Here is a 115,343-nt window from a genome sequence, read left to right as displayed (position 1 = left end):
TTAAATGGGCCATTACCAATTGGATGTTGATTAAAATCAGTTTCATTTAGATTCTCATCACGCAAAATGTGCGCAGGCACAATGCCGATTTTCAACTTATCCAAAAGAGGCGGAAAAGGACGATGAAGAGTTATTTTTACTTCAAAATCTCCTACAGCTTCAACTGACTTAATTTCATTAAATTCACCTGAAATAGGTGTATTTGTAGACGGGTCTATAATTTTATTAAAGGTAAAAGCAACATCCTCAGCCGTTACCGGTTTTCCATCCTGCCATTTAGCGTCTTCACGGAGCTTAAACGTGTAGATTATATTGTCCTGAGAAATTTCCCAACTCTCCGCTAAATCTGGTTTTACGCCATTATTCTCATCTGGCTTGGTTAAGCCGCGGAAAAGAAGGGCATCAATTTCCTGGCTCTCATCTAGAACAGGATTCACTTTTTCAATTTCTGATTCCGTGCCATAAACGAGTTGCTTCTTTTTGGATGTTTGAGCTTGTTCTGAATTGCCTCCGCTGCAGCTCGTTAAAACAATAAGACTAAAAATAGAAACGATCGCTAAAATTAGTTTTTTATACATGAATCTCTTCCCTCTCATTTCTTTTCACCCTTCTTTTAGAAGGAATGAATATCGGCATATAAGATAATAGCTCTTGTGTGTATTCGTTATTAGATTGGCAAAGTTTGTCTGAAGGCAATTCTTCAATAATCCTTCCTTCATTCATGACAAAAATACGCTGACAAAGCGCCATCGCTGCGCGGATATCATGCGAAATAAAAAAAATAGCCATTTCGTCAAGTTCATTCAATGATTGGATTAATGAAATCATTCTTGCTTGTGAGCTCATATCCAGATTGGCAAATGGCTCGTCCAACACAATGAGCTCTGGTTCCACTAGAAGTGCCCTGGCAAGTGCAACACGCTGCCTCATCCCGCCAGAAAGCTCATGAGGATATAGTGACATAGCAAATGGAGGGAGCTCAACTTTCTGTAAAACAGCTTCTACTTCCTCTTTTTTATTTCCTTCGCCTTTTTTCCAGTAGTCAAATCCTTCACCAACAATTTTCTCTACTGTCCAGCGAGGATCAAAAGAAGCTATCGGATCCTGATGCACCCATTGAACACCTCTGCGCAGCTCTTTTTGGCCATACCACGAAACCGATCCCTTGCTGCATGTCTCAAGGCTCAGCATAAGTCGGGCAAGAGTGCTTTTTCCTCCTCCGCTTTCGCCGATTAATCCAACTATTTCTCCAGCATGAATTTTCAGCGTCACATCTCGGACAGCTTCGAATTTATCTGATCGAAACCACTTTTTCTTGTGAAATGTTTTAGAGACATTTTCTATTCGCATGATTGGATTTTTTTCTTTGATAGGATAAACCATGGGTGGATTCGAGAGTAGCCGATAATTTTCCAGCAGATCTTTGGCTTGATCCGACTTAGGATTTGCAAATAACTCTTCAGCTGATGCCTGTTCTATGACTTGTCCATAGCTCATCACAATCACATCATCGGCCATTTCAGCCACCACACCTAAGTCATGTGTAATAAATAGAACGGTTCCGCCTGATTCTTCCTGCCATTCACGTATAATTGAAAGGATGTCAAACTGAATCTTCATGTCAAGGGCAGTCGTTGGTTCATCAGCGATTAACAACGTTGGATTCAATGCAATAGCTATTGCCATTTGAACACGCTGTCTCATGCCTCCCGATAATTCGTGTGGATATGAACGGAAAACATGCACAGGGTCCTTCATCCTCACTAGCCGCAATAGTTTGATCGCTTCTTCTTTAGCCTCCCTTTTCTTCATGGAAGTGTGGGTCATGAAGATCTCCACAAAATGGGATCCAATCGTTCTAAGCGGATCGAAGGTTTGCCATGTATCCTGAAATACAAAACCTAGATTTTTGCCGCGATATTCCCGTTTCCGTTTACCACTCATCATTTGCACATTTTCCCCTGAAAATGTCACAGAACCTGAAGTAACCGTTACTTCCTGAGGCAGCAGGTCAATAACTGCCCTTGCAGTTAAGCTTTTACCAGAGCCGCTCTCTCCAATGAGTGCTGTGATCGTTCCTTTCCGGATGTGAAAAGAAGCATTTTCCACTAAATTTATGTCATGAAGAGAGATTGTAAGATTCTCTGCTTTAAGAAGATAATCAGTCATATTTTCCTCCATTTCTGAACTGTGGACCGGTTAAGCGATCTTGCAACTCATCTCCTGCAAATGTAATGAAAAGGACGGTAAAGGTTATACAAATTCCTGGAAATAAAGCTATCCACCAAGCACCTCCCAGTAAATAACTTTGTGCACCCATCAGCATATTTCCCCATGATGGTTCATGTGGAGGAATTCCAATTCCAAGGAAGCTTAGTGTTGCTTCGGCAAGGACAGCATGGCTGATTCCGCTGACGGCTAGGACAGCGATGGTCGGCCAGCATTGCGGCAGCATATGCCGGTGCAATAATTGCAAAGGTGTAGCGCCGATCACGGTTGAAGCTTGAATAAAGATCTCATTCTTCATCGTCATTATTTCTGTTCGGACAAGACGAGCAATAGTCATCCAGCTTGTCAGGCTAATCACTAGAATAATAGACATCATCCCATTAGGAAATAGGAGCTGCAAGATAATCATGAGAAGCAGTGAAGGAAAGCTTAGAGCAGCATCCACAATCCGCATCATGATCTGGTCCATGACACCACCAGCAAAACCGCTTATCGCTCCATAACTAACCCCTATAACAATTGAAACGGTCATAGCGGCAGCACCGACTAAGAGAGATACACGCCCTCCATACAAAAGACGTGTTAAAACATCCCGCCCAAGTTCATCTGTTCCAAATAAATGTTCTGGTCCAGGGGGCTGAAGAACGTGATCCATCTTGATAGACAGCGGGTCATAAGATGTAAGAAAAGGTGCCATCCAGACAGAAAAAATAAGAAGCAAAAAAGAGGAAGTTGCCATAATAAGCTTCCACTGACGTTTTATTTTCATTTTTTTCCCTCCTCAAGCAGCTGGGAACGCAGGCGAGGATCCATCCATGCACAAAGGAGATCAACCAACAAGTTTATCGCAATGACAAAAACCATACTTAATAAAATGACGGCTAATAATACAGGGTAATCATGTGCAAGGGCAGCCTTTAAAGATAGTCTGCCAAGGCCTGGCCACGAAAAAATAGTTTCTATGACAACAGAACCGGCAAGCGCTACAGCAAGTGACATTCCTGTATAGGATAGAAAAGGGATTGAAGCATTCGGCAGCAAATGATTCAACAAAATTCTACGGTCCTCAATACCCCGAGCTTTTAAAGCAAATATAAATCCATTATCTTTCGTTATGTTTATATGATTTCGAAGGAGCCTGATATAATAACCGGCATGTGATAAAGCGAGGACTAATGAAGGCATAAGTAAATATCGAAGTTGTTCGCCCCATCCTCCTTCCCCCATTCCGGAAGTCGGCAGTACGCCTAAATAGACGGAGAAAAAAAGCATTAGCATAAGTGCGAACCAAAAAGGCGGTATGGACATAAATAATAAGCTTACCCATGTAATCACTTGATCAAAAAAAGATCGCCGAAACAATCCGGATACGACACCAAACACGCCAGCAAGCAAAAAAATAATCAAATGGGATGACATCATGAGAATAAATGTAGGCTGTAGCGCTTTGATAACAAATAAGGTCACATCTTCCCCAGAAATGAAGGACTGCCCCCATTCACCGTGTAAAATCTGGGAAAGCCACTTTCCATATTGGACCGGGAGCGGATCATGAAGTCCAAGGTTTTCTGTAATGCGAAACCTGTCCGCCTCACTCATTTTCTGGAGCTGTTCCCCATAAAGTGCAGCTGCCGGATCCCCTGGCAGCATCCGAATAAATATAAAGCAAAGCATGCTGCCAATGAGTAAAACTACGATTGATTCAGCAAACCGCTTCAAAATAAATAGACCCATTTACATCCTGCTTTCTATGAATAAACCTATAATTGTGGAAACACATACTTAGGTTTTCCTCTTGTATCTTACCATATTTTCATTCATATATTAATAGTTAGATAGAAAGCTCCAACCTCTATGCTATCTAATTTCCTATAGGCACTTTTCCTTATGCTCCCAATATCTTCACGAATTTTAAAAATACCAATTTGAGTATAAAAGGTTAATTTAAACTAAAAATACATATAGATTCTGATAAGGAGAGTAGATATGATCAATGATGTTGAATTTGCCACAATCGAATCTAATGGACAATTAGGTTATTCTCTGAAAAAGGAAAAACAGCCCGCAACAAAAGAAGATATTCAAAGCCTCATTCAACTGATTCAAAACGGTCAGCTTATTCAGCAAAGCAAGCAACCAGCTTTTCAAGACAATATATTTATTGAAACTTTAAATAAAGACGATTCTGATTTACCTTCTCATTTGCAATGAACATACTGAAGGCAAGGAATTAGGGAGACTAAAGACTCTTTAATTCTTTTTTTATGTTATATGGTCACTGCCAAATCTTTTTCTTTTTTCAATTTCACAAACAACTAAAAATAGATTATACTGAGTTCACTATCATATTAAATGGAGGAACCTTCTATGTCTGAAAATAATCAATCAGAAGCACCTAAAAAGAAAATTAGCCTGCAAGAGGCAATGAAGCAGCAGCTTGAAAAGAAAAAAAATCAGGCCAATGCTTCCGGCAAAGGTGCAGCAAATGGTGATTTATCAACGAAAAAGCTGAAGAGCCAGCAATCAAAGAAACCAAGTAATACACGCAGAAAAATGGGCGTCTAATGAACGGACAAAACCGGAAAAATGTATTCCCTGGCATGACTGTTGATATTGTTCTTAAAGCCGATCAAAGAACAGGAAAGCTGACAAGAGGCATCGTAAAGGACCTGCTCACAAAATCGAGCACCCATCCTCATGGCATTAAAGTCAGGCTGACAGATGGACAGGTTGGACGAGTCCAGAAAGTATACGCTGAATAAGAGGTGGAAAAAGCATTCAAGGATGTCCCTGAATGCTTTTATTTATATCCTTCACTAACTTGAACCAATTCTATTACTTCATCATTAAGACCCTCGTAAAAGACAATATCCCAGCCATTTTTCAGCTTATAAGGTCCTTCTGAAATATTAAATCCCTTTACACTCAGATTTCTAATCCACTCCGCTAAATCCTCCACCTGCCACGACAGATGAATAGTACTGAAAGGGACAGGCGCTTCCTCTGACTCAATTAATTCGATTCTTACCTCTTCTTTTATAAGAAAGGCTATTTTTTCACCGGGCAAAGAAAGATATTGTTCGAGCTTAAATTCGAAAACACGTTCATAGAATTCAATGGCTTCTTCTATATTTCGAACTTGAATGCCTCCATGATGCCATTTCATCCTCTTGCTCCCATCGGCAAAATCAAGTTCATATCGCCAAACTCATGCCAAAGGTATCCGTCTGCTAGCGCTTCAGTGTAAGCTTTCATCAGAAGCGGCTCTTGAATAAATGCCGTAAGAAGGTCCAAGTGGCTCGCTTCAGGTTCATGAAAACCGGTTATGAGGCCGTCGACTGCTTTTAGAGGAAAGCCTTTTTTAATATATAAATTCGTGATCCCAGCCCGTGCTTCAACATTACCGGCCTTATCGACAGCTGCTTCTAGTGCCCGAACGACAGTAGTACCTACTGCTATGACACGCCCGTTATTTTTTTTCGTTGTGTTTACCAGATCAGCCGTTTCCTTTGGAACATTAAATGCTTCAAGATGTTTGCTTGGGTTTGGCCAGCGGTCCTTTCCGTAATAGCTTAAGCCCGTATGAAGCTGCAAATAAGCAATGTTTACACCTTTTTTCTTCAGATTATTTAGCAGCTTCCACGTAAAAGCTCTTCCAGCAGAGGGCATTTCTACAGAGCCCGGAACAGAGGCATAAACAGTTTGATACATTTCTAACGGCCAAGGGGTTTCAATATATTCATAGTACAGCGGCTCCCCGTATTGATAGATCGTATCGTAAAGCTCAATTCCACTTTTTGAAAATGCGAGAATAATTAATGGGGCTTCATTTCCCTGCCCAGTAATGGTTGCTGTTAGATTACCTGGTAAATCTATTTCTTCCCCTACCTTCAGTATCCCTTCTGTGACAAGTGCCTCCCATTCAAATTCAGATATTTTCCGGGATAAGCGAATTTCAATATTTTGCTTTCCCCTTTTCCCTTTTAACACGGCTGGTATGGTACGGCTATTATTCAGGACAAGCAAATCTCCCTCTTGCAAGTAAGAACCCAGGTCGTAAAAATAATTATGGAAGCTGTCTCCCGTTTTCGAATCGAGCGCCATTAAACGGACGTGATCCCTCGGTATTCCTCGGTATTCAGCCGGCGTATTTGCATTTAAATCTTCATGGACTTGGAATGGACGTGCAGCTAGCATCATAGGAGTGGCCCCCTTTTTTCTTCTAAAATCGATTGTGCCTCAAATCGCTTTCCGTTCACGTCTACTGATTCATTTAGTCCGAGATAAACAAATGCCTTTGCGACATCATGAGGGTTACTAAGCTCATAATCACAATCAGGAACGGCAATAGCGTGCATCTCTGTATCCATTTCTCCAGGGTCAACCATCCCAATACTTACACCTGTATCCTCCAGCTCATCAGCCCAAGTTTGTGTTAAGCCTTCCACCGCAAATTTAGAAATCCCATAAGCACCCCATTCAGCAAATCCGGTTTTTCCAGCTTCCGATGTGACATTCAGAATTCTTCCGGTATTTCTAATTAGCATGCCTGGCAATACACGCTTTGTCACAAGGAAAGGATTAACTACATTCATCCGTATCACTTCCGCAAAGTCATGATCCGGATAATCGGCCAGCAGCGTAGGACCTGGTCCAAATACGGATGCATTATTTACTAAAATATCTACCCTTCCGAATGTTTCTTCTACAATTGAGACGAACCGATTTACATCTCGTACATTCGTAACATCCGCCTCCACTGCAATGATCTCAGCCCCAAGCTCCCTCGCTTCGTGCTCAACCTTGCGCAGCATCCCTTCCCCTCTCGAACAAATCGCAAGCCGTACTCCTTTTTTGGCAAATGCCAATGTCAATGCCCTTCCAAGACCTTTCGATGCCCCTGTAATCATTACAACCATTTTATTGTTCATCTGATTCACTCGCTTTCTTTTGTTTTCTTACTTTTATTTTAGAAAAAGAAAGCGCTGGTCACATCGGAAGGTTGGAGGAAAGCATTTACGCAAATCGTTTGAAGAAAATCTACGACTTTTGGATGAGGAGCATTTTTCCAATCAGCATTGAGGCCATTGTTTTCCCTTGATGGGACATCCTATGACATGGAGGGATGATTTATGGTATTGAGGATTTTATTAATAATTCTATTTACTAGTTTTCATTTTACAGTGGATGCTTTTGCCGAAGTTTCACTTAAGGCTGCATTTATACGAGATCATCAATTATGGATAAAGGAAGGCGATAAAGAAATTCAACTGACAGCAGGCCGCTATGTATTCAATCCCCAATGGTCAATGGATGGGCGGTTCATTGCCTTTTTGGATGGTGATGAGAAACAAGAAAAAACATATTTGTATGTGTACGATTCCAAGGAAAAGGAAATCTACCAACCATATGAAACGATTGAAACAAGAAATTTCAAATGGTCGCCTGTAGCAAATCAGCTAGCCTATAATGCGGGCGGTGTCCTAAACGTGACGAAATCAAAAAATGGACGGCCACACGGATTTGAGAATGTTTCCCTTGGTGTGAGTGATTTTGCATGGTTCCCCAGCGGAAAAGAATTTATTGTTTCATCGCAATCTAATCTGCTTCCTACTGGGTGGGAACCTGTTCATCTTTTTAAAGTGTCAGCTGATGCCAATTTAAATAATAATAAAATTAAGCTATTTTATACCATTCAAACAGATGAAAAAGATTTATTTGCAATCGATGCTGAATATTTTAAATGGAGTACTGATGGGAAATGGATTAGTTTCCTAGCAACGCCGACTGCTTCTTGGTCCAATGACAGCAATACATTATGCGTCCTTTCATCAAGAGGAGACCACTTTCAAGTCGTAGGAAAGATGCTCTGGTATGAAAACTGGATCAAATGGGCTCCTACAAAAAATCAACTAGCCTTCATATCGGGTGAAGGGAGATTTTGGGTTGAAAACAAGAACGCAGCCATTGCAGACATTCCTGTCATGACCAAACGAATGGAATACACCCCTAAAGGTTTTGTCGACCTTGATATCGAATGGTTCACTCCAGATCAAGTTATTGTTGCCCGAGCAAAAGAAAACAAGGAATGGAAAGAAGGCCCCGTTCCAACAATGTTTACAGCTCTATACGTCATTAATCTTAAATCGGGAGAACAAAAGCAGATTACCTTTCCGAAGAAAGATGAATTAGATCATGCACCGCAAGTCGTTGGGTCAGCAATCACATGGTTTCGAATGACTAAAAAGGGTCACCAAGGAGATGTATGGATTAATGATGGAATGAATGGAATAGAACATCTGTGGTTAAAAAACGTGGATTCTGCTCCGGTGCTTTTTAATAAAAAAATAGATAACTCTTAACAAGGGGGCCGCACTTTTTGGTTGGGGGATTAAAATAAGCACCCAAGCTGATAAATAGACGGAAAAATTCCGCTTAATTAGAAAATATCATTGAAAATAGCCTTAATAGACGGAGAGATTCCGCCTATTTACTCAAAAAATTCAAAAATGGGGGATTTTTCTTTGCATAGTCGGAAATCCTCCCCTTATTTACCCCCAAACTAGCTCCTTTCTGTATATAACCGGAAAACCTCCGCTTATTTCACTTCCGGTAGCACAATACAGTCTATGCCAAGTCTCCGTGTACCTCTTGCTCATCCAGAGTGCACTGCTCTCTCCTAAAATTCCTTTTTTCCAGATGCATTCACATATGGCAGTTAAAAGCCTTTCCATTTAAAGCTGAAAATCATACTCTATTGTATCTCAGTGCTTGTCAGGGAAGGAGGGGGAATAATGAGCTATAGACGGCCACACTTTGGGATTTGTATGCCGGGGTACAGGTATTGTGGGCCAGGTTGTTCCGGGCCGGGGTCTCCCATTAATGAGGTAGATGCGTGCTGTAAATTACATGACGAATGTTATGATAGATATGGCCGAACAAAACGGTGCGACCAGCTATTTCAAAAATGTCTGCGTCCCAAAATCAAGTCTCACAGTAAAATGGGCAGAGATGCTGCATTAATTTATAGTATTATGAGTTTGCGTGATAAATTTCAATAACTTGTTACAAGCCTTTAGGTGATTGTATGGCTGCGTCCTCCTCACCTAGAGGCTTGCTTAAGAAGGAGTTTGCCTAGTGCCAAAGGATTTAACAACATAATTTATATTTTTCCATACATATATTATTATGTAAAATTCATCCTGTATAATAGAGGAGAATAAAATTCAAAAACGAAGGAGCTCTATATGCCCAAAACGAGGAATTGGAAAGGACTATTTACACCCTTTACCCCTGATATTTATTCCAGAAATGATATTTTGGCAGGGCTAGCGATCACCACCTCTGCAATGATCGGAATTTTTGTAGTTAGTTTAAGTTTGGGTTTAGTAGAGATAACTAATATCGGCTTTAATTTAAAGTCCTTAATTTATTATACAGGGCTCATTTCTATATCAGCTGGATATGAGGAATTAGTATTCAGGTGTATCATATTAACAATTCTTATAATGTTATTTAAAAAACCATTTTTTCCACTACTTATTACATCAATATACTTTGGCTTTGTGCATTATGACAATGACCATGCGACATTGTTATCCGCATTTAGTAACGGTCTTGGCGGGGTGATGTATGGATTAGCATTTATATATACACGAAAAATTTGGTTCCCATGGGCGCTCCATTTTGCATGGAACTATATACAAGCACCAATATTAGGATTTCCTGTTAGTGGATTTAAAGCAGATGGAATAATTAAATTAAAGCTATTGGACAACTCTTGGATTTCTGGCGGATTATATGGTCCAGAAGGAGGAGTTATAGGAATTGCCTTTCGTTTCACAGTTATCATTCTAATTGTTATTTGGATTAAGAAGTCTCGCGGTGTGGTAAAGGAAAGTCACAGTCACCTCCATATTATTCAAAATTAACAGAGGGACAGGTTTTTTTTGTCCCTTTTTCATTGGTTAAAGTTAAAGTCCCTTTGTCTCCCAAAGAAATTTAAAGTTATATTATTTTAGTAACCAGTTGTTAAATCTATAAATAAAATAATTGTAATAAATCATTTTAAATAATAAAAAGCCACCAAATTTGGCAGCTAATTGTCTCTTTGTGCTGTATTTTTTCATTTTCATCTACAAATCCTGCGATAACCGGACCATATCCCTGCAAAGTATACCGTTCTCAATTATTTCTTCTGGGTAATGCCTAGTGAAAAAGTCTAGATCAATACCGGTCATTCGAAAACCACATTTTTGATAAAGAGCTAATTGTCCAATACTTGAATTTCCAGTACCCACTTCCATTGTTTTGTATCCAGATAATTTAGCTGTCTGGATTGCATGTATAATGAGTTGTTTCCCGATGCCGTGGCCTTGGTGCGTTTCAATCACTGCAATATTCACCAGTTCCACCGTTTCAGGTCTTGTCTGAAGAAGTACATACACCCCAACAATTTGACCATCCATTTCAGCTACAAAGCATTCTCCTCTTTGTGTATATTCCTCAACTAATTTCAAAGAAGGATCAGCCAATAGCAATAATTCAATTGGTGGGTTTTCATTAATATTTAGTTTACGGATATGCATATTGCTCTCTCCCAGGACTATTTTTTCACGATTTTACCATGACTGAACAATAAAATTACAATAAATAACCCCGTTCCAGTAAAGGAACGGGGCAATCTTCTATTATTTCTCCATCAGTTTCCCATTTTCAAATACTACTTTCCCGCCAACAATCGTTGTTGTGACTTTTCCTTTAAAGGTCATGCCAACATATGGGGAATGCTGATGACGATAGAATAAATCTTCCTTCTTCAGTTCAAAGCTTTCGTCCAGATTCACAAGTGTCAAATCAGCATCGTAATCGGCGGCAATCGTTCCTTTATTGGAAAGTCCGAATACTTTTGCCGGGTTTGTCGAGGTTAACTCAACAATTTTTTCTAAAGGCAGTTTTCTTTTAAAATGCCCTTCGGTTAACAAAATATTTAACGTAGATTGTGCTCCTGAAATGCCGCCCCACCCTTCAAAAATATTGCCTGTGCTTTCTTTCATGGATGCTGGTGCTGGTGAATGGTCGGAACCGATGACATCAATTTCCCCATTTGCAACAGCAGCCCAAAGATTTTCTACTTCATCCTCATCTCTTAATGGCGGGGCACACTTCGCTAATACACCTTTTTCTTCTAAATCCTTTACTGTCAGCGATAAATAATGTGGACATGTTTCCACTGTGACCTCTAAGCCGCTTTCCTTTGCTTCATTAATAAGCTTCACAACTCTGCGGCTGCTTGCATGGACAATATGCAGCTTACATCCCGTTAGCTCTGCATAAGAAAGGACTCTTCTTACTGCTTCTACTTCAGAAATAATCGGACGGGATTCCACAAAGTCTCTTGCTGATACTTTCCCTTGACTTATTTTTTCACTCGCAAGCTGATCACACATGACCGTACTTTCCGCATGAACGGCTAATAGCGAACCAAGAGAGGCAATCTCCTTCATTCCCTTATAAATGGATTCGTCATCCACATTATTAAAATCATCAATTCCGCTCGGTGACATAAATGCCTTAAAGCCTATCACGCCATTTTCATGCAGGCCCTTTAAATCATCAATATTTTCCGGGACTAGCCCGCCCCAAAAACGCGGATTCACAATGGACTTTTCAGCGGCAAGGGAACTTTTTATCTCTAAGTTCTCTTTATTAACGGTCGGAGGGGTACTGTTCAATGGCATATCGAAAAAGGTTGTCACCCCGCCGGCAGCTAAGCTTCTGCTTCCTGTCTCCAATCCTTCCCATTCCGCTCTTCCTGGTTCATTAAAATGGACATGTGTGTCAATCAGGCCAGGCAGAATATGAAGTCCTTCTGCATTAATTTCTTTAGCTGCTGTTCCTTCGATTGATTTACCTGCTGAAATGATTTTTCCATCCTTAATGGCAATATCTCCTTGAACAACGGAATCCACTGTCACGATCTGCCCATTTTTAATAATTAAATCGTAATTCGTCATTTGTCCATTCCTCCAATTTGTTTTTCTCTCACAACCTTTCCATAGCTTTTGTCATTAGGAGAAAAATAAAACGAAATAATATTTGAGATTATGACAAGAGGACAGCGCATAACGCGGAAGAGTTTTTAGAGGAATGATAAATGGATGATGATTAAATTTTAAATTTTGTTATGAAATAAAATTCACTTCCAAATTTTTCCAGAAGTTCTTGGAAAGAGGAGTTTATTAATAGGGGAAAAAGATTTTCAAGTGCGTCATGGTAGTCTTGCCCTAATGCTTCACGCATCATAATAAACTTATGAAAGAGCAGTGCTTTTTCAAAATCAATCCCTAGTTTGTACAAGCCGCTGTACAATTCTTCTTTCGGAATTCGTTTAATTTTTTTATAGACTTTTTCATTTTTCTCAATAAATTTCCCCTCTAAATAATGACTAACATAATCTGTATACACCATTTGTCCAATTTCATTTGCTTCTTCTTTTGTATAATTAAATCCAATTACACGATCGACCTTATTTTCACGGATTACAAAAGTTTTATTCCCCTGTAAATGTGTAATAAAACTCTTTACACTCTTATCAAAAATTTTATTAAATTGAATGATTTGATGCAGTTTAACTGCAAAGTTTGTATGCTCTTCACCAACAACAAATAATCGATCCACAATAGGCAAAAGCTTTAAAACCCCTTCGGAAAGCTGACTAGAGGCGTCGTAAATAATAATATCGTATTCCTTCTTCATCCTTTTTACTTTTTGTTTTTGCTCTGTTAATGATAATTTGGAGAATTCGTGGATAAACTCATTGGAGTTCTCTTCTTTTTCTAAAGCCGCATAGGAAATAAACGCAGCAGATAAAGGCGTATTCATTTTGAGCCACTGATAAATCGATAAAGACAATTCGGTTACACCTGACTTTGCTTTTGGCGAATAGAAACCTACTAAATACATTTAACTCACCTGCCTTTTATTAAAATAATATTCGAAATGGAAATGAATGTTTGGGACAAACCCCACTAAATAACTTCCTTTCGAAATTTTTCATCCGCCATTCCCCCTGCACAAAACCAACATATTAAATGAATAAATCGGTAAAACTACATATGATATTTGGCAACTTGGAAAAATGAGGTGTGTAGATTGGAGCCTATTGTAGAAGTTAAAAATGTCTCAAAGATTTTTGGCAAATCTCCTAAAGCCGCCATTGACTTATTAAAGAAAGGAAAATCGAAAAAGGAAATTTTGAAAGCAACTGGGCAAACCGTTGGTGTGAATAAGGTCCATTTCGAAATCTTCCCCGGCGAAATTTTTGTCATCATGGGGTTATCCGGAAGTGGAAAATCAACCTTAATCCGTATGTTTAATAGGCTGATTGACCCTACAATCGGGGAAATTCTGATTGAAAATGAAGATATCGTCAAGATGAATGCCGCAAGACTCCGAGAAGTTAGACAAAAGAAAATTAGTATGGTCTTTCAAAAGTTTGCTTTATTTCCGCACAAAACCATTTTAGAAAACACAGAATTTGGTCTCGAAATTAAGAATGTTCCTCCTGCTGAACGCCGTGAAAAAGCGCTGAAAGCCCTTGAAGTCGTTGGTTTAAAAGGCTATGAAGACCAGCTCCCATCCCAATTAAGCGGCGGAATGCAGCAAAGGGTCGGGCTTGCACGGGCTCTTGCAAGTGATACAAAAATTTTATTAATGGATGAAGCGTTCAGTGCGTTAGACCCGCTCATTCGTAAAGACATGCAGGATGAATTACTCGAAATTCAGGAACTATACAAAAAAACAATTATTTTCATCACGCATGACTTAGATGAAGCACTCCGAATTGGGGATAGAATTGCTTTAATGAAAGACGGCAGCGTCATTCAATTAGGAACCCCTGAACAAATCATGATGAATCCAGCCAATGAATTTGTTGAGAAATTTGTGGAAGATGTTGATTTATCGAAAGTATTAACGGCATCCCATGTAATGAAACGGCCAGAAAAAATTAGTCCAGACCGCGGTCCAAGGGTGGCCCTGGAAATTATGCGAAAGCAAGGATATTCCAGCATATTTGTCGTTGATCGAAAAAACAAGCTATTGGGCGTGTTAATGGCTGAACAAGCTCGCCAGGCAATCGACCAAAATCAATCCATTTCCGAAGCAATGGCAACCGACCTCCCAACCGTTACAGAAGATGCATTGATTGCTGATTTTATGGATGATATAGCAACATCCAGTCTGCCATTAGCGGTTATAGACGAAGAGAAAAGATTGAAAGGAATCGTTATTCGTGGTGCCGTCATTGGAGCTCTAGCAGGAAATAAAGATTCTTTGAACGATTTGGAGAGTGATTGAGCATGCCAAAAATCCCATTAGGACAATGGATCGATACACTCGTTAATTGGATAACCATTACATTTGCTGGATTATTTTCATTTATAACAAGTGCGGTCGAGGGGCTTTTAAATATTTTAGTGGATGTATTAAGTGCAGGTCCTCCTATCGTTTTAATTATCATTTTGGCCCTTTTAGTTACCTATACGAGCAGATGGCCATTAGGGATTTTTACGCTGATCAGCTTACTGTTGATTGATAATCTTGGATATTGGGATTCAAGTATTCAAACACTGGCCATCGTCGTTTTGTCAGGCTTGCTCACAATTGTCATTGGGATCCCGCTAGGAATTTGGTGTGCACGGAGTAAAACAGCACAAAGCATTATTACACCCATTTTAGATTTCATGCAAACGATGCCGGCTTTTGTCTATTTAATTCCATCTATTTTATTTTTCGGAATTGGCGTTGTTCCGGGAATTATTGCTTCCTTTATTTTTGCGATTGCTCCGACGATCCGTATGACCAATCTTGGGATACAGGAAGTGCCGGAAGATTTAATTGAAGCTTCAGATGCTTTCGGTTCTACACCTAGCCAAAAATTGTTCAAGGTCCAATTGCCTTTAGCCACGCCAACGATTATGGCGGGAGTAAACCAGAGCATCATGCTCGCCCTATCCATGGTTGTGACGGCATCATTAGTTGGAGCGCCGGGACTTGGAGCGGACGTTTATCGAGCGGTTAGCCAAATAAATGTGGGACAAGGTTTTGAAGCCGGGCTATCCATCGTGATTATTGCCATTATTCTCGACCGGATCTCGCAAAACCTTCGCAAGCCGGCGTATGAAAATATTGTTGGTAAAAAGGTGATTTTATCCATTTTGGCAATCCTACTAGTAGGAACTGCACTCGTTTTATCGTTTACAAAGAGTACTGCTGTAGATGAAAATGCGAGTGGAATCGGAGCTCAAACTGATTATAAAATTATTGGGATTGAGCCTGGGGCTGGAATAATGACAACGTCCCACCAAATGTTAGAGGAGTACGGATTGGAAAAATGGCAGCTAGTCGAAGGCTCATCAGCCGCAATGGTTGCTGTATTAAAGAAAGCCATCGATAAGAAGGAACCTATTATTGTCACGGGATGGTCTCCACATTGGATGTTCTCATCATTTGATTTAAAGTATCTCGAAGATCCAAAAGGTGCCTTTGGCAAAGCTGAAAATATTCATACAATCGTTAGAAAAGGACTTGATCAAGATGCCCCTGGGGCTTACCAAATCCTCGATCAATTCTTATGGGAAACGAGTGATATGGAAAACGTAATGGTCGAGATCGAAAAAGGCTCAGATCCTGCTAATGCCGCTGAAAAATGGATTGCTGCCAATCCAGACAAAGTAGCCAAGTGGACAAACGGTGCCAGGGCAGGGAATGGAGAAAAGATCAAACTTGTTTACGTCGCGTGGGATACGGAAATAGCGAGCACAAATGTCATTGCGAAGGTGCTTGAGATGAATGGCTACGATGTGACGCTGAGTCAGGTTGAAGTCGGCCCGATGTTTGCCGGTATTGCAAACGCCAGTGCAGATGCGATGGTCGCCGCCTGGCTACCAACTACTCATCTCGACTATTACAATACGTATAAGAGCGATATCGTTGACCTTGGGCCGAACCTAGAAGGGACAAAGCTTGGATTAGTTGTCCCGGATTATGTTAAGATCAATTCAATTGAGGATTTAAAATAAGGAATTGTTTTGGTATTTTTTGTTGAAAGGAACACTTTCATTGACCGTTCGAGTACTATTTTGATTTTTTGAGTAAATGAAACAGGCCTTCATTGACCGGGCAGCTTCCATTTAAGTTTTTAGGTAAATGAAGCAGGTTTTATTGCCCAGGAACCTTTTGATTTATTAAGTCAATGTATTACACTTTCAAAAAAAAACGAAAAAGGGGCATCCAATAACGGAAAAACCGATATTGGATAGCCCCTTTCCTTTTTTCACGTCAGTCCCTTCAAATTATCAGTGGACCAGCTTCTTATATCATCATCCTCAATAATTCCGAGAGTTACATCAGTTATATCTGGATCATCCATAATCTTATCCTGAACCCTGAACTTTATATCATCAGCAATTGAGAGGGAGAGGCCTTTTCTTAATTCGATGAGTCCCTCGACATGATAGTATCTTCCCTCTTGTAAAATCCGAAGCTTTCTTATATCAGCAACTTCCTTATCACTAAAGATAGCATTCTGAACTCTTTCCACTATTTCCTGTGGGGCAGCTACTCCTATGAGACCGACCATATTATCATATCCCACCCTGAAAGCCACTCCAACCATAAGGATCCCGATAAGAATAGTGGCGATCCCATCTAACGCATGATAGTTTGTTAATGAAGTCACCACTACAGCAACCAGCGCTAATAATGCACCTAAACACGCAACGATATCCTCGTAAAAGACTAGGCGGGTAGGAGGGGCTGCTCTCCCAACATTTTTCAATGCTCCTGATACAATCCCAAATCCCTTTATATTTTCAACTCTCGCTTCTTTTAATATCTCTTTCATCGCTTTAACTAGAATCGCCCCATCGATTGCAAGGTTAATAATTAAAACAATGACGCTCAGCAAAATTCCACCTGTGTTGCCTACGGGGTGTTGAAGTAAATGCCATCCTTCTTTAATTGTTTCATAAGCCATGATAGTCACAACAATGACTGCGATCATACAGAAAATATTGATCACCCTGCCAAAACCAGCGGGAAACCTGCGTGTCGGTTTTTTTTCTGAAAGCACACTGCCGACAAAGACAAACCCTTGATTTACCGCATCGGCGAGGGAATGCATCGTAGAAGCAAACATAGCCCCATTTCCACTTAAGACATAGGCAACTCCTTTGGCCGCTGCTATTACTGTATTACCAATCGCTGCGACGGCAGAGGATTTATTTCCCTTCTTTATAAGCGTTAATAAATTATCCTGTTTTGCTTCATTTGCCACATGATCTCCTCCAAAAGCCTTTCATATTATTTACTATTGTTCTTAAAAAAGTGGACATTATTCCATTACCATTTTCATGCTTATGTTTTTATTATTTGTAAACTATTTCCTTTTTACTCCCAGAAACAGTCATTAACAAAAGCCTAAGCTTTCTCATACAATAGTCAAAAAAACGGAGTTGATCTTCATGGTGAGATGGATTGATGTCTCTACTTCAAAGCATCAATTAAAATTGTTTGATGGACGGAAATTAATAAAAACCTTTCCGATTGCAGTTGGAAAAATGCTGACTCCAACACCTGCCGGAACATACACGATTATCAATAAACAACCGAACCCAGGCGGACCATTTGGAGTGCTTTGGATGGGATTGTCAGCACCTCATTATGGGATACACGGTACAAATAACCCCGCTTCGATTGGAAAAAAAGTCTCGCACGGCTGTATCCGCATGTTTAATCATGATGTCCTCGAGCTATCATCCAGAGTTCCCATTGGGACCAGTGTTTATATTCATAAATGAGTTCGGTTTTGTTTTAAAATGGGAGGATAATCCTTAGTTGATGGTGGCTGCAAATGAAAATCTTAATTAAAAAATATCCGAGGCAGATTTTGAACGGTTATTTACTTTTGAAGCGGAGAACAGATCTTATTTTGAAACGATGGTCCCAAGCCGCGGCGATGACTACTATGCATATGATCACTTTAAATGGAAGAATGAAGCTTTGCTGGAAGAGCAAGATCGGGGAGCAAAGAAGATTCGATGGTGTTGGCTGATTAGACTTAAGCGTAAGAATTACTTTTTCTGATTCTTGGACTGTCTAGAATGTGTAAATTCACTTCTAGACAGCCCTTTAAAAGCGCCTGTTACTATGACTCTATTTGTCAAACAATGTATGATTCGTTTTAATGGTTTCTAGCTTTCTATTTTGATTCTTCCTCAGCCAGATTTCCATTATAACCAAATTCCCAATTAAACTGACCCAAATCGCCGCTGTATAGCCAATTGCAAAATTATCTAAGGAATAACCGATGGCTGCTGACCAAATTCGAAAGGTGACCGCAACAAAGGTCACTGCATAACTTCTATACATCCATCGTTCATGTTCTTGAATTCTCTTCATTCGAATGTTTTTATACGCCAAATAAGTGGTTACAAGCCAAGCGGTTGATAAGGAGAAAAAGCCTAATTTAGAAATAACTCCCCCGAATGCAAAAAACGATAAATAAATCCCCGTAATCCCACTGATTAAAATGGAAACTAAATAAACTTTCCCCATGTTTCGATGCAGCGACTTTCGTTTGTTCCTAAGCTTTTTGAAAAATTGAAATGGACCGATCAAAATGGCAAGTGAAGCAGTAATAATATGAGCAAATAAAACGATGTTCCATGGTTGATTATGAAAGTCATACATATTCATTCCCTGCTCAACCAAAGTCGTATTAGTCGAAGCAGGGTCCAATACAAAATATCTTACGATTGCAGAAATCGCCAACACAAAAGCGAATATAATAACTACAGCAATACCTAATTTTTTCATAAACGATTCCGCCTCCTTTCTTTTCTTCAATAAAATGAACTCCATGTCATTTTATTTTAAATGCCATATTGTTCTTTTTCAATAGTATATTCCCACTTTAAACCAAAATTTTTAATTGCTTACAAAAGGGTAATTTGAGGAGTAAATTCACGAGGCTTTCCCAAAGCTCTCCTCTAAAAAGTTCTTTATATTTATCCATAATTCCAATAACATCTGCTATACTGGTTACCTAAGCAGTCACTATAATAATAGAAAAGGAGAATAGTATGGATAGCTTACTAACCTACATATCAATTGCTGCAATGATGGTTATTATACCAGGAGCAGATACTATGCTCCTGGTGAAAAACACGCTTAGCTATGGTCCGAAAGCTGGACGTTATACGGTTCTTGGAATGGCGGCGGGGCTTTCTTTTTGGACGCTTATTGCGATTCTTGGGCTATCTGTAGTCATTGCAAAGTCTGTCATTCTTTTCAGTACAATCAAATATTTAGGAGCCGCATACTTAATTTATTTAGGAATCAAAAGCTTTTTCGCGAAAAGCACATTCTCTTTGAAAGAAATTCAAGCTCACGCAAATACACCTATAGAGTATTCAAACCGGCATAATAAAAATTCCTTCATGCAAGCATTACTTAGTAATATTCTTAATCCAAAGACTGTTTTAGTTTATATTACAATCATGCCGCAATTTATTAATTTGAATGGAAATGTAGATCAGCAATTGATTGTATTAGCCTTAATCTTAACCCTGCTCGCTGTATCGTGGTTTTTAGTTCTAGTTTATCTAATTGATTACGCCAAGAAATGGTTGAACAACTCCAAATTCCAGAAGGCATTTCAAAAATCAACCGGCTTAATTTTAGTAGGCTTTGGTATAAAAACAGGAATTTAAATAAATTAACTAACGCATAATTTGATTCTCTCCGTTCAGAAATTTGAACGGTTTTTTTATTCATTTTGTCACAAAATCTTTCCTTCAATCGTCTTGAGTGTAGAACGAATGAATGGAGGAATTTTAATGGAAAAAGTTGATGTAGCCATCATCGGCGGTGGATTGGCAGGGTTAACGGCAGCCAATTACTTAGCAAAGGAAGGTAAAAATGTCATTGTATTTGAAAAATCCAATCGTCTTGGCGGGCGATCAATGACTAATAACGAAAACGGTGCACTGTTTAACATCGGAGCTCATGCACTTTATTCGGGTGGAGAAGCTATGACTATTTTTAAAGAGCTTGGTGTTGAAATCAGTGGAAAAAATGCGATTGTTCAAACGCATGGTATTTGGAAAAACGAAGTGGTTCCTTTTGCAACAGGACTAGGTTCACTTCTCAAGTCTTCAATGATTTCTTGGTCAGAAAAAATCCAATTTACACAGTTGATCATTCAGATTTGGAAAATGAATATAGATAATATAATGACAGTTAGTTTAAGTGACTGGGCAGAAAAAGAAATAAAAAGTCCAATGATCAGGCACCATTTTTATGCATTATGCCGTACAGCAACTTATACGTTTGCCCCGCATCTTCAGCTAGCCCGCCCCGTTTTAAGGCAACTTCAAAGAACACTGAAAACAGGTGTGATTTATGTCGATGGCGGTTGGGAGACCATTGTTGCGGATTTAAGAAACAAGGCAGAAGGTCTAGGTGTAAAAGTAAGATGTCATTGTAAGGTGGAAAAAGTAGATTACAGACATCCATTAAACACCATTAAATTTGCAAGTGGCGAAACCATTGAAGCTGAGAATATTATTATAGCAGTACCACCTAATGAAGCCTGCCGTTTGCTTGAAAATTCCACCCTATCTTTATGGAAAAGGCAGGCGGTTCCGATTACTGCGACATGTTTGGATCTCTGTTTGTCCCATTTGCCTAATCCGGACCATCAGTTTGTATTAGGCTTGGATCAGCCTATTCTTTTCACTAATGAATCCAGGGCCGCTAAGGTATGTAAAGAAGGGAATGCCGTTGTTCATTTAGTAAAATATCATGATCCGACATGCCAGGATTATGATCCTCTAACAAATAAAGAACAACTGGAAAAATTAATGGATCTCCTCCACCCAGGATGGAGGGAAGCGGTTATCACACAACAATTTTTGCCGAAAATCACCGTAGTGCATGATTTCCCAAGAGTTGGCCGGCATGATCCCATTGGACCTGAAGTTCCATCAACGCAAGGACTTTACATTGCAGGAGATTGGGCAGGCCATGATGAATTATTGGCTGATGGGGCTGTTGCGAGCGGAAAGCGGGCAGCCGCGCATATTCTGGAAAAAAGTAAAGTCTTAGTATGAGAGAGTGATTGATTTTGGAAATGGCCCAGGTTTATCAAACCTATAAACCATTACTATTCTCCTTAGCCTATAGGATGCTTGGGAGTGCAATGGATGCAGAGGACATCGTGCACGAAGCTTTTATTTTATTGGGAGAAGCGGATAACGAGACCAAAATTAATAATATGAAGGCCTATTTATGCAATATCGTAACGAATCGGTGCATTGATAAACTGCGATCCGCGGCAAAACAGCGGGAAGTCTATATTGGACAGTGGCTGCCCGAACCAATTATAGAAGATGATATAAACAATCCTTCTATTTCTTTAGATAAAAAGGAGTCCATATCGATGGCTTATTTATTGCTGTTACAACAATTAACGGAAGTTGAAAGAGCCGTTTTTCTGTTGCGTGAAGTCTTTCAATATGAATATGAAGACATTGCTTCAATCGTAGGGAAAAGCAGCACGAATTGCCGGCAGATTTTTCATCGGGCAAAAAAGGGGATTTTGCACAGAGTGGATTCTAAAAGGTCTGATAAACACCACTCAAAAACATATATAGAAAAATTTTCTCAGGCAGTCCTTGACGGAGATATTGATCAGATTCATGCAATGTTAAAAAAGGATGCCGTTTTCTATTCGGATGGCGGCGGGAAAGTTACTGCTGCATTGCGGCCAATCTTCAGTGCGGATCATATTGCACGTTTCTTACTAGGCGTCATTACTAGACTTCCTGAGAATGCAACTTACCAATTTAAAAATGTGAATGGCAGTCCGGGTATTGTCATAATAATTAATGGAAGGATCGATTATGTAGTTTCAATTGAAGTGAACGATGGGAAAATAGCCAAGATATACATGGTCTCGAATCCTGATAAACTAATTCATTTAAACAAATAATGTTAAAATTGGCCATCTGTTGTAGATGGCCTGATCTGTCGTTGGGCTGGTTTTGCTGAGTGGAATAATTACTTACCCCCTTTTATTGTCTTTTTCATCACTTTTGCCAATTGTTGAGAACTTTGATTTTCTTCCTCTTGTAATTTTTCAACGATGTTATGATAATCCTCTTCATTTCGATTCTGACTTAATTTAAAGGCAGCTTGAACCTCTTGCACTTTTATTTTAAAACCAACAATCCCTTTTAACTCACTTTTTAATAGCTGAGGCGATAACTTATCCCATAAAACTGGGTTCTCACGATGTTTCTCATATTTCTCCAGCAAATTTGTTAGATCTTGTATTAACTCTTCCGCGCTTAAAATACTTGCTTGACCATATACATGTACTGCTTGGTAGTTCCATGTCGGAACATTTTCATGCCCATACCATGAAGAAGAAACATACCCATGTGGTCCTTGATAGATGACTAGAACATCGTCACATGTTTCAAATGTTCTCCATTGCGGATTCCCATAAGCCATATGTCCAGTTATACAATAATCCTCTCCCTGTTTATGAAGCTGTAGCGGCAGGTGGGAAGCAATGGGTTTCCCATTTTTTGTTGTGACTAATGTTGCAAATGAGTTTCCCTCAATGACTTCTATTATTTCATTGGTATCTGTAACTTGATAGTATTTTGGAATATACATAATAGCCTTCTCCTTTTTATCCCTATTTTTGATGGGGATGGATATTCGTTATTCAAAATAGTAACATAATTGTTGACATATAAAAATAAAACCCGGTTTAATAATCTTACTTGTGAAGAAATACAGTTAGGCGTAAAGCTTTTAATAAAGGCATGGTTATAAGAATATAGCCATGCCTAACATTAGATTCTTCTCCCTTGAGTTGGTATTAATAAAACATTTCTAATCATATTCTTAGAAAAAGAATACTGATAAGGAGTGATCGTTTGTTAATAAAAGCTAAGGTTAATTTACGGCCCATTGTCAGCAAGCTGAATTTACCAACTGTTTTGAAATCAGCAATACTTCCGGGTGACTCAAAAGAAACATTATTTATTGCAACCCAGGTAGGAGAGATTTTTTACATAAGAGACGGGGTTATTCGGACTTTTTTAGATATTCGCCCGCGAATCATAAAACTAGGTACTTCTGAAGCAGGTGTTTCTAGTGGTGGATATGATGAACGGGGATTGGTAGGGCTAGCGTTTCATCCCGAATTTAATCATAACGGCCTGTTCTATCTTTATTATTCAGTAGCTGGTACACAAGGTCCAGGGGCTCTTTCACAAGGCTTTAACCCTGACCCGTGTGATCCCAAAACTTTAAATCTTAAGTGGAATAATCGGGAAAAGCAATTTGATCATATTAATACAGTAGAAGAATGGGCTTTACAATCAAATAGCCAACCTCAAAAACGACGGACATTGTTAAACTTAAGAAGACCCTTTTTTAATCATAATGGTGTCAACAGCTTAAACTTTTCACCTGAAACAGGAAAACTCGTTTTTACTAACGGGGATGGTGGAGCAGGCTATGATCCATTCAATTTAAGCCAGGATGATATGGAAATCGCCGGCAAAATTATTGAAATTGATGTTAGTAAAAATACAATTATCCAGAATCCACCCGTAGTCACAAGGTTTAATGAACTTCCCGTATCTATTCAGGAAACATTTACAGTGATAGCCAAAGGGGTTCGGAATATAACCGGCATTTCATTTCAAAGGTTTTATAATCAATATATCAAATATGTGGGAATTGTCGGACAGGATTTAGTAGAGTCCATTTTTTCATTCAGTCAGGATAGACCAATACCGGTTACCCAGCTTGTTCAAGCTTTTTTAAGAAACGCCGAAGCTGACCAAGAAGGATTTATTAACTTTGGCTGGCGAGGGTGGGAAGGTGTTTTTCCAACTTCAGTAATGAGGGGCTGCTCTGCAAATCCGAAATTGGATGAGAAAACAATGGCTTATTATGATGAAGCAGTAAAGCTTTCAGTAAGGCGTCTTCCGCCTTTAACTTGTTATTTTCATAAAGATCAAAGGCCCGATAAATTTGGAGGAACCGCACTTACAGGAGTGCAAGCTTATATGGGGAATAGAATCCCTGCATTAACAGGAAGTGTTTTGTTTACCGATTTTGCCCGGAAGGAAGAATCTAGATCTCCGGCTAGAGGGGTTTTAGCTTATACTAGGATAAGAACTGATTGTAAACTAAATGATTATAGCGTGATTCAAACGGATTATAATTTTGGGTCCGAGTCAGCTTATTATGTTAGTTTGGGAACGAATCTGGATCAATCTAAACTATATTTAGGGGTTTATGGCTCTATGAAAGTGACTGATTTGAACCAAGGTACTGTTTTTGAAATTATTCCGTGATCCAAGACAATAATATTCGACTTAATACTATTGTTGCAAAGTAAAAAGCGAGGCCCGATTGGTAATAGGTTCGGTTGATAGGGAGAAAGCAATAAAAAAACACAGTGTTCAGGGACGCAATTCATTGATGTTAATCGGTATCTTAGTATTTAGACTTGGAATAGCTATTTTCATAAAGATAAAAAATAATTATTGCATTAATGGGTGCGATGCTTGAAGAAGGGCATCGCTTTCTTTATTCAACGTGGCAGGTTAGTGAAAGAAAGCTAAACAGGTATAATAGAGATAAATATAACTTTAAAAGGGAATTGAGGAGAATCAGATGTCACAAGATGGAATTGTATTAGTGGCAAGCGTATCAATTTTTAGTGATGATAAAGTCTTGATTATAAAAGAGAATAAACCTACTGCTGTTGATAAGTGGAACTTCCCGAGTGGATGTATCGAGTATGGTGAGAACATTCTCTATTCAGCTGTGAGGGAAGTTAAAGAGGAAACGGGGTTGGAAGTAAAACTGACTGGCACGACTGGTGTATATAATTTTATTAGTAGTACGAACAATCAAGTTATTTTATTTCATTTTATTGGTGAAATTACTGGAGGATCTTTAAATCTCGGAGAAGAAGAAATCACTGACTGCAAGTGGATAAACGTAAATGACTTTGTAGCATTTGAAAACGACGACCTACGAGAACCAAGTGTAATGAAGCAGATAATTGATAACTTATTAAAAGAGAACTTTTACCCAATTAGCGTGTTTAATGAGCAACTTAATAAATAGTTCCTATTGAACTAAAGGGGTGCTTCAGTTCAATAGGGATAGTAAAACATTTCGCCTAAAAAACGCTCAGAATTTTCTGAGCGTTTTACTTGTTTTTATATAGGTATTTCACTGTTGAAATATATGCTGATTAACCTGATGTTTACGTTGTTAATTGGACTTTTCTCCCCATCAACCGAACCCGTTACCCGATTGGCCCTGCTTTTTATTTTACTATTACTTTTCCAACCATTCCTTCTTGGAAATGGTACCGACATATCAGTTCGTATGTACCGGGCTGCTTCGGATTCACGGTAATGCTTTTTTCTTTTCCTGGCTGGATCTCAACGTCGATTCCCAGCTTTTCCACTGTGAAGGTGTGCTCTTTCTTCCCTTTGTTTTTCAATATCAACGTTGTGGTCGTTCCATTCGGAATAGTGATGTCTTTCGGATTAAAATAATCATCACCCAATTCAACTTCAATCGATGCCGCCGTTGGCTGAGTTTCATCATCGGATTTAGCCAGTACGCCAATTGAGCCTGCAGAGCTCATAACCAAAATCATCGTAAACAAAACTGCCAATCCTGTTAAATAATTTTTTACAAACATTCGCAAGACCTCCTTTCCTATACAGTATTTTTTCCAATTCGTAAAATATTATCACTATATATTTCAGTGTTATTCAAATCGTAACCCTTTTATCACTAGAATGACTTTATTAGACTTATTCCACTTTTTCTGTCTAAAATATATCTATCACACCTAAAGGAGCGAACAACATGCAAACAATCTCAGGAAAAGTAGCGTTAATTACAGGAGCAGGGCGAGGAATTGGACGTGCAACGGCAATTGCCTTTGCGGAAGAAGGTATTCACGTAGGCCTTGTTGGACGTACGCTTGAAAATCTACAAAAAGTAGCAAAGGAATTGAAACAGTACGATGTGAAGGTAGCAATTGCTGCGGCAAATGTAGCAGATTTAGACTCTATTGCTACAGCTGTCGAATCCATTCGCGGCGAACTGGGTGCAATCGATATATTAGTAAACAATGCCGGTATTTCTAAATTCGGCAACTTCATGGATTTAACGCCTGAAGAATGGACAAATATTATTGATGTTAACGTAAAAGGGGTGTACTACACAACACGTGCGGTCTTACCGGAAATGATCGAGCGCAACACAGGAGACATCATAAATATTTCATCAACAGCTGGCCAAAAAGGTGCACCCATTACAAGTGCATACTCGGCTTCAAAAGCGGCAGTAATCGGACTAAGTGAATCATTAATGCTTGAAGTGCGCAAGAAAAATATTCGCGTTACCACGTTAACACCAAGCACAGTTGCAACTGATATGGCTGTTGAACTAAACTTAACAGACGGCAATCCAGAAAAAGTGATGCAAGCAGAAGATTTAGCAGACTTAATGGTTGCACAGCTAAAGCTTCATCCGCGTGTTGTACTAAAACATGCTGGACTTTGGTCAACGAACCCTTAATTATTTCAAGACGCTATCCAATGTATGTTGGATGGCGTCTTTTTTTTGAAAAATAAAGCACTGATAGGGGGCACTACCAAACGAAATCCAGAAAATCTATTTAATTTTTGTATTTCATTGGCGCCTCCCACAATTTAAAGTGGATGAGTAAAGAAGTTGTTTATAGTTACGCTGATCTCGTTGACGTAGTCAAGCAGTGGAAGAAGAAAGTTGCTTCTTATAGTCTTAGATCTGAGTATCTGCAAAAGTTTACTATTTCAAATAGTAGAAATGAAGTTTTCAAGATAGATCGAGCATGATGATGAACTTTGAAACTGGACAATAGTTATGAGGTTTCATAGGCGGAGAATTTCCGGCTAATGTATGTAGTGGTGCTAAAAAGACAGATATAAGCGGAGGAATTCCGGTTAACCTCTCAAAATAAGCCAAAATCCAACGATTTGAGACATATAGGCGGAAAAACTACCTTTATTTTTAGGGAAATATGGGTATTTCCCTACTTAAGCGGAATTTTTCCGTTTATTTTCAACTAGGAATTGATAATTTCCGTCAAATGTCATAAAGTGAATATCCAGTCGCAAGTTGTTGTTTACTATGTAATTTATTGTGCCAAAACACTAAAAAGGATGAGAAATTCAATGTAATTTCGCACCCTTTTTGCATTCGTTCTAAACTATTACCTTTATTTCATCCAAATAATATTCTCCTGCTTTTCTGTGTTTACTACCAACTTAAGTACATCGGGCCTTGAATAATGCCCCACTGGATCGAAGTCAAATTGACTAGAGGCTATTTGTCTCATATCAAGATCGGCAATAATCATTTCTTCTCTTCCCCAAACAGGTTCCGCCACATATTCGCCAAGTGGCCCAACGATGGCACTTCCACCGTTGCTCATCACATCTGGAGCCGACGCAAGGTCATCATAACAAGCTAAATCTTCAGGGTACATATCCTTCGTTACATATTGATTAGAGGATAAAACAAAGCATCTGCCTTCCATGGCAATATGACGGATGGTCGACTGCCATGATTCCCGCGCATCTGCGGTAGGTGCAATATAAAGCTGAACACCTTGTGCATACATGGCCGCCCTTGCTAGCGGCATATAGTTTTCCCAGCAAATCAGTGCGCCAATTTTTCCATAAGGAGTATCAAAAACAGGTAAAGTGCTGCCATCTCCCTCTCCCCAAACAATCCGCTCAGCCGCTGTTGGTTTCAATTTACGGTGCTTCCCTAAAAGGGAACCATCCGGCCCAATAAAAATAACCGTACAGTAAAGTGTACCTCCGCTATATTCGCTATCCCGTTCAGTCACACCCATAACAAGGTACACCCCCGCTTCACGTGCGGCCTCACCAAGTTGATCCGTAGCTTCACCAGGAACAGGAATCGAGTTCTCCCAATATCGATACCAATCTTTCCTTCCATCTTCCGTACGGCCTCCTATGACAGTGCCAAAAGATAATCCTCTAGGATAGGCAGGAATAAAAGTCTCTGGAAAAACAACAATTTGGGCGCCTTTTTCTCCTGCTTGTTTTATTAAGCTGACTGCTTTATCTATGGTGGCATCACGGTCCATAATAATGGGTGCGGCTTGAATAACTGCAACCCTTACATCTTGATTCACATTCGACATATATAATGACCTCCATTTAGATACCGAAAAAATTAATCTTAACGGCAGATTGATAGAATCTATCTAACTATATTCCAAATCTTATTACGGCAGAACTAGTACTGATTATTGCAAATTGCGGGAATCTATTCTTCTATCATAATTAAATTAAGTATTTTTTTAATCATCCACTTCGAAACCTTTTTACCCATCCATTTATTCCGAAAGTTTAAAAAAATCACGACTGAAATCGTGATTCTCTGTTTTATCATATTGAGTTTAGTGCATCCGCAAACCTTTTTATTCCTTCATTTATATTCTCTTCATTCTCTCTAGCAAAAGTAAAGCGCGCATAACCTTTTTGGGATCCCATCATAGACCCAGGAACATAGATAACTCCTCGCTTTATGGAGTTTTCTAATAATTTCATTTCATCTACATCTTTGTTAAATTTGCACCAAATATGAATTCCGCCTTGAGGTATCGTAAACTCGACCTGATCTTTTAAAAAATCATGAAAGCTTGAGACAATTTGATCACGCCGCTTTTCTAATTCCTTCACTAATTTCTTCATATGTGAATGGAATTGTTCTGATTCTAAAACATCATTAGCGATCCATTGGGTAAAGCTAGCATGTCCGAAGTCAATTTGTTGTTTGGCATCAGACAGTCTCTCTATTACCGACCTGGGCCCGATAATCCAGCCAATTCTTAAACCTGAAGCAACGATCTTCGATAAGGAGCTAATGTACAGGACATTTCCGTGTTTATCTAGAGATTTTAATGTTGAAACCCTTTCTCCTTTAAAAGACGTTAAACTATACGGATCATCCTCCACAACAGGAATTCCATGCTCTGATGAGATTTCTAAAATAGCTTTCAACTGGCTCTCTCTGAGCAAAGTGCCTGTTGGATTTTGAAAAGCCGGATTTAAGAATATCATTCTTATCCGATGTTTTTTATGTAGTTCCAGTAACTCATTTGGATTTACACCATGCTCATTTACTGGTAAATTGAAGATTCTTAAACCTGCTGATTTAAATATTGGGAGATTAAAATGATAGGATGGATCTTCAATCACCACTGCATCACCGGGCTTTAATAAACATTGAATTACCAGGTGCAGAGCTTGTTGGGCTCCAGAAGTAATCAGAATAGATGAGGGGTTTGTTTCAATATGACGAAGCTCCCTCACATGCTTTGTAATGGTAGCCCTTAATATTGCACTCCCCTGTGGATGATCATAACCGAGCCTGCCGTTAAAAGATCGAGTTGAGGTAATCTCTCTTAATGCTTGCATTGGAAAGAGGTCCTCCGATAATTCACCACTGGCTAAATTGATTAATTTTTGCTCTTCCATCTCCTTGCGTATTCTTTGAGCGACAGGTAGATTAGGCAAAAATGAACCTGCCTCAATGTATCTGTTCCAGCTAGGTATACGTTTTTTAGTGATCCCCCATATATCCTTACTTATAGTCGTACCACTTCCACGATTACGTTGAATGAGCCCATTTGATTCAAGCTCATCATAGGCAGCTACAACAGTACTTCTATTAATATCTAGCTCTTTAGCTAAGTATCTCTCAGAGGGCAGGGGCTTATCAGGCGGAAAAGTTCCATCAGCAATGCCATTTTCAATATATTCCGCAATTTGTTTATAAATTGGTTTTTTTGCTTTTCGGTCAATATTCCAGTCCATATATTTGCATCCCTTTTTTAGTACTTGTTTTAAATATTGTAACCTAATTATACTGTTTAAAAAAACAAATAACCTATTGAGTCATTAAGACCAATAGGTTACTTGCATTTCTTTCCACTATACTGAAGAACTAATATACACACCAAGTGCAATAACAGACAAAAGAATGACGATTACATATATGATTGATAAGTTTTTAGTATTTTTTCTAGCTGATCCACTATAATTTTTGTCACTCTTAGTCATTGCCCTTATAGTACCAACCACAGCTAGTATTGAAGTAATTGCGACAAAAGCAATCAACATATTCATCATCCACCTCTTTACTGTATTTTTACAAAAAGAATATTAGGGGATATTCTTGTATAATATTCATTCAATTAATCACTATAATATAAACAACTAAACTTGTAACCATCCAGTTCAACAGAAATTCACCCGTCCACTTTACTAGGTTTCGAAAAAAAAGTCGGTCCCTTAACAAACAGGAAACCGACTTCATATAAATTTTTACCTATTTTATCAATTACGTTCGAGCACCGCTTTAGCAGTAAAATTCCGGTTTTCGATCTCTTACACTTGGCAGTTTTTCACGTACTCGTCGAATTCGGTCTAAATCAAGATCAGCGAAAAATAACGTTTCTTCCTCACCAGCGCTGGCGAGAACAATTCCCATCGGATCAACAATCAGACTGCGCCCGGAAAAAATATCGCCAACAAGGTCGGCGCCGCAAACGAACATCGTATTTTCAATCGCCCGTGCGCGAATCAGCGTCTGCCAATGCTCCTCTTTCATCGGACCAGCTACCCATCCGGCAGGAACAAACAGGACATCCGCTTCCTGAAGCGCAAATTGTCTTGCAATCTCTGGGAATCGTAATTCATAGCATACCATTAAACCGATATTCCCAAACTCTGTTTCTACTACTTTATATGGATTATCCCCTGCAATAATCGTATCCGACTCTTTATAACTAAAAGCATCATATAAATGTGTTTTTCGGTAAGAATGAATGATCCCGCCTGAACGATTAATAAACACGGTTGTGTTATAAGCGCGTTTTTGATCATCCGCTTTTGGTTCATACATACCGCAAACAACATAGATTTCGTTTTCACGGGCGGCTTGTGCAAGGCCGGAAACAAACGGACCATCTAGCGGTTCCGCTACCTCAACAGGCAACACGCCGGATTTCGGGGTGGCAAGCGCCATATAAAATTCCGGAATAATGACAAAGTCTGCGCCTTTACTTTTGGCTTTCGCAATGTATTGGATCGCCTTCTCTAAATTAGAGGCCTTATCAACACTGGTGGATATTTGGGCAATTGCGACTCTCATGATAATGAGTACCTCCTAAATGTCATTTTCATCTATTTTAATCTATTTTCTCCTATATTGTTGATCTTTTTAATAATTAGTAGTTTTTCTTATCATTGGACAAACCTTTTTTCGATACCTTCAATAACGGTGGAACTACAGCCGTTGTTACAATTGCAGCAAGGACAGCTTCGGCAAGTCCATTTGTAAAAAACACAGTTAGAACAGCTTTATAAATGGCACTCGTGCTGCCGGCATTAATAGCTTGAGCATAGGCGTCTCGAAATAAGAAGGAAATAGAACCCATGACTAAAAATGTATGAATAAAAGTTGTAAGTAAGCCCGTTAAAAATAAAGCAGGTTTTTGATTGGGCTTTTTCTTTGTTATCGCTTTATGAACAGCTTTGAAAATGTAGTAAGGAATAAACCCCAATATTATTCTTGGAACAATAGCAATAAATAACGCCCAAAAACTTCCTTGACCCGTGCCTAATACAGGAATTGCTGGTGAAAAAGCAAATGATAACAAGGTTGGACTGATCGTATTTATTGCAATACTCGTAAATCCAAACACAAGCCCTAAGAAAGCACCAATTCTTGGCCCTAAAATAATAGAAGCAATAATGATTGGAATATGAATAATCGTCGCTTTAATTACACCTAAATGGATATACCCAAAAGGCGTGAAGGCACTTAATAAAATAATAGATAAAAAAATTGCAGTTAAAGTAAAATCTTTTATTTTCAACGTCTAGCTCCTTTAGTTATATAATTTTTTCATTTCCCTAAAGACTAGCAAAACACTATTAATTTAACTAAATTCTATTTATGATTAGTAAAAAAGTAAAGATATTTATAATAAAAAAAGGGCTGTCCAGAAAGTCAGTCAAAACTTACTTTCTAGACAGCCCCCCGCTATTTACACTGGACGAACTGTAATTTCATTGACATTCACATAGTCAGGCTGGGTGACAGCATAGACAACAGCCTTTGCAATATCAGCTGCTTCAAGTTTTTTACGATCATTCGTGGCCCTATTAGGGCTCAAGTCTGTATCTACCATCCCTGGTGAAATATTCGTTATCCTTATACCTGTTCTAGCAAGTTCCTTTTCTAATCCTATGGAAATGGCCCGAACAGCGTACTTTGTAGCACTATAAACAGTACTTGTTTTTGTTACCTCAAGACCTGAAACCGAAGCAATATTGATAATATGGCCAGTTGACCGGCTCAGCATCGATGGCAATATAGCATGAATGCCGTAAAGCACGCCTTTTATATTAACATCAATCATCTGCTCCCAATCCTCCACCTGCCCGGATCGGATGGTTGCTGTTCTCATTTGCCCTGCATTATTGACGAGAATATCTACATTGCCTAATTCTGCTTGGGCCTTTTCCGCGAGCTGACTAACGTCACTTTTCACTGACAAATCTGCCTGGACAGCAATTACTTTCACATTACCATTCGTTATCTCTGTTATTTCACTTTTTACTTCGTTTAATTTTTCCAGCCTGCGGGCAGCCAAGACAACATTTGCTCCCTCCATAGCTAATTCCTTAGCAATAGCAGCCCCAATTCCAGTGCTGGCACCAGTAATAATCGCCGTTTTTCCTTGTAGCCTGTTCATAATAGCCTCTCCCCCAACTTTTTCCACTATTATAACATGGAAGCTAAAGGACTTACTCCTGTATGTTAAGGAATTGACTTTTTAGGTTGGTATTTGCTTTGCTTACATAATGCGATTTCCCGTAGATACCTCTTTAGTTAAAATTAGTTCTGCCATATGGAGCCATGATCATACAGTCATCTGAGACTGACTCTTTGAATTGCTAGCCGTTTGTTTGTACCATACCGAAATGGCTAGGGAAAGCAGGCATACTACGAGCAGTATCCTGTATACATTCTCATATGCTAAACCAAGTGGAATGTTCTTCTGCATGGTAAGAATGATTCCGCAAACGGCAACAGAGAACGACCCTCCAAAGAATTGAATCAGCTGCATTAATCCCATACCTGATCCGATCATTTGTTTCGGTAAAATTTGGGTCGTTTCATTATTTAGCGAAGATAGGGTCGCGGATAAGGAAGGCGAGAAAAACAGATACCCAATCAGAATAACCATAGGCGAGGCCACTAAAGCAAAAGAAAAAACAGCCAGTACAACCGCCAATATGCCATGACCAATTAGCAAAAATCTGATATTCCCATAACGGTCAATCCACCGACCAACAAAACGGCTCAAAAATACTGTTAAAATTGCCCCCGGCGCGATAGTCAGTCCTATGGCAATCGCTGACTTAGCGGCCAAATTAGCTAAGGCAAGCGGCATAAGAAACAGATTGCCCAGGTTCAACACCAAAACGCAAAATCCTACCATCGTTAGTTTTAGGTATTCTTTTTTAGTGAATAGTTTCGGGTTGATAAATGTTTCTTTTTTTACTCTTCTTAAATACCAAGCATGCACCGCAAAAGAGAGAAGGCTGCCGATGAACCAGAATAAGGAACGCTGCATAACCGCTATCAATAATGTACTTGCATTTACAATCGTTAATATTGTTCCTGAAACATCGAATTTTAAAGGCTTCAGTTCTTCCTTAGGAAGCAGCCGCATCAATACTGGAAACACCAGAAGGATCAGACAAGTAAAGGCAAACAACCCGTTAAATCCGAAATAATCACTGATGACGCCTCCCATGATCGGACCTAATCCAAAAGCCATTGCACTGCCTGTGGAAATCATCGTAATCGCTCTTCCCCGCCGATTATAAGGGATATAACGGCTTGCCATCACAATTCCCAGACCGGACATCGTTCCTGCACCTGCTGATTGTAGAATTCGTACGGTTAGAAGCGTATTAAAGTCGCGCGCGAATAGCCCAATGATTGATGATAAACCTAGAATCGTCAATCCGACCATAAGCAGCCTTCGCAATGGTATGCTATCTGATAAACGGCTGTATATCATCGTCGACAAAGCATATCCAATGGAGTAGCTTGAAATAATCCATGATCCCAGGTCAGCTGTAATGTCAAGAGTTTTTATAATGCTAGGAATGGATACGTTAAACATCGTAGTATTCATAATTACAATAAATATGCCAAACATCCAGATTGGCATGACAACTCTGTCATTCATTCATTATTCCCTTCCTATCCATCTAGGACTTGCTTCCAGTCTTTATTTAACAGTACTTCATTTTTGCATACTTTTGCTATCAAAAACGTGAAAATGTAAGATAAATTACTGAGAGACTACGTTTCGCGTCCCGAATAAAACTCATTTGTAGGCACTTATTGGTTAGGGGATTAGATAAAGCTCCCCGGGCTGATAAATAGACGGAAGAATTCCGCTTTATTAGTAAAAAGTTTTGAAAATAGCCCAAATAAACGTAGAATTTCCGCCTATTTACTCGAAAAATTCAAAAATGGAGGATTTTGCTTTGCATAGTCGGAAAACCTCCTCTTATTTCCCCCGAAACGAGCTCCATTCTGTATTTAACCGGAAAACCTCCGCTTATTACATTCGCTAGTTACTTGATTAAGGACAAAAGCCCATCAAAAAACAATTGCAAACTGATGGTCTTTTTCATATACATTTTTAGTTCTTGTCACAGGAAACAGAACCCGATAACCTTATGATAGGTTCTGTTATCAACTCCAATTTTATCCAACTCTTCTCCCTCAATCCCCCATTCAAAAAAGCAAACTAACTATAAGATATCTATCCAAATTTTAATGGCAGTTCCTGCGATTAAAAACGCTAAAATAACTTGTAAGATTTTTGTATTAATCTTTTTACCAGCCATTGCTCCTAAAGGTGAGGCAATTAAGCTTGCAACGATCATAATGAAAGCTGGAAAATAATCCACCTGTCCTGTCGTAACCTTGCCAACTGTTGAACCTATTGATGAAATAAAGGTTATTGCTAATGATGAAGCAATAGTCATCCGTGTCGGGATTTTTAATACAACTAACATAATGGGAACGAGTAAAAATGCTCCTGCTGCCCCCACAATCCCCGAGCCGATGCCAACGATTAATGCAAATAATGCTGCAAGCCATTTATTAAACTTTACTTGATCAAGTGGAATATCATCGATTCCTTTTTTCGGAATAAACATCATAATAGCAGCAATTAATGCTAAAATACCGTAAACTAAATTTATACCGTCCTCTGACATTAATTTAGATCCATATCCTCCGATAAAGCTGCCTATTAAAATAGCTCCCCCCATGTAGCCAATTAATATTTTATTTAAATAGCCGCCTTTGCTGTATACCCAAACGCCACCTATCGTCGCAAATAAGACTTGCACTGCACTTATCCCTGAAACCTCATGGGCACTAAATGCGGCTAAACCAAATAAAGGCGGTATATATAATAACATCGGGTATTTGATAATGGAGCCGCCAATTCCTAACATCCCTGAAATATATGACCCAAAAAATCCGATTAAGAAGATTGTAATAATAAATGCAAAATCCATTATGTTACCTCCCTTTTAGAAGGCTAATCAATAACAGGGACCCTATACTGGTCCCCTATTTCTTAACCTTTTTTAATCCAAAACTTGAATACATTATTTTCTTCTTCATGCTTTATTAATTCATGACCACCTGATTTTGCCCATGCAGTTAGATCACTTTTTGCCCCCTTATCTGTCGCATGAATCTCTAATATATCTCCTGATTGAAGTTCGTTGATTGCCTTTTTTGTTCTAACAACCGGCATGGGACATGCTAAACCTTTTGCATCTAATAGTTTCTTAGTTTCCATTTTAAAAATTCCTCCTAGTTTTCTAATAAAATCTGTTATTGCTGCTGCCCTATCTCACTGCGCAGCGGTTTGGCCCAATTTCCATTTCACGTTGGATTTCTTCATCAGGGTTGATTTTACCCATGTTTGTTTCACGAATTTCTTGATAAGCATTTGGCTGTGGCGGCAGATTCTCAGTAACGAGTCTTCTAAATTCATTTTCGTCTTCAATATTTAAGCCATGATTTTTAGCGAAAAGTGTGCCTAATTTTTCTGATACACTTCCATCTTCATTTAATTCATCAATAATCATAAAGTGAGCTGGGAGAACAACTAGTTCTTCTGAAAGCTCCCTGTAACGTAAATAGAGGCTTTCTCTTAAATCTGCTACCCAATCCTCAGCCAATCCAGCTAAATCGGGTCTTCCAATTGAATCGATGAATAAGATGTCTCCTGAAAGCAGGAACTTTCCATCAACGACAAATGATGTCGATCCAATGGTATGCCCTGGAGAGTATAGAGCGTGAATATCAATAGCTGTATTACCAATTGTTACGTTATTGCCGCCTTCCAAAGGCATATATTCGAATGTTACCTCTGTTGCATCCTTTGGGGGTAGCCAGTATGTTGCACCAGTTTTATCAGCGATGTTTCTTCCCCCAGAAATATGATCTGCATGTAAGTGAGTATCAAATACATGAGTGATTGTCGCTCCAATTTCTTTTGCAAAATCAAGATAAATATCCGTCATACGTGTCGGATCGATAATTGCAGCTTCACCGTTTGAAACAACCATGTACGATAAACAGCCTTTCCCAATACGGACAAATTGATAAATTTCTCCACCATCAGTTAAATCTCCAACTTTTACAGGCTCTAGGTGTTCACTCCATGCTTTCATACCACCTTGTAGATAAAAAACTGTTAAACCCTGTTCAGATAGCATCTCTGCCACCATGATAGAAGAGCCTTCCTTTGCACATACAACTAATATTTCCTTGTCATTAGGAAGCTTTTCTACAATCTCTTCCACTCCATCAAGTAATTCAAAGTATGGGATATTTAGATATTCAAAGTTCCCCCCTTCAATTTTCCAGTCTTGAAAGTCACTCTCGTTACGAACGTCTAGAATAAATAATTCTTCTTTATTAAAAACTTTTTTCGTCATTTCTTTTGAACCTATTGCCTTTACAGTCATCCCCATTACCCCCTGTGGTATCTCTTTGATTAAAAAAATAGGTTTCTATTAAATAGAAGTATCCGTTTTTCCTGTCCAACCACTCATGCCTGGAACTACATTAATCACATTAGCAAAACCCTTTTTAGCTAATTTTTGACAAGCAAGATCACTGCGGTTTCCTGTTCGGCATACCACATATATTTCTTCATCTTTGTTTAATTCGCTTAGACGCTCTTCCAATTCTCCTAACGGAATCGAAATAGCATTAGGAATATGGTTAAATGCATATTCAGCTGATTCTCTTACATCCAGAATCACGATGTTTTCATTAGCTTCTAGCTTCTTTTCAAGCCCTTCATTGCTAGTTGCATTGAGATGTTTTCTTTCAATTAAACGATCATTCGATGATTTTCTTACATAATGTTTTAGCACATCTCCTTCTTCAATTGTCCCAAGGTACTGATGACCAGTACTGTTAGCCCAAGCTTGAATATCGGCTTTCGACCCTTTATCTGTGGCTTGGACTTCCAAAACTTGGCCAGCTTGTAATTCATTCATTTTCTTTTTAGTTTTCACGACTGGCATTGGGCAAGCTAATCCTTTTGCATCTAATAAAAATTCTGTTATTAATGATTCCATATAATAAGCCTCCTGATTTACCCCTGTGGGTATTTTATTAATTAAAAAAATTTACTTCATTTTGTGCTCCTAAGATTTAGATAAATAAATTCACGTTGCCATCTTCTGCATCAGATAAGTAAGCAGCCACTCCTGCATAATCGATATTATCCAGCAGTTCTTCCTTTTGAAGTCCTAATAAATCCATTGTCATCGTACATGCGACAAGCTTTACATCTTGCTCTTTTGCCAATTCGATTAGCTCTGGAAGCGGCACTGCATTATGTTTTTTCATCACATCTTTAATCATTTTAGGACCGAAACCCGCAAAATGCATTTTGGAAAGCCCCATCTTATCTGCGCCTCTTGGCATCATTTTTCCAAACATTTTTTCCATAAAGCCTTTTTTCACTTCAATATTCTCATCTTTTCGTAAGGCATTTAATCCCCAGAATGTATGGAAAATGGTTACTTCATGATCATAGGCAGCTGCACCGTTTGCAATAATATAAGCGGCCATTGCTTTATCATAATCTCCACTAAATAATACAATTGTTGTCTTTTTGTTTTCTATCATTGATTTATCACTCCTTATTTTATTTTTACCCTTACCCCTATGGGTATATTACTAAGAAAAAAAAAGAATGTCAAACAAAATTTTTTTATCTGCTTTTTACTAGCAGGTTAACAGCTTCTTTAATTAATTCATCCGTTTTATCTCCATTTTGTTCTGCAGCTTGCACACATTCAACTAAGTTTGAACTCACGATTACACCGACTGTTCTATCTACCGCTGAACGAACAGCTGATAACTGAGTAACGACCTCTTTACAATCTTTGTTTTCTTCCATCATTTTCAAAATCCCTCGAAGCTGCCCTTCCATCCGTTTTACTCTATTTTTAATTTGATCATTGTATTCCATAGGAATTCTCCTTTCCATTATGATAAACACCATTATCACCCTCGTTATTCACAAAAGCACTGACAAGCCTCATATTATACCCTTATAGGTATATTGTCAACAGTAGCAACTGCCTCCCTCCAGTGTAATATTTGAATTCCCTATTTTACTATTTATTAATTACAATCGATAATTGATAGCTCGCATAATTGCTTAAGCCTGTTGATCCATTACGATTCCCACATCCCACTAATCTAGTTCCCTTAAATGTACATTTTTCAAATATAAAAACTGTAGAGTAAACTATGCAACTCGCGGTTTACTCTACAGCTATCAGTGCCATTATTTTTCTAATTTAATCCGTTGTAAGCGTAAGGCGTTCAACACAACTGATACAGAACTAAATGCCATCGCTGCACCAGCAACCCACGGCGCTAGTAACCCGATTGCTGCAATTGGAATCCCTAGTGTATTGTAGCCAAATGCCCAGAATAAGTTTTGTTTAATGTTGCGCATTGTTTTGCGGCTCATAATGATCGCATCGGCAATACTGTTTAAGTCTCCGCGGATTAGTGTTACATCTGCAGCTTCCATTGCGACATCTGTGCCTGTACCAATGGCCATCCCTATATTAGCTGTAGCTAGTGCTGGTGCATCATTAATCCCATCGCCGACCATTGCCACTTTTTTGCCCTGTTGTTGCAGCTTTTTCACTTCTTCAGCCTTCCCTTCAGGAAGGACTTCAGCTATAACTGCGTCAACACCTACCTCTTTCCCAATGGCCTGCGCTGTACGCTCGTTATCACCTGTCATCATGATGACTTTGATGCCCATTTCTTGTAAACGGCGAATCGCTTGTAGAGAAGTATCTTTAATTGTATCCGCTACGGCAACCACCCCAGCGTATTGACCATTAATTCCAGCTAGCATCGCTGTTTTTCCGTCTCTCTCCAATTTTTCCATTGTTGGAAGAACTGCTGTCATATCGATGCCGTATTGCTGCATGAGTTTACGTGTACCAATGATGACCGCTTGACCTGAAACGGTAGCCTGAACACCGAAACCCGGAATCGCTTCGAAGAATTGGACGGTGCCAAGTTCGATGCCCTTCTCTTGGATGCCTTGAACGATCGCTTCTGCTAATGGGTGTTCAGATTGTTTTTCTGCTGCACCAATTAGTGATAAAAATTTCTCTTCGTCCTGACCATTCGCTAATAAAACATCTGTTAATACAGGTTTACCATGTGTGACAGTACCAGTTTTATCAACGACAACTGTGTCAATGCCCCCAGTTTGCTCTAAATGCTCGCCGCCTTTGAATAGAATACCAAACTCTGCTGCACGACCGCTCCCTGCCATAATCGAAGTCGGCGTTGCTAAACCAAGTGCACACGGACAAGCAATAACAAGCACGGCGATTAACACTTCAAGTGCCGGTGTAAACTCACCTGGTTGAACGAATAGGATCCAAATTAAGAAGGTAAGGATGGCAATTCCCACTACAATCGGGACAAAAATCCCTGAAATTTTATCAGCCATGCGCTGAATCGGTGCCTTGGAACCCTGTGCATCTTCTACTACTTTAATAATTTGGGCTAACGCTGTGTCACGCCCAACCTTTGTTGCTGACATTTTGATAAATCCATTTTTGTTAATGGTCGATCCGTATAATACGTCGCCGCTCTTTTTATCCACTGGTAAACTTTCGCCTGTTAACATGGATTCATCAACAGCCGTTGTTCCTTCTAATACTTCTCCATCAACTGGAATTTTCTCACCTGGTTTCACTAAAATGGTGTCACCAATGACTACTTCCTCTAACGGTACTTCTTTTTCTACTCCGTCACGTACAACGATGGCAGTTTTGGCTTGAAGCCCCATTAATTTTTTTATCGCTTCAGATGAACGGCCTTTTGCTCTTGCTTCAAATACTTTTCCTAAAAGAATGAGCGTAATCAACACCGCACTTGTTTCAAAGTAAAGATGTGGTGCATGGTTTGTTCCAACAGTAATAATTGCTTGATATAGACTATAAAAATAGGCTGCAGAAGTACCCATGGCAACGAGTACATCCATATTCGCTCCGCCATTGCGAAGTGAATTATAAGCACCCAAATAAAATTGCTTCCCAATATAAAACTGCACAGGTGTTGCTAATATCATTTGGATCCATGGATTCATTAAGAAATCCGGTACATATAAAAACGATGTAAAGGAAAAGTGCCCGACCATCGTCCATAATAAAGGCAATGATAAAATCGCAGAAATAATGAATTTTCGCTGTTGGTCTTTTATGTGCTTTTCACGATGGTCTACCTGGGGTTCTTCCCCTTGCTTTTGGTGTGCGCCGTACCCAAGCTTCTCAACCTTCGCAATAATGTCAGCAATCGTTACTTCCGAAGGATTAAATTCAATGGTTGCTTTTTCAAGTGCTAAATTGACGGTTGCCGTTGCGACACCTTCCATTTTATTTAACCCTTTTTCAATCCGAGTAGAACAAGCTGCGCAAGTCATTCCTGTAATTTCAAATTCTGCTTTCTGTTTCACAACTCCGTAGCCAAGTGCCTCAATTTTCTTTTCAAAATCTGCTTCACTCAGTTTTGACGGATCATATTTAATCGTTGACTTTTCAAGTGCCAAGTTGACGGAAGCTTGCTCGACACCTTCCATTTTACTTATCCCTTTTTCAATACGTGTGGCACACGCTGCACAAGTCATTCCTGTAATTTGGATACTTGTTTCTTTTAATTTACTAGCTTCCAATGCGGCCGTACTCATGTTCTTTCCCACCTCACCCTATACCTATAAGGGGTATGTTTTCACAAAAATGATAGAGTGCTCTGGAAGCACTCTTATTCTACGTCATATCCTTGATCATCAATTGTTTCTTTAATTTTTTCTAATGAGACTTGTGATTCATTAAATGATACTTCCACTTGTGCTTCGGATAAATTTACTTTCACTTCGTTTATTCCTTCTAGTTGACCTACACTTCCCTCAATAGCCTTCACACAATGTCCGCATGACATTCCTTGTACATTTAATGTTACTGTTTGCATATTTCCTCTCTCCTTTAAGTGAAATAATATTTATTACAAAATAACGTATTTTTTCATTACATCTCAATAACATCATACTATACCCTCGTGAGGTATGTAAAGTGAAAAAAATAAGTTTTTTTCATTCTTAAATCCGGGTTTTTTTTAGCCACTCAAGGTATAAAGGAATATAGCGATTCCAAAGAATCCTTAAGTGACTTTTGGGTAAAAATAGGGTTGTATTCTCATTGAGAATAGAAGGGAATTTTTGGAGGGGTTATTATGAAACAGTTTACAGAAGAAGAAAAGATAAAGATTCTATCTGACATGATAGCGATTAAATCTGTTAATGAAAACGAAATCGAAGTGGCAAATTACTTGAAAGATTTATTTGCTGAGTACGGCATTGAATCTAAAATTGTTCCAGTTACAGACACTCGTGTTAACTTAGTGGCTGAAATTGGAAGCGGGCTTCCAGTCATCGGTGTTTCTGGTCATATGGATGTCGTATCTCCTGGTGATGAAAGCGATTGGACTTCAGATCCGTTCACGTTGACAGAAAGAGATGGAAAATTATACGGACGCGGAACAAATGACATGAAAGCAGGATTAGTGAACCTTGCTTTAGTGATGATTGAACTCAAGGAAAATAATGAACTTAAAAAAGGTACTGTCCGTTTTATGGCAACGACTGGTGAAGAAGTCGGCGGCGCAGGCTCTAAAAAATTATACGATGAAGGCTATATGGATGATGTAGATTATCTATGGGTAGCTGAACCTTCTCATGACACGATTATTTACTCTCACAAAGGATCACTTAACTTACAGGTAACGTCTATTGGTGAAGCAGCACACAGTTCTATGCCTGACCAAGGCTATAACGCCATTAACCCATTGATGGCCTATCTATTAGAATTAGACGAAAAATTGAATGGCGATGTTCGTAAAAATGAAATTTTAGATAAATTGGTTATGAGTACAACGATTTTTAATGCAGGGAACCAAGTAAACTCCGTTCCAGAAAAAGCAGTAGCTGAAATAAACGTGCGGACGATCCCGGAATTTGATAATGATGAAGTGATTGATTTATTCAATACAACAGCTGACAAATACAATAAAGAAGGCTCGAATATTAATGTTGAAGTGACAATGTCATTGCCAAGTGTTTTCACTTCAGGTCAGTCTGAAATGGTTGAACTTGCTAAAGAACTCGGTAAAAAACATTTAGGTTTAGACATTTCTGTTAAAGGTTCGCCAGGGGTGACGGACGCATCAAACTTATTACGTGGTAAAGATAAAAACTTTCCATTCATGATGTTTGGTCCAGGCGAAACAAAAATGGCACACAAAACAGATGAATATGTCTATAAAGATTACTACTTAGCTTTCTTCGATATCTATAAGGGGTTAATTTTGGGATTAGCGAAATAATCGAATACATATTATTCATTGCTGATTTTTGTACAGATAAGCGGAGAATTTCCGGCTAATGTTATATTGGCGGCTTAATAAGCAGATATAAGGGGAGATATTCCGACTAACCTCTCTAAATAAGACAAAATACAAGAATTTTGATAAGATAAGCGGAAAAACTACCTCTATTTCAAGGGAAATATGGGTATTTCCCAAAATAAAAGGAGTTTCTCCGTTTATTTTCCAACTACTGTACAGAACCATAATCTCGTCTGTAAAAACGGAAGCTGTCTCAACTTTCATTTGAGACAGCTTCTTTTTATGAATAGGATATGCGATTTTGCATTCACAATCGGAATTTACAAGAACGTTGATAGTACCTGTTATGCTTTTGGAGGTGTTCCTTCAGCATTTGATACAACTGCATCGATTTGAATTAGAGCATCTCCAGGTAAAGCTGATACGCCAACTGTTCTTCTTGCAGGAACACCGCCTGGGAAGAATGTTTTGTAAGCTTCGTCTACAGCATCCATATCTTCAATATTCTTAACGAAGATATTTACTTTAACCACATCGTCCATGACGTGCTCGATACTTTCTACAATTGCCTTCATATTTTTCAAGCACTGTTCAGCCTGCTCTTTTACACCACCAGCTACCAATTGGCCAGTTTTTGGATCCAAAGGCAATTGGGCTGAAAGGTGATTGTAATGAGAGAACGCTACAGTTTGTGTAGATAGGGAACTCTTTGGTGCATTGTCAGTATTGTTCGCCCATATAACGATTCCATGTCTGTCTTCAACAGCTTGTGGAGGTGTACCATCTCCGTGTGATACCACTGCTTCAATTTGTACCAAAGCATCCATAGGCAGTGCTGAAGCTGCAACTGTTGTCAGTGCAGGGACATAGCCTACAGCTCTTGCGATAGCCGAGTCTGGGAAAAATGTTGAATAAACCTCGTTTACCGCTTCAGTATCTGAAAGATCTTTAAGGAAGATTGTCATTTTAACAATATCGTCAAAAGGAACGTCGATACTTTCTAAAATTGCCTTGATATTTTTCAAGCTCTGTGCAGCCTGCTCTTTGACACCCCCAGAAACCAATCGGCCAGTTTTTGGATCGATCGGCAATTGAGCTGAAAGATAATTGTAATGAGAGAAAGCCACAGTTTGTGTAGATAGAGAACATGTTGGTGCATTCGCCGTATTATTTGTAAGCTTAATTAGGTCGCCTGCTTGTGGTGCGTTTGGAATTGTACCTTCACCGTGTGAAAGAAGTGCTTCAATTTGAACCATAGCATCCATCGGTAAAGCTGCAACTGCAACTGTTGTCCGTGCAGGAACATAGGTTGGGAAGAACGATTTATAAACTTCGTCTACAGCATCAACATCCTTGATATCCTTAACGAATACCGTGATTCTAACAATATCGCTCATAACATGATCGATGCTGTCTACAATTGCCTTGATATTTTTAAAGCACTGTTCAGCCTGCCCTTTTATGCCACCAGCTGCCAATTTACCGGTTTCAGGATCGATAGGTAATTGTGCTGAAAGATTATTGTAATGAGAAAAAGCAACAGTTTGTGAATATAGACCGTTACCGTTTGGAGCATTTTCCGTATTTCTTGCTAATACCGCGTTATAGCCGCTCATGTTGTATTCCCCTTTTAGATGAATTTTCTTAATAGAAGTATGTACCCAGACTACAATTTTGGGCAAGCGTCAATTATAGCAGTCTTTCTTCGCCTTGGCCACATGTTAGCTTTTTTTGAGTTAAGTTTTTTCTGGATAATCTTCTCCCCCCATGTTTAGGATTAACTCTACATTCATACTTATTTTTTATTAATTTGATAATTATTATTCAGCAATCTCTTGGATTTGTGAAAATCGAAATAAAGCATAATTTTCCTAAAAAGAAGCCTGCCTCTTTTTATTTCGAGGCAGGCTTTAGTTTATTTTAATGTATTTCTCCTGAAGCAATTGGATATAAGTTCCCATTAATAGCAAATGAAATTCTACCCGTTTCTTCAGATACTACAAGTACAAGTGCATCAGTTTTTTCCGACAGACCTAGGGCAGCCCGATGACGTGTTCCTAGTTTTTTATCGCCCGTGTATCTGTCTGAAAGCGGGAGGACATTAGCTGCGGAAACAATGTGATTTTGACTTACTAACACAGCCCCGTCATGTAGAGGGTTTCCTGGAAAAAAGATTGATTCTAATAAAGAATGACTCAATTCTGCTCCAATTAAAATACCAGGATGAATGAATGATTCAAGAGAATCCTCGCGTTTAATAACAATTAATCCACCATGTTTCCGTTCAGACATATTTTGTACACAGATTGATAATTCCGGATATTTATCCGTAAACGGGGACAAATAGCAGTTTAAATAAAAGGTGGCTGCGTTCATTTCAATGTGTATAAATTGATTTTTTATTTTTTCAAAATTTCCAAGAAGACAATAATTTTCATTATCCATTGTTTCTAAACTACTCTGTAAGGCAGTTACAATTTGACCAATATCCTTTTTTAAAGATAATTTCATCGGTGAATAGTCGCAATTATTTTGGTTCACGGAGACACAACTCCTTACTGTAATCATTATTTTTTAATGTTTACAATGTGTAAGGTAATTAATCAAGTTACTTAATTAACAAATAATATACGACAAGTCTTAATTCTGGATAAGATAGGTAAGATTCTCTTAAAGAGCTTAATATTTAGTATTCCAATGAGTTTGGGTCAATGGTATTTAGAGAAAAATTCCCGATTATTTTTATTTAAATGGAAAAAGTGGTAATTGGATTTATTATTCGTTATATGCTATTAAAATTTATTTAATCATTCTCATAACAAAGTATGTATAAAACTAATCTGCAATTAATTCCAGGAGAGCCATCGAAAAATATTCGATTGGCTCTTCTTTCTTTTCACCTCATCCTGCTAATCTACTCCATTGCTGTAATTAAATCTTTTATCCATGGACGGGTCTTTAACGGCTCAATTTGAACAAAGTCTCCTTCTTTTGCACGTATACTGCATAAAAACTCAACCTTTCCATCTACCATTGCCATGCATTCCTTACATGCATTGGCTGATCTGCAAGAGTATCGAACAGAAAGGGATGGATCCTCATTTTCGCGAATCCAAAAAATAGCGTCCAGCAGACTCATCCCTTCAAAATATGGAACCTCGTATTCAATCATTTCTTTGCCATTTTCGGCATCTCCCCGAACAATGTTTAACTTGACTTGTGTCAATTCCATTCACTCCTTTCTTACTTGTTGTGTGTATTTAGACTATTATTCAAAACTGACCAATGTCCGTCTTTATTCAATTGATAACTGAATCCATAAACATCTTTTGATTGCTCAGGATAATCAAGTCTTACATGGGCACCTCTAGATTCTTTTCTTTCAATTGCCCCTTTTGTAATGGCTTCTCCGAGAACTGCCATATGATAGTTTTCAAGCTTTTCTACATGTGAAAGACCGAACTTATCCTGTTTGGCTATGGCGATATTTTTGCTTTCTTCTTTCAGTTTCTCCATTTCCTCTAACGCCTTTTTTAATTCCTCTTCATTTCTTAGAGGTCCAACACCTTTCCACATAACCTTTTGAACCTTGCGCCTTGTTTCAAGTGTTGCAATTTCATCCTTTGATACTTCTCTAGGGTGCCAAAACTGCTGCAGCCTCCCCCATTCCGCAATTAGTTCTTTTTCCACAATCTCATCAAATCTTTGCTTTCTTACTCTTCCTGCTGTTTCCCCTGCTATACGTCCAGTAACTAAAGCTTCAGTAATGGCATTTCCAGATAATCGATTGGCTCCATGCATGCCGTAAATTAATTCTCCGCAAGCCAGTAATCCATCAATAGCTGTATTCATTTCTTTATCCACTTTTACTCCACCAAGCATAAAATGAGCCATTGGAGCAACTTCCACCATATCTTTAGTCAAATCTACGCCTTGGGAAAGAAGAATATCAATAACAGGCCCGAAGCCTTCTCTTAGTTTTTCTTCCGAAACCATCGTAAAATCCAAATATGCGCCACCATGAGGCGTACCTCGCCCATTCTCTACTTCTTTAAAAATGGCATAGCTTGTCATATCCCTCGTCGCAGTGTACTTTCCTGCCTTTTCACCTGCATAGCGGTCCATAAATTCTTCTCGATTTCCATTCAGCAGACGGCCCCCCAATTTATAACGGAAAGGATCCCACATAATTGGATCAATGCCAACAAGCGGAGGGAAAAGATGGGCAATTGGGAAAAACTGAACCATTTCCATATCACGAAGCTCAGCCCCTGCATCCGCAGCTAAAACAAACCCATCACCAGTCATATTCGCGGAAGCACTATTTCTTTCATATACCTCTGTTAATCCGCCTGTAGCCAAAATGACTTGTGAAGCTGAGATACTAACGGGGATCATTTCCTCCATTAGGAATCCAAGTGCTCCAACCGCTTTCCCTTCATGGCAGACAATTTTTGTAATCATTACATTCTTTAACCGCTGGATTTTTTCATCCTTCCAAATTGCCTTGCGAAGACCATTTGAGGTTGCTCCACCAGTATTTAAAATATCTACATAAACACATCTTCTCTTTGAATGTCCTGGAGACACAACTTGTGAGCGCTTTCCATCAGGTGTTCTTGCCCAGCGTACACCATAGCCTTCTACTTCCTTAATAACTTCAGGTCCTTTTTCTACAATTACCCGGACGATATCCGGATCTGCTAACCCGCGGCTGCCCTCCATCGTATCCTGGAAGTGGATCTCAGGATTATCCTCTTCCGCTTCACCTAGGGCTACGGCCACTGTCATTTGGGCAATAATGGTCGCTCCTCCCCTGCCTATTAAACTTTTATCTGCAATCATTACGTTTGCACCTTCATCAGCGGCGGCTCTTGCAGCCATCATCCCCGCCGCACCAGAACCGACAACTAATACATCTGTCGTAAAATTTTCCTGTCTCATTTAATATCCCCCCATGCTAAGTTATTTTGTTTTTCCTATTGTTCTCTCTTTTTTATACCTGTAGATTTATGAAAACAAATCATGACATTTTTGAATTTTCTGATTCAATTGTAAATCTGGGTATTCTTGTATGTCAACTAAGTATTAGAAACTTTGTATTTAATTTGGGTTTAAAAACAAGAATCGTGTTAACTCTCTTTATCCTATGAAAATACTATTGAATGAAGAAGGGATTGTGTTTTCCAAAAGTTTAAGATGAGTGGTTCAGTGGAAAAGTCGTTGTAAATATATGCTTTGTTGGTGGCACCTATGAAGCATAAAAAAAATAAAGCATAAAGTTTCCAAACGGAAATTTTATGCTTTACGTCACAAAGGCAAATAAAAAACCACCAAATATGTATTTGGTGGAGACGGAGGGAGTCGAACCCTCGTCCAGAAACATCGGCACTTAAGCTTCTACGAGTGTAGTCGATATATTCGCGATTCGCTGATCCTTCTGCCTATCGACAGGCGTCCGGTCAGCTAGTCTGGTTGTGCTCTTCCTTTTCCCTCAGACGGCGAGATCCGGCGTAGCCCACTTAGAGTGAGTCCGCTACCCTACCACATGGGCGATGGAGGGGCGAACCGCTAAGCGCTATTAAGCAGCTAAAGCGAAGTTGTTTTGTTGTTTGCCAGTTATAGGCTTTGACGTTTTAACGAGGCCGATCCCCTCGACTCGCGACCTAAGCTCGAACTATCCCTGTCGAATCCGTAGCGTCCCCATTATATAAAGGTCTGCACCGAATCTTATTCTGCATGCTGACAACTAACGGAATGCTCAAGTTTAGCTGAGCTAAGTTTATGTGTCACAATACCTCGTGACATTTATTATTATAACACACCTAGCCTTAAATTCAATTGTAAGGTTTTGTAAAACCAACCTACATTTTCTGTCTGTCGCGGAAGGCACGCTCTACTTCACGTTTCGCTTCTTTCTTTTTCAAATCTTCACGTTTATCGTATTTCTTCTTCCCTTTTGCCAGGCCGATTAACACCTTCGCAAAGCCGTTTTTCAAATATAGTTTTAATGGAACGATAGAATAACCGATTTCCTTCGTATCGCCTATCAATTTGCTGATTTCTTTTCCGTGAAGAAGCAGCTTTCTTGTTCGCAGTGGATCGTGGTTGTAGCGATTTCCTTGCTCATATGGGCTGATATGCATCCCGATGAGGAAAATTTCGCCTTTATCGATTCTGGCATATGAATCCTTTAAGTTTACTTTACCTGCACGAATTGATTTGATCTCTGTTCCTTGAAGGACAATCCCTGCTTCATATGTTTCTTCTATTGCAAAATCATGATAAGCCTTTTTGTTTTGGGCAATCATTTTTCCTGCGCCTTTTGGCATCTTAACTCCCCCTACCCTTATTTCTGCAAGAACAAAACCTTTTGGGGGCTACCTGCAGAAACAAATTTAACTTTATTGTAGCAAATTTCCAAGGCTCACTCAATTAAGAACCTAGGAGGATTGAAAAAGAGAGCCTCAGGTTTGCAAGGCCCTCTCATAATGAAACTACCTTTTTTTACTCTTCCTCTTCGCCTTTGGAGCATTATCGTAAAACTTCTTTTTCTTTCTTGGGCTTTTTCCTGAATCTTTGCCATTTTTATTTTTCTCCTGGCCCTGATCAGATTTCCCTTTTCGTGGCTTCCGCTCACTGCTGCCAGTACGAATAATCTTCGGCAATTCTTTGGAATCCCTTCTGCGAGGCGTCCCCTTCATGCCGACAATTTCAAAATCAATCGAACGTTCTTCCTTATTTACCTTGACCACTCTGACCGTGATTTCGTCCCCGATTCGGAAGACATTCCCCGTACGTTCACCAATCATCGCTAGATGGCGCTCATCATAACGGTAGTAATCGTCCGTCATATAGCTTACGTGGATTAAGCCCTCAATCGTATTCGGCAGCTCAACGAACATCCCAAAATTCGTAACGGAGCTAATAATGCCATCGTATTCTTGGCCAATTTTATCTTCCATATACTCAGCCTTTTTCAGCTCATCTGTTTCACGCTCAGCGTCGACTGCTCTTCGTTCCATATTCGATGTATGCTCGGCAATATCAGGTAATAGGACATTCCATTTTTCTCTAGTCGTTGCATCCAGCTTACCCTGAATTAAATATGTTCGGATTAATCGGTGGACGATTAAGTCAGGATAACGGCGAATCGGCGATGTAAAATGCGTATAAAACTCCGTTGACAGCCCAAAGTGTCCCAGGCTTTCCGGATAATATTTCGCCTGCTGCATGGAGCGAAGCATGACCGTTGAAACAACCATTTCTTCCGGCTTTCCTTGCACCGCTTCAATAATTTCTTGTAACGCACGCGGATGTACAGAATTGGCCGTCCCTCTAACTAAATAACCGAAGTTCGTAATAAACTCGAAAAATCTTCTTAGCTTATCCTCCTTCGGATCCTCGTGTATCCGATAGATGAACGGAACATCTAGCCAATGGAAATGCTCAGCTATTGTTTCATTGGCGGCAAGCATAAACTCTTCAATCAGCCTTTCAGCTGTAGAACGTTCACGAAGAACAACATCATTTGGCTTTCCATCTTCATCCACTATTACTTTTGCCTCTTTAAAATCAAAATCAATAGCACCGCGCTTCATCCGCTTTTCTCGTAAAATTTGTGCAAGCTCGCCCATTAGCTGAAACATGGGAATGAGCGGCTCGTAACGCTTCAGCAGCTCCTCATCCTGATCCTCAAGAATTCTATTCACATCTGAATACGTCATCCGCTCGGTTGTCTTAATTACACTCTGAAAAATCTCATGTGACACTGCTTCTCCACTCGGGGTAATTTCCATTTCACATGATAAGGCTAATCTATCTACCTGCGGATTCAAGGAACAAATGCCATTCGACAGGCGGTGAGGTATCATCGGTATGACCCGATCAACTAAGTAGACACTCGTTCCCCGGTCAGAGGCTTCCCGGTCGATAGGGGAATCTTCCGTGACATAATGTGATACATCTGCAATATGTACACCGAGCTTGTAATTTCCGTTTTCTAATTTTGTCACGGTAACGGCGTCATCTAAATCCTTTGCATCTGCTCCATCAATCGTTACAATCATTTCATTTCTTAAATCGCGGCGATTTTCGAGATCACTTTCCGCAATAGTGTCTGGCGTACTATTTGCATGACTAATTACTTCATCCGGAAAAGCCATTGGCAAGCTATGCTTATGTATGATGGACAGGATGTCAACACCCGGGTCATTTTTGTGACCAAGAACTTGAATGACTTCTCCTTCTGCACTTTTCCTGCCTTCTGGGTAAGTAGTCAGTTTCACGACAACTTTATGACCTTCCACCGCCCCTAAAGATGCATTTTTCGGAATAAAAATATCGCTGGTGAACTTCTTATCATCAGGCAGAACAAAACCAAAATGCTTGCTCTCTGTATAAGTTCCAACAATTTGCTGAATGCCGCGTTCTAAAATGCGGACGACGGTCCCTTCTCTTCTTTGCCCTGAACTTTCCGAACTGACTCGTGCTAGAACGATATCCCCATGCATCGCGTTGTTCGTTTCATTTGGCGGAATAAAAATATCGTCCATCCCCGGCTCTTCAGGTATGACGAAGGCAAAGCCCTTTGCATGACCAGTTAGCTTACCGCGAATCAGATTCATTTTTTCAGGAAGTCCGTAACGATTGCTTCTTGTTCTTACAACAAGCCCTTTTTCTTCCATTTGTACTAATGCTTTGACGAAGTCCTTGAAATCGGATGAATCCTCAATTCCAAATGCCGCCTCCATTTCTTGAACGGTCAAAGGCTTGTATGCCTCGTCCTTCATATAATAGAGGAGCTTATCAATAATCTGTTGAATATTTTCCATATACTTTTCCCTCCCTCTCGAGGTTCGTTTCTATTATTCTTCCCAATTAAGTCTTTCTAAAAACTGATAGACGTCCTCATGCAGCATATCTTTCTCTTTATCGAACGTAATGACATGCCCAGATTCTTCGTACCATTTCAGCTGCTTTACATCTGTTTCAACTGCATTGTAAATAATATTGGCACTGTCTGTATTAATCATATGATCATGACGTGCTTGAACAACAAATGTTGGTGAATAAACTGTATCCACATGCTGACGGACATCCGAGATCAGATTTTGCAGAGCCTTTAATGTTTTCATTGGCGTCTTGCGGAATTCAGCCATCTCCTGCTCAATGATCTCTTCGCTTTTTCCTTCCAGTCTTTTATATTCCCGGGCATATTGCAAGATTCCTTCATACATCACTTCTTCGCTTTTTATATACATCGGGGCACACATTGAAGTAATTCCCTTTATAGGTACAGTGTAACCCAATTTCAGGGAAAATACGCCGCCTAATGACAAGCCGCACACCGCTATCTCCTGATGGCCTTTATTTTTCAAAAACTCGTACCCTTCCATGACATTTTTCCACCAGTCATCTGGTCCAGTAGAAATCAGTTCTTCCGGCGGAACCCCGTGTCCTTTATAAAGCGGGGCATGGCAGGTATACCCTTTTCCTTCAAGAAAACGTCCGAGCATTCTCATGTCAGCTGTGTTCCCAGTAAATCCATGCAACAGCAATACCGCTCGTTTTCCATTCCCAAAGGTAAACGGCTTCGGTGCTACAATCTTCATCTATGTAAGACTCCTTTTTCCTTAATTAAACGATTGATTAACAAGGTTTTGGCGTTTAACCAAACGTTTAATTAACATGATTATCTATATTTTTAACAAACTAAGGGATTAGAATCCAATAAAAAATCTCTTTAACAAACGAAAAAAAACCTGACCTTTCGTAAGGCCAGGCAATTTTTTATATTGCGAAATAAGAAACTAAAATAGTCAGAACAAAGAATAGAACAGCCAGAACAACTGTGATGCGGTGTAGAATTAAATCAAGACCGCGTGCTTTTTGCTTCCCAAAAAGCTGCTCCGCTCCTCCTGAAATGGCACCGGAAAGTCCAGCACTTTTACCAGATTGAAGAAGCACCACAAGGATAAGTCCGACAGAAACAATCGCTAATAAAACAATAAATAATGTATGCATCAAGGCCACCTCCTGAAAACGCACAAATACAATATTTTAAATTTATCATATTTTCCTGAGTTGGACAATAGGATGGGATCGGATTTACAAATTAAATAAAATAAAAAAGAGGACTCCTATTCAAAATAGGAATCATCTTCTAGGTGCTTAATTTATTTTTTAAGATTATGAAGAAATGAGGCTAAGGATCTCTTCTCGTCTTTTCACGAAGTCCAGTTCTGTCCGGTGCATCCGGCTTTTCCCTTCTTCGATTTTATAGGGTAAATCGCTGTACATTTCTTTAAGGATCCGGCCCGGCCTTGCTGATAGGACAATAATATGCGTTCCTAGCAATAAGGCCTCCTCCACATCATGTGTAATAAAGAAAATCGTTTTGTGCGTCTCTTTCCATATCTTTCTAATATTATCTTGCATTTGCTCCTTTGTCATCGCATCCAATGCACCAAATGGTTCATCCATCAATACAATGCGCGGGTCGTTTGCTAACACGCGAGCAATAGAGGCTCTTTGTTTCATACCGCCAGAGAGCTCATAGGATTTCGATTTTTTAAACTGAGAAAGGCCAACCATTTCTAAATAATGATCCACAATTTCCTGTCTTTCTTTCATTGGAACTTTCCTCATTTTTAAACCAAAGCCAACATTCTCTTCAATATTCAACCACGGATAAAGCATTTGTTGCTGGAACACAACACCACGATGCCTATCAGGTTTAGGTGAAATGGGCTCATTATCGAGGAGCACCTCGCCGGATGTAGCTTGATGGAAGCCTGCTAAAATACGTAATAATGTTGTTTTCCCACATCCTGAAGGACCTAATACACAGACAAAACTGCCTTCTTTAATTTGTAAATTGATATTTTGTAATGCCGTCACTACTTGTTTATCTGTTTGATAAGTTAGTTCTACATCATTTATTTGAATAACCGTAGATTCGGATGTGATTTCTGCCAGCGCATTCCTACTATTAATGGGGATCACCTCTTAATCCTTCTGGAGAAATTTTGGTTCAATGGCGTCTTCATATGCCTGAAGATCAGGGACGGTATTTATTGCATTTTGCGTTTTTAAAAATTCAGCCGTATCTTTTAACGCTTTGGCAAAAGCTCCTTTTTTATCGGATGTTCCAAGATAATCATCCGAGGCCTGTTCTTTTGCATCTAACCAAATTAATTGATCCATGAAAAACTTTGTCTCATCCTTCGATACATTCAACTCATTTTTCATCGCTTCAGCCGCTTCGTCTATTGATGAACGATATAACTGGACGGATTCATCTAATATTTTTATATATTGATTTAATACATCTGGATGATTCTCTATAAAGTCCTTCGTTGCAATCCCTACATCAGCGGTTAAAATGCCATCTTGTGCAAGGTCACGGCTTGTTAATAGGATGTCTCCATCTGTTACCATTTCCCCTAATGTTGGATACCAGACATATCCACCATCAATTTGACCTTGTTTCCACGCAGCTAACATGTCGGCTGGCTTCATATCTAATATAGTTATTTTATTTTGATCAATTCCTTTTAATTTTAGGGCAGACAACAAACTGTAATGTGTTGTTGAACCGAAAGAGACGGCAATTTTTTTACCAACAACATCTTCAAGAGATTTAATTCCGCTATCTTTTTTTACAACTAATGCCTCGTTATCTCCAATTACATCGTGAAGCCATATGACTTTGTATGGCAAATTTTGCGCTACCCCTGATGCAACTGAACTAGATCCGATTAAGCCTGCATCAATTTCCCCTGCAGCCATGGCCGTATTCACATCAACAGCCGCCTCAAACTGAACCAATTTAACCTTTACACCTTCGAATTTCTCCTCAAACATTTTGGTTGCTTTTGCTAGCAACTCTGCATTGGGAATGACTTGATAGCCAATTCGAAACTCAACAGTGCCATCAGCGGATTTTGATGTTGATTTGTTTCCACAGGCACTAATCATAAATAATGCGACAACCACCATCAAACACATGAACCATTTGCTTGTGCTATTCCTCATCCAATTACCCCCAATTATTTAATCTTTTCCTTTCCATGGAACCGCTCTCATTTCAACTTTACGAAGGATCCGATCCAGTAAGATTCCGGTTACCCCCATCAAAATAATGCCAACATACATAATGTCACTTCGCAAATATTTACTTGCATCAAGCACTAACCAGCCAATCCCTGAAACAGCAGCAACCATTTCAGAGGCAACTAGAGTTGTATAAGCAAATCCAATCGCTGTTCGCATTCCCGTAAATATTTCCGGTAAGCAGGACGGGAAAATAACATAGCGGAACGTTTGCCATTTATTTGCACCCAATGAAGTAGCTGAATGGATCCGGTCTTCCAATACACCTTTTACGCCGGATACTGCGGCAATATACATAGGAGCAAATGCTGCAAGATATAGTAAAGCAACTTTTGAAAGATCTCCTATTCCAAACCATAATATTAATAATGTGTAGTATGACAGCGGTGGCAAGGGACGATAGAATTCTAGGATGGGGTCTAACGCAGCTCTCACTTTTGATGAATAACCACTAATTAATCCTAAAGGAACAGCTGTAATTAATGCGGCGAAGAAGGCCACAGATAATCTGTATAAACTATCAAGCAGATGAAATAGTAAGCTATTCCCTTTGTATCCGTTTACAAGTAAATCAGTAAAGGCAGCCCAAGTTTTTGCTGGGGATGGGATAAAGACTTCGGAGAAAATATTAAGTTTGGTGACTGTATACCATAGCAAAAATATGAAAACAACTGAACTCCACATGATGCCTGTTTCCTGCATAATTTTCCACTTTCGCTTTTTTTGTATGATAGCCGGTTTCTCTAGTGGCGTAAGGGGGTCATCCAGTTGAAAGCCATTTTGTTCTACTTTTTTATTCATCATGTTTCCATTCATAAAATGTGCTTCACTCTCCCTTTACATGAACCCAAATTGGTCTAGTTTTATTTTCTCTATATAAGCCTTTTCTTTAAGTATTTATTAAATCTTTTGTTTATCGGTATTTAAAATTGGAGAATTCATTGCTATTTCTTCTCTATGATCACTTTCTTTTCTCCGCCGATTTATGAAGTAGGATGAAATAACAATTATGCTAAACAATGTTGTAAAAATAAACTGTGGACGCTGTGAATCAATAAACGCCATTAAGATTAACACGGAAACCATGGCAAAAATGGTCGCATAGGTTAAGTACGGGAAAAACCACATTTTAATTTTAAAGTCAGCTGAATTTTCTTTTTCCATTCTTTTTCTTAGCCGCAGATGTGAAATCGCAATGGCTAAGTAAACGAGAATTCCAACCCCACCTGAAGAGTTAACCAAGAAGAAAAATATTTTATCTGGGGAAACATAGCTGAAGATCGTGCTGATAAAGGCAAAAAGTGTACTAGCAATGACAGCAATAACAGGAACCCCATTCTTGCTCACCTTAGATAAGATTTTTGGGGCATCCCCTTTTTGTGCAAGAGAAAATAGCATACGAGAGCTCGTATAAAGTCCTGAATTTAGGCATGAGAGCAGGGCTGTCAAGACCACTATATTCATAAGTACAGCTGCAGAAGGAATCCCTATCATTTCAAGAACTGAAACAAATGGACTTTTTAATAATGATGCTGAATTCCATGGTAAAAGGGTGACAAGGACAGCAATAGAACCGATATAAAAAATCAGAATCCGCCAAACCACACTATTTAAAGCACGTCTTACAGAATTCACCGGGTCTGGGGTTTCACCAGCTGCAATCGCCGGTATTTCCACTCCTACGAAAGCATGGAAAACAATAGCAATCCCAACAACCACCGAACCTACTCCATTAGGTATAAAACCTCCGAAATGAGTTAGATTAGATAGGCCTGGAGATTTGATACTTGGTACTAGTCCAAAAATAATCGCTAATCCTAAGCCTAAAAATAGAATAATACTCCCTATTTTGATAATGGAAAACCAATATTCAAATTCTCCGAATGATTTAACCGAAAAAACATTGGTTAGTGTTAATAAGACAATGATTCCAAGACTGATCATCCAAACTGGAATCGCTGGGAGCCATTCATGGATAATTGCTGCACCCGCTACTGCTTCAAGTGCAATGACAATCACCCAGAAGAACCAATATAACCAGCCTGTCGCATAGCCTGCCCATTCACCGATGCCATCTCTTGCATATACAGCAAAGGACCCTGTATTAGGATTAACAGTTGCCATTTCCCCAAGCATCCGCATAACGAGAACAACGATTAAGCCAGCAAATACGTAAGAGAGTATTGCCCCTGGACCTGTTTTTCCAATAATAATACCGCTTCCTACGAATAATCCAGCGCCAATTACGCCGCTTAAGGAGATCATGGTTAAATGTCTTTGTTTAAGTCCAGCTTTTAACTTCTCGGGTTGATGCTCCAAACATATTCACCTACTTTATATGAAGTTTAGAAAAAAAGAGGGGCAATCCCAATAGATTACCCCCTTTTCAAAGTGATTTACCAGTTTCTGTGATCTAAGTGGGAATATTTAGGCAATAGCCTAGTCGGCATTTTCAATGCATCTTTTCTAAATGGCGGTGCCAATTGGGTTCCATCCACTTGAATGTCAATAACTGTCGGTTTGTTTGACTCAATCGCCCGTTGGATAGCAGGTCCCACATCCTCAGGTTTATCAACATTTATGCCAACCGCACCCATCGATCTTGCCACTTCAGCAAAATCAGGATTTTGGATATCCGCACCGACAAAACGGTTATTATAAAAATCAACTTGGTTTTTCTTTTCTGCACACCATGCATTATTATTGAAAACACAAGCAACTACAGGAATATTTTGTTCAACAGCCGTGCTCACTTCATGCAAGCTCATTCCCCATGCACCATCACCCACAATAGCCACAACAGGACTATTTGGATTAGCAAGCTTCGCACCTAATGCGGATGGGTAAGCAAATCCAGTATTACCGAAAGTTAACGCGGCGATATGCTGACGACCATGATTAAATTTCAAGTACGCATTGGCAGTTGAAGATACATTCCCGATATCAGTTGTGACGATGGCGTTATCTGGTAGAACCTTTGTCAGTTCTAACAGTGCACGGCGCGGATTAATTGGCGTTCCGTCTACCATTGCGAGATCCACTAACTCTTTTTCCCACTTTTCCTTTTCTTCCGCCGTTTTGAGAAGCCTTTCTTGATTTGCTGCTAGATTTGGCGTCTTTTCTTTTAAACGTTTAGCGATTTCAGAACCTGCAGCCTTGGCATCACCGATAATGCCCAATTCCACAGGATGTGTACGCGCAATATTACGCGGATTAATATCAACTTGAATAATCTTCGCGCTTTTCGGAAAATAATCGATATCATAGCATGGCAATGTCCCAAAAACGGACAAACGGGTACCAAGGGCTAACACAACATCGGCCTCTTTAAGCGTGTTCATCGCTGCTTTGGATCCCATATAGCCAATCGGTCCAACTGCTAACACATGATTCGCTGGAAATGCATCATTGTGCATGTATGAAACAGCTACAGGTGCTGTAAGGTGTTCCGCAATTTCCTTTACTGCTTCAATACCGTCAGAGTCAACTATGCCACGGCCTGAAATAATAACAGGATTTTTTGCATTTGCCAATAATTCCACTGCCTGATCGATTAACTCTAACGATCCACAGCCTCGATTATCAACCCGGTATTGGTGCGGCTCTAATATGGCATCTTCTAATTCTCCATAGAAATAGTCCCTTGGGATATCGAATAAAACAGGTCCTCGCTCGGCATACGCGATACGGAAAGCAGTTCTTAAACAATCAGCAACCCTGCTAGGGTGAGTCACTCTAACCGTTTCCTTCGTAATTGCTTTAAATACCGACACTTGGTCACACTCTTGGAATCCGTCCCAGCCAACAGTTGGTGTCCCTGCGGATGGTGAAATAACGACCATTGGAGTATGTGCTTGATTAGCTGCAGCCACAGAAGTCACCATGTTGGTGATTCCAGGTCCATTTTGGCCTATTACTACGCCCGCTACTCCACTCACCCTTGTATAGGCATCTGCCATATGTGCTGCACTTTGTTCATGACGAACCCCAATAAAGCGTATTCCAGCAGAAGGTAGAAGATCAAGCATATCCATAAAGGCAGATCCTAAAATACCAGAAATATGTTTGACTCCCTCTGCAACCAGTGTTTCAACAATTGCCTCACTTGGAGTCATTTTTACTTTTCTTGTTTTGATTTGTTGTAATTCCTTTTCAACTTTTGCCATTATTAGCACAACCCTTCATAAATTAATTAAGTTGATCAAAAGCGTATTTTACGGTTTCCACTAGGAAGTTCAGGTCATTTTCTGTTGAAGAAAGTGGAGGAGCAACAATCAGCACGTTATTAAAACCTGGCACAGTGTCACCATTTCTCCCGATTATTAAGCCTTTTTCTTTACATAGGCCAATTACTTTAGCCAACATTTCATCTGCAGCCGGTTCTTTGGACTCTTTATCTTTAACTAATTCAATCCCATATAAAAATCCTTTATGGCGTACTTCTCCAACGTTTTCATGCTCGATTAAATCTTTTAATCTTCCTAAAATAGATTCACCTAAAGAGGCAACTCTGCTTACGATATTTTCTTCTTCAATAATTTCAATATTTTTTAGTGCGACAGCACAGCTTGCCGGATGCCCGCCATATGTAGACACATGACGAAGGTGTTGGTCGGCGCCCTTCTCTTTAAAAGTTTCAAAAATATGAGATTTGACTGCGGTTGCTCCAAGCGGTAAATATCCGCTCGTCAGACCCTTCGCCATTGTTACGATATCAGGCTGAACACCTTCAGAATGCATGAATCCGAACATTTTACCTGTTCTGCCAAACCCTGAAACGACCTCATCACAAATGAGAAGGACATTATGTTTCTTACAAATCTCAGCTACTCTTTGCATATAGGATTCTGAAGGAACAATCACACCGCCGCCGGAAATAAATGGTTCCATGATAACGGCAGAAACTGTTTCAGCTCCTTCCCAATTAATCATCTGATCAATCATTTCTGCAGCCGTTTTATCGCAATCCGTGACCTCATCACCAAACGGGCAGCGATAGCTGTATGGCGGTGGAACATGAAGGAATCCCGGCACACCTGGATCGTATTTAACTCTTCGGTTTGCCTGGGCCGTTGCACTAAGTGCGCCCAGCGTTGACCCATGATAAGCGCGATACCTTGAAATAATTTTGAATTTTCCTGGGTTGCCATTCTGAATATGATATTGTCTGGCAATCTTAAACGCCGTTTCATTGGCTTCAGAGCCGCTATTGGAAAAGAATGTTTTATATGAATCTCCTAATAGTTCACTAATTTTAGCAGATAATTGGATCGCCGGAATATGACTGAGTGTTAGCGGGAAATAGGAAAGCTTCATCATTTGTTCCGCTGCCGCATCAACTATTTCCTTTCTGCCATGACCTAAATTTAAACACCATAACCCGGACACACCATCCAAGTAACGCTTGCCATTCACATCAGTAAACCACGCACCTTCACCAGATTCAGCAATGGTTGGTTTACCGCCTTCCACATGACGGCTCATAGCATGCCATAAATGATTTTGATCCTGAACTTCAAGTATTTCCTGCTCTTGAACTTCTAGTTTCGTCATTATGATGATCCCCCCTATTTTTTATAAAATGGTAGATGGTTCTTTTTGTAGAATTTCACTTAATGGTGTAAAAGGAATGTTATATGTTGCGGCTATAGCTGGATGTGTAACTTTGCCATTATAGGTGTTAAAGCCTTTTGCCAATGCCGGGTTTAGCTGTGCAGCTTGTTGGATCCCTTTGTTAGCAAGCAGCAGCCCATATGGGGCAGTTACATTTGACAGGGCATACGTTGATGTTTTTGAGACAGCTCCAGGGATGTTTGGTACGGCATAATGTAATACACCATGTTTGATATATGTGGGGGAATCATGAGATGTAATATGGTCTATCGTTTCTATTGATCCGCCTTGATCAACAGCAACATCAATAATGACAGATCTTTCTTCCATTTGTTTAACCATTTCTTCACTTACTAGCTGCGGAGCCTTTGCGCCAGGGATTAATACTGCACCAATGAGCAAATCTGCCTGCTTGACCGCATCCGCAATATTGAATGGATTGGACATCACAGTTTTGACTCTGCCGCCAAAGAGATCATCTAATTGACGGAGACGCTCAGCGCTTATATCAATGATTGTCACATCTGCTCCTAGTCCAACGGCCATTTTCGCCGCATTAGTTCCGACGACTCCTCCTCCGATAATGACAACTTTTCCAGGTTTTACGCCGGGGACTCCGCCTAATAAAACCCCTTTCCCTCCATGAATTCTTTCTAAAAATTGTGCGCCCAGCTGAACCGACATTCTTCCGGCTACTTCACTCATTGGAGTTAACAGCGGCAGTGAACGATTTTCCAGCTGTATCGTTTCATATGCTACGGCCGTCACCTGGTTATCGATCAATGCTTTGAATAGTTCAGGTTCAGCAGCCAGATGGAGATACGTAAATAAAATTAAGTCCTTACGCAGGTATGGAAACTCCCCGACTTGAGGCTCTTTCACTTTGACTACCATGTCTGCAGCCCAAGCATCTCCCGCTGTCGGGACAATGGTTGCGCCCGCTTTTTCGTATTCTTCATTCGTGATTCCACTTCCCAAGCCAGCGTCTTTCTCAACTAAAACCCGGTGACCTGCTTTTACATAAGAGGCTACACTTGCTGGATCCATTGAAACCCGATTTTCGTTATTCTTAATTTCTTTTGGTACACCGATAATCATAACCTCATGTCCTTTCAGTTAATTATGGTCAAAAGTTATCTTACATGGATGACAGCATTTACACTATACATTGTAATCCGGACGTTAGGTCATCCGTACCAGTTTGGATAACATTGAAACCTTAATTGAATTAAATCATACAAACTCTAAATTTTCAATATATTCTAATTATAATTAATATTTAATATTCTTAATACTATTTATTAATATTTTTAATAGTTCCATTTCAGCCTATCTTTAAGCCATTGTTATTATACTTCTTGAAAGTTTGATTCGAAATGAGTACATATCTGAGCGGAAATAGCCAATGTAATATTCAATTAAATCATCCTCTACGTCCATTAGCATTCGTTCTGTTACAAGGACATTGTAAGGCTCTGGTATCTCTAATAGCTCAGCATCTTCCCTAGATAATTGACCGCTTGTGATGATCTGCTCTGCTTCGGCAAATTTAATTTGCAGATTTTCCTCGAGTAAATCGAATAAAGTCCCTTTTTCAATATCTAACTCTGCTAATTTTTTGCCAATTTCAATTGGATAGTACTGAACTTCAATGGCAATGGGAACATCATTTGCATATCTGATTCTTTTAATATAGTAAGCTTCTTGAAAACCCGTTACTTCTTTAATCTCATTTGGTGTTGCCAAAAAGCCGTGCTCCACAAGCTTTGCATCAGGTTTCATGCCCATTCGTTTAATAATCTCGGTCGTACTGCTAAGGCTGCCGAGCCAATCCTGAATCGGTTTAAGGGAAATAAATGTCCCTTTTCCATGGACTTTTTCTAAAATACCATCCCTAACTAAATGAGAAACAGCTTCTCTCACCGTACTCCTGCTCACTTTATAGGACTCCATCAGTTCCCTTTCACTTGGAATTTTCTCTTGGTAATATCCTTCCTTAATTAATTTCTCGAGTTTATTTCTTAATTGAATGTGAAGTGGCACCGGATCTTTTGGATTTAAATTCACTATTGCCTGCCCCCTTAATTTTCCAATTATGATATTTGTAACTATATGTTACTAATTTATGTCGCGCTTGTCATTAGTTTCTTTTATAATAGTTGATAAATTCAGAAAGTTGAGGAGGGATATAAATGAATTTAGAGCATCTTAAGGTCTTTTACACTGCCGCAACAAAAAAGAATTTTTCAGAGACTGCGAAAGTCCTTCACCTTTCACAGCCATCTGTCAGTTTACATATTAAGCATTTAGAGGAATATTTACATACAACATTATTTGACCGCTCCACGAAAAAAATGGAGCTGACACATGCTGGAACCATCCTGTTCAGTTTTGTAGAACAAATAAACCAGCTTGTTAATCAAGTGGAAAAAGAAATTTCCCTTCTATCTGACAGCATCCACGGCAACCTTCGTTTAGGTGCAAGTCTAACCATTGGCGAATATTTACTGCCTTATTTTCTAGGTGATTTTATCAAGCAATATCCTAATGTTCATATAAGTTTAATAGTAGACAATTCCAAACAGATTATTGAAAAGCTGCTGGATGGAACAATTGATTTGGGATTCATTGAGTCGGCAATTCCCCGAAAAGAATTTGATAGTCTGCCATTTTTAGAGGATGAGCTTGTCATCATTTCATCCGCCAGACACCCTCATCCTTATCTTGCAGAAGATACAATTGAACCTGAGTTATTGTTTTCACTGCCATTCATTGCTAGAGAAGAAGGGTCAGGCACCAGGCAGGTATTGGAATCAATACTATTAAAGCATCATATAGAAATTGATCAATTAAATATTGTTATGGAGCTTGAGCATACCGAATCAATTAAATCTGCAGTTGAATCCGGTTTGGGGGTTGCTATTATTTCCAAAACAACTATCCAAAAAGAACTAGACCTAGGGCTATTGAAACAAACCAGATTGAAAGGCATCTCGTTAAAACGCAATTTTTATTTAATTAATAAAAAACAAATCATGTCCCCAGCCAGTGATGCGTTTAAGGAGATGTTTATTTCTTTAATGAAAGGGAATGTATACTAACCTCCAGCAGAATACAAAGAAAAGGTGACTGCCGCAGCAGTCACCCCATTATATTACTTATTCAAATTATAAAAACTCTTCAATCCATCATATACCGCTAAATCACCAAGCTCGTCTTCGATGCGAAGTAGCTGGTTGTATTTTGCGATACGGTCTGTACGGGACATAGAGCCTGTTTTGATTTGGCCGGCGTTTGTTGCAACAGCGATGTCAGCAATTGTGGCGTCTTCTGTTTCGCCTGAACGGTGGGAAACAACGGCTGTGTAGCCTGCACGTTTTGCCATTTCGATCGCTTCAAACGTTTCTGTTAATGTACCGATTTGGTTCACTTTAATTAGAATGGAGTTGCCAACTCCTTGCTCGATTCCTTGAGCAAGCTTCTTTGTATTTGTAACGAATAGGTCATCTCCAACCAGCTGAACCTTCCCGCCAATGCGCTCGGTTAACAGCTTATGCCCTTCCCAGTCATTTTCATCTAAGCCGTCTTCAATAGAAATAATCGGGAATTCATTCACAAGTTCTTCGTAGAAGTTCACCATATCCCCGGAAGTTAAACCTGTTCGGCCTTCGCCAGCTAAATCGTATTTGCCTGTTTCTTTGTTATAGAATTCAGAAGAAGCTACGTCCATTGCAAGGTAAATATCTTTCCCAGCTTCGTATCCAGCGTTGCCGATTGCCTCGATAATCACTTCTAAAGCTTCACGGTTTGAGCCAAGGTTCGGTGCAAAGCCACCTTCATCGCCAACAGCCGTGTTTAAGCCTTTACCTGAAAGAACCTTCTTCAATTCATGGAAAACTTCAGTCCCCATACGGATAGCCTCTTTGAAAGTTGGCGCGCCAACAGGCATGATCATGAATTCTTGGAAATCTACGTTGTTATCAGCGTGAGATCCGCCATTAATAATGTTCATCATTGGTGTTGGAAGCTGCTTTGCATTAAATCCGCCAAGGTAGCGGTATAATGGAAGTCCAACAGACTCAGCAGCCGCATGGGCAGCAGCCATAGATACCCCTAAAATAGCGTTCGCACCAAGCTTGCCTTTATTTTCAGTACCGTCTAATTCGATCATTGTGCGGTCAATACCAACCTGATCCGTCACATCCATGCCGATAAGCGCTTCTTCAATAATATTATTTACGTTATTTACCGCTTTTTGAACACCTTTTCCAAGGTAACGGGATTTGTCTCCGTCACGAAGCTCAACTGCTTCGTATTCACCTGTTGATGCACCAGATGGAACAATCGCACGTCCAAAGAAACCGGACTCTGTAATGACTTCTACCTCTACCGTTGGGTTACCGCGGGAATCTAATACTTCACGAGCATAAACATGTTGGATATATGGCATATTATTTCTCTCCTTTATATTAGGTTTTACTATAGTAAAACAAATGTCTATTTCTTAATAAGTGTAGTTCCAGTCATCTCAGCTGATTTCTCCAGCCCTAGCAAATCAAGCATCGTTGGCGCCAGATCACCAAGGATACCGCCATCACGCAGCTCAATTCCAGCTTCCGTCACAATGACAGGTACAGGATTGGTCGTATGAGCGGTCATCGGATGGCCATCAAGTGTTACTACCTCATCAGCATTTCCATGGTCTGCTGTAATAATCGTTTTTCCGCCTTTTGCAATAATTGCATCCACAACTTTTCCTAAACATTCATCAACTGTTTCCACTGCTTTAATCGTCGGCTCAAGCATTCCCGAATGGCCGACCATATCAGCATTGGCAAAGTTTAAGATGATCGCATCAAACTTATCCGCTTCGATTTCCTTCAACAAAGCGTCCGTTACCTCATAAGCACTCATTTCCGGCTTTAAGTCATAGGTCGCAACCTTCGGCGAATCAATTAAGATTCGCTCTTCACCAGGAAATTCCGCCTCACGTCCCCCGCTCATAAAAAACGTCACATGAGGATACTTTTCTGTTTCGGCAATTCGCAGCTGCTTTAAGCCATTTTGAGAAATAATTTCTCCAAGCGTGTTATCTAAGTTGTTCGGCTCAAATGCCACATAGCCGTCAACAGTTTCGCTAAAATGAGTTAAACAAACGAAGAAAAGATTCTCTGGATGTTTAGATCCTCGTTCAAAGGAACGGAAATCCTTATTTGTAAAGGTGTTCGAAATTTGGATTGCCCTGTCTGGTCGGAAATTATAGAAAATAACCGCGTCATTGTCTTGAATGGTTGCAACCGGCTCCCCATTTTCCTGCGTAATGACAGATGGAAGGACGAATTCGTCAAAAATCCCATGGCTATAATTATCCTCAACTAAATCAATCGCATTAGAATATGCAGGACCCTCACCATACACCATCGAGCGATAGGATTTTTCAACCCGCTCCCAGCGCTTATCCCGGTCCATTGAGTAATAACGGCCGGAGATTGTGGCAAATTTTCCAACGCCGTATTCCTTCATTTTTTCCTCTGCAGCTTTTATGTAGCCTTCTGCCGTTTGCGGTCCAACATCACGCCCATCCAAAAATCCGTGAACATAAACGTTCTTGACGCCTTCTTCTGCGGCGAGATGCAGGAGTGCATACAGATGGCTGATATGACTATGCACACCACCATCTGAGAGCAAACCCATAATATGTAAATTAGTGCCATTCTTTTTCACGTGGTCCATTGCTTTTAAGAAGGTATCATTTTTATCAAATTTGCCTTCGCGAATGGCTACGTTGACTCGCGTTAAGCTTTGATAAACAATTCGGCCCGCTCCAATGTTTAAGTGGCCCACTTCTGAGTTGCCCATTTGTCCTTCAGGCAGACCAACCGCTTCCCCGCATGCAGTTAATGTGGAATGCGGGTATGTATTCCAGAACCGTTCGAAGTTCGGCTTCTTTGCCTGATAAACCGCATTCCCTTTATGTTCAGCCCTTAAGCCGAATCCATCAAGAATAATTAAAGCAATTGGAGATTTACTCATACTTCCCTGCCTCCAATAATTGCAGGAAGGATGGCGCCTCAAGACTTGCTCCGCCTACTAAAGCCCCGTCAATATCAGGCTGAGCCATATATTCTTTAATATTTGCAGGCTTCACACTGCCCCCATATTGAATGCGAATCGCTTCAGCAGCTACCTGTGAAAATTGACCACTCACTACTTGGCGAATATGGGCACACACTTCATTTGCATCTTCAGCAGTTGAGGATTTCCCTGTGCCGATTGCCCAAATAGGTTCATAGGCAATGACCGTTTGTTTGACTTGTTCTTCTGACAGGCCCTTCAACGCCTCTTCAACCTGAGAACCAACAAGCGCCATTGTCTCCCCGTTCTCACGCTGTTCCAGTGTTTCACCAACACAGACGATTGGCGTTAAATTGTATTTGAATGCAGCCAAAGTCTTTTTGTTGACAGCTTCGTCTGTTTCATTGAACATTTCACGGCGCTCTGAATGGCCGAGAATAACATAAGTGACGCCGATATCCTCAAGTGCCACAGGACTAATTTCTCCTGTAAAAGCACCGCTTTCCTCAAAATGCATATTTTGAGCACCAATGCCTATACCATAGCCTACTAATGCTTCTAAAAATAGTGCAGGTGCACAAACTACTGTTTCAACCTGATCCTGGTCCGGAATCGAACCATCGATTTCTTCAAAAAACGCTTTCGCCTCTGAAAGGGTTTTATGCATTTTCCAGTTTCCTGCAATAATTGGTTTACGCATGCTGGCACATCCTTTTATTTATCATTTAAAGCAACAACACCTGGCAAAGCTTTGCCTTCCATAAACTCTAGAGACGCCCCGCCGCCAGTTGAAATATGGCTCATGCGGTCAGCAAGGAAGAACTTTTCAACCGCAGCTGCTGAATCTCCGCCGCCGATTACAGAATATGTTTCATTTGCTTCCGCTAAAGTTTCCCCCACTGTTCTTGTGCCGTTAGCAAATTTAGACCATTCAAACACACCCATTGGTCCATTCCAAATGACTAGCTTAGAGCCATGAATGACATCGCTGTATAGATCGGCTGTCTTTGGACCGATATCAAGCGCCATCCATCCTTCTGGAATCTCATCGATTTCTACCGTTTTAGCATTTGCATTTTGTGAAAATTCATCAGCTACAACCGCATCAATTGGCATATAAAAATTAACGCCCTTTTCTTCTGCCTTTTGCATGAAGGATTTGGCTAACTCAATTTTATCCTCTTCTAATAAAGAGTTGCCGATTTCATGTCCTTGTGCTTTAACAAAAGTAAAAGCCAATCCACCGCCAATAATTAAATTATCCACTTTATCAAGCAGGTTTTCGATCACATCAATTTTATCCTTTACTTTCGCGCCGCCGATAATGGCAGTGAAAGGACGTTCAGGGTTGGATAAAGCTTTTCCTAGAACATTCAGTTCTTTTTCCATTAATAGTCCTGAAACAGCAGGCAGATAATGGGCAATTCCTTCAGTTGAAGCATGAGCGCGGTGGGCAGCGCCAAACGCGTCATTGACGTAGATATCTGCTAATTCTGCAAATGCTTTTGCCAGCTCCGAATCATTTTTTTCTTCACCAGGATAGAAACGGACGTTTTCTAGAAGAAGCACATCTCCTTCTTCCATGCTGTTTATCATTTCTTTTACCGTATCTCCATAAGCTTCATCCGCTTTTTTCACTTCTTTGCCTAAAAGCTCCGCTAAGCGGCCAGCAACTGAAGTCAGGCGTAATTCCTCGACAACTTGACCTTTCGGGCGCCCAAGATGGCTAGCTAAAATGACTTTAGCTCCTTGGCCCATTAAGTATTTAATCGTTGGAATGGCTGCGCGGATTCGAGTCTCGTCTGTTACTTTGCCATCCGCCATCGGTACATTAAAGTCGACACGGCAAAAAACCCGTTTTCCTTTTAACTCCACATCTTTTACACTCTTTTTGTTCATAAAAAAGAAACCTCCTATTAGCAAAGCTAGTCTATAAAGGTAAAACTTATTATGTATTAAAAAAACTGCCTATAAAAAAGAAGAGTGGTTTTATGCCCATCTCCTCTTTTCCCTCTATCATTATAGTCGTTTGCCGTTTTAAATTCCAATATGTTTAGTTCATTTTGAAGAATTAAAATCAAGTGGAAGTTTCTTGTCTTTTTCGGACAGATTTTCAGGTTCTGAGCAAATCCAGTCCAAAAAGTTCTCTTTTCTGGACAGGTTATCGGGTTCCGGGCCTTTCCTGTCCAAATAACCTTTTTTCTGGACAGGTTTTCAGATTCCGGGTCTTTCCTGTCCAAATAACCTACTTTTCTGGACAGGTTTCCAGATTCCGCGCTTTTCCTGTCCAAATAACCGAAAAATATCGCTTCTTTAGATTCCCTTTTGTGCAATATAATCAACGAGGTCAACCACTCGGTGGGAATATCCCGTTTCGTTATCGTACCAAGAAATGACCTTAATCATGTTCCCCTCTAACACCATCGTTGAAAGAGCATCAATTGTAGATGAGCTCGGATCTCCATTATAATCTCTAGAAACGAGAGGAAGTTCGCTATAGCTTAAGATCCCCTTTAGTTCCCCTTCAGAAGCTGCCTTAAATGCGGCATTTACTTCTTCAGCTGTTACTTCTTTTTCAAGCTCAGCTACTAAATCAACTAAGGATACGTTAGGAGTCGGAACGCGTACGGCGCCGCCATTTAGTTTGCCCTTTAATTCTGGGAGCACTAGTGAAACAGCTTTTGCAGCTCCAGTCGTTGTTGGAATCATGCTTTCAGCTGCTGCGCGGGCACGGCGATAGTCCTTATGCGGGAGATCAAGAATTTGCTGATCATTTGTATAGGAGTGAATCGTTGTCATCATCCCGCGTTTAATGCCGAATTTGTCATTTAAGACTTTCGCGAACGGAGCAAGGCAGTTTGTTGTACAAGAAGCATTTGAAATGACATGGTGATTAGCAGGATCATATTTATCATGGTTTACGCCCATGACAATCGTAATGTCCTCATTGGATGCAGGTGCAGAAATAATCACTTTTTTCGCACCAGCTTCTAAATGCTTTGCCGCGTCCTCGCGTTTTGTAAAGCGTCCAGTGGATTCAACAACCACTTCAACGCCAAGGTCTCCCCAGCCTAGGTTTGCCGGATCCCGTTCTGCAATCACCTTTACCTTATGTCCGCCTACAATTAAGTATTCTCCATCCACGGCTACTTCTTCGTTTAATGTTCCATGAACAGAATCATATTTTAAAAGATGTGCCAGCATATTCGCGTCTGTTAAATCATTGACTGCCACAATTTCAACATTTGGATTGTTTAAGGCTGCACGAAATACAACACGGCCTATTCTTCCGAAACCATTAATGCCAACTTTTACTGTCATGATAATTCCTCCCAAATTTGTTTTTTATATATTTAAATTCTTTATTAACTCATTTGCTGCCCCTTCATCTGTGATCAGAACGGTAGATGATGGCGCTTGTTTCAAATAGGAGGCAATTGCTTTTGCCTTGGAAGGCCCTCCTGCCACAGCAAGGATATGGGGTATATGGGCTAAGTCCTGAAGCTGAAGTCCAATCGTCTGTACCTTATGAACGACCTGGCCGGCTTCATTAAAATAATAGCCAAATGCCTCTCCTACAGCCTTTTCTTTAACGATTGAATCCATGTCATTTTCACTTGTTTTTCGGCGCTCTGCCATTACCATAGCGTCTCCAATTCCATGTAAAACCATGCTGGCCGACTTAATTAATCCCAAGACCTCTTTTAATTCCGGCTCTCTCATCATGGTGCTGTACATCTCTTGGCTGACCTGGTCTGGAACATAGAGAACTCTATGGCTGGAATTCGTTCGGTCTGCCATTGCAGCACAAATCGTATTGGCTTGATTTTTTACATCCTCACCGATTCCGCCTCTTGCTGGCACGAATAGCAATTCAAACTCAGTGAAATCTGGCGTTAACCGATCAGCGACTGCCGCCATTGTCGATCCACCGGTAACCGCGACGGAATCTTTTCGTTTAAGGGTTGATTTCATATAATCAGCTGCGGCTCTGCCAAGCTCACTTTTTACCCATGGGGATTGTTCGCTGTCACCTGGCACAATGATGATTTTTTGAATGCCGAGCGTTGTTTGAAGCTTAACCTCCAAAGCCTGAATACCTGTTATATCCCTCATCACTTCTCTAAGCTGATTGAGGAGGTCTTTGCCATCCGACGTTAAACTCATCCCGGCACTAGTAATCACTAGCAGACTCTGGCCTTTCAAAAATTCAACCTCACTTCTTAGCACTCTTTCGGTCAGGTTAAGGCTAACTGCTAAACTCCTTCTTCCTACTGGCTCCATTAAGCCGATATAATGGAGGATTTGATACCTCTTTTGCATAATGGCCAGTAAATCAGGTAATAATCTTTTTTGAATATCGATGATTGAGTTCATTTTTTTGCCCCTTTTACTTCTTATGGACATTATATGTCCCGCGTAGTCATATCGTGTCCCACTGGGGATAAAAAAAATCACCCCTGCTCTTATTTTTATTTTAGCAGGGGCAACTGAATAGTTCAACTTTTTAGTTTTTTTTTTATCTTGAAGCCCTTCTTCTATCGTCCATTTATCAATTTGTCCGTATTGAACCTCAGTTCCATCAATTTCAACAACAGGGATCATTAGTCCATATTTTTCAGTCAGATCATCACTTAAATCAATATCCATCTCTTTATAATGGAAATCCCATTCTTCCTTCAATTCCATAATAATCGACTTCGCTTTATCACATAAAGGACAGCGATTTCGTGTATATAGCACTAGAGTACGTCTGTTCACCGCGCTTCTCCTTTTTCATCAATCATATCGTTTTCGCTTTGAGGATGACGGGATTCCCAGCTGGTCCCGGTACTTCGCTATCGTTCTTCTTGATACAACCATGCCTTCCTGATCCTTCAACAGCTGCACTAATTCTTGATCAGACAAAGGCTTTTGTTTATTTTCGCCATCAATGAGCTTGCTTATAATTGTTTTTACTTGTTTAGACGATGTATTTTCGTCAGAAGTCGTTTTAATCGTGCTCGAGAAAAAAGATCGTAATTCTAACGTACCAAAAGGCGTTTGGGCATATTTTTCCCTTACAGCCCGGCTCACTGTTGATTCATGAATATCAAGCTCATCCGCAATTTCCTTCATGATCATCGGCTTTAAATAGGCAGGGCCTTTAATGAAAAATTCCTGCTGCTTCTCGACAATCTTCAAGGAAACCTTTGTTAATGTTTCTTTTCTCTGCTCTATGCTCCTCATAATCCAGAAATAATCCTGTTGGTTATCCTGTAAAAAGCGTTTAACCTGTTTATCTTTATTGGATGAAAACCTTTTAAAATAGTCATTATTAAAGCTAATTTTCGGCAAAGCTTCATCAAAGACACTGACAGAAAAGGATTCTCCATCCCAATCAATGATCACATCCGGAACAATATAGGCAGACTTCTCATGCTGAAAGGAAGACGCCGGCCTTGGATTTAATGTTTGGATGAAATCAAAGACTTCTTGAATCTCTGACATCTTTACCCCAAGTTCTTTGGAGATGTCTCTCCACTTTTTATCCGCAAAACTATTAAAATACTTTTCTATTATTTCTTCAGCCAAATCATTTCTTTGCTGCTTCCTCTTTAATTGCAAAAGAATGCATTCCTGCAGATTCCGTGCGCCGATCCCAGCCGGCTCTACTCCATGCAAAAGGTGAATAGCTTTCTCAATTTCTTCATCTGAAATCCGAAAACGGGCTGCTACCTCACTCATTTCCACTCGCAAGTAACCGTTTTCATCCAAGCACTCAATAAGATAATCAAAAACCTTTTCCCCGTTTGCAATCGAATGAACAAGCTTAAAGTCAAGCTGAGACTTAATATGTTCATCTAAATAAGGTTCTATTTTTCCAATCTGTTCAATCCAATGTTGTTTATCTTTTTCTACTTTTTTCTTTGCAGGCTTTGCTCTGTCAAAGCGGGGGTCCATCGCTTGAACGTTCCCTGTTTCAATTTGCAATAAAGGATTTTCCAATGCTTTATTCTCCAGAAATTCAGAAAGCTCCTGCGTATTATACTGCAACAAGGCAATTGCCTGAGTCAGCTCTTGAGTCATTGTTAACTTTAATGTTTGCTGCTGCCATAACCCAGCTTGTAACTTCATCTCACAACCCCCCCTTACCATTCTACAATAAGGAAGACGAATGGTGAATGGGAATATACTGGCTAAAGAAGGGGTTTTTCCTAAAAAAATACTAGCCTAATGAGCTAAACCTTGCTGTGTCTTGAATTTTTAATATTTTCTGAACGAATTTTTTTAGGTTAATAAATTTATTTTTTTAAAGTTCATAAAAAGTTCATCATTCATACATCGTGTTATTCAGTACCTTCATAATAAATTCATTTTTGTACATATTAAAGGTATTCATTTGAAAAACGCCCATTTTATACGAGTTTCTAGGCAGGTAGTCAAAAATATTCCAAAAGGTTTCCAAACATTTTATTACACATTTTTCAATCTTTGACAGCTATTATTTCATGATATTTTCCTTTTCAACAAAGTGCACATTAAACCCTTGGCTTTTTATGCACTATGGCTGTTGAAGGGAAAATAAGAAAAATATATATTTGTGATGGCGTAATGAAGGAGGAATTAGGAGTATGGAACTGCCTGTAAATATTTTGATGTGGCTAATGGCTTCAATCCCAATTATCATACTTATTTTACTAATGGTGAAGTTCAATTGGGGAGCTGCCGAGGCTGCACCTATTGGGCTATTGGCTGCATTTATTATTTCCATCGTTTTTTATAAATCAGATCTACAGCTATTAGGATTGGAAAGTGCAAAAGGGATATGGACTTCGTTAACGGTCATCATCATTATTTTGCCTGCCATTCTTATTTATGAAGTCACTAATGAAGCGAAAGCATTCGATTCTATTCGGAATGGATTAAAAAAATTCACGTCTAATGAACTGCTTCAAATCATGGCAATCGGTTGGGTGTTCGCCAGTTTTTTACAAGGAATCACTGGCTTCGGTGTACCAATTGCCGTTTGTGCTCCTTTATTAGTTGGACTTGGCGTAAGACCCCTATGGGCTGTAGTCATTGCTTTATTAGGACAGGCATGGGGTAATACATTTGGAACATTAGCTGTAGCTTGGGATGCATTAGTTTCCCAAACAGGTATTCAAGGCGGAACGGTCATCGAAGCCGCTGTCTGGGCTTCCTTATTTATTTGGATTATTAATATAGCTACTGGCATCACCATTAGCTGGGTGTATGGGCGCTTTGCGGCTGTTAAAAAAGGATTGCCAGCCGTAATCATTATTTCCTTGATTCAAGGCGGAGGAGAAACCATTTTAGCACAAATGAATCCTGCCTTAGCAGCCTTTATTCCGTCATTGCTGTCATTGGTTGCTATCTTATTTATTGGCAAGCTGAAAATGTACAGGGAACCATGGAGTATTAAAGATAGTAAACTTATGGTTCGTCAGGAAGGGAACAACAAGAAAGAAGAAAAAGTCTCTAAAGATCCGCTTACCATGAATCAAGCATTTTTCCCTTTTTATGTATTAACAGCGATTACACTGATAATTTTGCTTATTGGGCCTTTAAAGACCTTTTTGAATCAGTGGCATTTAGGTTTAAGCTATCCGGAAACAACGACCGGTTATGGTGTGGTGAATCATAGTTATGATTTATTTTCGCCTGTCATGCCATTAACGAATTCCGGGTTATTTTTGCTTCTAGCTGCTATCATCGGTTTTGTCTATTTTAAGAGCCAAGGCAGAATTGAAAAAGGCGGAGGAACCCGGGCCATTAGGAGAACCATTGAAAAAACAGTTCCTTCTACGATCGCAGTCATCGCATTGATTATTATGTCTAAAATCATGGGCGGAACTGGACAAACTACAGAACTTGCGATGGGAACAGCCGGAGTTATGGGACAGACTTATGTATTCCTGGCACCAGCCATTGGCCTTCTTGGGTCATTTATGACGAGCAGTAATATGTCCTCTAATATTTTATTTGGCGGATTCCAGCAAGCGACTTCCTCGCTTTTACATTTAAATGAAGCGGCCATATTAGGGGCTCATACTGCAGGCGGTGCGATGGGATCTGTTTTATCACCAAGCAAGATCATTCTTGGTACAACAACAGCAGGAATACTTGGTCAAGAGGGGCTCGTCCTGAAAAGGATTTTGCCTATTGCGATTGGTGTTGCTCTTTTGATAGGGATCATACTTACGATTACGACACTGTTTATTTAAGAAGGAGTTAGGTAAAATGAGAGGTTTTTTTGCAACTAAGGTAGGTCTTCAAACAATCGCATTTATTGTTACAATTGTTTCCTTTCCTTTTCTCTATGTGGGAGGCACCCAAGGAAACTCTGGTCTATTGAACATTGGAATCGTCTTAATGCTTTTCGGCATGCTGGCAGCACCAGCCATCACATTCTTACATGGAAAAAAGGCAGCAAAAAAAGATGGCTATAAAGGAGTTCAGAAGCTCGAAACTAGAGAGGAGTAGGCTTCTAGGAGAATAAAGATAGATTTTGCGCTCGCTGTATGGGGGGGTAATTCCTCATAATAGTGGGCGTTTTTATTTTTTAATGTGGAGTGTTTGGCAGCCTGAAATTTTTGAAACAAAAAAAGTTCCTGTGTTTGTATAAAACTCATACAAACATAAGAACTCATCTAATTATGACGCCCTCGGCAGGAATCGAACCCACATCTTAAGAACCGGAATCTCACGTGCTATCCGTTGCACCACGAGGGCATATTGAAAAATAGTAGGGCACAGCGGGGATTGAATGGACCCGATTTATGGTGCACCTTTTTTTATGCTACGATTACATATTATACGATATTTTTCGGAGCTTGGCAAGCTGTTCTTTGTTTAAAAAATGGTGAAGCGGGTATGATGGATACGAGGGAATTTACCCGAGCAAACGGTGTCGAACGATTAGTTTCGCTAATGAAAGTGAATTGTTTGACCTTTATTGACCATCAGTGTATCATAATATTACATAAAGAAAAACATCTTTTGTCTATATGACTTTGAATGTTTACCTTACTTTTAAGGAGGAATTTAAAGATGAACTTAATCCCTACAGTTATTGAACAAACAAACAGGGGAGAGCGTGCGTATGATATCTACTCCCGTCTTCTAAAGGACCGCATTATTATGCTTGGAAGCGCGATTGATGATCATGTGTCGAACTCGATTGTTGCTCAATTGCTATTCCTAGAAGCAGAAAACCCTGAGAAGGATATTACCTTGTATATTAACAGTCCAGGCGGAAGCATTACATCTGGAATGGCCATTTATGATACAATGCAGTACATTAAAGCTGACGTATCAACAGTATGTATCGGCATGGCCGCTTCTATGGGTGCATTCTTGCTTGCTGCAGGTGAAAAAGGCAAGCGCTATGTTCTTCCGAATAGTGAAGTTATGATTCACCAGCCACTTGGAGGCGCACAAGGTCAGGCGACTGAAATTGAAATTGCTGCAAAACGCATTTTATTCTTGCGTGATAAGCTAAACACGATTCTTGCTGAACGCACAGGCCAGTCGCTAGAAGTGATTGCTCGTGATACAGACCGCGACAACTTCATGACTGCTGAAAGAGCTCTTGAGTACGGTCTTGTGGACAAAATTATTACTCGCCTAGATGAGAAAAAAGATAAGTAAGAACATAAAATAACTCGCTAATTAATGAAAATTACAAGGCAAATGGGGTGAGAAATCGCAGAGATTTTCTCACGCCATTTTTTATTGCTTATCAATAGTTTATGGCAAATCGTTAAAAAGTCTCATTTGTAAAAAAATAGACGGAGATTTTCCGTTTAAATTGAGAAATACCGATATTTTCTTAAAAATAAGAGGAGATTTTCCGCTTATCTTATCCAATTCTTTAGATTTTGCCTTATTTTGAGCAGTTAGTCGGAATTTCTCCGCTTATATTGCTTCTTAATTACCCATTATTAACAATAGACGGAAATTCTCCGCTTATAATTTTAATAAAATAAAAAGCACGGCAAATCCCTTGACGAATTACCATGCTGTAAGTTTTTAGAACCCGCTCCTATTAGTGCGAGTTGTTTTTTATTAATGCTCCTGCTGAATATATTCGGCAAGCTCTTCAATCGCTTGGGCTTCATCTTTGCCATCGACAATCAATGTAATGACAGTGCCTGAGCCAACCGCTAGGCTCATTAAGCCCATGATGCTTTTCGCATTTACTTTCTTACCGTCCTTTTCAAGGAAAACATCTGATGAAAACCGGTTTGCTTCCTGTACAAAGAGCGCTGCAGGCCTTGCCTGTAATCCTGTTTTCAATCTTACTTCAACCTGTTTTTCTACCATTTCTCTTCTTCCTCCCCTACGGAATCTTCATTAAATCGATTCTCCTGCTCTCAATTTATCTGCTATCTCATCTATTTTTCTTAATCGGTGATTGATGCCTGACTTGCTGATTGCGCCGCCAGAAACCATTTCGCCGAGTTCTTTTAATGTGACATCTTGATACGCCACACGCAGCTCGGCAATTTCTCTTAATTTATCCGGTAAAATGTGAAGACCGACTGTTTGGTCAATAAATCGGATATTTTCCACCTGTCTTAAAGCAGCACCGATCGTTTTGTTTAAGTTCGCTGTTTCACAATTTACAAGACGATTAACCGAATTGCGCATATCCCGCACAATTCGTATATCTTCAAATCTAAGCAGAGCATTGTGAGCCCCGATGACTCCTAAAAAGTCTGTAATCTTTTCAGCTTCCTTTAAGTATGTGATAAATCCTTTTTTCCTTTCTAGTGTTTTACTATTTAGGCCAAAAGTATTCATCAATTCACAAAGAGAATCATTATGTTCCTTATAAAGTGAAAAAATTTCAAGGTGGTAGGACGATGTTTCCGGATTATTCACCGACCCCCCTGCTAAAAAGGCTCCTCGCAAATAAGACCGCTTACAACATTTCTTTTTAATTAGCTCTTCAGAAATATTATTTGTAAAAACAAATCCTTCGCTAAGGATCTTTAACTCATCCAGAATCTCGCTTGCTTGTTCAGACAATCGGACGATGTACACATTATTCTTCTTCAGTCTCATTTTCTTACGGACAAGCAGCTCGACTTGGACATGAAAGTTCTTCTTAATCAATATATAGATTCTTCTTGCAATCGCTGCATTTTCAGTTTGAATATCGACAATTAACTTTCTGTTAGAAAAGGAAAGGGATCCGTTCATTCGAATAAGTGCGGATAATTCAGCCTTCCCACAGCAATCCTTTACTTCGAGATTCGTTAATTCCTTTTTCGTTTCTGAAGCGAAAGACAACTCCTTCACCCCTATTCTTAGAAAAGCGCAAGAGGCGCTGACCACTAATAATATTATTTTTTAAGATGTTTTTCTTTTTCATCTATTAGAATTGAGTATAGCATGGATGCCACCTCTTTTGTATCATGACGAATAGCGCCGTCCTTCAGGCTGACAATTTCCCCTGGAATCACTTCCAGTCCTAATTCATGGAGTCTATCTATATCAAAGACGACCGGCTGAGACTTTTCTTCATTATAACGCTCTCGGACCTTGGAAGGGATATCCTCGTTATTCACAAGAATCGTGTTAATGAAAGCACAGCTCATATGATCATATATTGCCTGAACATGATCAGCAGCAGAATAGTTATACGTCTCTCCCGCCTGTGTCATTAAATTGCATATATATACCTTTTTCGCTTTTGCACGGCAAACCTCTGCTCCAAGCTTAGGAACGAGAAGATTCGGCAAAATACTAGTATATAAACTGCCTGGACCAATAATGATTAAATCCGCTTTCCTAATAGCTGAGATTGTTTCAGGAAGAGGTTTAATATGTTTAGGTGTAAGAAATACCTTTTTGATTTTTTTCCCAGAGTATGGGATTTTGGATTCGCCAGAAACAACAGTCCCATCTTCCATTTCAGCATGTAAGACGACACTCTGATTCGCAGCTGGCAATACCTTGCCCCTCACATTTAACACTTTGCTCATTTCCTGAATGGCATGAACAAAGTTCCCAGTAATGGAAGTCATAGCTGCCAAAATTAAATTCCCGAGAGAATGTCCCGATAATTCATTTGACGTTGTGAAACGATGCTGAAACATCTCCTCAATTAGCGGCTCTACATCAGATAGTGCGGCTAATACGTTTCGAATATCACCTGGAGGAGGAATATGCAAGTCGTTTCTAAGCCGTCCAGAGCTGCCTCCATCATCGGCAACTGTCACAATAGCAGTGATATCAACGGGATACTGCTTTAATCCCCTCAACAGAACAGGTAACCCAGTTCCCCCGCCAATGATGACGACTCTCGGCTGTCGGTTCGTCTTCATTTTTCATTTTCCTTTCTACTCTGAATATCACGGTGCGTAATTCGCGTATGATAATCATCTTTGAAGTAGTTGGAAATGTACTCAGCTAACGCTACAGAACGGTGCTGTCCGCCTGTACATCCTATCGCAATAACGAGCTGAGCCTTCCCTTCTCTTTTATAATGAGGAAGCATAAAGCTCAACAGCTCTGTAAGCTTCTCAAGGAATTTAGTCGTTTCCGTCCATTTATGAACATAGTTATATACTTCTTCGTCAAGCCCCGTTTTCGGGCGCATATGGTCAATATAATGGGGATTTGGCAAAAATCGAACATCAAAAACAAGATCAGCATCAATCGGAATTCCATGTTTAAAGCCAAATGACATGACATTAACCGTGAACATCGTTGTTTTATTCATAGTGAACTCTGTTAGAATTTTTTCACGAAGCTCCCTTGGCTTTAACTGAGTCGTATTATAAATAGTTTGCGCTCTCCCTTTTAACTCTTCCAATAAATTGCGTTCAAGCTTAATTCCTTCTAGAGGCAATCCCGAAGGAGCAAGAGGGTGACGTCTACGAGTTTCTTTATACCTACGCACCAATGTCGAATCATCCGCATCCAAAAAAAGAATTTGCGGGGTTACCCATGAGGTTTCAGAAAGATCATCGAGTGCTTTAAACAGGTGATCAAAAAATTCACGCCCTCGTAAATCCATGACTAACGCTACCTTATTCATTTTATTCCCAGAATCCTTCATTAGTTCAAGAAATTTTGGCAGCAGTGTTGGAGGCAGATTGTCAACACAGAAAAAACCAAGATCCTCAAAGCTTTGGATGGCCACCGTTTTTCCTGCACCCGACATTCCGGTAATTATCACAATTTGAGTTTCATTCACAGCACCCGTACTCATTCTATTTTCCCCCTGACACGTTCTAACTTAGCTTGGATCTAATCGATAGCTTATAAGCTCAAAATCTGGTGTATAGGTGAAAGTCCCGTAAATAATGCCTTTTCCATGAATCATATATTCAAGAATATGGTAGTCACCTGCAGCCATGGGCAGGTTCTTAATTTCCTCAAACGGATGCCAAAGAATTTTTCCCTCTTCAGACTCATCCACATTCAATCCATCTGCTTCCGTTGCCAAAAAGGTAAACATCATCCATTCAGAAAGAACCCGGTCTCCTTCTTTCATAATAAAGGTGAAAATTCCCTTTATATTCGGGTTGCGTAAATAAATGCCTGTTTCCTCTCTATATTCACGAATGCAGGAGTCCCGAACCGATTCCCCCGGCTCCATCTTGCCGCCGGGCGCTACCCACCAGCCACGTCTTGGTTTTTGCAATAACAGCACTTGATTATCCTTAATTAACACACAGTTGGTGACTCGCTGCATCATTCTTCACCTCATTTTTTCCGTTCTGACTTCCTTAAGTAATTTTCATTAGCATATGTCACTTCATTATACTATTTTTGTTATACGGTAACAATGAATTGAAAGTTTCAACATATGGAAGAAAACATTTTTAATACAAAAAAAAAGAGCACAGACGAATCTGTGCTAAAAAGGGTTATATCTTTAAAAGGGGGTCAATTTCTATTTCTATAATAACTGATTTTTATTTCACTACTGTTACAGGAAAATTAAAACAGAGTTACTTTTTGTTAAGGTTTTCCTTTGAGTGATGGGGGTGAGATTTAGGAAGAGTTCCTAAAGCCTTGTTTATGTAGCACTCATAGTGCGGGTTTTCTTCGGACATGGTGAAAAACGAGCTCCATGAACAGCTCAAAGCACGTCACAAACTTCTATCTGATTTTTAAAATACCACGAAAAAACCGCCCCCAGATCCTATCCAGAGGCGGTTGAAGAATTTATGCTTGTATCTTTAATTTTTCCCTTAGTTCTTCCACATAGTGCTGAACACTTTGTGCGGCAATGCTGCCGTCTCCTGTTGCGGTGACGATTTGACGGAGCTGTTTTTCACGGATATCGCCCGCTGCGAAAATGCCTGGAACCTTTGTTTCCATGTTCTCGTTCGTTTCGATATATCCGTTTTCGTTTGTAATGCCAAGATTTTCGAAAGGCTTGGATAGTGGAAGCATACCAACGTATACAAACACGCCATCTGCTTTGTATTCTTGCTCTTCGCCTGTTTTCGTTGACACAAGAGTAAGGCTTCCTACCTTGCCGTCCTTCTCGTTAATTTCCTTAACTGTATGACTCCAGATAAATTCAATTTTATCATTGTCGAAGGCACGTTTCTGTAAAATGGCTTGTGCGCGAAGCTCATCACGGCGATGGATAATCGTTACCTTTGTAGCAAAGCGAGTTAAGTAGACGCCTTCCTCAACCGCTGAATCTCCGCCACCGATGACGACAAGCTCTTTCCCTTTAAAGAAAGCACCGTCACAAACCGCACAATATGACACGCCGCGGCCGCCTAATTCCTTTTCGCCCGGGGCACCCAGCTTCTTATACTCGGCACCTGTTGTAATAATTACAGCGCGGGCTTTGTATTGCTTAGAGCCTGCCACAACAGTTTTGAACTCTTCCCCATCGATAATTTCCTTAATATCGCCATATGCGTATTCTGCGCCAAACTTTTTAGCGTGCTCAAACATTTTTGTTGATAAGTCTGGACCAAGAATATGATCAAAGCCCGGATAGTTTTCAACCTCTTCTGTGTTTGCCATTTGCCCGCCTGGAATACCGCGTTCAATCATCAGAGTGGACAGGCTTCCCCTAGATGTATATACAGCCGCGGTCATCCCAGCCGGACCCGCTCCGATTATGATAACGTCATAAATTTTTTCTTCAGACATAATGTTTCACTCCTTCAATAAAATAGCCACTTCGACATATTTTCGGCTAGATCAATTTAGACATATTTTTATTATGACCAACTACATCCATCCTATAAAAATTAGGAGAATATGTCTAAAAATCTGCTCGTGAAGAAGAAGTTGTTTTTAGAAGCTTCACATACTTGCCCAAAGTGGAGGCTGAGATCCCATACTTTTCAGCTATGTGCTGCTGAGATCCTTTTCCTTCTCTCGTTTTGATCCAAGTATATTCAACAGCGGCTGCCCAAGCTGCCTCATTTTTTATGGGCTGATTTTGATTAACGGCTTCAACAAAAACGGTAAACCACATTAGAAATAATCCTGCTTCAACCGTGCCAATCGGGTGGTAATTCTTATATAATAACGCGGCAACATCATGAACGGGGGTTGATTTTCCTCCCTTACGGATAAAGGATATATATTCCCGCTCCAAATGGGAGAATTTAAAGTTTTGATTCATTTCCTTTGAAGTCAGCAGCTGTTCTTTTCCATCTGACATGGCCGTTAAGAACAGGGCAAATAGGCGTTCTTCAATATGTTCACTTTCTAACCTTTTAAGAATGGACGCCTGATGATTTTCAAATCCGCTGTTTTTCCCCTTTTCATCATTCCAAGGCTCGAAACCAGCTTTATCTGGATTTAATTCAACTGCTTTTTCCCAAGCTGATTTGGCGACTTGGTCTCTTCCGGTAAAATGGGCAGCATAAGAAAGCCAATAATAAAAAGCCCCATCTCCATCAAAGCCTTTTTTCTGAAGCCTTCTAAGCCAAGAAAAAGCGGATTCGTACTCACCAATTAATGCTAGTGTTGCCCCAAGCTTAAACTGGTGCTCAATGGATAATGGATTAATTTTTTTCAGGACCTCTTTAAGTGCCTTTACTGCCTTATAATCCCGCTCATAAAAGGCAAAAACAAGCTTGTTGCATAAAGCATGCAGATTCCCTGGATTTTCTTTAAAAACCTTGTCTAGAATATCAGCAGCCTTTTGGATTTCTCCGAGATAAAAATACGCAAGGGCCAAATTGTTATAGGCCGACCAATATTCGGGATATTCATCTATGACAGAGTTCAGAATTTCAACCGCTTTCGGAAAATGACCAGACTCCAACAGTTCTCTGGCTTCCTCCTGTTTCGTAATGAGATCATCCTGTTCGTAAAGCTTCTCATCCATATCTTCCGCTTCCATCGTCAGCAATTCGAGAAGATCAATCGTTTCCTCGGCAAATTCTCCATCCTCATCTAAATCCATATATAAATTCGCATGGTGATAAGCGTCCTTGAAGTAGCCTAGATGAGCATAGTTATTGGCAAGAAAATAATGGCATTCCACCATATCTGCATCCAGCTCTTCGATAATTTCCAGAAAAAGCTTGTTCGCCTGCTGGTACTCACCTAATTCCGAACAAATAACAGCTAATTGGCAGACAATCATGGGCTCAGAGGGCTCTAGCTGCACCGCGCGCTGTAAATATTTTTTTGCTTTATAAAGATCCCTTTTGTGGTAAGCCTTTAAGCCTTTTGCAAAATAATACTCACCTGTCGGGTTAAATAATAGTAATTTTCCTGTTGTTTGTCTTGCTTTAGAGTCTTTGCTCATGAAATCCTCCACCTTCTTATTAACTCAAGTAGTATATCATAGAAACAAGCTGTTGGAGAAGGGATTGGAGAATATTAACTATTCCGAAAGCACAATGGGTACAGCTCGATTAACATTCGCATACAAATAGCATAGTGTAAATTTTTAAAAAACATTTTTTGTCAATTTTTAAGTAATTTCTAATTGTTTCTGTTATTTTATTTTTATAAGAATCATCTAAACATGAGGTGTGACATCATGAAACGAAAGGTAAAGATACAGGGAATCGGGGCTTATTTGCCGAAACGGTTAGTAACAGCTTCAGAAATTGATCAAATGATTGGAGCGAAGGATGGCTGGTCGGAAAATAAGTCTGGGGTGAAGCAGCGGCATTTTGTTGAAGATGAAACGGCTTCGTTTATGGGAGCGGAAGCAGCTAAGCTTGCTTTACAGGACGCAGGGTTATCTTTTTCCGAAATTGATTGCATTGTTAGCGGCAGCGGAACGATGGAGCAGGCTATTCCGAGCAATGCTTCTTTAATTCAAGAGCAGCTTGGCTTACAGCATTCTGGAATCCCTTGCTTTGATGTGAACTCAACATGTCTGAGCTTTGTGACGGCTCTAGATATGATTAGTTATGTTATGGATGCAGGCAGATATGAACATGTTCTTTTAATATCCAGTGAAATTTCCTCAGTCGGGATTAACTGGAAACAGGACGAGAGCAGTATTTTATTCGGGGACGGGGCCGTTGCAGCCGTTTTGTCTAGAACGGACGGTCCTTCTGGCATTCTCGCCTCCCATATGGAAACCTATAGTGCTGGAGCGCATTTATCGGAAATTCGCGGTGGGGGTACGAAAATCCATCCGCGAGAGCATCGTGAGGAAACAAAGGAAGACTTCCTATTTTATATGGATGGCCGCGCGATTTTCAAAATGTCATCTAAGCTTATACCTAGCTTTATTGAAAAATTATTTGGGCAAACCGATTTGCTGATGGAGGATATTGATTTGGTTATTCCCCATCAGGCAAGTGCAGCTGCCATGAAAATTATTAGAAGGAAATTAAATGTCCCTGAAAGCAGGTTCATGTCGATTATCGAAAACTATGGAAATATGATTGCTGCCTCCATTCCGATGGCTTTATATGAAGCTATTAAACAAGGAAAAATAAAACGGGGCAATCGCTTGCTGTTATTAGGTACGTCAGCGGGTCTTTCTATTGGAGGAATCATCCTTGAGTATTAAGGTTTTAGTAACGGGTGCACGCGCCCCTGTTACGTTGCATTTATGCAGGATTCTGAAGGAGAGCGGACATGAGGTGTATGCGGCTGATAGCGTCCCATATGCTTTAACGAAATCTTCCGCATCCATTCAGGAATACTTTCTCTATCCTTCTCCAAAGTTTCGGACGGAGGATTTTGTTGTGGAGCTAGCGGAATTTATTCAAGTGAATAAAATTGACCTTCTCATTCCGACATGTGAGGAAAGCTTTTTTATTTCAAAATATAAGGATGCATTTTCTCCTTACTGCGAGGTTTTTGTAGGCGATTTTGCAAATATGCTGCTGCTTCATAATAAGTTTGATTTTATTGAGTATGTCGAGGGGCTTGGGTTTAAGACGCCTGAAACGGTAAAATGCTCCTCTGCGAAGGTTCCAGACGGTGAAATTGTAATAAAAAAAGTATTTTCACGTTTTTCAGACCATGTTGTTTTTCTTCATAAAAATGAATATGATCCCTCTCTTTTTGACTCCTTATGGATTGCGCAGGAAAAAATAGATGGGGTGCCATATTGCTCGTATGGCATTGCACGGGATGGGAAATTGCTTGCCCATTCTGTCTATCAAACTACTTTTACAGCTGGGATTGGCGCAACGATTGCTTTCAGCTATTCCGAGCGGAAGGATATTGAGCATTTTGTTAGAACGGTTGTGGCGGATTTGAGGTTTACGGGGCAGATTTCCTTTGATTTTATTGTGAATCGGGAGGATGTTGCGATTCCGATTGAATGTAATCCTCGTGCGACGAGCGGTCTGCATTTGTTTGATTATCTGGCTGCGGGGTGTTTTTTTCCAGACGCTGAAATCACCTTGTATCCGGATCAGGAAACGAGGATGGCTATCAGCCTCGCTTTGATGGCTTATGGGTTTGATAATTGGAAGCGGGGCCGAGGGTTTATGCGTTGGCTTAAGACGTTATTTTCTTATCGGGATATTACATGGAGTTTGCGGGATTTTAAGCCGTTTTTTTATCAATTCTATAGCATGTACGCACTTTGGCAGGAAAGCAGAAAGAATGGCACAACGATGATCCAGCAATCTACATTAGATATTAGTTGGGATGAGGAAGATAAATGAAGATTTTAGTAACGGGCGGAACTGGTTTTCTTGGGCAGAAGCTAGCTTTGCGTCTGCATAAAATGGGCTATGATGTCACTGCAATTGGGAGAAATCAAGCAATTGGCAAGCAGCTGAACAAGCAGGGGGTTCGGTTTATTTCCTGTTCCTTGGAGGACGAAGAGAGCGTTCTCGACTTATGTCACGGACAGGATTATGTTATTCATAGCGGCGCCCTTTCCTCACCATGGGGAAAATATGATGATTTCTATAACTCTAATGTTATCGGCACAAAGAATATAATCGAAGGCTGCAGGCAAGCAAATGTGAAGCGGCTTATTCATGTGTCTACACCAAGCCTGTACTTTCATTATGATGAAAGATTAGATGTGAAAGAATCGGATCAGCTGCCTGAAACATTCGTCAATCACTACGCCAAAACGAAATACTTGGCGGAGCGGGAAATTGATCAGGCTTTTCGGGACGGGCTTCCGGTCGTGACGATCCGTCCTCGAGCCATATTCGGGCCAGGTGACAACGCGATTCTGCCTCGTTTAATAAAAGTTTGTGAAAAAGGCATGTTTCCGAAAATTGGCGATGGCTCAGTTGAAGTGGACATCACCTATGTTGAAAATGTCGTGGATGCCTTAATCCTGTGCATGAATTCAGGGGAGCATACACTAGGTCAAAAATATAATATAACGAATGGCGTTCGTGTGAATCTGTACAAGATGATTGAAGAAGTGATGGGGCAGCTTGGGAAAACCTATTCCTATAAAGATATTTCGTTTAATAAGGCGTTTTTCATTGCAAAGGTCCTCGAGCATGTGTCGTCCATTTTTCTTGGCGGAAAGGAGCCGATTCTTACCCGCTATACAGTGAGTGTCCTTTCCAAATCACAAACATTAAACATTGAAAAAGCGAAGAAGGAGCTCGGCTATGAACCTCGAGTCAGTATCGAGGAAGGGATTCAGCATTTTGTAGATTGGTGGAAGAAAAATGAGCATTAAGATGTTAAAGCTATACGAATGCGGCTATTGTACACATCCTGAAAAAATTGTGAACCCGAACAAGGGATTTCAAGCGATTGCCTTTCCCGCGATTGTTGGGCTGCTGGAGCATTCAACACACGGTTATATTTTATTTGATACAGGGTATGCTTCCCGCTTTTTCGAGTCAACAAAAAGATTTCCTTACTCGGTTTATGCGAAGCTAACACCGGTTTATTTTTCCGAGGAGCAATCGATTAAAAATCAATTACTGGAGGACGGAATTTCACCTGACGATATCAGCACCATCCTTATTTCGCATTTTCATGGAGACCATACGGCTGGGCTGAAGGACTTTCCTCAGGCAAAGGTATATACATTCGAATCAGCTTACGAGGATATTCGCCATAACAGTAAATTCAAGGCGCTTACAAAGGGCTGCTTGCTTGAATTACTGCCAGCGGATCTAAATGAAAGGCTGACTTTTATTGACCGTGCAGCACAGATTGATTTAGACGAAAGCTTTGGGGAATTTGAGAAAGGGTACGCTGTGTTTGATGATGATTCGGTTGTCGCGGTTGATTTAACAGGGCATGCAGTCGGGCAATTCGGCATTTTCATTGAGCTTATGAGCGGAAAACGCGTTTTTCTATGTGCGGATGCGGTATGGGTAAGCGAGGCTTTTGAGCAGCTCATTTATCCGCATAAAATCGCTGACTTGCTTATTGCAGATAAGCAGCAATATGTTAGGAATATTCAAATGCTGCATCATTTATCAAAGGTTCAGCCGGAGATAGATATTTTGCCAACTCATTGCTCGATTACTTGGGAAAAGGCGAAGAGGGGTTTTATTTATGAATAAAATATCCATCTTAAAACAGTATATTACGACTAAATTTGGGAGGAATTTTTCTTCCCGCGAAGAGCTTGAAACTTATCAGAATAGGAAAATAAAAAAGCATTTGGAATTTGTGCTTGAATCCTCCCCTTTTTACCGGGAGTTTTATAAAGGATACGAGGATGAATTGAAATACAATCATTGGGACCAGCTGCCGATGATAGACAAGTCCATCATGATGGAGAACTTTGATTCCATTAATACGGTCGGGATCAAAAAAGAAGAAGCCCTTCATGTTGCTTTTGAAGCGGAGAATTCAAGGGATTTTTCACCGAAGATTGGGGATATCTCCGTTGGCCTCTCATCGGGGACAAGCGGGAATCGAGGGATTTTTCTCATATCAGACCGGGAGAGTGCACTTTGGGCCGGGACGATTTTGGCAAAGGTATTGCCAGGGAGTATTTTAAGAAAGCATCAGATTGCTTTCTTTTTAAGGGCAAATAATAATCTTTATACTTCAACCCAAAATGGCCGGATCGCTTTTCACTTTTTCGATTTATTGGATGATTTCGAGGAGCATATCCGGAAATTAAAGGCGGTTCAGCCGACCATTGTGATTGGTCCACCCTCTATTTTACGAAAAGTGGCAGATTGGCAAGCAAATGGGGACATTCAGATTCAGCCTAGAAAAATTGTTTCTGTAGCTGAGGTTTTGGAGGATATTGATAAAACATACATAGAAGCGGTTTTTCTGCAAACTCTGCATCATGTGTACCAATGCACAGAAGGGTTCTTGGCGGCTAGTTGTTCGCATGGCACCTTGCATATTAATGAAGATCTGGTTGTTATTGAAAAGGAATATTTAGATGACGGGGTTTTTGTTCCGATTATTACCGATTTTAGCCGAACGACCCAGCCGATTATCCGCTATCGTTTGAATGACATTCTCGTTGAGAAGAAAACACCTTGTCCATGCGGTTCGCACTTTCTTGCTTTAGAAAGGATTGACGGGCGCTGCGATGATATTTTCTACGGGAAACAGGCTGACAGCGGCGAGCTTTCTTCTCTTTTTCCGGATTTTATTAGAAGGGCGATTATGTTTTCCTCTGAAGATATTTTGGAATATAAGGTCATTCAAAAAGGCTTGGAGGAACTGGAGGTTAAGGTGAAGGTTTGCAGGAATGAGAGTGTTGTTAGGGAGAATATTATTCGCGAGCTGGCTAAGCTATGGGAGGAAAAGAAACTTTTGGCACCAAAGATTCATTTTACACCCTATGATATTCTTCCGTCTGATAAAAAATTAAAGCGGATTGAAAATCAAATGAAAGGCAGTATTTGAACATGATCCATCTTCATGACAAAACGACGTTGGTTCAAATTGATTGGGCAAGCAAAAAGGACGGCGCCTATGTCCGTGATTATTTTTCCCCAATTCTTCGTGATGGAGTAGAAAAGTATATTACAAATGTTCGTGCAGACGTGTATCTATTGGAAATCGATAATCTTGTTATGCCTTTGACGGTGAATGACAAAGAATTTGAAAATTCATATGTTTGCTCCCCTTATACGCACTATATTTCTTATGCGAAGGAGGAGCTGTGGGAATTAAAAAAGCCGCGATTGGAAAAGCTCCTTTCGAAAGGCATTGATTTCATTGGGTTTATTTTTCGGCAGACTGCGATTAATAAAATTGTATCGGTAAATAATTGGTTTCTATCGACTAATCTTTATTTTCCATTAAGCGCTGGGCAAATTGAGCGGATTACGAAGTTTTTGACTAGGCAATTTCCTGAGCATTCCATTCAATTCCGCTCGGTTGTTAAGGAACTCTATCCTGAAATGTTTGCTGGGTTTGAGAAAAATTCGTATAAGCGAATTATGTCGCGTTCCGTATATTTACTGCATCCTGACCGATTTAAAGAGTTAAGCAAGAAACGGATAAGGGATTTTTTCCGGGATCAAGCTTTGCTGGAGAAAAGTTCTTATCAGGTCGTTGAGGGCTCGGATGTAAATGAAGACTTGATTCATGTGATAAAAAGCCATTATGAGCAGCTTTATATCAAAAAGTATTCAGAGCATAATCCGCAATTTACGTGGCACTTTTTTAAAAACGCACTGGACTATCAATTAATGTATTTTAAACTGCTAAAGAATCAAGATTCCTATGATGGAGCAATTGGTTATTTTCATCGGAATGGTGTCCTGACTACTCCGATTTTTGGCTATGAAATAGAGAAAGGACAGATGAATGGACTGTATCGTCTGTTGTCTTATTTAATAACTGATGAAGTTCTTGAAAAGGATTTTATTGGCCATTACAGTGCGGGTGCCGGCAATTTCAAAAGAAACCGCGGGGCTTTTCAGGCGATCGAATATACTTTTTTCTATAATAAGCACTTGTCTTTGCGTTCGAGATTCGTATGGGGATTTTTGAAGCGGTTAATGGATCAAGTTGTCGAACCGATGGCGCGGAGAATGAGGTTTTAAGGAAGCACCTTACAATGAGGAGCAGAAATCCATCCGCTCCTCATCCATTTTTCAACATCTAATCTAGTTTAAAGTACAATTTCCTCCCAATAAAATTCGCCTGGACAGGAACTAAATTTAACTCCCTTGACCAAACAGATAGTTGACCAATATGGTGAATTTCGTGGGCGACAACATGGTGTAAAATTTCATCAGCTGTATACTTGTCTTGGTCCCATGGAACACTCACAAGATCATCCTTATCATGGTCTATATTTGTATTTATAAAATCTCTTATTTCAATTCGCAGTTGATCGGAGAGAAATTTAATCTTCTCAAGGGTATCATAATCATTGGACCCGAATACGATATCTTCTTTTCCTTGAATCCCTCGAATCCAGCTATATTCCACATCAATAACGTGAAAAAGAGTATTTAAAATACTTCCTGCACCCCCAACACGTTTTTTATTTAACTCCTCTGGTGAAAGCTGCTCACACCATTGAAACCATTCATCTCTTATCTGCCAATTGTACTCAAAGAATTTCCTTATTTTAAACACCTCGATAAATTTCCCCATTCACTTATAGGGATTAGCTTTTAAGTCGTAAATTCCTCTTTTTAAATGTAATTCTTTTCAGCATAAATGCCCCATTGCGCAAAATCAGCACTTTTAAGTAATTTTCTTTTCAAACTTTCTAAACGACAAAAACGTTCCCCCATAAATTAAGGAAACGCCATTCTGCACAATATATTTATCTTGATTAGTTCATTTATTTTTCTATGGTGAGCGTTTTGAAGTGAGTTTATGTCAAACTAGCGTTATGAACTCTTCATAGTTAGCGATTTGAGGTGAGTCTTTGTCAAACGAGCGTTATGAACTCTTCATAGTAAGCATTTTGATGGGAGTCTTTGTCAAACGCTTACTATGAACACTTCATAGTAAGCGTTTTGATGTGAGTTTATGTCAAACAAGCACTATGAACATTTCATAGTTAGCGTTTTGAGGTGAGTCTTTGTCAAACGAGCACTATGAACACTTCATAGTTAGCGTTTTGAGGTGAGTCTTTGTCAAACAAGCACTATGGACACTTCATAGTGCTCGTTTTGATGTGAGTTTGTTTTAAACGAGCGCTATTTTAATCTTCCTTAATAGAAGGTTTTGGTTTTCTCTCTAATATTCTCATAAAGTTTTTTCTATAATAAAACAACAAATAACCGAGGGCAATGGATAGCATGATTGCCAAAAGAAGCAACGAATGGTCTATGAATAAATGAAGCAAGAAAATGTTAGCAACAATTGGCGATAATATGGCAATCGCCAATGGAACGAACTGATTGGTCAAGAGTAAAATTCCGCATAAAATCTCTAAAGTTTTTTCCGTAATTAATAGATATTTAAATTCGAATAATGCCATAGCTTCGGGGCTTGTTGGTGCAAATGGGTCGAATCCAAAGATAACTACATAACCATTTAGACCAGCCCCCAAGAAAACAACACCTAAAAATAACCTGCTTACTTGCATAAGGATTTTTTTCAATTTGCGCACCTCCTAGTAGATTGTATTCAAATAAAAACAATGTAATCTTTAAAATAAGACACTAGTTAATACAATTGAAAAAAACCAAATCAATGATGTGATTTGGTTTCCTCATTCATACGCTATTCATCCGATTTCTTCTCATGTCTTTTATCCAACACACTCAACACTTCTTTAAACGGAAGCTCCTGCTCTCTAAGTAACACGAGTAAATGATAGAGCAGATCAGCCGCTTCCCATTTTAACTCTTCTTTGTCACGGTTTTTTGCGGCGATGATGACCTCGGCCGCTTCTTCGCCGACCTTTTTCAAAATTTTGTCCACGCCTTTTTCGAATAAATAGGTTGTGTAGGCTCCTTCCGGTCGTTCCGATTCCCGCTCTTGAATCAATTTTTCAAGTGACAAGAGAATGCTATAATCTGATAGGCTGCCAGCAGATTCGCCTGATTGATAAAGGCTCTCCTCAAAACAACTCACTGCCCCAGTATGGCATGCAGGCCCTGCAGGATCAACGAGCACCACAATCGCATCTTTATCACAGTCAAATTTCATTTCGACAATTCGCTGCGTGTTCCCGCTCGTTGCTCCTTTATGCCAAAGCTCCTGTCTAGAACGGCTGAAAAACCACGTTTCACCTGACTCGATTGATTTTTCAAGAGATTCCCGGTTCATGTAAGCTAATGTCAAAACTTCTCGTGTTGTCGCATCCTGAACAATAGCCGGGATAAGGCCTTTTTCATCAAATGATAGCTCCTCGATATTCATCGGACAGGCACTCCTTTTTCCTTCAAATAAGCCTTCACTTCAGCTACCGATGTTTCTTTATAGTGAAAAATCGAAGCAGCCAGCGCGGCATCCGCTTTCCCCTTTTCAAAAGCTTCAGCAAAATGCTCTGAGTTCCCTGCTCCTCCTGAAGCAATAACCGGAATCGTCACCGCTTCACTAACTGCTTTCGTCAGAGCGATATCAAATCCATTCTTCTCTCCATCCGAGTCCATGCTTGTCAGCAATATCTCGCCAGCACCACGCTCAGCTACTTCCTTCGCCCACTCGATGACTTTCCATTCGGATGGCGTCCGGCCCCCGTGGGTATATACACGCCATGTTCCAAGCTCTGAATCGTACTTGGCATCAATCGCAACAACAATGCATTGTGAGCCAAAAAACTTCGCCCCGTCTGTAATCAGATTCGGATTATTTACTGCAGCTGTATTTAGAGAAACCTTGTCTGCCCCAGCTCGTAAAATTCTTTTCATATCCTCTAATGAATTAATACCGCCGCCAACTGTAAACGGGATCGCCAATTCAGAAGCAACCGAACGAACAACTTCAACCATCGTTTTTCTTCCTTCAACAGAAGCTGATATATCTAGAAAAACAAGCTCATCCGCCCCTTGCTCATCATAAAAACGGGCAAGCTCCACTGGATCACCTGCATCACGAAGCTGAACAAATTGAATTCCTTTCACAACGCGGCCCTCTTTTACATCTAGGCACGGTATTATGCGTTTTGTCAGCATGATTACTTCACCTCTCCCAATGCTTCCTTCACTGTAAAGCGACCTTCGTAAATGGCTTTTCCGACAATGGTGCCTGTTACCCCATCTTTGTAAAATTCTTTTAAACTAGTTAAATCAGCTAACTCACTGACTCCTCCAGACGCGATAACACTTTTACCTGTTTCTTTTGCCAGCAGTCTGACTGCCTCTATATTGGGGCCGGACAGCATGCCATCTGTTGCAATATCTGTAAAAATAAACGTCTCTGCTCCAGCATCAGCGAAGCGTTTCCCTAACTCGACTGCCTTCACTTCAGACGTGTTCAGCCAGCCGTGCGTTGCCACATAGCCATCCTTTGCATCCAAGCCAACAGCAATTTGCTTACCATATTTCCGGATCATTTCAATCGCGAAATCTGGTTTCGAAACGGCGATGCTTCCGATGATGACACGTGAAATTCCATTTTCCAAATAATGAACAATATCGGTTTCGGTTCGAATGCCGCCGCCAATTTGAATTTGAGCCTTCAGCTCTTTAGCTGCTTTGATAACAGAAGCGTCATTGACTCTTTTTCCATCCTTTGCTCCATCAAGGTCGACCATATGGATCCAGCTGGCTCCTTCATCTGCAAACTTTTTCGCCATATCAAAAGGGGAATCCCCATATACCGTTTCCTGATTATAATCTCCTTGAAGCAGTCGGACACATTTCCCGCCTCGCATATCGATTGCTGGATAAATGGTAAAACTCATTTTCCGGTCATCCTTTCCAATACAATTCCAGTAAAATTACTTAAAAGCTCCATGCCTAATTGTCCGCTTTTTTCTGGATGAAATTGCATCCCATATATATTTTCTTTGCCGACAACAGCTGGGACTTTTACATCATAGCTGCTTTCCGCGATAACTACGCTTTTATCGTCTGTATCTACATAATAAGAGTGAACAAAGTATGCGTAATTTTCATGTACTGATTGAAGAAGCGGCGAACCTTGAACAAAAGTGAGACGATTCCAGCCCATGTGCGGGACTTTATAGGTCACTCCGTCCGCTGAAACTCCAGGAAATCTTCTCACAGAACCCGGCAGGAGATGAAGCCCCTTTGTCAGCCCGTTCTCTTCACTTTCTTCAAATAATAGCTGCATGCCTAAACAAATCCCGAGCAGCGGTTTCCCTAGCTGCACGTATTCTTTTATCATGCTCGCTAAATCCAATCGTTCTAAAAGCTCCATCGCATCCTTAAAGGAGCCTACACCAGGAAGAATCAGCCCATCTGCCTTCTGAAGCTCTTCTCTTTTATCCGAAATAAAGTACGAGACGTCTAATCTTTCAAGTGCTTTGCTGACACTGAAAAGATTACCCATTCCATAATCAATAATCCCAATCATTCACAACAGCCCTTTCGTAGATGGCACTCCTTTAATGTTAGGGTCAATCGTTGTCGCCTCATGTAAAGCACGTCCTAATGCTTTAAAAATCGCTTCAATAATATGATGTGTATTCTGGCCGTAGTGAACAATCACATGCAGATTCATTCTGGCTTCAAGGGCAAGCTTCCATAGGAATTCATGAACAAGCTCTGTATCAAAAGTGCCCACTTTTTGGCTTGGAAACTCCGCTCTCATTTCGAGGTGAGGGCGATTGCTTAGGTCAATGACAACCTGCGCCAGCGCCTCATCCATCGGCACAAACGCATTTCCGTAGCGCTTAATTCCTTTTTTGTCGCCAAGAGCTTCCCTTAATACTTGTCCAAGGCAAATGCCGATGTCCTCTGTCGTATGGTGATCATCGATCTCTATGTCACCCTTAGCATCAACAGTTAAATCAAACTGCCCGTGCTTTGTAAAAAGGTCAAGCATGTGCGTCAAAAACGGGACTCCCGTTTCCAGCTTGCTCTCCCCTTGACCATCAATATTTAAAGCTAAATAAATTTCCGTTTCATTCGTTTTCCTTTTAACCTCTGAAGTTCTTGTCATGTCTTCTCCTCCTAGCAGGATTTTGGGACCTGCCTCCGACCTTTATTTCTTCAACCTTATATCAATTGCCCGCGCATGGGCTTCTAATCCTTCAAGACGTGCAAATGCGGAAATTTTCTCCCCGTTTTCTCTTAGTGCTTTCTCACTGTAATAAATGATGCTGGATTTTTTCTGAAAATCCTCTACATTGAGCGGACTCGAAAAACGGGCTGTTCCGTTTGTCGGCAATACGTGATTCGGTCCGGCAAAATAGTCGCCGACTGGTTCGGGACTAAAGCGTCCAAGAAAAATCGCCCCAGCATGTCTGATTGTCCCTAGAAGCTCCAGCGGATTTTCTGTTATAATTTCTAAATGCTCGGGAGCAAGGCTATTAACCGTTTCAACTGCCTCTTCCATTGTTTCCGTCACATAAATTGCTCCGAAATTTCCAATGGATTGAGCGGCGATTTCCCGACGAGGCAGTAAAGCCAATTGCTTTTCCACCTCAGCTGAAACTTCCTTTGCCAAATTCTCTGATGGAGTGACGAGGACGCTGCAGGAAAAAGCATCATGCTCGGCCTGGGACAATAAGTCAGCTGCCACCTCATCTGGTTTTGCCGTGTCATCTGCCAAAATTGCAATTTCACTTGGTCCTGCAATCATATCAATATCGACATCTCCAAACACTTCTCGCTTTGCCAAAGCCACAAATATATTTCCTGGCCCCGTGATTTTATCAACAGGAGTAATCGTTTCCGTTCCATAAGCCAATGCTGCAATGGCTTGAGCACCGCCCACTTTATAAATTTCCTCAGCCCCAGCCTCTTGAGCGGCTACTAGGACGGCTGGTGGAAGCTTCCCTGTTTTTTTATCAGGGGGAGATGTGATAACAATTCGTTTCACTCCTGCAACCTTGGCAGGAAGCACGTTCATAAGCACAGAGGATGGATAGGCGGCTGTTCCGCCTGGTACATATAGGCCAACTGAATCCAGCGGGGTTACCTTTTGGCCGAGAATCGTGCCGTTTTCATCTGTTGTCATCCATGACGGGCGAAGCTGTTTTTCGTGAAAAGAGCGAATATTTGCTGCCGCTTCACGGATTATCCCTAAAATCTCATCATCGATTTCTTCATAAGCTTCCCTTTTTTCATCGTCCGTAACAGCAAAATTAGATAGGGAGATCCCATCGAATTTTTCCGTGAAGGCTGCTAATGCGGCATCCCCGTCTGCTCGAACCTGCTCAATAATCCCCTTCACTATCGCCCGCTGTTCTTCTGTTCCGTTATCTACAGACCTTTTGATGGACACTCCATCATTTATTTTCAAAATCCGCATTTATTTCACTCCTTAGAGGGCATCAAAGCTCTGCAATCTTTTCACTTCGCTTAAACGTTCAACAAGCTCACTGATCCGTTCATCCTTCATTCGGAAGCTCGCAGGATTAACGATTAATCTCGAGGTGATGTCTACCATCCGCTCATATTCAACCAGTCCGTTTTCCTTTAATGTTCTTCCTGTTGAAACAATATCAACAATTCGATCCGCCAAGCCAATTAATGGCGCTAGCTCAATTGAACCGTTCAGCTTAATAATTTCAACCTGCTCCCCTTGCTCACGGAAATAAGCGGCCGCAGCATTCGGGTATTTCGTTGCCACCTTAGGGGCTACGTTATTCATTTTCGTATTCGGTAGTCCTGCCACAGCGAGGTAGCACGCACTAATTTTTAAATCAAGGAGCTCGTAAACATCCCGTTCTTCCTCAAGCATGACATCCTTCCCTGCAATTCCAAGGTCTGCCACACCATGCTCCACATAAGTAGGGACATCCATAGGCTTTGCTAAAATAAACTGAAAGCTTTCTTCCGGCACATCAATAATCAGCTTTCTTGAATCATCAAACTCCGGCGGGAGACGAAATCCGGCTTGACGAAGCAGTTCAACCGCGTCTTCAAAAATTCTCCCCTTAGGCATCGCAATGGTTAAAACATCCTTCATATCCCTGTCTCCCTCCCCGCTTTGCCAACTAAAAAGGTGATATCTTCATATTGATTCGTACATTGATCAATGTCCTTCACCCCATTGATATCTTGTAAAACCACTCTTTTCCCAAGATTTCGTTGCTCCTTAGCAACCTGATACGCTTCCTTTCGCCGTTCCGGGCTAAATAAAATACAGCTGGCTTGCGATCCCACTTCTTCGTCCTCAAGGGCCTCAAGCAGGCGATCAATTCGAATGGCAAAACCAGTGGCTCCAGTTTCCTTCCCGAACTTTTGCAATAATTGGTCATAACGGCCGCCACTAGCAATCGGAAATCCAACTTTCCCCGCATAGACCTCGAAAAGGATTCCCGTATAATAGCTCATATGGCTGACGAGCGTTAAATCAAATTTCACTTTTTCTTCAAGCCCATAGTCTCCCATCATTTCAAATAGCTGCTGGAGCTGCAGAACATCCTCTCTGCCTAAGTCATTCTCAAGCAGACTATAAGCCATTTCAATCACTTCTGCTCCGCCTCTAAGCTTCAGAAAATCAAGCAACCGCTGTTTATCAATCGAAGAGAGGCCAAGCCCCTTCACATGCTCCCGGTAGCCGACATAATTTTTCTCATATAAGAATCTCGTCAGCGCATCGACTCTTTCTTCTGTTCCTAAAATTTGCAGAAAAAGTGTGCGGGCAAATCCGATATGGCCAACAGAAAGCTGAAAATCCTCAAGCCCTGCTTCCTGTAATGAGCTTATAATTAATGCGAGCCCTTCTGCATCCGCACTGATCGTATAATCGCCAATACATTCGACCCCAATTTGTTCGAATTCCGCCGGCCGGCCGCCCTCTCTTTGCTGGGCGCGAAACACATTGGCTGTGTAAGCGAGGCGGATAGGCAGATCATTTTTTAATAAACGCGAAGCGGCAACCCGTGCGATTGGCGCTGTCACATCTGGTCTAAGGACAAGTGTATGTCCTTCTTGGTCCAGCAATTTAAATAACTGCTGATCTAATATGGCTGAAGCCGACCCGACCGTTTCATAGTATTCTAGTGTTGGAGTTTCAATAAACTGGTAGCCCCAGCGCTCCATTTCTTCCTCAATCGAAGCTCTTACCTTCCGCTTCCGATTAAACAAATCCGGCAGTGTATCTCTCATCCCTAAAGGCTTTTCAAACATAAACAAGCGGCTCAAATCCGTTCACCTCATATCTAAAATAGCTAAATGCTTTAGTTCGCTAATATGGTAGTAAGATAAAGATTATTTTATCGCTTATCATCACTTACGTCAACCATTTAATAACTATAATTTTCGAGCAATATCGAAAATTGAAGTAGGGTTTTTGTACAAAAAAATAGAGACTCTCTAATAGAGTCCCCATCTTATTGCTTCATTTTCGGATCGAGGGCATCTCGAAGTCCATCTCCCATTAGGTTGAATCCTAATACAGTCAGCATAATAGCCAGCCCTGGGAAAATTAATGTCCAAGGGGCTTGTGTGATATAGTTTTTAGAATCGGCAAGCATTTTCCCCCACTCTGGGGTTGGAGCCAGCGCGCCCATTCCAAGGAATCCTAATGCAGCGGCCTCTATAATAGCGGTGGCAATCGCAAGTGTTGCTTGAACGATAACAGGGGAAATACTATTCGGCAAAATATGACGAAAAAGAATTCGAGTATCCTTCATCCCTACTGCGCGTGCTGCCATAATATATTCATCTTGCTTCACGCTTAGCACCTTTGACCGAACAAGTCTTCCGAAGTTCGGGATGTTTATAACCGCAATTGCGATTAGTGCATTTTGTAATGATGGGCCTAAAATTGCCACTACTGCAATGGCCAATAAAATACTCGGAAATGCAAGCATGATATCAAAAATTCTTGAAATAATGGCGTCTACCCAACGACCATAATAACCAGCGATAATTCCAAGAATGGTCCCGAAAAAGACTGAGCCTAACACTGAGAAAAATCCTACCCAAAGGGAGATTCTTGCTCCATATAGAACACGTGAAAAAATATCCCGGCCGAAGTCATCAGTGCCAAACCAATGCTGGCTGGAGGGGGCTTGCATTCTCTCTGCTATAACCTGGTCCCTAAAGCTGTACGGAGCGATATAGGGAGCGATAATCGCTAAAATAATAAAAAAGATAACAATTCCTAAACCAACTAAAGCCAATCGGTTTTTACAAAATGACAGCCAAGCTTCCTTCCAAGGAGGAATGAGCTTTTCTTCAGAAGCAATTGGCGTAGTATTTGCCGTATTTTTTGCAAGTTCAGCCATTAACAATTCCTCCTATTTGGTATATTTAATTCTTGGATCAACGACTGCATATAACAGGTCAACGATTAAGTTTATCAAAACAAAAATGGCTGCAATCACTAATATACCTGACTGGATAACTGGATAATCTCTGTACCCGATTGCATCATATAAATACCGGCCAATGCCAGGCCAGCCAAATATCGTTTCCGTTAAAATCGCTCCGCCTAAAAGCAGCCCTGTTTGCAAACCAATTACAGTTAGAACTGGAATGACCGCATTTTTTAATGAATGCTTATAAACGACCCAGAACATTCTTAAACCTTTGGCTCTAGCCGTACGAATGTAATCGGAATTCATAACCTCAAGCATCGTGGCACGCGTCATTCTTGCAATAATGGCCATCGGTATAGTCGCAAGAGCAAGACTCGGCAAGGTTAGATGTTTTAAAACTGTTGTAAACTGATCAAATCTTCCTTGAATTAACGTATCAAATAAATACAAATTGGTAATGGAGGATACTGGGTCCCTTACATTTTCTCTTCCTGTCGTTGGAAACCAGCCTAATTCGTTAGAAAATCCCCATTGCATCATTAACCCCAGCCAAAAGATCGGCATGGATACCCCAATAAGTGCAAAGACCATTGCAACGTAATCAAACCACGATTTCGAGAACCAAGCACTGATAATCCCTGCATTCACACCAATAAAAACGGCAATAATCATAGCAACGACTGTTAACTCAAACGTCGCTGCCAAGAAAGGCCATATTTCCTCATTTATAGGCCCCCTTGTCCTTAGTGAGGTTCCAAGGTCACCATGTAACAGGTTATTAAGATACTCAAAATATTGTAAGTACCAGGGTCTGTCCAAACCTAGTTCTTTCGTTAATACCGCGATTGATTCCTTCGTTGCCCTTTGCCCAAGAATGATTTGTGCAGGGTTACCAGGAATCGCATGAATAATGGCAAAAACAATAAGTGTCATTCCAAATAATACTGGTATTAATGAAAAAACACGGCGTACCGTATATGTAAGCATTGGTTGTCACCTCTTTTATTACTAAAATAAGGAGGGAAAATCCCCTCCCCATTTCATGATTATTATTTAAATTCCACGTTTGTTAATGCTTCAGAGCCAGTTGGATGCGGCAAGTAATTTGCCACGTCTTTCGCAGCTGCTAATAATGGCGTTGAGTGTACGAGCGGAACCCATGGTGCATCATCATGGATGATTTCTTGCGCTTTTCTGTATAATTCATTACGCTTTTCTTGTTCAGGCTCTGTTTGAGCTTGAATCAAAATATCATGAAGCTCATCATTGCTGTAATAAGCATAGTTATTGCTTCCGATGCTATCTTTGTCTAGCAAAGTATAAAGGAAGTTGTCTGGATCCCCATTGTCCCCTGTCCAGCCAAGCATGAACATATCAAACTCACCTTTTGCCGCTTTGTCTAAATACGTTGCCCACTCAACAGATTGGATATTGGCTGTAACACCGATTTTGCTTAAGCTTTCTTGGATAAGCTCAGCAACCTTTTGTGCCTCAGGCATATATGGACGTGCGACAGGCATTGCCCATAGATCGATTTCAAATCCATTTTCATAACCTGCTTCTTTTAGCAATGCTTTCGCTTTTTCTAAATCATATGGATATGGTTCGATTGCTTCATTGTAGCCTTCAATGGAAGATGGCATCGGGTTAACTGCAGCGTCTGCCTTTCCTCCATAGAACGCGTCAATAATCGATTGCTTATCAACTGCATGGTTAATAGCTTGACGAACAAGCTTATTATCGAATGGCTTGCGATTTGTTGTTAAACCGATATACCCAACGTTCATAGATGGACGTTCGATAATTTGTAAATTGTCATTGCCTAATACAGTTGCTTCATCTGAATTATTAAGACCATCCATTAAGTCAATCTCGCCATTTGCAAGAGCGTTCAGACGAGCAGTGTTTTCTGGTATTACACGGAAGATCACTTTATTTAGCTTTGGATAGCCATCTTTCCAGTATTCTGTATTCTTTTCAATTGTAATCCTGTCATTTTGCTTCCATTCAACGAATTTAAACGGACCCGTTCCAACTGGATTTTCTCTGAATTTATCTCCATACTTTTCAACAGCTGCAGGACTCGCTATTCCAAACGGTGACATCGCAATGTTCTTAAGGAACGGAGCCTGTGGTCTAGTTAGATCAAATTGAACAGTATAATCATCAACAGCCTTCACTTCTTTAATAACGTGCCCCTCTTCCCCTTTATATCCGCCAAACATTGAGTAGTACGGGAAGCTCTCCTCATTCCCATTCATCCAGCGATTAAAGTTAAATACAACCGCTTCTGCATTAAAGTCAGTGCCATCATGGAATTTTACACCTTTGCGAAGTTTAAAAGTGTAAGATAAACCGTCATCAGTAACTGACCATTCTTCCGCAAGCCCTGGATTAACCGTAGTATCTTGATCACCATACTCCAATAATGTTTCAAAGATATTTTCCGTTACTTTGAATGTTTCACCTTCTGTTGTTGAGATTGGATCAAGAGAAACAGAATCTCCGCTACGTCCATAAACGAGTGTGTCTTTTTTCGCGGATTCGTCGCTGCCGCTGTTGCCGCTGTCAGTGCTTTTAGTGCTTTCAGTGCTTCCAGCAGGTTCATTTGATTTTCCGCTGCAGCCAACTAGAAACATACTAATGGCTAATATAGAAATCAGCAGCATTTTGAAAGTCTTTGTCCTCATGTGCATTTTCCCCCAATTTTTTTTATATCATAAGTGCTGCTTGCTACTTGTTATACAAGTGGCATGCAACATAATGACCGTTTAGATTGTGTTCCTCTGGTCTAGTCGTTTTACATATATCCATACACTGTGCACACCGAGTATGGAATGCACATCCTGATGGCGGATTTGAAGGGCTTGGAAGCTCGCCCTGAATTAATATTGTTTCCCTCTTCATATCAGGATCCGGTATAGGAACCGCAGAAAGAAGTGCCTGTGTATAGGGATGCTTCGGATTCTCATACAATTCTTCACTTTCGGCTAACTCTATTAATCTGCCTAAGTACATTACACCAACCCGGTTGCTAATATGACGGACAACCCCTAAATCATGGGCGATAAATATATATGTAAGCTGAAATTCCTTTTGGATATCTTTCATTAGGTTAAGAACTTGGGCTTGGATCGAAACATCGAGTGCTGAAACAGGCTCGTCTGCAATAATAAGCTTGGGCCTGGTCATGAGAGCTTTAGCAATTCCAATCCGCTGACGCTGCCCACCGCTGAACTGGTGCGGGTATCTTTTCGCATGGTAGCTGCTTAAGCCAACAACTTCAAGCATCTCCTTCACTTGCTTTTTTCGTTCCTCTTTCGTACCGATGCCATGTACAATTAATGGTTCCTCCAGTATCTGCTCAATTGAATGGCGCGGATTCAATGATGCATATGGGTCTTGGAATACCATTTGGATATCCCTGCGCGTCTTTCTAAGTTCTGATTTACTCATACTCGTAATCTCTTTATCTTCGAAAACAACCCTGCCGTCGCTTGCTTCTATTAATCGCATGAGCAGTCTTCCTGTTGTCGATTTCCCGCAACCGCTTTCACCAACGATTCCAAGAGTCTCTCCCTTATTCACATAAAAAGAAACATCATCGACAGCCTTCACTTCTCCCTTTTTCCTGCCTAAAATCCCCCCCGTTATCGGGAAATACTTTTTCAGGCCATTAACCTCAAGAAGTAACTCCGACATGTTCATCACTCCTTCCCTTCAATGTATGTAGTAAACATCGGACCTTATGCCCATCCGTTTCCATTATATTTAATTCAGGGGATTCTACATGGCAGCGGTCAAATACCTCCGAACACCTTGCCGCAAACCTACATCCTTTATGCACCGTTCCGGGTGTCGGTACATTTCCTGGAATACTATAAAGTCGGTCTTTCTTCCCTCTTAAATCAGGCACTGATTTCAACAGACCCTTCGTATATGGATGCTGAGGATTCTTCAAAATCGTTCGAACATCCCCCTGCTCAACGATTTGGCCGGAGTACATGACAATCACTCGTTCACAAATTTCTGCAACTACCCCTAAATCGTGAGTGATGAGAATGATCGATGTGTTCGTTTTTTCGTTTAAATCCTTCATAAGCGCAAGAATTTGTGCCTGGATTGTTACATCAAGAGCAGTTGTTGGCTCGTCCGCAATTAGCACCCTCGGATTGCAGGCCATCGCCATCGCAATCATCACTCTTTGTCTCATTCCGCCGGATAACTGATGCGGATACTCTGAGAGAATTCCTTCTGCTCTGGGGATTCCAACAAGCTTAAGCAGTTCTATGCTTCTAGCCTTTGCCGCACTTTTTGATGTTGCAGTATGTAAACGAATAGCCTCAGTTAACTGGTTTCCAATTGTAAAAAGGGGATTCAGTGAAGTCATTGGCTCCTGAAAAATCATCGAAATTTGATTTCCTCGGATTTTTCTCCATTCTTTTTCAGAGATATTTTTTAAATCCTTTCCTTCAAAAATAATTTCGCCGGTTTCAATTTTACCTGGAGGAGAAGGAATCAATCCCATCGCTGTTAATGAGGTTACACTTTTCCCGCTTCCTGATTCTCCAACAATCCCCAAAATCTCTCCCTCGTTCAATTCGAAACTGACTCCATCAATTGCTGGTACAAACTTTTTTCCTGATTGAAACGATACCTTTAAATCCTTTATTTGAAGAATAGGTTTTTTACTCATATTCACACCTGCTTTAAATTTCTTATTTTATTATAGTGTCACAAATATTATGAATTTACATAATTTTGTGATAATTATGACATGTGCAAATAAAATATTTTGTCACAATTTGTCCTGTGAATAGATTTTTTTATCTATGACTGACAACAAAAAGCTCCGGCAGCCAAAGAGGCTTACCGGAGCTTTTTTTATTTATTTTATTCCCCCATATATCGGATCGTCTGCCCACCGTTTTTCCATTTCTTCCTGTGTATAGATAATCCGCATGGGATTTCCACCGACAAAGGAGCCTGCTGGGACATCTTTATGAACGAGTGTACCTGCTGACACGATGGCTCCATCGCCAATCGTTATACCCGGAAGGATTGTGGAATTGGCACCGATCATCACTTCACTGCCAATTTCAACCGGCCCCAGCCTGTATTCTTTAATCAAATATTCGTGTGCGAGAATCGTTGTGTTGTAGCCGATAACCGTATTCCGGCCGACACTGATTTTTTCAGGGAACATGACATCAAGCATCACCATAAGGGCAAATGACGTTTGATCACCAACCTTCATCCGCAGGAACGTGCGATACAGCCAGTTTTTCATCCCTAGGAAAGGGGTGTAGCGAGCCAGCTGGATGACAGCGAAGTTTTTTACTACCTTCCAGAACGGAACGGTTTTATACACATGCCAAAGGGAATTGCCTCCCTCTACCGGAAAGCGTTCCGTTCTCCTCATCCTTTTTCAACCTTTAAAATATCAAGTAAATCTTCCATATGATCGATCATATAATCTGGGTTAAATCCTTCTAAAAACTGTCTTCCCTTTAAACTCCACGAAACGGCTACCGTTTGGGTGCCCGCATTTTTCCCACCTAAAATATCATGGGAATTATCGCCAACCATCATCGCTTCTTCCGGTTTTGCTCCGAGCTGCTCTAATGCTTTGAAAATCGGCTCCGGATCAGGCTTCGGATTTTGAACATGATCTAAAGCAACGACCACATCGAAAAATTGATCAAGCTTCGTTAGAGCAAGGCCCATTTTTACGGTGATCATCCCCTTCGTTGTGACAATCCCGATTTTGTAGCCAGCTTCCTTTAAAGCGCGAATCGTTTCAAAGACGCCCGGAAATTCCTTGACGAGCAGGTCATGATTCGTGATATTGAAACTCTTGTAGGCCTCAATCATTTCCTCGACTTTTTCGGGATTAACTGTTTCAAATGTTTCTCTGAGTGTAGGGCCCATGAAAGGCAAAACATCCTCCCTTTTATAGCGATCCGGATAATAGCTTCCTAACACATGCAAAAAAGAGGAAATGATTAGTTCATTTGTATCGATTAATGTTCCGTCTAAATCAAATAAGATTGTATTAATTTGTGTGCTCATATACGGTTTCCTTTCTTTTATCCCAATCAATTCGGTTCCAGATGAATGAAACAATTAATGTTAATAAAATCGCAACTCCCAAACGGATAAGCAGAAGGGGAAGCACTGGTATGCCGAGAGGGACAAATATTAACGTATCTTCCACAACGGCATGACAGGCGACCAGAAATATAAACGCAATCGTAACATCCTTTTTGCTGACCCCGTCCTCTTTCACCGCTTGAATCATGACTCCCGCTCCGAAGGCTAGGCCGAATAATAACCCAGCAGCCAGCGTGGTTGAGGTATTTTCTTTCATCCCCAGCGCTCTTGTAACAGGCGCCATCCATTTTGAAAAAACGGCCAGCCAGTTTAAATCCTTCAAAAATTGAATGGCGACCATGAGCGGAATGACTATGATGGCAAGCTGCAATATGCCCAGCCCCGCCTTTTGCAGTGCATCCAGCAGAATGGCTGCCCAGCCGGAAAGCTCCTCTTCCTTTGCCGGAATCATCCCATATTTCGCTATTTCCGAACCACCATGCCAAACTAAATTAATGACGATAGCCGAAATAATCGCTAATCCAACTCTAACCGCCACAATGATCCAGAGCTTCACACCAACTTTCGCGGCTACACTGGACTCAATCAGCAGGTTATGAGAAAAGGAAAGCATAACTGCGATAATAAATACTTCTTTGACTGTTAAATCCAATGTTAAAATGGCTCCAATTCCCGCGTAAAGATTCAGTATATTCCCCAAAACGATAGGAATGGCTGCGTCACCTGACAGGCCAAGGAGATTCATCAGCGGTGTGATCAGCTTGATGATCCATGGCAGGACAGGGGTATGCTGTAGAATAGCGACAATTAATGTGACGGGAAAGATAACTTTTCCCAAAGTCCAAGTTGTCTTTAAGCCGACCTTTATCCCCTTTTTGGACGATTCAAGTAACATTTCTCTTCTCCCTTTTTGTTTGAATGACTTTTCTCTTTGGTTAAAATATATCGGTCAGTTCCGGTCATATATCGGCCTGTTTCCCCTTTTTATCGGTCACTTTTTCAATATATCGGTCAGCTCCGAGTTACTTATGCACCATTATCCAAATAACGCACTTTCGCATACCCTTTCATCCGTCTTAATACTAGCAAAATAATGGCACCCACGATCAGGACGATTGAAATGGTTTGTGCCACTCTCAGCTGCTCAGTGAGCATTAAACTGTCTGTACGCAGTCCCTCGACAAAAAAGCGGCCGATTGAATACCAAATGACATAGCTAAGAAATAGCTCGCCGCGGCGCAGGTTAACTCTTCTTAATAATATGAGAATAGCCACTCCGGCAAAGTTCCAAAGCGATTCATATAAAAAAGTAGGATGATAGTAAGCCCCGTTAATATACATTTGATTAATGATGAATTCCGGCAGATGCAAGCCTTCAAGGAAAGATCGAGTCACTTCTCCGCCATGGGCTTCCTGGTTCATAAAGTTTCCCCATCTGCCAATAGCCTGCCCTAATATAATACTAGGGGCCGCAATGTCTGCGAGCTTCCAAAATGAAACCTTTCGCTTTTTGGCAAAAATGATGGCGGTGATCACAGCTCCAATCAAAGCTCCGTGAATGGCGATGCCGCCTTCCCAGATTTTTATAATATCGCCTGGGTTTTGACTATAATAGCTCCATTGAAAAATAACATAGTAGATTCGCGCCGAAATAATCGAAATCGGAATGGCAAAAAGCAATAAATCTGCAAATAGATCCTTATGCAATCCCCTTCTCTCCGCTTCCCTCATTACTAGTATTAAGGCCAAGGCAATGCCGACGCCGATAATAATCCCGTACCAGCGAACCTCAAGCGGCCCGAGAGAAATCGCAACCGGGTTAAGCGGCTGTATCATTGATTCCATTGTCATTGCTCCTTTAATCGTTCAATTTTTTCACTGATTAAAACATGAATAAGTGCGGTAATCCATCAGGTGGGGGCTATTTTCAAACATGTCCACTTGTGGAACAAACAAAATATAAAAATCCAGCGAAATTGTCCACGAAAAGTACCTGCCACCTCAGCTTATTCCTTGCTGCCATCCATAATGTCGGCAAGGCGGCTAGTAAATTGCTCTGCGGAATTGACGCCCATCCGTTTCAGGCGGTAGTTCATCGCTGCCACTTCAATAATAACGGCCAGGTTTCGGCCGGGTCGAACCGGAATCGTGAGCTTAGGAACATCCAGATCAATGATTTTCATTTTCTCTTCATCCAGCCCAAGCCGTTCGTATTGCTTTTTTGAATCCCATATCTCTAGGTCCATCACGATCGAGATCCGTTTATTGCTTAGAACAGCCCCTGCTCCAAACAATGTCATCACATTAATAATCCCAAGACCGCGAATTTCCAATAAATGCTCGATTAGTTCGGGTGAAGTGCCGACAAGGGTATATTCATCCTCCTGTCTAATTTCCACACAGTCATCAGCCACTAACCGATGTCCGCGTTTTACAAGCTCTAAAGCCGTTTCGCTTTTACCGACCCCGCTCTTCCCCGTAATGAGCACGCCGACCCCGTACACATCGACAAGTACGCCATGGACGGCCGTTGTCGGAGCTAGCTTACTTTCAAGATAATTCGTTAGCAAACTAGAAAACCTCGTTGTTTTTTGGGTCGTTCTTAAGAGAGGGACTGATTCCCGCTTCGAAGCGACAATCAACTCTTCAGGAACCTCAAGGCCTCTTGAGATGATAATCCCAGGTGTAATGTCTGTGCATAACCGTTCAAAGCGAAGCTGACGCTCGATTACTCTTAACTTTTCCGTGAACGTAAGCTCTGTTTTTCCAATCAATTGGATTCTATCTGCCGGATAAAATTCGAAATATCCCGCTACTTCAATGCCTGGCCGGCAAATATCACTCGTAGTAATCGGCCGGTTGATCCCATCTTCTCCACTAATTAACTCAAGGCCAAATTTATCTACAATGTCTTTAGTACAGACCTTTGCCATTCCCATTACCTCCTATTGAAAAGGGGTGGAGCTGCCATGCATGTAACCCCCATTGCTGCATATCCTAGATCATCTTGTTCACATACGAAAAGAAATTTTTAGCCTAACACCTATTTTAGCACTTTTTAATAAAGAACCAAATTCTTCAATCTGAAACAGGAGAAAAAATACGCTTGTTCGCGCTCATTTTTCCATTTCAAAATAGACAGCATGATATAAATGATTTTATAATAAAATGAATATGATACATGATAAATATTTTGATTTTTTATAAAAATTTTCAAAAATGAATGAAAGTTATTCTTGGTGGCAATCTTCCTAGTAAAAACAGAATCAAGAATATGAATAAGAATCAATGACACCTAAGGAGGAACCGAATGAAAATCATCAGAACCACCAGCTATGAAGAAATGAGCTTGAAAGCAGCGGAAATCATGATTGACCGAATCCGAAATAATCCCGAAATAACACTTGGTCTTGCTACTGGCAGTACTCCAATTGGGGTTTACCAAAGGCTGATCGAGGACCATGTCCAACACATGACTTCCTATAAAAAAATAACAACCGTCAATCTGGACGAGTATGTTGGAATTGATGAACATGATCCGAATAGCTACCATTATTTTATGAAGGAACAGCTTTTGGACCATATTGACATCCCGCCTTCCCAAACACATCTGCCTGATGGGATGGCAGAGGATATGCACGAGGAATGTGCAAAATATGAGGCTTTGATTGAATCCATCGGAGGAATCGGATTACAGCTGCTTGGCATCGGTGAAAATGGGCATATCGGTTTTAATGAGCCAGGCACGCCTTTCACTAGTAAAACCCATATGATTGAGCTTGAGGAAGATACACGGCAAGCGAATGCAAGATTTTTCAATTCTCTTGAGGAAGTCCCTACTCATGCCGTTACAATGGGAATTGCCACGATAATGGCAAGTAAGGAAATTATTCTGCTTGCTTCAGGAAAGTCGAAAGCGAAAACGATTAGCCAGCTGATCAACGGGGAGATTGACGAAAGCATTCCTGCATCCGCGCTAAAGAACCACCCGAATTTCACCATTATTGCCGATGAGGAAGCATTGAAACTAGTATAGAACTTCAAGAAGAGATGGCATCATTAGCTGTCTCTTTTTTCCATTTCATCCCTAACCCATGTCCTTTTCTGGCCTTCATTCATATCATAAGGGTGGATAGCTTTCTTTTTACCGAATGCAGCATTTTCGAGAAAAATAGGAAGGAGTTGCGGAATGAAAATAATACTGGATGCGGGACATGGTTTTAATACAGCTGGAAAACGCAGCCCGGATGGTATGAAGGAGTATGAATTTACTAGGGCAGTAGCCAATTATGCACGGCCCCTCCTAGAAGCCTATCAAAATACGACTGTCTATTTTGCACACTCAGATAATCAGGACGTCCCTCTTAAAGCTCGGACAGATCGAGCGAATGAGCTAAAAGCCGATGTGTATGTGGCGATTCATGCAAATGCCTATGGAACGGATTGGAATGCCGCAAATGGGATCGAGACCTATGTGAATCCTGGAAAGCCTAAGGAATCCTATGAGCTTGCACAGAAAATCCAAAAGAATTTAGTCATTGCTACAGGTTTAAGCAACCGCGGGGTCAAAACTGCCGATTTTCACGTTCTCAGGGAAACAAATATGACGGCTGTTTTAACGGAATGTGGCTTCATGACAAACCGCCACGAAGCCTCCTTATTGCGATCCGAAACCTACCGGAAGACGTGTGCCGAGGCAATCGTGAAGGCTCTCGCAGATCAATACAGCCTCAAATTAAATGCCAATAGCAACACCATTAAAGAAAGTCCAACTGAATCTGAGCCACCAGCAAAAAATGGACTTTATAAAGTCCAGGTCGGTGCCTTTAAGGAAAAGAAAAACGCAGACGAACTGGCAGAGGCTTTAAAAAAGCTTGGATATTCACCGTTCATTTTTTTCGAATAAGGAAAAGAGGCTGACCATGGAATGGATTCCCCTAATTGCGGACAAATAATTTGTCTTCTATCAGGAGCCGTCCAATGGCTCAGCCTCTCTTTATTTATCTTTAGCAGGCTCAAGCACTGCTTTTTGAATGATTAGATTCGCAATGGACATGACCACGGCCATAAGCAAAGCCGTTCCGAAACCCGCGATTTCAAATGAGCTTCCCATAATGTCGTCCGTAATCATCAGTGTAGCCGCATTGATGACAAACAGAAATAACCCAAGCGTTACTAAAGTGACCGGCAGTGTTAAAATAATTAAAATCGGCCGAACGAGGATATTTAATATCGAGAGGATTGCACTTGCCCCAACAGCTGCACCGAAGCTCGATACGTAAAAGGATTCATCTAAAAAACCTGCGATTGCCACAAACAATATGGCATTAATTAGTATTCCTGCAACCCATCTCATATTAAAACACCCCGTCATTTAAGCTTTCTATGTTTAAAAATCAACTGATTTTGCTTTATTGATATGAATAGCACCCGTTTTCGTTTCTGCATTTAGCCGTAAAGACTGTTCTGACTGATTAACGGATTGAAAGCGAAGCACTTTTTGAATCACATCGCTCTTATCCTCAACGATTTGGATCCCGTCTAGATTCACATGCAAGCTTCCGAAATTTGTTTTTAATTCTCCATTCACTGTTAATTGATTGGGAACTTGCAATTCAATTTTCCCTGCCACAGTCTTCGCATCAATGACATCACATTTTCCATCCTGAACCGCGCAGAAAACATCGCCATTTATCGAATGAAGATCGATCTTTTCATAAGCGCCATCCACATGGATTGCCCCATTCAGCGTCTCGACTTCGATTTGTTCAATATGGCTTTTTTGAATGGTAATTTGTCCATTAGCGGTTTCGACTTCCGTATACTTGCCATTCATATTTTGAATGGAGATTTTTCCATTTGCCGTTTTGGCTTTAAAGGTATTTGCCGTTAATTGCTGGCTGTCGATGGATCCATTAAACAGGCGAATCTTTACCTTATCATATTCTGTTTGAGGAATGTAAATAACCGCATCCACTTTCATCCACTTTTGCTGTGTAGCGAAACGAAGCTTTTGACCTTCAATCGCAAAGGTAACATCATTTAAAAAGTTCCGTCGCGCTTCTTCCTGAGATTCTACCCGGTACACCTTCGCCTTACACTCAATTCGGACATCCTTCTGGCCCCAAGGCACAACCTCCATTTTCCCATTCGCAATATCCACATCTACATCCTTAAAGGAAACATCCCCTTGTTGGAATATATGTGTTAATTCTACAGATTGACCGAAGTTAAAGTCCAAATCCATATCTTTAATTTTTTTGAAAGCCGAGTCGACAAAATCCAAAATTTTATCCTTTGCAGATTGAAACTTGTAATTGAAAGGCTCTTCTTTTTTCGCTTCCTCAAATTTTACAGCCGTAGAAAGCTCCTGAAAAAGGTCACCCTTTGTTCCTTCTGCAGATTTACCTGTTTTCTCAAGCTCCTCTAATAGAAAAAGAGCCTCTTCCACAGTCAGCTTGCCATCTTCCACCATTTTAAGTATCCGTTTGCGTTCAGCTTGCATATCGTTCCCTCCAGCCAAATATGTTTATTTTTATGCTAAAAATTGTTTCCCGTAAAAATCTGGATGCCTTTAATAATATTCCAAACTGCCACAATGAGACCAAGAATAACGGTAAATAGGACACTCCCGATAAACAAGATCGGAAACTCTGATTGATTTATCCCTATCTGGGTAATCGCTGCATAAACAATCACTGGGACCGGGATCAGTATAATGAGGTGAGACAAAAACGCTTTTTTCGCATGATACTTCGTTCTTTGATCTTCCGTTGCAAAAAATAAAACAAGCGGAAAAAGAATCCCAGCAAACAATACACTTAAATAACTGAGTCCTGATAAAACCTTACTCGTCTCCATTGCCAACAGCTCCTTTCCCACTATTTACGAAAACGGATAGAGAAGGTTTCACTTTTTACAGACTCATTTATGAAATTTTTGTATTTTGGAGCAAAATAAAAAACCGTCTTTTATTTAGACGGCTTTCTGAACTTATGGGATCGCAGATTAACGTTCTGAATTACTTAAAGGCAGCCACTAAGTCGATTCTAGGGGCTTCTTTTCTTTTTACTTCATCAATTTTATGGACAAACATTTGAAATACCTTTCGTTTTTCATCCAGGTCCTTTATGTACTCTCGCAGCTCGTTGTATTTTTCTTCAAACGGCTTATGATAACGTTCACGGATATTTTCAATGATTTCTTCGTTAACAGTCGATTGGATGACCTGCTTCGTGATGCCATATTTATACGTATAAACCTTTAATTCCTTCATAATTTCTTCATACTCAACATTGATCTGGTCGAGTACCTCCGAAATATCCTCTTTCCACTCTTCTAAAGATTTCTCCAAATATGCTTCCAAGTGAACCCTCCTCAATTTTAATACGGATAGAGTTGTCCCTGGCCCCATTATAACGGAATACATTTACACGAACGTTTCTATTGGATTACAATGCGTTATCATTGGATTAATTTTTGATTAATTGGGCTTGGGTAAATTTATGGTGGGTGTTTGGGGATTTTTCGTTCGGAAACGCGTGCCATGAATGAGTCATAGTGTGTGTTTAGCGACCCCTTCTCTGAAAACGAGAGTCATGAACAAGTCATAGTGCGCGTTTCGGGACTTCGCCTTGATAAACGAGTGCTATGAACGGGTCATAGTGCGCGTTTTTGGTATCCTCATTGAAAAACGAGTGTTATGAACGAATCATAGTGCGTGTTTCAGGTATTTCCATTGGTAAACGAGTGTTATGAACGAATCATAGTGCGTGTTTCAGGTATTTCCATTGGTAAACGAGTGTAATGAACAAGTCATAGTGCGCGTTTCAGGCATCCTCATTGAAAAACAAGCACTATGAACAAGTCATAGTGCGCGTTTCAGGCATCCTCATTGAAAAACAAGCACTATGAACAAGTCATAGTGCTTGTTTCAGGAATCTCACTTAGAAAACAAGCACCATAACCCTCCCAACATAATAGAAAAAAGCAGTACTGCATAAAATACAGTACTGCCTCCTAAACTAGCTATACATTCGATACACTAGCTTCCTTCTCTTCGATTTGCTTTTTCATTCTTAGTCGATCACGTTCTAAGACTGGCTTTAGATATTTTCCTGTATAGGAGGCTGGGACTTCGGCAACCTGTTCGGGGGTACCCGTGGCGATGATCGTTCCGCCTTTGTCTCCGCCCTCTGGTCCGAGATCGATGATGTAATCTGCTGCTTTAATGACATCTAAATTATGTTCAATGACGAGAACGGTATCTCCGTTTTCTACGAGTCGCTGCAGGACAACGAGCAAGCGAGAAATATCATCAACATGCAACCCGGTTGTCGGCTCATCCAGAATATAAAGAGAACGGCCAGTTGAACGGCGATGCAGTTCCGAGGCAAGCTTGACACGCTGAGCTTCACCGCCGGAAAGAGTGGTGGCTGGCTGCCCAAGCTTTACATAGCCAAGTCCGACATCATAAATCGTTTGAAGCTTACGGCTGATCTTTGGAATGTTTTCGAAAAATACAACCGCATCCTCTACCGTCATTTCAAGAATTTCGGAAATATTTTTTCCTTTATATTGAACTTCCAGTGTCTCCCGATTATAACGTTTGCCATGACAAACCTCGCATGGGACATAAACATCAGGCAGGAAGTGCATTTCAATTTTGATGATTCCATCTCCGCGGCAGGCTTCACAGCGTCCGCCTTTTACGTTAAAGCTAAAACGGCCTTTTTTATAGCCGCGGACCTTTGCTTCATTTGTTACTGAAAAGACATCACGAATATCATCAAACACACCCGTATACGTAGCTGGATTTGAGCGCGGAGTCCGGCCAATTGGCGATTGGTCAATATCGATGACTTTATCTAAATGCTCAATCCCCTTTATTTCCTTATGCTCCCCAGGTCTTGTCTTCGCTCTATTGAGCTTTTGCGCCAAGGTTTTGTGAAGGATTTCATTGATCAATGTACTCTTTCCAGACCCTGAAACACCTGTTACTGAAATAAATGTGCCAAGCGGAATTTTGACACTGACATTCTTCAGGTTATTTTCCTTTGCCCCTTTAATTTCAATAAACCGACCATCATTTTTTCGGCGCTCGACCGGAAGCGGAATGAACTTTTTCCCCGAAAGGTACTGACCCGTCAAAGATTGAGGATCATTCATAACTTCCTCTGGGGTTCCGGCAGAAACAATTTCTCCGCCGTGGACGCCCGCACCTGGGCCAATATCGATTAAGTAA

Annotated in this window: 114 protein-coding genes, 1 tRNA gene, 1 other RNA gene and 2 pseudogenes (2 of these 118 cut by a window edge); 31 read left to right on the top strand and 87 right to left on the bottom strand. The window is 40.4% G+C overall.

All coding sequences use genetic code 11. The features are described 5' to 3' along the window. The 4 genes in view from AR328_RS04835 to AR328_RS04820 are tightly spaced (each overlapping or abutting the next) and all read right to left on the bottom strand, a layout consistent with a single transcriptional unit that may run on beyond the window. On the bottom strand, positions 1-578 hold the beginning of the coding sequence (locus AR328_RS04835; protein ID WP_066290930.1) for an ABC transporter substrate-binding protein. The gene continues 988 nt to the left of window position 1, outside the view; only the first 578 of its 1,566 coding nucleotides appear in the window; it begins with the start codon at positions 576-578; its stop codon lies beyond the left edge, outside the window. Next, positions 571-2,169, bottom strand: coding sequence for an ATP-binding cassette domain-containing protein (locus AR328_RS04830; RefSeq protein WP_066290926.1), 1,599 nt, complete (start codon positions 2,167-2,169; stop codon positions 571-573). The genes AR328_RS04835 and AR328_RS04830 overlap by 8 nt, the downstream gene beginning before the upstream one ends. Beyond that, entirely contained in the window at positions 2,162-2,998 is an 837-nt protein-coding gene (locus AR328_RS04825) for an ABC transporter permease (RefSeq protein ID WP_066290919.1), read from the bottom strand. The genes AR328_RS04830 and AR328_RS04825 overlap by 8 nt, the downstream gene beginning before the upstream one ends. Then, positions 2,995-3,963: an ABC transporter permease gene (locus AR328_RS04820; RefSeq protein WP_066290915.1), complete on the bottom strand. Its 969-nt coding sequence runs from the start codon at positions 3,961-3,963 to the stop codon at positions 2,995-2,997. The genes AR328_RS04825 and AR328_RS04820 overlap by 4 nt, the downstream gene beginning before the upstream one ends. Positions 3,964-4,215: 252 nt before the next feature. On the opposite strand from AR328_RS04820, the gene AR328_RS04815 reads away from it, so the two are divergent. The 3 genes from AR328_RS04815 to AR328_RS04805 all read left to right on the top strand — a co-directional run bounded on the left by AR328_RS04815 (position 4,216) and on the right by AR328_RS04805 (position 4,991). Beyond that, complete coding sequence (locus AR328_RS04815; RefSeq protein WP_066290910.1) at positions 4,216-4,440, top strand: YetF domain-containing protein; 225 nt, start codon at positions 4,216-4,218, stop codon at positions 4,438-4,440. Between the two features lie 156 nt (positions 4,441-4,596). Next, complete coding sequence (locus tag AR328_RS04810) at positions 4,597-4,794, top strand: hypothetical protein (RefSeq protein WP_066290908.1); 198 nt, start codon at positions 4,597-4,599, stop codon at positions 4,792-4,794. Next, positions 4,794-4,991 carry a YwbE family protein gene (locus AR328_RS04805; protein WP_066290906.1) on the top strand — a complete coding sequence of 66 codons (198 nt, stop codon included), beginning with the start codon at positions 4,794-4,796 and terminating at the stop codon, positions 4,989-4,991. Before AR328_RS04810 ends, AR328_RS04805 begins: the two co-directional genes overlap by 1 nt. A gap of 38 nt (positions 4,992-5,029) precedes the next feature. On the opposite strand, the gene AR328_RS04800 is transcribed toward AR328_RS04805, so the two are convergent. From AR328_RS04800 to AR328_RS04790, 3 genes are read right to left on the bottom strand one after another with little or no spacing between them, the layout of a single operon-like run. Beyond that, complete coding sequence (locus AR328_RS04800) at positions 5,030-5,395, bottom strand: VOC family protein (RefSeq protein ID WP_066290901.1); 366 nt, start codon at positions 5,393-5,395, stop codon at positions 5,030-5,032. Beyond that, a complete protein-coding gene (locus AR328_RS04795) occupies positions 5,392-6,429 on the bottom strand; it encodes an S-adenosylmethionine:tRNA ribosyltransferase-isomerase (protein ID WP_066290899.1) in 1,038 nt (345 codons plus the stop codon). Before AR328_RS04795 ends, AR328_RS04800 begins: the two co-directional genes overlap by 4 nt. Next, positions 6,426-7,160 (bottom strand): SDR family NAD(P)-dependent oxidoreductase, encoded by a 735-nt coding sequence (locus tag AR328_RS04790; protein WP_066290897.1) that lies wholly within the window; start codon positions 7,158-7,160, stop codon positions 6,426-6,428. Before AR328_RS04790 ends, AR328_RS04795 begins: the two co-directional genes overlap by 4 nt. A gap of 201 nt (positions 7,161-7,361) precedes the next feature. On the opposite strand from AR328_RS04790, the gene AR328_RS04785 reads away from it, so the two are divergent. The 3 genes from AR328_RS04785 (at position 7,362) to AR328_RS04775 (ending at position 10,160) form a co-directional block, all read left to right on the top strand. Continuing rightward, entirely contained in the window at positions 7,362-8,591 is a 1,230-nt protein-coding gene (locus AR328_RS04785) for a translocation protein TolB (RefSeq protein WP_066290891.1), read from the top strand. Between the two features lie 432 nt (positions 8,592-9,023). Next, a complete protein-coding gene (locus tag AR328_RS04780; protein ID WP_066290889.1) occupies positions 9,024-9,290 on the top strand; it encodes a Parvovirus coat protein VP1-like protein in 267 nt (88 codons plus the stop codon). A 186-nt stretch (positions 9,291-9,476) separates the two neighbouring features. Beyond that, positions 9,477-10,160 carry a CPBP family intramembrane glutamic endopeptidase gene (locus AR328_RS04775; protein WP_066290880.1) on the top strand — a complete coding sequence of 228 codons (684 nt, stop codon included), beginning with the start codon at positions 9,477-9,479 and terminating at the stop codon, positions 10,158-10,160. 204 nt (positions 10,161-10,364) lie between these two features. Here AR328_RS04775 and AR328_RS04770 read toward each other — a convergent pair whose 3' ends face one another. The 3 genes from AR328_RS04770 to AR328_RS04760 all read right to left on the bottom strand — a co-directional run bounded on the left by AR328_RS04770 (position 10,365) and on the right by AR328_RS04760 (position 13,194). Further along, positions 10,365-10,817 carry a GNAT family N-acetyltransferase gene (locus tag AR328_RS04770; RefSeq protein ID WP_066290876.1) on the bottom strand — a complete coding sequence of 151 codons (453 nt, stop codon included), beginning with the start codon at positions 10,815-10,817 and terminating at the stop codon, positions 10,365-10,367. 102 nt (positions 10,818-10,919) lie between these two features. Then, complete coding sequence (locus AR328_RS04765) at positions 10,920-12,245, bottom strand: allantoinase (protein WP_066290873.1); 1,326 nt, start codon at positions 12,243-12,245, stop codon at positions 10,920-10,922. A 151-nt stretch (positions 12,246-12,396) separates the two neighbouring features. After that, a complete protein-coding gene (locus tag AR328_RS04760; RefSeq protein ID WP_066290870.1) occupies positions 12,397-13,194 on the bottom strand; it encodes a hypothetical protein in 798 nt (265 codons plus the stop codon). Positions 13,195-13,383: 189 nt separating this feature from the next. Between AR328_RS04760 and AR328_RS04755 the strand changes: the two genes are divergently transcribed. Both AR328_RS04755 and AR328_RS04750 read left to right on the top strand, forming a co-directional pair. Beyond that, the gene (locus AR328_RS04755; RefSeq protein ID WP_066290864.1) at positions 13,384-14,589 is read left to right on the top strand and encodes a quaternary amine ABC transporter ATP-binding protein; all 1,206 of its coding nucleotides are present in this window, start codon (positions 13,384-13,386) and stop codon (positions 14,587-14,589) included. Between the two features lie 2 nt (positions 14,590-14,591). Next, positions 14,592-16,313, top strand: a complete 1,722-nt coding sequence (locus AR328_RS04750) for a glycine betaine ABC transporter substrate-binding protein (protein WP_066290859.1) — start codon at positions 14,592-14,594, stop codon at positions 16,311-16,313. Positions 16,314-16,567: 254 nt separating this feature from the next. On the opposite strand, the gene AR328_RS04745 is transcribed toward AR328_RS04750, so the two are convergent. After that, a complete protein-coding gene (locus AR328_RS04745; protein WP_066290853.1) occupies positions 16,568-17,569 on the bottom strand; it encodes a cation diffusion facilitator family transporter in 1,002 nt (333 codons plus the stop codon). Between the two features lie 187 nt (positions 17,570-17,756). Here AR328_RS04745 and AR328_RS04740 point away from each other — a divergent pair, with 187 nt between their 5' ends. Together AR328_RS04740 and AR328_RS04735 are read left to right on the top strand one after the other, a co-directional pair. After that, positions 17,757-18,092: a L,D-transpeptidase gene (locus AR328_RS04740; protein WP_066290851.1), complete on the top strand. Its 336-nt coding sequence runs from the start codon at positions 17,757-17,759 to the stop codon at positions 18,090-18,092. A gap of 53 nt (positions 18,093-18,145) precedes the next feature. Further along, the gene (locus tag AR328_RS04735; RefSeq protein ID WP_066290848.1) at positions 18,146-18,346 is read left to right on the top strand and encodes a hypothetical protein; all 201 of its coding nucleotides are present in this window, start codon (positions 18,146-18,148) and stop codon (positions 18,344-18,346) included. A gap of 101 nt (positions 18,347-18,447) precedes the next feature. Here AR328_RS04735 and AR328_RS04730 read toward each other — a convergent pair whose 3' ends face one another. Further along, positions 18,448-19,140: a DUF2306 domain-containing protein gene (locus AR328_RS04730; protein ID WP_231734757.1), complete on the bottom strand. Its 693-nt coding sequence runs from the start codon at positions 19,138-19,140 to the stop codon at positions 18,448-18,450. A gap of 236 nt (positions 19,141-19,376) precedes the next feature. Between AR328_RS04730 and AR328_RS04725 the strand changes: the two genes are divergently transcribed. From AR328_RS04725 to AR328_RS04715, 3 genes are all read left to right on the top strand, one after another. After that, positions 19,377-20,006, top strand: coding sequence for a homoserine/threonine efflux transporter (locus AR328_RS04725; RefSeq protein WP_066290843.1), 630 nt, complete (start codon positions 19,377-19,379; stop codon positions 20,004-20,006). Between the two features lie 126 nt (positions 20,007-20,132). Next, the gene (locus AR328_RS04720; protein WP_066290841.1) at positions 20,133-21,407 is read left to right on the top strand and encodes a phytoene desaturase family protein; all 1,275 of its coding nucleotides are present in this window, start codon (positions 20,133-20,135) and stop codon (positions 21,405-21,407) included. Between the two features lie 14 nt (positions 21,408-21,421). Further along, positions 21,422-22,288, top strand: a complete 867-nt coding sequence (locus AR328_RS04715) for an RNA polymerase sigma-70 factor (RefSeq protein ID WP_066291923.1) — start codon at positions 21,422-21,424, stop codon at positions 22,286-22,288. A 68-nt stretch (positions 22,289-22,356) separates the two neighbouring features. On the opposite strand, the gene AR328_RS04710 is transcribed toward AR328_RS04715, so the two are convergent. Further along, entirely contained in the window at positions 22,357-22,980 is a 624-nt protein-coding gene (locus AR328_RS04710; protein WP_066290838.1) for an FMN-binding negative transcriptional regulator, read from the bottom strand. 266 nt (positions 22,981-23,246) lie between these two features. On the opposite strand from AR328_RS04710, the gene AR328_RS04705 reads away from it, so the two are divergent. Then, entirely contained in the window at positions 23,247-24,680 is a 1,434-nt protein-coding gene (locus AR328_RS04705; RefSeq protein WP_066290834.1) for a PQQ-dependent sugar dehydrogenase, read from the top strand. A gap of 322 nt (positions 24,681-25,002) precedes the next feature. Next, entirely contained in the window at positions 25,003-25,461 is a 459-nt protein-coding gene (locus tag AR328_RS04700; protein ID WP_066290829.1) for an NUDIX hydrolase, read from the top strand. Positions 25,462-25,666: 205 nt separating this feature from the next. Here AR328_RS04700 and AR328_RS04695 read toward each other — a convergent pair whose 3' ends face one another. Next, positions 25,667-26,050, bottom strand: a complete 384-nt coding sequence (locus tag AR328_RS04695) for a cupredoxin domain-containing protein (protein WP_066290820.1) — start codon at positions 26,048-26,050, stop codon at positions 25,667-25,669. Positions 26,051-26,220: 170 nt separating this feature from the next. Here AR328_RS04695 and AR328_RS04690 point away from each other — a divergent pair, with 170 nt between their 5' ends. Both AR328_RS04690 and AR328_RS22490 read left to right on the top strand, forming a co-directional pair. After that, the gene (locus AR328_RS04690; RefSeq protein ID WP_066290817.1) at positions 26,221-26,937 is read left to right on the top strand and encodes a 3-ketoacyl-ACP reductase; all 717 of its coding nucleotides are present in this window, start codon (positions 26,221-26,223) and stop codon (positions 26,935-26,937) included. Positions 26,938-27,080: 143 nt separating this feature from the next. Continuing rightward, positions 27,081-27,236 (top strand): YfmQ family protein, encoded by a 156-nt coding sequence (locus tag AR328_RS22490; RefSeq protein ID WP_156422647.1) that lies wholly within the window; start codon positions 27,081-27,083, stop codon positions 27,234-27,236. 383 nt (positions 27,237-27,619) lie between these two features. On the opposite strand, the gene AR328_RS04685 is transcribed toward AR328_RS22490, so the two are convergent. From AR328_RS04685 to copZ, 15 genes and pseudogenes are all read right to left on the bottom strand, one after another. Continuing rightward, positions 27,620-28,576, bottom strand: a complete 957-nt coding sequence (locus AR328_RS04685) for a carbon-nitrogen hydrolase family protein (protein ID WP_066290814.1) — start codon at positions 28,574-28,576, stop codon at positions 27,620-27,622. 247 nt (positions 28,577-28,823) lie between these two features. Next, positions 28,824-30,254 (bottom strand): MocR-like pyridoxine biosynthesis transcription factor PdxR, encoded by a 1,431-nt coding sequence (pdxR, locus tag AR328_RS04680; RefSeq protein WP_066290810.1) that lies wholly within the window; start codon positions 30,252-30,254, stop codon positions 28,824-28,826. Between the two features lie 117 nt (positions 30,255-30,371). After that, complete coding sequence (locus tag AR328_RS04675; RefSeq protein ID WP_066290801.1) at positions 30,372-30,566, bottom strand: hypothetical protein; 195 nt, start codon at positions 30,564-30,566, stop codon at positions 30,372-30,374. Positions 30,567-30,798: 232 nt separating this feature from the next. Beyond that, positions 30,799-31,593 carry a carbon-nitrogen hydrolase family protein gene (locus tag AR328_RS04670; RefSeq protein WP_066290800.1) on the bottom strand — a complete coding sequence of 265 codons (795 nt, stop codon included), beginning with the start codon at positions 31,591-31,593 and terminating at the stop codon, positions 30,799-30,801. A 76-nt stretch (positions 31,594-31,669) separates the two neighbouring features. Beyond that, the gene (locus AR328_RS04665; RefSeq protein WP_066290798.1) at positions 31,670-32,320 is read right to left on the bottom strand and encodes an ECF transporter S component; all 651 of its coding nucleotides are present in this window, start codon (positions 32,318-32,320) and stop codon (positions 31,670-31,672) included. A gap of 171 nt (positions 32,321-32,491) precedes the next feature. Then, positions 32,492-33,202: an SDR family oxidoreductase gene (locus AR328_RS04660; protein ID WP_066291916.1), complete on the bottom strand. Its 711-nt coding sequence runs from the start codon at positions 33,200-33,202 to the stop codon at positions 32,492-32,494. Between the two features lie 168 nt (positions 33,203-33,370). Further along, positions 33,371-34,711, bottom strand: coding sequence for an MFS transporter (locus AR328_RS04655; RefSeq protein WP_066290795.1), 1,341 nt, complete (start codon positions 34,709-34,711; stop codon positions 33,371-33,373). A 574-nt stretch (positions 34,712-35,285) separates the two neighbouring features. After that, a complete protein-coding gene (locus tag AR328_RS04650) occupies positions 35,286-36,062 on the bottom strand; it encodes a sulfite exporter TauE/SafE family protein (RefSeq protein ID WP_066290792.1) in 777 nt (258 codons plus the stop codon). A gap of 62 nt (positions 36,063-36,124) precedes the next feature. Continuing rightward, on the bottom strand, positions 36,125-36,352 hold the full coding sequence (locus AR328_RS04645; RefSeq protein ID WP_066290790.1) for a sulfurtransferase TusA family protein: 228 nt from the start codon (positions 36,350-36,352) through the stop codon (positions 36,125-36,127). A gap of 49 nt (positions 36,353-36,401) precedes the next feature. Further along, positions 36,402-37,578 (bottom strand): annotated as a pseudogene (locus AR328_RS04640) (MBL fold metallo-hydrolase). Further along, the gene (locus AR328_RS04635; protein WP_066290780.1) at positions 37,578-38,150 is read right to left on the bottom strand and encodes a sulfurtransferase TusA family protein; all 573 of its coding nucleotides are present in this window, start codon (positions 38,148-38,150) and stop codon (positions 37,578-37,580) included. The pseudogene AR328_RS04640 and the gene AR328_RS04635 overlap by 1 nt, the downstream one beginning before the upstream one ends. 76 nt (positions 38,151-38,226) lie before the next feature. After that, the gene (locus AR328_RS04630) at positions 38,227-38,706 is read right to left on the bottom strand and encodes a DsrE/DsrF/DrsH-like family protein (RefSeq protein ID WP_066290776.1); all 480 of its coding nucleotides are present in this window, start codon (positions 38,704-38,706) and stop codon (positions 38,227-38,229) included. An 85-nt stretch (positions 38,707-38,791) separates the two neighbouring features. Continuing rightward, positions 38,792-39,052, bottom strand: coding sequence for a metal-sensitive transcriptional regulator (locus AR328_RS04625; protein ID WP_066290772.1), 261 nt, complete (start codon positions 39,050-39,052; stop codon positions 38,792-38,794). Between the two features lie 321 nt (positions 39,053-39,373). Continuing rightward, complete coding sequence (locus AR328_RS04620) at positions 39,374-41,809, bottom strand: heavy metal translocating P-type ATPase (protein ID WP_066290770.1); 2,436 nt, start codon at positions 41,807-41,809, stop codon at positions 39,374-39,376. Positions 41,810-41,883: 74 nt separating this feature from the next. After that, positions 41,884-42,090 carry a copper chaperone CopZ gene (copZ, locus tag AR328_RS04615; protein ID WP_066290763.1) on the bottom strand — a complete coding sequence of 69 codons (207 nt, stop codon included), beginning with the start codon at positions 42,088-42,090 and terminating at the stop codon, positions 41,884-41,886. 261 nt (positions 42,091-42,351) lie between these two features. Here copZ and AR328_RS04610 point away from each other — a divergent pair, with 261 nt between their 5' ends. Further along, positions 42,352-43,500, top strand: coding sequence for an ArgE/DapE family deacylase (locus tag AR328_RS04610; RefSeq protein ID WP_066290761.1), 1,149 nt, complete (start codon positions 42,352-42,354; stop codon positions 43,498-43,500). Between the two features lie 365 nt (positions 43,501-43,865). Here the strand turns inward: AR328_RS04610 and AR328_RS04605 are convergent, their stop codons facing one another. From AR328_RS04605 to AR328_RS04525, 17 genes are all read right to left on the bottom strand, one after another. Then, positions 43,866-45,137: a RidA family protein gene (locus AR328_RS04605; protein ID WP_066290756.1), complete on the bottom strand. Its 1,272-nt coding sequence runs from the start codon at positions 45,135-45,137 to the stop codon at positions 43,866-43,868. 304 nt (positions 45,138-45,441) lie between these two features. Continuing rightward, complete coding sequence (gene cdaS / locus AR328_RS04600; protein ID WP_066290754.1) at positions 45,442-46,062, bottom strand: sporulation-specific diadenylate cyclase CdaS; 621 nt, start codon at positions 46,060-46,062, stop codon at positions 45,442-45,444. A gap of 373 nt (positions 46,063-46,435) precedes the next feature. Beyond that, the gene (locus tag AR328_RS04595; RefSeq protein WP_066290752.1) at positions 46,436-46,753 is read right to left on the bottom strand and encodes a 2Fe-2S iron-sulfur cluster-binding protein; all 318 of its coding nucleotides are present in this window, start codon (positions 46,751-46,753) and stop codon (positions 46,436-46,438) included. Positions 46,754-46,764: 11 nt separating this feature from the next. Beyond that, positions 46,765-48,465: an FAD-binding protein gene (locus AR328_RS04590; protein WP_066290749.1), complete on the bottom strand. Its 1,701-nt coding sequence runs from the start codon at positions 48,463-48,465 to the stop codon at positions 46,765-46,767. 402 nt (positions 48,466-48,867) lie between these two features. Beyond that, positions 48,868-49,226: a transfer-messenger RNA gene (ssrA, locus tag AR328_RS04585) on the bottom strand. 159 nt (positions 49,227-49,385) lie between these two features. Next, on the bottom strand, positions 49,386-49,853 hold the full coding sequence (gene smpB, locus AR328_RS04580) for an SsrA-binding protein SmpB (protein ID WP_066290747.1): 468 nt from the start codon (positions 49,851-49,853) through the stop codon (positions 49,386-49,388). Between the two features lie 165 nt (positions 49,854-50,018). Beyond that, complete coding sequence (gene rnr / locus AR328_RS04575) at positions 50,019-52,355, bottom strand: ribonuclease R (RefSeq protein ID WP_066290740.1); 2,337 nt, start codon at positions 52,353-52,355, stop codon at positions 50,019-50,021. A gap of 33 nt (positions 52,356-52,388) precedes the next feature. Beyond that, positions 52,389-53,135 carry an alpha/beta hydrolase gene (locus tag AR328_RS04570; protein ID WP_066290735.1) on the bottom strand — a complete coding sequence of 249 codons (747 nt, stop codon included), beginning with the start codon at positions 53,133-53,135 and terminating at the stop codon, positions 52,389-52,391. A 178-nt stretch (positions 53,136-53,313) separates the two neighbouring features. After that, a complete protein-coding gene (secG, locus tag AR328_RS04565) occupies positions 53,314-53,547 on the bottom strand; it encodes a preprotein translocase subunit SecG (protein WP_066290728.1) in 234 nt (77 codons plus the stop codon). 165 nt (positions 53,548-53,712) lie between these two features. Further along, positions 53,713-54,528, bottom strand: a complete 816-nt coding sequence (locus tag AR328_RS04560; protein WP_197414416.1) for an ABC transporter ATP-binding protein — start codon at positions 54,526-54,528, stop codon at positions 53,713-53,715. A gap of 3 nt (positions 54,529-54,531) precedes the next feature. Continuing rightward, positions 54,532-55,560, bottom strand: a complete 1,029-nt coding sequence (locus AR328_RS04555; protein WP_066290727.1) for a taurine ABC transporter substrate-binding protein — start codon at positions 55,558-55,560, stop codon at positions 54,532-54,534. Positions 55,561-55,578: 18 nt separating this feature from the next. Then, positions 55,579-56,454, bottom strand: a complete 876-nt coding sequence (locus tag AR328_RS04550; protein ID WP_231734756.1) for an ABC transporter permease — start codon at positions 56,452-56,454, stop codon at positions 55,579-55,581. An 84-nt stretch (positions 56,455-56,538) separates the two neighbouring features. After that, a complete protein-coding gene (locus AR328_RS04545; protein ID WP_442854431.1) occupies positions 56,539-57,957 on the bottom strand; it encodes an amino acid permease in 1,419 nt (472 codons plus the stop codon). A 77-nt stretch (positions 57,958-58,034) separates the two neighbouring features. Continuing rightward, entirely contained in the window at positions 58,035-59,804 is a 1,770-nt protein-coding gene (gene xsc, locus AR328_RS04540) for a sulfoacetaldehyde acetyltransferase (RefSeq protein ID WP_066290724.1), read from the bottom strand. A gap of 22 nt (positions 59,805-59,826) precedes the next feature. Further along, entirely contained in the window at positions 59,827-61,191 is a 1,365-nt protein-coding gene (locus tag AR328_RS04535; protein WP_066290721.1) for an aminotransferase, read from the bottom strand. Positions 61,192-61,212: 21 nt separating this feature from the next. Next, complete coding sequence (gene ald, locus AR328_RS04530; RefSeq protein ID WP_066290719.1) at positions 61,213-62,349, bottom strand: alanine dehydrogenase; 1,137 nt, start codon at positions 62,347-62,349, stop codon at positions 61,213-61,215. Between the two features lie 237 nt (positions 62,350-62,586). Continuing rightward, complete coding sequence (locus tag AR328_RS04525) at positions 62,587-63,318, bottom strand: GntR family transcriptional regulator (RefSeq protein ID WP_066290717.1); 732 nt, start codon at positions 63,316-63,318, stop codon at positions 62,587-62,589. A 125-nt stretch (positions 63,319-63,443) separates the two neighbouring features. Between AR328_RS04525 and AR328_RS04520 the strand changes: the two genes are divergently transcribed. Continuing rightward, the gene (locus tag AR328_RS04520; RefSeq protein ID WP_082677125.1) at positions 63,444-64,352 is read left to right on the top strand and encodes a selenium metabolism-associated LysR family transcriptional regulator; all 909 of its coding nucleotides are present in this window, start codon (positions 63,444-63,446) and stop codon (positions 64,350-64,352) included. Positions 64,353-64,405: 53 nt separating this feature from the next. On the opposite strand, the gene eno is transcribed toward AR328_RS04520, so the two are convergent. From eno to rpoN, 8 genes and pseudogenes are all read right to left on the bottom strand, one after another. Further along, positions 64,406-65,701 carry a phosphopyruvate hydratase gene (gene eno / locus AR328_RS04515; RefSeq protein WP_066290716.1) on the bottom strand — a complete coding sequence of 432 codons (1,296 nt, stop codon included), beginning with the start codon at positions 65,699-65,701 and terminating at the stop codon, positions 64,406-64,408. Between the two features lie 47 nt (positions 65,702-65,748). Then, positions 65,749-67,284 carry a 2,3-bisphosphoglycerate-independent phosphoglycerate mutase gene (gene gpmI / locus AR328_RS04510; RefSeq protein WP_066290713.1) on the bottom strand — a complete coding sequence of 512 codons (1,536 nt, stop codon included), beginning with the start codon at positions 67,282-67,284 and terminating at the stop codon, positions 65,749-65,751. Then, on the bottom strand, positions 67,277-68,026 hold the full coding sequence (gene tpiA / locus AR328_RS04505) for a triose-phosphate isomerase (protein WP_066290710.1): 750 nt from the start codon (positions 68,024-68,026) through the stop codon (positions 67,277-67,279). Before tpiA ends, gpmI begins: the two co-directional genes overlap by 8 nt. Before the next feature lie 14 nt (positions 68,027-68,040). Next, positions 68,041-69,225 carry a phosphoglycerate kinase gene (locus tag AR328_RS04500; RefSeq protein WP_066290707.1) on the bottom strand — a complete coding sequence of 395 codons (1,185 nt, stop codon included), beginning with the start codon at positions 69,223-69,225 and terminating at the stop codon, positions 68,041-68,043. A gap of 414 nt (positions 69,226-69,639) precedes the next feature. Then, on the bottom strand, positions 69,640-70,647 hold the full coding sequence (gap, locus tag AR328_RS04490) for a type I glyceraldehyde-3-phosphate dehydrogenase (protein WP_066290698.1): 1,008 nt from the start codon (positions 70,645-70,647) through the stop codon (positions 69,640-69,642). A 24-nt stretch (positions 70,648-70,671) separates the two neighbouring features. After that, on the bottom strand, positions 70,672-71,703 hold the full coding sequence (locus AR328_RS04485; protein WP_066291905.1) for a sugar-binding transcriptional regulator: 1,032 nt from the start codon (positions 71,701-71,703) through the stop codon (positions 70,672-70,674). Between the two features lie 168 nt (positions 71,704-71,871). After that, a pseudogene (locus AR328_RS23260) lies at positions 71,872-72,069 on the bottom strand (glutaredoxin family protein); the annotation flags it as partial. Between the two features lie 36 nt (positions 72,070-72,105). Beyond that, positions 72,106-73,443, bottom strand: coding sequence for an RNA polymerase factor sigma-54 (gene rpoN / locus AR328_RS04480; RefSeq protein ID WP_066290692.1), 1,338 nt, complete (start codon positions 73,441-73,443; stop codon positions 72,106-72,108). Between the two features lie 497 nt (positions 73,444-73,940). On the opposite strand from rpoN, the gene AR328_RS04475 reads away from it, so the two are divergent. Both AR328_RS04475 and AR328_RS04470 read left to right on the top strand, forming a co-directional pair. Further along, positions 73,941-75,554, top strand: a complete 1,614-nt coding sequence (locus AR328_RS04475; RefSeq protein WP_066290689.1) for an L-lactate permease — start codon at positions 73,941-73,943, stop codon at positions 75,552-75,554. Between the two features lie 16 nt (positions 75,555-75,570). Next, positions 75,571-75,813, top strand: a complete 243-nt coding sequence (locus tag AR328_RS04470) for a hypothetical protein (RefSeq protein ID WP_066290686.1) — start codon at positions 75,571-75,573, stop codon at positions 75,811-75,813. Between the two features lie 177 nt (positions 75,814-75,990). Here AR328_RS04470 and AR328_RS04465 read toward each other — a convergent pair. After that, positions 75,991-76,062: transfer RNA gene (locus tag AR328_RS04465), tRNA-Arg, on the bottom strand. A gap of 3 nt (positions 76,063-76,065) precedes the next feature. Here AR328_RS04465 and AR328_RS04460 point away from each other — a divergent pair. Together AR328_RS04460 and clpP are read left to right on the top strand one after the other, a co-directional pair. Continuing rightward, positions 76,066-76,341, top strand: coding sequence for a hypothetical protein (locus tag AR328_RS04460; RefSeq protein ID WP_082677123.1), 276 nt, complete (start codon positions 76,066-76,068; stop codon positions 76,339-76,341). Between the two features lie 39 nt (positions 76,342-76,380). After that, the gene (gene clpP / locus AR328_RS04455) at positions 76,381-76,980 is read left to right on the top strand and encodes an ATP-dependent Clp endopeptidase proteolytic subunit ClpP (RefSeq protein WP_066290679.1); all 600 of its coding nucleotides are present in this window, start codon (positions 76,381-76,383) and stop codon (positions 76,978-76,980) included. A 417-nt stretch (positions 76,981-77,397) separates the two neighbouring features. Here clpP and AR328_RS04450 read toward each other — a convergent pair whose 3' ends face one another. The 7 genes from AR328_RS04450 to AR328_RS04420 all read right to left on the bottom strand — a co-directional run bounded on the left by AR328_RS04450 (position 77,398) and on the right by AR328_RS04420 (position 84,085). Next, positions 77,398-77,655 (bottom strand): HPr family phosphocarrier protein, encoded by a 258-nt coding sequence (locus AR328_RS04450; protein WP_066290676.1) that lies wholly within the window; start codon positions 77,653-77,655, stop codon positions 77,398-77,400. A 30-nt stretch (positions 77,656-77,685) separates the two neighbouring features. Next, a complete protein-coding gene (gene whiA, locus AR328_RS04445; protein WP_066290671.1) occupies positions 77,686-78,627 on the bottom strand; it encodes a DNA-binding protein WhiA in 942 nt (313 codons plus the stop codon). Positions 78,628-78,680: 53 nt separating this feature from the next. After that, positions 78,681-79,664: a gluconeogenesis factor YvcK family protein gene (locus AR328_RS04440; RefSeq protein ID WP_066290667.1), complete on the bottom strand. Its 984-nt coding sequence runs from the start codon at positions 79,662-79,664 to the stop codon at positions 78,681-78,683. Further along, positions 79,661-80,554, bottom strand: coding sequence for an RNase adapter RapZ (rapZ, locus tag AR328_RS04435; protein ID WP_066290663.1), 894 nt, complete (start codon positions 80,552-80,554; stop codon positions 79,661-79,663). The genes AR328_RS04440 and rapZ overlap by 4 nt, the downstream gene beginning before the upstream one ends. Positions 80,555-80,581: 27 nt before the next feature. Beyond that, the gene (locus AR328_RS04430; RefSeq protein WP_066291902.1) at positions 80,582-81,040 is read right to left on the bottom strand and encodes an 8-oxo-dGTP diphosphatase; all 459 of its coding nucleotides are present in this window, start codon (positions 81,038-81,040) and stop codon (positions 80,582-80,584) included. A 476-nt stretch (positions 81,041-81,516) separates the two neighbouring features. Further along, positions 81,517-82,467 (bottom strand): thioredoxin-disulfide reductase, encoded by a 951-nt coding sequence (gene trxB / locus AR328_RS04425; protein ID WP_066290656.1) that lies wholly within the window; start codon positions 82,465-82,467, stop codon positions 81,517-81,519. 115 nt (positions 82,468-82,582) lie between these two features. After that, positions 82,583-84,085: a tetratricopeptide repeat protein gene (locus AR328_RS04420; RefSeq protein WP_066290653.1), complete on the bottom strand. Its 1,503-nt coding sequence runs from the start codon at positions 84,083-84,085 to the stop codon at positions 82,583-82,585. 237 nt (positions 84,086-84,322) lie between these two features. Here AR328_RS04420 and AR328_RS04415 point away from each other — a divergent pair, with 237 nt between their 5' ends. The 6 genes from AR328_RS04415 to AR328_RS04390 are packed head-to-tail and all read left to right on the top strand — an operon-like array spanning position 84,323 to position 90,716. Next, positions 84,323-85,312: a beta-ketoacyl-ACP synthase III gene (locus AR328_RS04415; protein ID WP_066290650.1), complete on the top strand. Its 990-nt coding sequence runs from the start codon at positions 84,323-84,325 to the stop codon at positions 85,310-85,312. Continuing rightward, positions 85,302-86,423, top strand: a complete 1,122-nt coding sequence (locus AR328_RS04410; RefSeq protein WP_066290647.1) for an ATP-grasp domain-containing protein — start codon at positions 85,302-85,304, stop codon at positions 86,421-86,423. The genes AR328_RS04415 and AR328_RS04410 overlap by 11 nt, the downstream gene beginning before the upstream one ends. Next, positions 86,420-87,412, top strand: coding sequence for an NAD-dependent epimerase/dehydratase family protein (locus tag AR328_RS04405; protein WP_066290645.1), 993 nt, complete (start codon positions 86,420-86,422; stop codon positions 87,410-87,412). Before AR328_RS04410 ends, AR328_RS04405 begins: the two co-directional genes overlap by 4 nt. Further along, positions 87,402-88,253, top strand: a complete 852-nt coding sequence (locus AR328_RS04400; RefSeq protein ID WP_066290642.1) for an MBL fold metallo-hydrolase — start codon at positions 87,402-87,404, stop codon at positions 88,251-88,253. The genes AR328_RS04405 and AR328_RS04400 overlap by 11 nt, the downstream gene beginning before the upstream one ends. After that, positions 88,246-89,568: a F390 synthetase-related protein gene (locus AR328_RS04395; RefSeq protein WP_066290633.1), complete on the top strand. Its 1,323-nt coding sequence runs from the start codon at positions 88,246-88,248 to the stop codon at positions 89,566-89,568. Before AR328_RS04400 ends, AR328_RS04395 begins: the two co-directional genes overlap by 8 nt. A 2-nt stretch (positions 89,569-89,570) precedes the next feature. Continuing rightward, on the top strand, positions 89,571-90,716 hold the full coding sequence (locus tag AR328_RS04390; protein WP_066290628.1) for a hypothetical protein: 1,146 nt from the start codon (positions 89,571-89,573) through the stop codon (positions 90,714-90,716). A 58-nt stretch (positions 90,717-90,774) separates the two neighbouring features. Here the strand turns inward: AR328_RS04390 and AR328_RS04385 are convergent, their stop codons facing one another. From AR328_RS04385 to hprK, 20 genes are all read right to left on the bottom strand, one after another. Continuing rightward, complete coding sequence (locus AR328_RS04385; RefSeq protein WP_156422653.1) at positions 90,775-91,248, bottom strand: DinB family protein; 474 nt, start codon at positions 91,246-91,248, stop codon at positions 90,775-90,777. Positions 91,249-91,834: 586 nt separating this feature from the next. Further along, the gene (locus tag AR328_RS04380) at positions 91,835-92,236 is read right to left on the bottom strand and encodes a hypothetical protein (protein WP_066290621.1); all 402 of its coding nucleotides are present in this window, start codon (positions 92,234-92,236) and stop codon (positions 91,835-91,837) included. Between the two features lie 122 nt (positions 92,237-92,358). After that, a complete protein-coding gene (hisIE, locus tag AR328_RS04375; protein WP_066290616.1) occupies positions 92,359-93,000 on the bottom strand; it encodes a bifunctional phosphoribosyl-AMP cyclohydrolase/phosphoribosyl-ATP diphosphatase HisIE in 642 nt (213 codons plus the stop codon). After that, on the bottom strand, positions 92,997-93,755 hold the full coding sequence (hisF, locus tag AR328_RS04370) for an imidazole glycerol phosphate synthase subunit HisF (RefSeq protein ID WP_066290611.1): 759 nt from the start codon (positions 93,753-93,755) through the stop codon (positions 92,997-92,999). Before hisF ends, hisIE begins: the two co-directional genes overlap by 4 nt. A 2-nt stretch (positions 93,756-93,757) precedes the next feature. After that, positions 93,758-94,486 (bottom strand): 1-(5-phosphoribosyl)-5-[(5-phosphoribosylamino)methylideneamino]imidazole-4-carboxamide isomerase, encoded by a 729-nt coding sequence (hisA, locus tag AR328_RS04365; protein ID WP_066290608.1) that lies wholly within the window; start codon positions 94,484-94,486, stop codon positions 93,758-93,760. Continuing rightward, positions 94,483-95,121: an imidazole glycerol phosphate synthase subunit HisH gene (hisH, locus tag AR328_RS04360; RefSeq protein ID WP_066290604.1), complete on the bottom strand. Its 639-nt coding sequence runs from the start codon at positions 95,119-95,121 to the stop codon at positions 94,483-94,485. Before hisH ends, hisA begins: the two co-directional genes overlap by 4 nt. Beyond that, on the bottom strand, positions 95,122-95,709 hold the full coding sequence (hisB, locus tag AR328_RS04355) for an imidazoleglycerol-phosphate dehydratase HisB (protein WP_066290601.1): 588 nt from the start codon (positions 95,707-95,709) through the stop codon (positions 95,122-95,124). 42 nt (positions 95,710-95,751) lie between these two features. Beyond that, positions 95,752-97,023, bottom strand: a complete 1,272-nt coding sequence (gene hisD / locus AR328_RS04350; RefSeq protein ID WP_066290599.1) for a histidinol dehydrogenase — start codon at positions 97,021-97,023, stop codon at positions 95,752-95,754. Between the two features lie 12 nt (positions 97,024-97,035). Next, positions 97,036-97,683 (bottom strand): ATP phosphoribosyltransferase, encoded by a 648-nt coding sequence (hisG, locus tag AR328_RS04345; protein ID WP_066290595.1) that lies wholly within the window; start codon positions 97,681-97,683, stop codon positions 97,036-97,038. After that, positions 97,680-98,864 carry an ATP phosphoribosyltransferase regulatory subunit gene (locus tag AR328_RS04340; RefSeq protein WP_066290591.1) on the bottom strand — a complete coding sequence of 395 codons (1,185 nt, stop codon included), beginning with the start codon at positions 98,862-98,864 and terminating at the stop codon, positions 97,680-97,682. Before AR328_RS04340 ends, hisG begins: the two co-directional genes overlap by 4 nt. 188 nt (positions 98,865-99,052) lie before the next feature. Then, positions 99,053-99,952, bottom strand: a complete 900-nt coding sequence (locus tag AR328_RS04335) for an ABC transporter permease (RefSeq protein ID WP_066290589.1) — start codon at positions 99,950-99,952, stop codon at positions 99,053-99,055. Positions 99,953-99,964: 12 nt separating this feature from the next. Further along, positions 99,965-100,972, bottom strand: a complete 1,008-nt coding sequence (locus AR328_RS04330) for an ABC transporter permease (protein WP_066290578.1) — start codon at positions 100,970-100,972, stop codon at positions 99,965-99,967. 62 nt (positions 100,973-101,034) lie between these two features. Further along, a complete protein-coding gene (locus tag AR328_RS04325) occupies positions 101,035-102,675 on the bottom strand; it encodes an ABC transporter substrate-binding protein (RefSeq protein WP_066290576.1) in 1,641 nt (546 codons plus the stop codon). A gap of 43 nt (positions 102,676-102,718) precedes the next feature. Continuing rightward, a complete protein-coding gene (locus AR328_RS04320) occupies positions 102,719-103,687 on the bottom strand; it encodes an ABC transporter ATP-binding protein (protein ID WP_066290574.1) in 969 nt (322 codons plus the stop codon). Beyond that, on the bottom strand, positions 103,668-104,681 hold the full coding sequence (locus AR328_RS04315; protein ID WP_066290566.1) for an ABC transporter ATP-binding protein: 1,014 nt from the start codon (positions 104,679-104,681) through the stop codon (positions 103,668-103,670). The genes AR328_RS04320 and AR328_RS04315 overlap by 20 nt, the downstream gene beginning before the upstream one ends. Positions 104,682-104,873: 192 nt before the next feature. Then, entirely contained in the window at positions 104,874-105,407 is a 534-nt protein-coding gene (locus AR328_RS04310; protein ID WP_066290563.1) for an acyltransferase, read from the bottom strand. Beyond that, the gene (gene ppaX / locus AR328_RS04305) at positions 105,404-106,057 is read right to left on the bottom strand and encodes a pyrophosphatase PpaX (RefSeq protein ID WP_066290556.1); all 654 of its coding nucleotides are present in this window, start codon (positions 106,055-106,057) and stop codon (positions 105,404-105,406) included. The genes AR328_RS04310 and ppaX overlap by 4 nt, the downstream gene beginning before the upstream one ends. Beyond that, the gene (locus AR328_RS04300; protein ID WP_066290552.1) at positions 106,041-106,994 is read right to left on the bottom strand and encodes a nucleoside recognition domain-containing protein; all 954 of its coding nucleotides are present in this window, start codon (positions 106,992-106,994) and stop codon (positions 106,041-106,043) included. The genes ppaX and AR328_RS04300 overlap by 17 nt, the downstream gene beginning before the upstream one ends. A 131-nt stretch (positions 106,995-107,125) precedes the next feature. After that, entirely contained in the window at positions 107,126-107,944 is an 819-nt protein-coding gene (gene lgt, locus AR328_RS04295) for a prolipoprotein diacylglyceryl transferase (RefSeq protein WP_066290547.1), read from the bottom strand. Positions 107,945-108,105: 161 nt separating this feature from the next. Further along, positions 108,106-109,032: an HPr(Ser) kinase/phosphatase gene (gene hprK / locus AR328_RS04290; protein ID WP_066290544.1), complete on the bottom strand. Its 927-nt coding sequence runs from the start codon at positions 109,030-109,032 to the stop codon at positions 108,106-108,108. A 377-nt stretch (positions 109,033-109,409) separates the two neighbouring features. Between hprK and nagB the strand changes: the two genes are divergently transcribed. Both nagB and AR328_RS04280 read left to right on the top strand, forming a co-directional pair. Further along, positions 109,410-110,135, top strand: a complete 726-nt coding sequence (gene nagB, locus AR328_RS04285) for a glucosamine-6-phosphate deaminase (RefSeq protein WP_066290540.1) — start codon at positions 109,410-109,412, stop codon at positions 110,133-110,135. A 153-nt stretch (positions 110,136-110,288) separates the two neighbouring features. Continuing rightward, the gene (locus AR328_RS04280) at positions 110,289-111,005 is read left to right on the top strand and encodes an N-acetylmuramoyl-L-alanine amidase (RefSeq protein ID WP_066290535.1); all 717 of its coding nucleotides are present in this window, start codon (positions 110,289-110,291) and stop codon (positions 111,003-111,005) included. A 90-nt stretch (positions 111,006-111,095) separates the two neighbouring features. Here the strand turns inward: AR328_RS04280 and AR328_RS04275 are convergent, their stop codons facing one another. From AR328_RS04275 to uvrA, 5 genes are all read right to left on the bottom strand, one after another. After that, complete coding sequence (locus AR328_RS04275) at positions 111,096-111,455, bottom strand: phage holin family protein (RefSeq protein WP_066290528.1); 360 nt, start codon at positions 111,453-111,455, stop codon at positions 111,096-111,098. Between the two features lie 33 nt (positions 111,456-111,488). Next, complete coding sequence (locus AR328_RS04270) at positions 111,489-112,604, bottom strand: DUF4097 family beta strand repeat-containing protein (RefSeq protein WP_066290525.1); 1,116 nt, start codon at positions 112,602-112,604, stop codon at positions 111,489-111,491. Between the two features lie 35 nt (positions 112,605-112,639). Then, entirely contained in the window at positions 112,640-112,960 is a 321-nt protein-coding gene (locus AR328_RS04265) for a DUF4870 domain-containing protein (protein WP_066290522.1), read from the bottom strand. Positions 112,961-113,120: 160 nt separating this feature from the next. Next, positions 113,121-113,465, bottom strand: coding sequence for a hypothetical protein (locus tag AR328_RS04260; RefSeq protein ID WP_066290520.1), 345 nt, complete (start codon positions 113,463-113,465; stop codon positions 113,121-113,123). A gap of 662 nt (positions 113,466-114,127) precedes the next feature. After that, positions 114,128-115,343, bottom strand: the 3' portion of a protein-coding gene (gene uvrA, locus AR328_RS04255) for an excinuclease ABC subunit UvrA (RefSeq protein WP_066290518.1). It continues 1,664 nt past the right edge of the window; the window shows 1,216 of its 2,880 coding nt (coding positions 1,665-2,880); its start codon lies off the right edge, out of view; the stop codon is at positions 114,128-114,130.

Origin of the sequence: Bacillus sp. FJAT-29937 (assembly GCF_001509555.1) — a bacterium.
Lineage (GTDB): Bacteria > Bacillota > Bacilli > Bacillales > Cytobacillaceae > Cytobacillus.
Note: the sequence above shows the minus strand (reverse complement) of the source record. Positions and strands in the feature narration are given on the sequence as shown.

Excerpts from the sequence above, each read along its gene's own strand:
- AR328_RS04830 (WP_066290926.1), bottom strand. The coding sequence starts at position 2,169 with ATGACTGATTATCTTCTTAAAGCAGAGAATCTTACAATCTCTCTTCAT.
- AR328_RS04825 (WP_066290919.1), bottom strand. The coding sequence starts at position 2,998 with ATGAAAATAAAACGTCAGTGGAAGCTTATTATGGCAACTTCCTCTTTT.
- AR328_RS04820 (WP_066290915.1), bottom strand. The coding sequence starts at position 3,963 with ATGGGTCTATTTATTTTGAAGCGGTTTGCTGAATCAATCGTAGTTTTA.
- AR328_RS04815 (WP_066290910.1), top strand. The coding sequence starts at position 4,216 with ATGATCAATGATGTTGAATTTGCCACAATCGAATCTAATGGACAATTA.
- AR328_RS04810 (WP_066290908.1), top strand. The coding sequence starts at position 4,597 with ATGTCTGAAAATAATCAATCAGAAGCACCTAAAAAGAAAATTAGCCTG.
- AR328_RS04805 (WP_066290906.1), top strand. The coding sequence starts at position 4,794 with ATGAACGGACAAAACCGGAAAAATGTATTCCCTGGCATGACTGTTGAT.
- AR328_RS04800 (WP_066290901.1), bottom strand. The coding sequence starts at position 5,395 with ATGAAATGGCATCATGGAGGCATTCAAGTTCGAAATATAGAAGAAGCC.
- AR328_RS04795 (WP_066290899.1), bottom strand. The coding sequence starts at position 6,429 with ATGATGCTAGCTGCACGTCCATTCCAAGTCCATGAAGATTTAAATGCA.
- AR328_RS04790 (WP_066290897.1), bottom strand. The coding sequence starts at position 7,160 with ATGAACAATAAAATGGTTGTAATGATTACAGGGGCATCGAAAGGTCTT.
- AR328_RS04785 (WP_066290891.1), top strand. The coding sequence starts at position 7,362 with ATGGTATTGAGGATTTTATTAATAATTCTATTTACTAGTTTTCATTTT.
- AR328_RS04780 (WP_066290889.1), top strand. The coding sequence starts at position 9,024 with ATGAGCTATAGACGGCCACACTTTGGGATTTGTATGCCGGGGTACAGG.
- AR328_RS04775 (WP_066290880.1), top strand. The coding sequence starts at position 9,477 with ATGCCCAAAACGAGGAATTGGAAAGGACTATTTACACCCTTTACCCCT.
- AR328_RS04770 (WP_066290876.1), bottom strand. The coding sequence starts at position 10,817 with ATGCATATCCGTAAACTAAATATTAATGAAAACCCACCAATTGAATTA.
- AR328_RS04765 (WP_066290873.1), bottom strand. The coding sequence starts at position 12,245 with ATGACGAATTACGATTTAATTATTAAAAATGGGCAGATCGTGACAGTG.
- AR328_RS04760 (WP_066290870.1), bottom strand. The coding sequence starts at position 13,194 with ATGTATTTAGTAGGTTTCTATTCGCCAAAAGCAAAGTCAGGTGTAACC.
- AR328_RS04750 (WP_066290859.1), top strand. The coding sequence starts at position 14,592 with ATGCCAAAAATCCCATTAGGACAATGGATCGATACACTCGTTAATTGG.
- AR328_RS04740 (WP_066290851.1), top strand. The coding sequence starts at position 17,757 with ATGGTGAGATGGATTGATGTCTCTACTTCAAAGCATCAATTAAAATTG.
- AR328_RS04735 (WP_066290848.1), top strand. The coding sequence starts at position 18,146 with ATGAAAATCTTAATTAAAAAATATCCGAGGCAGATTTTGAACGGTTAT.
- AR328_RS04725 (WP_066290843.1), top strand. The coding sequence starts at position 19,377 with ATGGATAGCTTACTAACCTACATATCAATTGCTGCAATGATGGTTATT.
- AR328_RS04720 (WP_066290841.1), top strand. The coding sequence starts at position 20,133 with ATGGAAAAAGTTGATGTAGCCATCATCGGCGGTGGATTGGCAGGGTTA.
- AR328_RS04710 (WP_066290838.1), bottom strand. The coding sequence starts at position 22,980 with ATGTATATTCCAAAATACTATCAAGTTACAGATACCAATGAAATAATA.
- AR328_RS04700 (WP_066290829.1), top strand. The coding sequence starts at position 25,003 with ATGTCACAAGATGGAATTGTATTAGTGGCAAGCGTATCAATTTTTAGT.
- AR328_RS04695 (WP_066290820.1), bottom strand. The coding sequence starts at position 26,050 with ATGTTTGTAAAAAATTATTTAACAGGATTGGCAGTTTTGTTTACGATG.
- AR328_RS04690 (WP_066290817.1), top strand. The coding sequence starts at position 26,221 with ATGCAAACAATCTCAGGAAAAGTAGCGTTAATTACAGGAGCAGGGCGA.
- AR328_RS22490 (WP_156422647.1), top strand. The coding sequence starts at position 27,081 with ATGAGTAAAGAAGTTGTTTATAGTTACGCTGATCTCGTTGACGTAGTC.
- AR328_RS04685 (WP_066290814.1), bottom strand. The coding sequence starts at position 28,576 with ATGTCGAATGTGAATCAAGATGTAAGGGTTGCAGTTATTCAAGCCGCA.
- pdxR (WP_066290810.1), bottom strand. The coding sequence starts at position 30,254 with ATGGACTGGAATATTGACCGAAAAGCAAAAAAACCAATTTATAAACAA.
- AR328_RS04675 (WP_066290801.1), bottom strand. The coding sequence starts at position 30,566 with ATGAATATGTTGATTGCTTTTGTCGCAATTACTTCAATACTAGCTGTG.
- AR328_RS04670 (WP_066290800.1), bottom strand. The coding sequence starts at position 31,593 with ATGAGAGTCGCAATTGCCCAAATATCCACCAGTGTTGATAAGGCCTCT.
- AR328_RS04660 (WP_066291916.1), bottom strand. The coding sequence starts at position 33,202 with ATGAACAGGCTACAAGGAAAAACGGCGATTATTACTGGTGCCAGCACT.
- AR328_RS04655 (WP_066290795.1), bottom strand. The coding sequence starts at position 34,711 with ATGAATGACAGAGTTGTCATGCCAATCTGGATGTTTGGCATATTTATT.
- AR328_RS04650 (WP_066290792.1), bottom strand. The coding sequence starts at position 36,062 with ATGGATTTTGCATTTATTATTACAATCTTCTTAATCGGATTTTTTGGG.
- AR328_RS04645 (WP_066290790.1), bottom strand. The coding sequence starts at position 36,352 with ATGGAAACTAAGAAACTATTAGATGCAAAAGGTTTAGCATGTCCCATG.
- AR328_RS04635 (WP_066290780.1), bottom strand. The coding sequence starts at position 38,150 with ATGGAATCATTAATAACAGAATTTTTATTAGATGCAAAAGGATTAGCT.
- AR328_RS04630 (WP_066290776.1), bottom strand. The coding sequence starts at position 38,706 with ATGATAGAAAACAAAAAGACAACAATTGTATTATTTAGTGGAGATTAT.
- AR328_RS04625 (WP_066290772.1), bottom strand. The coding sequence starts at position 39,052 with ATGGAATACAATGATCAAATTAAAAATAGAGTAAAACGGATGGAAGGG.
- AR328_RS04620 (WP_066290770.1), bottom strand. The coding sequence starts at position 41,809 with ATGAGTACGGCCGCATTGGAAGCTAGTAAATTAAAAGAAACAAGTATC.
- copZ (WP_066290763.1), bottom strand. The coding sequence starts at position 42,090 with ATGCAAACAGTAACATTAAATGTACAAGGAATGTCATGCGGACATTGT.
- AR328_RS04610 (WP_066290761.1), top strand. The coding sequence starts at position 42,352 with ATGAAACAGTTTACAGAAGAAGAAAAGATAAAGATTCTATCTGACATG.
- AR328_RS04605 (WP_066290756.1), bottom strand. The coding sequence starts at position 45,137 with ATGAGCGGCTATAACGCGGTATTAGCAAGAAATACGGAAAATGCTCCA.
- AR328_RS04595 (WP_066290752.1), bottom strand. The coding sequence starts at position 46,753 with ATGGAATTGACACAAGTCAAGTTAAACATTGTTCGGGGAGATGCCGAA.
- AR328_RS04590 (WP_066290749.1), bottom strand. The coding sequence starts at position 48,465 with ATGAGACAGGAAAATTTTACGACAGATGTATTAGTTGTCGGTTCTGGT.
- smpB (WP_066290747.1), bottom strand. The coding sequence starts at position 49,853 with ATGCCAAAAGGCGCAGGAAAAATGATTGCCCAAAACAAAAAGGCTTAT.
- rnr (WP_066290740.1), bottom strand. The coding sequence starts at position 52,355 with ATGGAAAATATTCAACAGATTATTGATAAGCTCCTCTATTATATGAAG.
- AR328_RS04570 (WP_066290735.1), bottom strand. The coding sequence starts at position 53,135 with ATGAAGATTGTAGCACCGAAGCCGTTTACCTTTGGGAATGGAAAACGA.
- secG (WP_066290728.1), bottom strand. The coding sequence starts at position 53,547 with ATGCATACATTATTTATTGTTTTATTAGCGATTGTTTCTGTCGGACTT.
- AR328_RS04555 (WP_066290727.1), bottom strand. The coding sequence starts at position 55,560 with ATGAGGAATAGCACAAGCAAATGGTTCATGTGTTTGATGGTGGTTGTC.
- AR328_RS04550 (WP_231734756.1), bottom strand. The coding sequence starts at position 56,454 with ATGAATGGAAACATGATGAATAAAAAAGTAGAACAAAATGGCTTTCAA.
- xsc (WP_066290724.1), bottom strand. The coding sequence starts at position 59,804 with ATGGCAAAAGTTGAAAAGGAATTACAACAAATCAAAACAAGAAAAGTA.
- AR328_RS04535 (WP_066290721.1), bottom strand. The coding sequence starts at position 61,191 with ATGACGAAACTAGAAGTTCAAGAGCAGGAAATACTTGAAGTTCAGGAT.
- ald (WP_066290719.1), bottom strand. The coding sequence starts at position 62,349 with ATGATTATCGGTGTACCAAAAGAAATTAAGAATAACGAAAATCGGGTT.
- AR328_RS04520 (WP_082677125.1), top strand. The coding sequence starts at position 63,444 with ATGAATTTAGAGCATCTTAAGGTCTTTTACACTGCCGCAACAAAAAAG.
- eno (WP_066290716.1), bottom strand. The coding sequence starts at position 65,701 with ATGCCATATATCCAACATGTTTATGCTCGTGAAGTATTAGATTCCCGC.
- gpmI (WP_066290713.1), bottom strand. The coding sequence starts at position 67,284 with ATGAGTAAATCTCCAATTGCTTTAATTATTCTTGATGGATTCGGCTTA.
- tpiA (WP_066290710.1), bottom strand. The coding sequence starts at position 68,026 with ATGCGTAAACCAATTATTGCAGGAAACTGGAAAATGCATAAAACCCTT.
- AR328_RS04500 (WP_066290707.1), bottom strand. The coding sequence starts at position 69,225 with ATGAACAAAAAGAGTGTAAAAGATGTGGAGTTAAAAGGAAAACGGGTT.
- gap (WP_066290698.1), bottom strand. The coding sequence starts at position 70,647 with ATGACAGTAAAAGTTGGCATTAATGGTTTCGGAAGAATAGGCCGTGTT.
- AR328_RS04485 (WP_066291905.1), bottom strand. The coding sequence starts at position 71,703 with ATGAACTCAATCATCGATATTCAAAAAAGATTATTACCTGATTTACTG.
- rpoN (WP_066290692.1), bottom strand. The coding sequence starts at position 73,443 with ATGAAGTTACAAGCTGGGTTATGGCAGCAGCAAACATTAAAGTTAACA.
- AR328_RS04475 (WP_066290689.1), top strand. The coding sequence starts at position 73,941 with ATGGAACTGCCTGTAAATATTTTGATGTGGCTAATGGCTTCAATCCCA.
- AR328_RS04470 (WP_066290686.1), top strand. The coding sequence starts at position 75,571 with ATGAGAGGTTTTTTTGCAACTAAGGTAGGTCTTCAAACAATCGCATTT.
- clpP (WP_066290679.1), top strand. The coding sequence starts at position 76,381 with ATGAACTTAATCCCTACAGTTATTGAACAAACAAACAGGGGAGAGCGT.
- AR328_RS04450 (WP_066290676.1), bottom strand. The coding sequence starts at position 77,655 with ATGGTAGAAAAACAGGTTGAAGTAAGATTGAAAACAGGATTACAGGCA.
- AR328_RS04440 (WP_066290667.1), bottom strand. The coding sequence starts at position 79,664 with ATGAAGACGAACCGACAGCCGAGAGTCGTCATCATTGGCGGGGGAACT.
- rapZ (WP_066290663.1), bottom strand. The coding sequence starts at position 80,554 with ATGAGTACGGGTGCTGTGAATGAAACTCAAATTGTGATAATTACCGGA.
- AR328_RS04430 (WP_066291902.1), bottom strand. The coding sequence starts at position 81,040 with ATGCAGCGAGTCACCAACTGTGTGTTAATTAAGGATAATCAAGTGCTG.
- trxB (WP_066290656.1), bottom strand. The coding sequence starts at position 82,467 with ATGTCTGAAGAAAAAATTTATGACGTTATCATAATCGGAGCGGGTCCG.
- AR328_RS04420 (WP_066290653.1), bottom strand. The coding sequence starts at position 84,085 with ATGAGCAAAGACTCTAAAGCAAGACAAACAACAGGAAAATTACTATTA.
- AR328_RS04415 (WP_066290650.1), top strand. The coding sequence starts at position 84,323 with ATGAAACGAAAGGTAAAGATACAGGGAATCGGGGCTTATTTGCCGAAA.
- AR328_RS04405 (WP_066290645.1), top strand. The coding sequence starts at position 86,420 with ATGAAGATTTTAGTAACGGGCGGAACTGGTTTTCTTGGGCAGAAGCTA.
- AR328_RS04400 (WP_066290642.1), top strand. The coding sequence starts at position 87,402 with ATGAGCATTAAGATGTTAAAGCTATACGAATGCGGCTATTGTACACAT.
- AR328_RS04395 (WP_066290633.1), top strand. The coding sequence starts at position 88,246 with ATGAATAAAATATCCATCTTAAAACAGTATATTACGACTAAATTTGGG.
- AR328_RS04390 (WP_066290628.1), top strand. The coding sequence starts at position 89,571 with ATGATCCATCTTCATGACAAAACGACGTTGGTTCAAATTGATTGGGCA.
- hisIE (WP_066290616.1), bottom strand. The coding sequence starts at position 93,000 with ATGAATATCGAGGAGCTATCATTTGATGAAAAAGGCCTTATCCCGGCT.
- hisF (WP_066290611.1), bottom strand. The coding sequence starts at position 93,755 with ATGCTGACAAAACGCATAATACCGTGCCTAGATGTAAAAGAGGGCCGC.
- hisA (WP_066290608.1), bottom strand. The coding sequence starts at position 94,486 with ATGAGTTTTACCATTTATCCAGCAATCGATATGCGAGGCGGGAAATGT.
- hisH (WP_066290604.1), bottom strand. The coding sequence starts at position 95,121 with ATGATTGGGATTATTGATTATGGAATGGGTAATCTTTTCAGTGTCAGC.
- hisB (WP_066290601.1), bottom strand. The coding sequence starts at position 95,709 with ATGACAAGAACTTCAGAGGTTAAAAGGAAAACGAATGAAACGGAAATT.
- hisD (WP_066290599.1), bottom strand. The coding sequence starts at position 97,023 with ATGCGGATTTTGAAAATAAATGATGGAGTGTCCATCAAAAGGTCTGTA.
- hisG (WP_066290595.1), bottom strand. The coding sequence starts at position 97,683 with ATGAAGGATGTTTTAACCATTGCGATGCCTAAGGGGAGAATTTTTGAA.
- AR328_RS04335 (WP_066290589.1), bottom strand. The coding sequence starts at position 99,952 with ATGGCTGAACTTGCAAAAAATACGGCAAATACTACGCCAATTGCTTCT.
- AR328_RS04330 (WP_066290578.1), bottom strand. The coding sequence starts at position 100,972 with ATGCTTACATATACGGTACGCCGTGTTTTTTCATTAATACCAGTATTA.
- AR328_RS04325 (WP_066290576.1), bottom strand. The coding sequence starts at position 102,675 with ATGAGGACAAAGACTTTCAAAATGCTGCTGATTTCTATATTAGCCATT.
- AR328_RS04320 (WP_066290574.1), bottom strand. The coding sequence starts at position 103,687 with ATGTCGGAGTTACTTCTTGAGGTTAATGGCCTGAAAAAGTATTTCCCG.
- AR328_RS04315 (WP_066290566.1), bottom strand. The coding sequence starts at position 104,681 with ATGAGTAAAAAACCTATTCTTCAAATAAAGGATTTAAAGGTATCGTTT.
- AR328_RS04310 (WP_066290563.1), bottom strand. The coding sequence starts at position 105,407 with ATGAGGAGAACGGAACGCTTTCCGGTAGAGGGAGGCAATTCCCTTTGG.
- ppaX (WP_066290556.1), bottom strand. The coding sequence starts at position 106,057 with ATGAGCACACAAATTAATACAATCTTATTTGATTTAGACGGAACATTA.
- AR328_RS04300 (WP_066290552.1), bottom strand. The coding sequence starts at position 106,994 with ATGTTACTTGAATCGTCCAAAAAGGGGATAAAGGTCGGCTTAAAGACA.
- lgt (WP_066290547.1), bottom strand. The coding sequence starts at position 107,944 with ATGGAATCAATGATACAGCCGCTTAACCCGGTTGCGATTTCTCTCGGG.
- hprK (WP_066290544.1), bottom strand. The coding sequence starts at position 109,032 with ATGGCAAAGGTCTGTACTAAAGACATTGTAGATAAATTTGGCCTTGAG.
- nagB (WP_066290540.1), top strand. The coding sequence starts at position 109,410 with ATGAAAATCATCAGAACCACCAGCTATGAAGAAATGAGCTTGAAAGCA.
- AR328_RS04280 (WP_066290535.1), top strand. The coding sequence starts at position 110,289 with ATGAAAATAATACTGGATGCGGGACATGGTTTTAATACAGCTGGAAAA.
- AR328_RS04275 (WP_066290528.1), bottom strand. The coding sequence starts at position 111,455 with ATGAGATGGGTTGCAGGAATACTAATTAATGCCATATTGTTTGTGGCA.
- AR328_RS04270 (WP_066290525.1), bottom strand. The coding sequence starts at position 112,604 with ATGCAAGCTGAACGCAAACGGATACTTAAAATGGTGGAAGATGGCAAG.
- AR328_RS04265 (WP_066290522.1), bottom strand. The coding sequence starts at position 112,960 with ATGGAGACGAGTAAGGTTTTATCAGGACTCAGTTATTTAAGTGTATTG.